110 protein-coding genes and 6 pseudogenes (2 of these 116 cut by a window edge) are annotated in these 114,757 nt (G+C 57.7%); 67 read left to right on the top strand and 49 right to left on the bottom strand.

Features of this window, described 5'->3' with window-relative positions:
- The 5 genes and pseudogenes from I8E17_RS33205 to I8E17_RS33185 all read right to left on the bottom strand — a co-directional run.
- Positions 1-317: the 5' portion of a transposase gene (locus I8E17_RS33205; RefSeq protein ID WP_229002291.1), read on the bottom strand. 157 nt of this gene lie to the left of the window's left edge; only the first 317 of its 474 coding nucleotides appear in the window; its start codon is at positions 315-317; its stop codon lies off the left edge, out of view.
- An 84-nt stretch (positions 318-401) separates the two neighbouring features.
- Positions 402-742: pseudogene (locus tag I8E17_RS33200) on the bottom strand (IS110 family transposase); the annotation flags it as partial.
- A gap of 99 nt (positions 743-841) precedes the next feature.
- Positions 842-1,228 carry a hypothetical protein gene (locus I8E17_RS33195; RefSeq protein ID WP_229002290.1) on the bottom strand — a complete coding sequence of 129 codons (387 nt, stop codon included), beginning with the start codon at positions 1,226-1,228 and terminating at the stop codon, positions 842-844.
- 133 nt (positions 1,229-1,361) lie between these two features.
- Positions 1,362-1,643 (bottom strand): hypothetical protein, encoded by a 282-nt coding sequence (locus I8E17_RS33190; RefSeq protein WP_065654515.1) that lies wholly within the window; start codon positions 1,641-1,643, stop codon positions 1,362-1,364.
- 147 nt (positions 1,644-1,790) lie between these two features.
- The gene (locus tag I8E17_RS33185; protein WP_209159751.1) at positions 1,791-2,126 is read right to left on the bottom strand and encodes a hypothetical protein; all 336 of its coding nucleotides are present in this window, start codon (positions 2,124-2,126) and stop codon (positions 1,791-1,793) included.
- 305 nt (positions 2,127-2,431) lie between these two features.
- On the opposite strand from I8E17_RS33185, the gene I8E17_RS33180 reads away from it, so the two are divergent.
- Positions 2,432-2,719 (top strand): hypothetical protein, encoded by a 288-nt coding sequence (locus I8E17_RS33180; RefSeq protein WP_209159749.1) that lies wholly within the window; start codon positions 2,432-2,434, stop codon positions 2,717-2,719.
- A gap of 13 nt (positions 2,720-2,732) precedes the next feature.
- On the top strand, positions 2,733-3,053 hold the full coding sequence (locus tag I8E17_RS33175; protein ID WP_209159747.1) for a hypothetical protein: 321 nt from the start codon (positions 2,733-2,735) through the stop codon (positions 3,051-3,053).
- A 201-nt stretch (positions 3,054-3,254) separates the two neighbouring features.
- Here the strand turns inward: I8E17_RS33175 and I8E17_RS35425 are convergent.
- From I8E17_RS35425 to I8E17_RS33155, 4 genes and pseudogenes are all read right to left on the bottom strand, one after another.
- Positions 3,255-3,764, bottom strand: a pseudogene (locus tag I8E17_RS35425) (hypothetical protein); the annotation flags it as partial.
- Positions 3,765-3,897: 133 nt separating this feature from the next.
- Complete coding sequence (locus I8E17_RS33165; protein WP_065654519.1) at positions 3,898-4,173, bottom strand: hypothetical protein; 276 nt, start codon at positions 4,171-4,173, stop codon at positions 3,898-3,900.
- A gap of 414 nt (positions 4,174-4,587) precedes the next feature.
- The gene (locus I8E17_RS33160) at positions 4,588-4,815 is read right to left on the bottom strand and encodes a hypothetical protein (RefSeq protein WP_065654520.1); all 228 of its coding nucleotides are present in this window, start codon (positions 4,813-4,815) and stop codon (positions 4,588-4,590) included.
- 134 nt (positions 4,816-4,949) lie between these two features.
- Positions 4,950-5,159, bottom strand: coding sequence for a cold-shock protein (locus tag I8E17_RS33155; protein WP_059759453.1), 210 nt, complete (start codon positions 5,157-5,159; stop codon positions 4,950-4,952).
- Positions 5,160-6,410: 1,251 nt separating this feature from the next.
- Between I8E17_RS33155 and I8E17_RS33150 the strand changes: the two are divergent.
- Positions 6,411-6,719, top strand: a pseudogene (locus tag I8E17_RS33150) (ATP-dependent DNA ligase); the annotation flags it as partial.
- A 239-nt stretch (positions 6,720-6,958) separates the two neighbouring features.
- On the opposite strand, the gene I8E17_RS33145 reads toward I8E17_RS33150, so the two are convergent.
- The 4 genes and pseudogenes from I8E17_RS33145 to I8E17_RS33130 all read right to left on the bottom strand — a co-directional run.
- Positions 6,959-7,234: a hypothetical protein gene (locus I8E17_RS33145; protein ID WP_209159745.1), complete on the bottom strand. Its 276-nt coding sequence runs from the start codon at positions 7,232-7,234 to the stop codon at positions 6,959-6,961.
- A gap of 10 nt (positions 7,235-7,244) precedes the next feature.
- Complete coding sequence (locus I8E17_RS33140) at positions 7,245-7,544, bottom strand: DUF982 domain-containing protein (protein ID WP_209159743.1); 300 nt, start codon at positions 7,542-7,544, stop codon at positions 7,245-7,247.
- 72 nt (positions 7,545-7,616) lie between these two features.
- Positions 7,617-8,093 carry an Hsp20 family protein gene (locus tag I8E17_RS33135; protein ID WP_209159741.1) on the bottom strand — a complete coding sequence of 159 codons (477 nt, stop codon included), beginning with the start codon at positions 8,091-8,093 and terminating at the stop codon, positions 7,617-7,619.
- A 142-nt stretch (positions 8,094-8,235) separates the two neighbouring features.
- Positions 8,236-8,977 (bottom strand): annotated as a pseudogene (locus tag I8E17_RS33130) (ATP-dependent DNA ligase); the annotation flags it as partial.
- A 224-nt stretch (positions 8,978-9,201) separates the two neighbouring features.
- On the opposite strand from I8E17_RS33130, the gene I8E17_RS33125 reads away from it, so the two are divergent.
- On the top strand, positions 9,202-9,663 hold the full coding sequence (locus tag I8E17_RS33125) for a hypothetical protein (protein ID WP_209159739.1): 462 nt from the start codon (positions 9,202-9,204) through the stop codon (positions 9,661-9,663).
- A gap of 275 nt (positions 9,664-9,938) precedes the next feature.
- Here the strand turns inward: I8E17_RS33125 and I8E17_RS33120 are convergent, their stop codons facing one another.
- From I8E17_RS33120 to ribA, 4 genes are all read right to left on the bottom strand, one after another.
- Entirely contained in the window at positions 9,939-11,417 is a 1,479-nt protein-coding gene (locus tag I8E17_RS33120) for an MFS transporter (protein WP_209159737.1), read from the bottom strand.
- A 23-nt stretch (positions 11,418-11,440) separates the two neighbouring features.
- Entirely contained in the window at positions 11,441-11,851 is a 411-nt protein-coding gene (locus I8E17_RS33115; protein WP_162993114.1) for a VOC family protein, read from the bottom strand.
- Positions 11,852-11,950: 99 nt separating this feature from the next.
- Positions 11,951-13,690, bottom strand: coding sequence for a WD40 repeat domain-containing protein (locus I8E17_RS33110; protein ID WP_209159735.1), 1,740 nt, complete (start codon positions 13,688-13,690; stop codon positions 11,951-11,953).
- Entirely contained in the window at positions 13,687-14,316 is a 630-nt protein-coding gene (ribA, locus tag I8E17_RS33105; protein ID WP_078053779.1) for a GTP cyclohydrolase II RibA, read from the bottom strand. The genes I8E17_RS33110 and ribA overlap by 4 nt, the downstream gene beginning before the upstream one ends.
- Positions 14,317-14,925: 609 nt before the next feature.
- On the opposite strand from ribA, the gene I8E17_RS33100 reads away from it, so the two are divergent.
- The 11 genes from I8E17_RS33100 (at position 14,926) to I8E17_RS33050 (ending at position 25,745) form a co-directional block, all read left to right on the top strand.
- Complete coding sequence (locus I8E17_RS33100; protein WP_209159733.1) at positions 14,926-15,945, top strand: SUMF1/EgtB/PvdO family nonheme iron enzyme; 1,020 nt, start codon at positions 14,926-14,928, stop codon at positions 15,943-15,945.
- A 107-nt stretch (positions 15,946-16,052) separates the two neighbouring features.
- Complete coding sequence (locus I8E17_RS33095; protein ID WP_121593434.1) at positions 16,053-16,751, top strand: LuxR family transcriptional regulator; 699 nt, start codon at positions 16,053-16,055, stop codon at positions 16,749-16,751.
- Between the two features lie 78 nt (positions 16,752-16,829).
- Entirely contained in the window at positions 16,830-17,477 is a 648-nt protein-coding gene (locus I8E17_RS33090) for an acyl-homoserine-lactone synthase (protein ID WP_121593432.1), read from the top strand.
- Entirely contained in the window at positions 17,428-17,730 is a 303-nt protein-coding gene (locus I8E17_RS33085) for a helix-turn-helix transcriptional regulator (protein WP_121593430.1), read from the top strand. Before I8E17_RS33090 ends, I8E17_RS33085 begins: the two co-directional genes overlap by 50 nt.
- 214 nt (positions 17,731-17,944) lie before the next feature.
- Positions 17,945-18,955, top strand: a complete 1,011-nt coding sequence (locus tag I8E17_RS33080; RefSeq protein WP_209159731.1) for a methyltransferase — start codon at positions 17,945-17,947, stop codon at positions 18,953-18,955.
- A gap of 20 nt (positions 18,956-18,975) precedes the next feature.
- Complete coding sequence (locus I8E17_RS33075; protein ID WP_209159729.1) at positions 18,976-20,268, top strand: glycosyltransferase; 1,293 nt, start codon at positions 18,976-18,978, stop codon at positions 20,266-20,268.
- Between the two features lie 18 nt (positions 20,269-20,286).
- Complete coding sequence (locus I8E17_RS33070; RefSeq protein ID WP_121593424.1) at positions 20,287-21,207, top strand: glycosyltransferase; 921 nt, start codon at positions 20,287-20,289, stop codon at positions 21,205-21,207.
- A 95-nt stretch (positions 21,208-21,302) separates the two neighbouring features.
- Positions 21,303-21,926, top strand: a complete 624-nt coding sequence (locus I8E17_RS33065) for a methyltransferase domain-containing protein (RefSeq protein ID WP_209159727.1) — start codon at positions 21,303-21,305, stop codon at positions 21,924-21,926.
- 306 nt (positions 21,927-22,232) lie between these two features.
- On the top strand, positions 22,233-23,399 hold the full coding sequence (locus tag I8E17_RS33060; protein WP_209159725.1) for a galactosyltransferase-related protein: 1,167 nt from the start codon (positions 22,233-22,235) through the stop codon (positions 23,397-23,399).
- 11 nt (positions 23,400-23,410) lie between these two features.
- Complete coding sequence (locus tag I8E17_RS33055; RefSeq protein WP_209159724.1) at positions 23,411-24,631, top strand: NAD-dependent epimerase/dehydratase family protein; 1,221 nt, start codon at positions 23,411-23,413, stop codon at positions 24,629-24,631.
- 67 nt (positions 24,632-24,698) lie between these two features.
- A complete protein-coding gene (locus I8E17_RS33050; RefSeq protein ID WP_209159722.1) occupies positions 24,699-25,745 on the top strand; it encodes a glycosyltransferase in 1,047 nt (348 codons plus the stop codon).
- Positions 25,746-25,802: 57 nt separating this feature from the next.
- Here I8E17_RS33050 and I8E17_RS33045 read toward each other — a convergent pair whose 3' ends face one another.
- The 6 genes from I8E17_RS33045 to I8E17_RS33020 form a co-directional block, all read right to left on the bottom strand.
- Positions 25,803-26,216, bottom strand: coding sequence for a hypothetical protein (locus I8E17_RS33045; protein WP_121593417.1), 414 nt, complete (start codon positions 26,214-26,216; stop codon positions 25,803-25,805).
- A 225-nt stretch (positions 26,217-26,441) separates the two neighbouring features.
- A complete protein-coding gene (locus I8E17_RS33040) occupies positions 26,442-27,188 on the bottom strand; it encodes a class I SAM-dependent methyltransferase (protein WP_162993111.1) in 747 nt (248 codons plus the stop codon).
- A gap of 263 nt (positions 27,189-27,451) precedes the next feature.
- Entirely contained in the window at positions 27,452-28,708 is a 1,257-nt protein-coding gene (locus I8E17_RS33035; RefSeq protein WP_209159720.1) for a hypothetical protein, read from the bottom strand.
- A gap of 650 nt (positions 28,709-29,358) precedes the next feature.
- Complete coding sequence (locus I8E17_RS33030; protein ID WP_209159719.1) at positions 29,359-30,429, bottom strand: HD domain-containing phosphohydrolase; 1,071 nt, start codon at positions 30,427-30,429, stop codon at positions 29,359-29,361.
- Positions 30,430-30,440: 11 nt separating this feature from the next.
- Positions 30,441-32,636, bottom strand: coding sequence for an ATP-binding protein (locus I8E17_RS33025; protein WP_209159717.1), 2,196 nt, complete (start codon positions 32,634-32,636; stop codon positions 30,441-30,443).
- A 1-nt stretch (position 32,637) separates the two neighbouring features.
- The gene (locus I8E17_RS33020) at positions 32,638-33,135 is read right to left on the bottom strand and encodes a molybdopterin-dependent oxidoreductase (RefSeq protein WP_209159715.1); all 498 of its coding nucleotides are present in this window, start codon (positions 33,133-33,135) and stop codon (positions 32,638-32,640) included.
- Positions 33,136-33,607: 472 nt separating this feature from the next.
- Here I8E17_RS33020 and I8E17_RS33015 point away from each other — a divergent pair, with 472 nt between their 5' ends.
- The 3 genes from I8E17_RS33015 (at position 33,608) to I8E17_RS33005 (ending at position 36,954) form a co-directional block, all read left to right on the top strand.
- Positions 33,608-34,327, top strand: coding sequence for a LuxR C-terminal-related transcriptional regulator (locus tag I8E17_RS33015; RefSeq protein WP_209159713.1), 720 nt, complete (start codon positions 33,608-33,610; stop codon positions 34,325-34,327).
- 330 nt (positions 34,328-34,657) lie between these two features.
- Positions 34,658-36,442: a PAS domain-containing methyl-accepting chemotaxis protein gene (locus tag I8E17_RS33010; protein WP_209159712.1), complete on the top strand. Its 1,785-nt coding sequence runs from the start codon at positions 34,658-34,660 to the stop codon at positions 36,440-36,442.
- A complete protein-coding gene (locus I8E17_RS33005; RefSeq protein ID WP_209159710.1) occupies positions 36,442-36,954 on the top strand; it encodes a chemotaxis protein CheW in 513 nt (170 codons plus the stop codon). The genes I8E17_RS33010 and I8E17_RS33005 overlap by 1 nt, the downstream gene beginning before the upstream one ends.
- A 475-nt stretch (positions 36,955-37,429) precedes the next feature.
- On the opposite strand, the gene I8E17_RS33000 is transcribed toward I8E17_RS33005, so the two are convergent.
- Both I8E17_RS33000 and I8E17_RS32995 read right to left on the bottom strand, forming a co-directional pair.
- Complete coding sequence (locus tag I8E17_RS33000) at positions 37,430-38,164, bottom strand: LuxR family transcriptional regulator (RefSeq protein WP_209159708.1); 735 nt, start codon at positions 38,162-38,164, stop codon at positions 37,430-37,432.
- A 502-nt stretch (positions 38,165-38,666) separates the two neighbouring features.
- Entirely contained in the window at positions 38,667-39,911 is a 1,245-nt protein-coding gene (locus I8E17_RS32995; RefSeq protein WP_219256787.1) for an MFS transporter, read from the bottom strand.
- A 78-nt stretch (positions 39,912-39,989) separates the two neighbouring features.
- On the opposite strand from I8E17_RS32995, the gene I8E17_RS32990 reads away from it, so the two are divergent.
- From I8E17_RS32990 to I8E17_RS32975, 4 genes are all read left to right on the top strand, one after another.
- A complete protein-coding gene (locus I8E17_RS32990; RefSeq protein WP_209159707.1) occupies positions 39,990-40,433 on the top strand; it encodes a helix-turn-helix domain-containing protein in 444 nt (147 codons plus the stop codon).
- A 210-nt stretch (positions 40,434-40,643) separates the two neighbouring features.
- On the top strand, positions 40,644-41,045 hold the full coding sequence (locus tag I8E17_RS32985) for a hypothetical protein (RefSeq protein WP_209159705.1): 402 nt from the start codon (positions 40,644-40,646) through the stop codon (positions 41,043-41,045).
- Positions 41,046-41,335: 290 nt separating this feature from the next.
- Positions 41,336-43,597, top strand: a complete 2,262-nt coding sequence (locus tag I8E17_RS32980; protein ID WP_209159704.1) for a hypothetical protein — start codon at positions 41,336-41,338, stop codon at positions 43,595-43,597.
- 12 nt (positions 43,598-43,609) lie between these two features.
- Positions 43,610-45,406: a hypothetical protein gene (locus tag I8E17_RS32975; RefSeq protein ID WP_209159702.1), complete on the top strand. Its 1,797-nt coding sequence runs from the start codon at positions 43,610-43,612 to the stop codon at positions 45,404-45,406.
- 2 nt (positions 45,407-45,408) lie between these two features.
- Here the strand turns inward: I8E17_RS32975 and I8E17_RS32970 are convergent, their stop codons facing one another.
- The 5 genes from I8E17_RS32970 to I8E17_RS32950 form a co-directional block, all read right to left on the bottom strand.
- Positions 45,409-45,579 carry a hypothetical protein gene (locus I8E17_RS32970; protein ID WP_209159700.1) on the bottom strand — a complete coding sequence of 57 codons (171 nt, stop codon included), beginning with the start codon at positions 45,577-45,579 and terminating at the stop codon, positions 45,409-45,411.
- A 176-nt stretch (positions 45,580-45,755) separates the two neighbouring features.
- The gene (locus I8E17_RS32965; RefSeq protein WP_209159698.1) at positions 45,756-47,330 is read right to left on the bottom strand and encodes an ATP-binding protein; all 1,575 of its coding nucleotides are present in this window, start codon (positions 47,328-47,330) and stop codon (positions 45,756-45,758) included.
- Positions 47,327-48,958: a radical SAM protein gene (locus I8E17_RS32960; protein ID WP_209159696.1), complete on the bottom strand. Its 1,632-nt coding sequence runs from the start codon at positions 48,956-48,958 to the stop codon at positions 47,327-47,329. Before I8E17_RS32960 ends, I8E17_RS32965 begins: the two co-directional genes overlap by 4 nt.
- The gene (locus I8E17_RS32955) at positions 48,951-49,970 is read right to left on the bottom strand and encodes a DGQHR domain-containing protein (RefSeq protein WP_219256786.1); all 1,020 of its coding nucleotides are present in this window, start codon (positions 49,968-49,970) and stop codon (positions 48,951-48,953) included. The genes I8E17_RS32960 and I8E17_RS32955 overlap by 8 nt, the downstream gene beginning before the upstream one ends.
- Before the next feature lie 129 nt (positions 49,971-50,099).
- Positions 50,100-52,460 (bottom strand): DGQHR domain-containing protein, encoded by a 2,361-nt coding sequence (locus I8E17_RS32950; RefSeq protein ID WP_209159693.1) that lies wholly within the window; start codon positions 52,458-52,460, stop codon positions 50,100-50,102.
- A gap of 361 nt (positions 52,461-52,821) precedes the next feature.
- On the opposite strand from I8E17_RS32950, the gene I8E17_RS32945 reads away from it, so the two are divergent.
- Positions 52,822-54,513, top strand: a complete 1,692-nt coding sequence (locus I8E17_RS32945; RefSeq protein WP_209159691.1) for a PIN-like domain-containing protein — start codon at positions 52,822-52,824, stop codon at positions 54,511-54,513.
- Positions 54,510-56,144 (top strand): ATP-binding protein, encoded by a 1,635-nt coding sequence (locus I8E17_RS32940; RefSeq protein WP_209159689.1) that lies wholly within the window; start codon positions 54,510-54,512, stop codon positions 56,142-56,144. Before I8E17_RS32945 ends, I8E17_RS32940 begins: the two co-directional genes overlap by 4 nt.
- 83 nt (positions 56,145-56,227) lie before the next feature.
- Here the strand turns inward: I8E17_RS32940 and I8E17_RS32935 are convergent, their stop codons facing one another.
- The 3 genes from I8E17_RS32935 to I8E17_RS32925 all read right to left on the bottom strand — a co-directional run bounded on the left by I8E17_RS32935 (position 56,228) and on the right by I8E17_RS32925 (position 58,282).
- Complete coding sequence (locus tag I8E17_RS32935) at positions 56,228-57,352, bottom strand: RHE_PE00001 family protein (RefSeq protein ID WP_209159687.1); 1,125 nt, start codon at positions 57,350-57,352, stop codon at positions 56,228-56,230.
- A gap of 233 nt (positions 57,353-57,585) precedes the next feature.
- Positions 57,586-58,017 (bottom strand): plasmid maintenance toxin (PemK-like), encoded by a 432-nt coding sequence (locus tag I8E17_RS32930; protein WP_209159838.1) that lies wholly within the window; start codon positions 58,015-58,017, stop codon positions 57,586-57,588.
- Positions 58,004-58,282, bottom strand: coding sequence for a type II toxin-antitoxin system Phd/YefM family antitoxin (locus I8E17_RS32925; protein ID WP_006312295.1), 279 nt, complete (start codon positions 58,280-58,282; stop codon positions 58,004-58,006). Before I8E17_RS32925 ends, I8E17_RS32930 begins: the two co-directional genes overlap by 14 nt.
- 77 nt (positions 58,283-58,359) lie before the next feature.
- Between I8E17_RS32925 and I8E17_RS32920 the strand changes: the two genes are divergently transcribed.
- Positions 58,360-59,535: a site-specific integrase gene (locus I8E17_RS32920; RefSeq protein WP_209159837.1), complete on the top strand. Its 1,176-nt coding sequence runs from the start codon at positions 58,360-58,362 to the stop codon at positions 59,533-59,535.
- A 62-nt stretch (positions 59,536-59,597) separates the two neighbouring features.
- On the opposite strand, the gene I8E17_RS32915 is transcribed toward I8E17_RS32920, so the two are convergent.
- The 3 genes and pseudogenes from I8E17_RS32915 to I8E17_RS32905 form a co-directional block, all read right to left on the bottom strand.
- Positions 59,598-60,605, bottom strand: a complete 1,008-nt coding sequence (locus tag I8E17_RS32915; RefSeq protein WP_209159836.1) for a serine hydrolase — start codon at positions 60,603-60,605, stop codon at positions 59,598-59,600.
- A gap of 68 nt (positions 60,606-60,673) precedes the next feature.
- Positions 60,674-61,812: pseudogene (locus I8E17_RS32910) on the bottom strand (amidohydrolase).
- Positions 61,813-61,889: 77 nt separating this feature from the next.
- Positions 61,890-62,711: an LON peptidase substrate-binding domain-containing protein gene (locus I8E17_RS32905; protein ID WP_209159835.1), complete on the bottom strand. Its 822-nt coding sequence runs from the start codon at positions 62,709-62,711 to the stop codon at positions 61,890-61,892.
- 1,115 nt (positions 62,712-63,826) lie between these two features.
- Between I8E17_RS32905 and repA the strand changes: the two genes are divergently transcribed.
- The 5 genes from repA (at position 63,827) to I8E17_RS32880 (ending at position 69,099) form a co-directional block, all read left to right on the top strand.
- Complete coding sequence (gene repA / locus I8E17_RS32900; protein WP_209159834.1) at positions 63,827-65,029, top strand: plasmid partitioning protein RepA; 1,203 nt, start codon at positions 63,827-63,829, stop codon at positions 65,027-65,029.
- 76 nt (positions 65,030-65,105) lie between these two features.
- A complete protein-coding gene (gene repB, locus I8E17_RS32895) occupies positions 65,106-66,104 on the top strand; it encodes a plasmid partitioning protein RepB (protein WP_247749995.1) in 999 nt (332 codons plus the stop codon).
- A gap of 152 nt (positions 66,105-66,256) precedes the next feature.
- Positions 66,257-67,510 carry a plasmid replication protein RepC gene (gene repC / locus I8E17_RS32890; RefSeq protein ID WP_209159833.1) on the top strand — a complete coding sequence of 418 codons (1,254 nt, stop codon included), beginning with the start codon at positions 66,257-66,259 and terminating at the stop codon, positions 67,508-67,510.
- Positions 67,511-67,740: 230 nt separating this feature from the next.
- A complete protein-coding gene (locus tag I8E17_RS32885) occupies positions 67,741-68,406 on the top strand; it encodes a transcriptional regulator (protein WP_209159876.1) in 666 nt (221 codons plus the stop codon).
- Between the two features lie 132 nt (positions 68,407-68,538).
- A complete protein-coding gene (locus I8E17_RS32880) occupies positions 68,539-69,099 on the top strand; it encodes a hypothetical protein (protein WP_209159832.1) in 561 nt (186 codons plus the stop codon).
- Positions 69,100-69,313: 214 nt separating this feature from the next.
- On the opposite strand, the gene I8E17_RS32875 is transcribed toward I8E17_RS32880, so the two are convergent.
- Positions 69,314-69,529, bottom strand: a complete 216-nt coding sequence (locus I8E17_RS32875; protein WP_209159831.1) for a hypothetical protein — start codon at positions 69,527-69,529, stop codon at positions 69,314-69,316.
- 172 nt (positions 69,530-69,701) lie between these two features.
- Between I8E17_RS32875 and I8E17_RS32870 the strand changes: the two are divergent.
- The 11 genes and pseudogenes from I8E17_RS32870 to I8E17_RS32820 all read left to right on the top strand — a co-directional run bounded on the left by I8E17_RS32870 (position 69,702) and on the right by I8E17_RS32820 (position 83,045).
- Positions 69,702-71,805: pseudogene (locus tag I8E17_RS32870) on the top strand (ParB/RepB/Spo0J family partition protein).
- 73 nt (positions 71,806-71,878) lie between these two features.
- Positions 71,879-72,535 carry a hypothetical protein gene (locus I8E17_RS32865; RefSeq protein WP_209159830.1) on the top strand — a complete coding sequence of 219 codons (657 nt, stop codon included), beginning with the start codon at positions 71,879-71,881 and terminating at the stop codon, positions 72,533-72,535.
- A 75-nt stretch (positions 72,536-72,610) separates the two neighbouring features.
- A complete protein-coding gene (locus tag I8E17_RS32860; protein ID WP_209159829.1) occupies positions 72,611-73,801 on the top strand; it encodes a DUF932 domain-containing protein in 1,191 nt (396 codons plus the stop codon).
- Positions 73,802-73,905: 104 nt separating this feature from the next.
- Positions 73,906-74,160 (top strand): DUF6117 family protein, encoded by a 255-nt coding sequence (locus tag I8E17_RS32855; RefSeq protein ID WP_209159828.1) that lies wholly within the window; start codon positions 73,906-73,908, stop codon positions 74,158-74,160.
- 132 nt (positions 74,161-74,292) lie between these two features.
- Positions 74,293-78,720 carry a bifunctional class I SAM-dependent methyltransferase/DEAD/DEAH box helicase gene (locus tag I8E17_RS32850; protein WP_209159827.1) on the top strand — a complete coding sequence of 1,476 codons (4,428 nt, stop codon included), beginning with the start codon at positions 74,293-74,295 and terminating at the stop codon, positions 78,718-78,720.
- Between the two features lie 12 nt (positions 78,721-78,732).
- Positions 78,733-79,770: a toprim domain-containing protein gene (locus I8E17_RS32845; RefSeq protein ID WP_209159826.1), complete on the top strand. Its 1,038-nt coding sequence runs from the start codon at positions 78,733-78,735 to the stop codon at positions 79,768-79,770.
- Between the two features lie 321 nt (positions 79,771-80,091).
- A complete protein-coding gene (locus I8E17_RS32840) occupies positions 80,092-81,033 on the top strand; it encodes a DUF2493 domain-containing protein (protein ID WP_209159825.1) in 942 nt (313 codons plus the stop codon).
- A gap of 81 nt (positions 81,034-81,114) precedes the next feature.
- Positions 81,115-81,375 carry a type II toxin-antitoxin system prevent-host-death family antitoxin gene (locus tag I8E17_RS32835; RefSeq protein WP_209159824.1) on the top strand — a complete coding sequence of 87 codons (261 nt, stop codon included), beginning with the start codon at positions 81,115-81,117 and terminating at the stop codon, positions 81,373-81,375.
- Positions 81,365-81,784, top strand: coding sequence for a hypothetical protein (locus I8E17_RS32830; RefSeq protein WP_209159823.1), 420 nt, complete (start codon positions 81,365-81,367; stop codon positions 81,782-81,784). Before I8E17_RS32835 ends, I8E17_RS32830 begins: the two co-directional genes overlap by 11 nt.
- 547 nt (positions 81,785-82,331) lie before the next feature.
- Positions 82,332-82,655 (top strand): DUF736 family protein, encoded by a 324-nt coding sequence (locus I8E17_RS32825; RefSeq protein ID WP_037115718.1) that lies wholly within the window; start codon positions 82,332-82,334, stop codon positions 82,653-82,655.
- A 57-nt stretch (positions 82,656-82,712) separates the two neighbouring features.
- Entirely contained in the window at positions 82,713-83,045 is a 333-nt protein-coding gene (locus tag I8E17_RS32820; protein WP_209159822.1) for a hypothetical protein, read from the top strand.
- A 64-nt stretch (positions 83,046-83,109) separates the two neighbouring features.
- On the opposite strand, the gene I8E17_RS32815 is transcribed toward I8E17_RS32820, so the two are convergent.
- Positions 83,110-83,388 carry an HU family DNA-binding protein gene (locus I8E17_RS32815; protein ID WP_209159821.1) on the bottom strand — a complete coding sequence of 93 codons (279 nt, stop codon included), beginning with the start codon at positions 83,386-83,388 and terminating at the stop codon, positions 83,110-83,112.
- A 400-nt stretch (positions 83,389-83,788) separates the two neighbouring features.
- Here I8E17_RS32815 and I8E17_RS32810 point away from each other — a divergent pair, with 400 nt between their 5' ends.
- Positions 83,789-83,953 carry a hypothetical protein gene (locus I8E17_RS32810; protein WP_209159820.1) on the top strand — a complete coding sequence of 55 codons (165 nt, stop codon included), beginning with the start codon at positions 83,789-83,791 and terminating at the stop codon, positions 83,951-83,953.
- A 195-nt stretch (positions 83,954-84,148) separates the two neighbouring features.
- Here I8E17_RS32810 and I8E17_RS32805 read toward each other — a convergent pair whose 3' ends face one another.
- The gene (locus tag I8E17_RS32805; RefSeq protein ID WP_209159819.1) at positions 84,149-84,424 is read right to left on the bottom strand and encodes a WGR domain-containing protein; all 276 of its coding nucleotides are present in this window, start codon (positions 84,422-84,424) and stop codon (positions 84,149-84,151) included.
- Positions 84,425-84,927: 503 nt separating this feature from the next.
- On the opposite strand from I8E17_RS32805, the gene I8E17_RS32800 reads away from it, so the two are divergent.
- On the top strand, positions 84,928-85,413 hold the full coding sequence (locus I8E17_RS32800; protein WP_209159818.1) for a hypothetical protein: 486 nt from the start codon (positions 84,928-84,930) through the stop codon (positions 85,411-85,413).
- Between the two features lie 1,232 nt (positions 85,414-86,645).
- On the opposite strand, the gene I8E17_RS32795 is transcribed toward I8E17_RS32800, so the two are convergent.
- Positions 86,646-87,158, bottom strand: coding sequence for a hypothetical protein (locus tag I8E17_RS32795; protein ID WP_209159817.1), 513 nt, complete (start codon positions 87,156-87,158; stop codon positions 86,646-86,648).
- A gap of 489 nt (positions 87,159-87,647) precedes the next feature.
- On the bottom strand, positions 87,648-87,932 hold the full coding sequence (locus I8E17_RS32790; RefSeq protein WP_229002289.1) for a hypothetical protein: 285 nt from the start codon (positions 87,930-87,932) through the stop codon (positions 87,648-87,650).
- Between the two features lie 15 nt (positions 87,933-87,947).
- Here I8E17_RS32790 and I8E17_RS32785 point away from each other — a divergent pair, with 15 nt between their 5' ends.
- The 18 genes from I8E17_RS32785 (at position 87,948) to I8E17_RS32700 (ending at position 104,801) form a co-directional block, all read left to right on the top strand.
- Entirely contained in the window at positions 87,948-88,412 is a 465-nt protein-coding gene (locus tag I8E17_RS32785; protein ID WP_229002288.1) for a hypothetical protein, read from the top strand.
- Between the two features lie 3 nt (positions 88,413-88,415).
- On the top strand, positions 88,416-88,877 hold the full coding sequence (locus I8E17_RS32780; RefSeq protein ID WP_209159816.1) for a hypothetical protein: 462 nt from the start codon (positions 88,416-88,418) through the stop codon (positions 88,875-88,877).
- A 159-nt stretch (positions 88,878-89,036) separates the two neighbouring features.
- The gene (locus I8E17_RS32775; RefSeq protein WP_229002287.1) at positions 89,037-90,116 is read left to right on the top strand and encodes a transglycosylase SLT domain-containing protein; all 1,080 of its coding nucleotides are present in this window, start codon (positions 89,037-89,039) and stop codon (positions 90,114-90,116) included.
- Positions 90,113-90,472 (top strand): TrbC/VirB2 family protein, encoded by a 360-nt coding sequence (locus I8E17_RS32770; protein ID WP_209159814.1) that lies wholly within the window; start codon positions 90,113-90,115, stop codon positions 90,470-90,472. The genes I8E17_RS32775 and I8E17_RS32770 overlap by 4 nt, the downstream gene beginning before the upstream one ends.
- Positions 90,473-90,474: 2 nt before the next feature.
- Positions 90,475-90,801 carry a VirB3 family type IV secretion system protein gene (locus I8E17_RS32765; RefSeq protein WP_209159813.1) on the top strand — a complete coding sequence of 109 codons (327 nt, stop codon included), beginning with the start codon at positions 90,475-90,477 and terminating at the stop codon, positions 90,799-90,801.
- Positions 90,802-90,804: 3 nt separating this feature from the next.
- Positions 90,805-93,324, top strand: coding sequence for a VirB4 family type IV secretion/conjugal transfer ATPase (locus I8E17_RS32760; RefSeq protein WP_209159812.1), 2,520 nt, complete (start codon positions 90,805-90,807; stop codon positions 93,322-93,324).
- Positions 93,302-94,474 carry a lytic transglycosylase domain-containing protein gene (locus tag I8E17_RS32755; RefSeq protein WP_209159811.1) on the top strand — a complete coding sequence of 391 codons (1,173 nt, stop codon included), beginning with the start codon at positions 93,302-93,304 and terminating at the stop codon, positions 94,472-94,474. Before I8E17_RS32760 ends, I8E17_RS32755 begins: the two co-directional genes overlap by 23 nt.
- A gap of 23 nt (positions 94,475-94,497) precedes the next feature.
- A complete protein-coding gene (locus I8E17_RS32750; protein ID WP_209159810.1) occupies positions 94,498-95,289 on the top strand; it encodes a conjugal transfer protein in 792 nt (263 codons plus the stop codon).
- Entirely contained in the window at positions 95,286-95,492 is a 207-nt protein-coding gene (locus I8E17_RS32745) for a hypothetical protein (RefSeq protein ID WP_209159809.1), read from the top strand. The genes I8E17_RS32750 and I8E17_RS32745 overlap by 4 nt, the downstream gene beginning before the upstream one ends.
- A 9-nt stretch (positions 95,493-95,501) precedes the next feature.
- Positions 95,502-96,587 (top strand): type IV secretion system protein, encoded by a 1,086-nt coding sequence (locus I8E17_RS32740; protein WP_209159808.1) that lies wholly within the window; start codon positions 95,502-95,504, stop codon positions 96,585-96,587.
- 59 nt (positions 96,588-96,646) lie between these two features.
- Positions 96,647-97,381: a type IV secretion system protein gene (locus I8E17_RS32735; protein ID WP_209159807.1), complete on the top strand. Its 735-nt coding sequence runs from the start codon at positions 96,647-96,649 to the stop codon at positions 97,379-97,381.
- Positions 97,378-98,211: a TrbG/VirB9 family P-type conjugative transfer protein gene (locus tag I8E17_RS32730; RefSeq protein ID WP_209159806.1), complete on the top strand. Its 834-nt coding sequence runs from the start codon at positions 97,378-97,380 to the stop codon at positions 98,209-98,211. The genes I8E17_RS32735 and I8E17_RS32730 overlap by 4 nt, the downstream gene beginning before the upstream one ends.
- Before the next feature lie 10 nt (positions 98,212-98,221).
- A complete protein-coding gene (gene virB10 / locus I8E17_RS32725; protein WP_209159805.1) occupies positions 98,222-99,553 on the top strand; it encodes a type IV secretion system protein VirB10 in 1,332 nt (443 codons plus the stop codon).
- Complete coding sequence (gene virB11, locus I8E17_RS32720) at positions 99,550-100,599, top strand: P-type DNA transfer ATPase VirB11 (RefSeq protein WP_209159804.1); 1,050 nt, start codon at positions 99,550-99,552, stop codon at positions 100,597-100,599. The genes virB10 and virB11 overlap by 4 nt, the downstream gene beginning before the upstream one ends.
- Positions 100,568-103,354 carry a type IV secretory system conjugative DNA transfer family protein gene (locus I8E17_RS32715; RefSeq protein ID WP_209159803.1) on the top strand — a complete coding sequence of 929 codons (2,787 nt, stop codon included), beginning with the start codon at positions 100,568-100,570 and terminating at the stop codon, positions 103,352-103,354. The genes virB11 and I8E17_RS32715 overlap by 32 nt, the downstream gene beginning before the upstream one ends.
- Before the next feature lie 94 nt (positions 103,355-103,448).
- Positions 103,449-103,793, top strand: a complete 345-nt coding sequence (locus I8E17_RS32710) for a hypothetical protein (protein WP_209159802.1) — start codon at positions 103,449-103,451, stop codon at positions 103,791-103,793.
- Positions 103,794-104,034: 241 nt separating this feature from the next.
- Positions 104,035-104,319, top strand: coding sequence for a DUF1778 domain-containing protein (locus tag I8E17_RS32705; RefSeq protein ID WP_209159801.1), 285 nt, complete (start codon positions 104,035-104,037; stop codon positions 104,317-104,319).
- Positions 104,319-104,801: a GNAT family N-acetyltransferase gene (locus I8E17_RS32700; RefSeq protein ID WP_209159800.1), complete on the top strand. Its 483-nt coding sequence runs from the start codon at positions 104,319-104,321 to the stop codon at positions 104,799-104,801. Before I8E17_RS32705 ends, I8E17_RS32700 begins: the two co-directional genes overlap by 1 nt.
- Positions 104,802-104,862: 61 nt before the next feature.
- Here the strand turns inward: I8E17_RS32700 and I8E17_RS32695 are convergent, their stop codons facing one another.
- Positions 104,863-106,209, bottom strand: coding sequence for a hypothetical protein (locus I8E17_RS32695; RefSeq protein ID WP_209159799.1), 1,347 nt, complete (start codon positions 106,207-106,209; stop codon positions 104,863-104,865).
- A 309-nt stretch (positions 106,210-106,518) separates the two neighbouring features.
- Here I8E17_RS32695 and I8E17_RS32690 point away from each other — a divergent pair, with 309 nt between their 5' ends.
- On the top strand, positions 106,519-106,857 hold the full coding sequence (locus I8E17_RS32690; protein WP_209159798.1) for a helix-turn-helix domain-containing protein: 339 nt from the start codon (positions 106,519-106,521) through the stop codon (positions 106,855-106,857).
- A 34-nt stretch (positions 106,858-106,891) separates the two neighbouring features.
- On the opposite strand, the gene I8E17_RS32685 is transcribed toward I8E17_RS32690, so the two are convergent.
- The 6 genes from I8E17_RS32685 to I8E17_RS32660 are packed head-to-tail and all read right to left on the bottom strand — an operon-like array spanning position 106,892 to position 110,104.
- Positions 106,892-107,425: a hypothetical protein gene (locus I8E17_RS32685; protein WP_229002329.1), complete on the bottom strand. Its 534-nt coding sequence runs from the start codon at positions 107,423-107,425 to the stop codon at positions 106,892-106,894.
- Between the two features lie 30 nt (positions 107,426-107,455).
- Positions 107,456-107,827 (bottom strand): hypothetical protein, encoded by a 372-nt coding sequence (locus I8E17_RS32680; protein ID WP_209159796.1) that lies wholly within the window; start codon positions 107,825-107,827, stop codon positions 107,456-107,458.
- An 8-nt stretch (positions 107,828-107,835) separates the two neighbouring features.
- Positions 107,836-108,150, bottom strand: coding sequence for a hypothetical protein (locus I8E17_RS32675; protein ID WP_209159795.1), 315 nt, complete (start codon positions 108,148-108,150; stop codon positions 107,836-107,838).
- On the bottom strand, positions 108,151-108,783 hold the full coding sequence (locus tag I8E17_RS32670) for a thermonuclease family protein (RefSeq protein WP_209159794.1): 633 nt from the start codon (positions 108,781-108,783) through the stop codon (positions 108,151-108,153). It abuts the gene before it with no gap.
- Entirely contained in the window at positions 108,780-109,406 is a 627-nt protein-coding gene (locus I8E17_RS32665) for a thermonuclease family protein (RefSeq protein ID WP_209159793.1), read from the bottom strand. The genes I8E17_RS32670 and I8E17_RS32665 overlap by 4 nt, the downstream gene beginning before the upstream one ends.
- A 17-nt stretch (positions 109,407-109,423) precedes the next feature.
- Positions 109,424-110,104: a thermonuclease family protein gene (locus I8E17_RS32660; RefSeq protein ID WP_209159792.1), complete on the bottom strand. Its 681-nt coding sequence runs from the start codon at positions 110,102-110,104 to the stop codon at positions 109,424-109,426.
- A 127-nt stretch (positions 110,105-110,231) separates the two neighbouring features.
- On the opposite strand from I8E17_RS32660, the gene I8E17_RS32655 reads away from it, so the two are divergent.
- The 5 genes from I8E17_RS32655 (at position 110,232) to I8E17_RS32635 (ending at position 114,307) form a co-directional block, all read left to right on the top strand.
- Positions 110,232-110,609 (top strand): hypothetical protein, encoded by a 378-nt coding sequence (locus tag I8E17_RS32655; RefSeq protein ID WP_209159791.1) that lies wholly within the window; start codon positions 110,232-110,234, stop codon positions 110,607-110,609.
- A 155-nt stretch (positions 110,610-110,764) separates the two neighbouring features.
- Positions 110,765-111,514, top strand: a complete 750-nt coding sequence (locus I8E17_RS32650) for a ParA family protein (protein WP_209159790.1) — start codon at positions 110,765-110,767, stop codon at positions 111,512-111,514.
- Between the two features lie 3 nt (positions 111,515-111,517).
- On the top strand, positions 111,518-111,922 hold the full coding sequence (locus tag I8E17_RS32645) for a hypothetical protein (protein ID WP_209159789.1): 405 nt from the start codon (positions 111,518-111,520) through the stop codon (positions 111,920-111,922).
- Between the two features lie 23 nt (positions 111,923-111,945).
- Positions 111,946-112,320 (top strand): hypothetical protein, encoded by a 375-nt coding sequence (locus tag I8E17_RS32640; RefSeq protein ID WP_229002286.1) that lies wholly within the window; start codon positions 111,946-111,948, stop codon positions 112,318-112,320.
- Positions 112,321-112,600: 280 nt separating this feature from the next.
- On the top strand, positions 112,601-114,307 hold the full coding sequence (locus tag I8E17_RS32635) for a relaxase/mobilization nuclease domain-containing protein (protein WP_229002285.1): 1,707 nt from the start codon (positions 112,601-112,603) through the stop codon (positions 114,305-114,307).
- A 103-nt stretch (positions 114,308-114,410) separates the two neighbouring features.
- Here the strand turns inward: I8E17_RS32635 and I8E17_RS32630 are convergent, their stop codons facing one another.
- Positions 114,411-114,757, bottom strand: the 3' portion of a protein-coding gene (locus I8E17_RS32630; protein WP_219256753.1) for a hypothetical protein. It continues 193 nt past the right edge of the window; only the last 347 of its 540 coding nucleotides appear in the window; its start codon lies off the right edge, out of view; its stop codon occupies positions 114,411-114,413.

The following is a 114,757-nucleotide window of genomic DNA, read 5'->3' as shown; positions in this document are numbered from 1 at the left end:
GGTATGTCTTGTGGGGCGACAATGGCAGGCGCAAACATCAATGCCTCGTCCGGCGCTGTATCGAGCGGCCTGCGGGCAAGCCGTCGCCAGGTGAACAACTGTTGCGATGTTAGCCCGTGATGCCGTGCCACCGAGCACACGGTCACGCCGGGCTCATAACTTTCCGCGATGATCCGCGCCTTCTGTTCGTCACTCCATTCGCGGCGGCGACCACTTCCAGTAAATACCTCGAACCGACGAACCGGCTCTTCATCCTTAGTTTTAAGCGTAAGCTCTGAAATCGACATATGTCCAAGCCCTCTGTTCAGGCTCAACATCGTCAATCACCAGGTGATCCGGAAGGTGGGGTCAAGATGACGCTTACGTTCAAGTCGTTCTCTTCCGCAAAAAAGATGCGCCTGTGCCTGCTGCTCCTCCGGTTTCGGCGTGACGAAGCGCATCTCGGACCGCTGTGCGGCGGTGACAACCGCTTCGGCATCCACAGCATCGTTCTTCTGGCGCTTTACGAATGGACACACATATTGTGGTGCTATCAGCCGTACATTATGGCCTAGTTTCGCCAGCTCGCGTGACCAGTAACGAGCACTCCCGCACGCCTCTATTACGACTATCAGAACGCCTTGCCCGGCTATATAAATTGGGAAAAATGCTGCCAGGACAGCTTCTGCCGAACCCTGAGCTCTCCATGAACTGGGAAAACGCTCTTCGCCAAATCGATCCCAATCCTAGTGTTGTATGTCATGCCGCCATCCTTTCACCCGTCGGATTTAATCCGGTCATCCTCTGGCAGAACGTGCCGTGGGTGGAGTGGCAACCACGCCATCTATTCAACGGGGCCACATTAATGGAGGGTTGACGCCGGTCCAGGCGAGCCAAAAAGAGCGTCCGCTATCTTGCGGAGATGCTCCCTATCACCGCTAAAGGCGTAGCCTTCCGAGTTCACCTCGATGAAAGATGCGAAAACGAACGGCGTCGCCATTGATTCCAGAAGCATGGCTAAACGTAACATCATTTCCACGTCAACTTTGACGTCAATAATTGCCCCGTCGACATCGCCAGCTTCCACCAGGTTCAAGACTTGCTCGACAGAGGAAACAGGGCCTGCAACGATGGCTCCGGCGGCTGCAAGCTGCGCATGGCACGCTGCCGTCAATGACGGACGCCGCTCTACCACTATCAGTTTTTTGCCTCTGAAGGCATGTAACACAGGAATATCCTTCTTACTCATTTTGCGCTCGCCCGCGCTATGCCGGAGATAGATTTTGTCTGGAGAAAACTAAGCAGCGTGCAAATAGCGTCGTATTACCGCTTACGCACAAACTGACTAGCGCACTCACCGGCCAACGGGTGAAGCGTTTTGATCACTGGTCGGACTCGCCGCATTGCGATTCGGTATCTTTTTGCAGCGCCTCCTCTATTTCCTCCGCGGACACCTGCAAAAACTGGCGCTTGACTAATTGGGCGGAGATAGCGGGTATCTCAAGGTGTGTAGCGACGGGTTGATACGAAGGAAAACTGAGACCTTCAATAAGCTGCTCATCGACAACCAGACGGTATGTTCCAGCTTCCAAAGGAACTACCAGTCCATCCAGTACGAACGGGTTCGCGAAAGTGATTTCTTTGTATGTCTTTCTTTCTTTCATACCCTCACTCTTTCCTGACATGTAATTCACACGGAGCCGCAACGTTTATTCTCAACTGTCATTCTCAACTAAGTGGATTTCGGACCCCGAGAAGGATTGGCAACGGGGTTCCTTACAATACCGCCTTCGTTCTTCCAGGACTGTTCATCAACCCTCAATCGATCGATCACGCGCCTTCCTGAAAAAGTTGAGGACGTATATCGTGTTGCGCGGAACACTTCTGACGGCCTCAACAACAGGCCGTGATTGATAGGATTGTTTGAGTGAGTCCGCATTTCCAAGACGGCGTTTCAATTGTGCCGCGAGAGCATCTGCAGATGTTTCTCCCGCAAGAAACAGTCTCATTACAAGAAATGCGGCCGTATTGAATTGTCGCTGGTCATTGCCCAGCAACGTGGCGTTATAGCCTGCTCTCTTCAAAACTGACTGGATCATCTCCATCTCCTCTGGGGAGATGGCTGCAAGGCTGGCGTGGGAAGACATATTGTCCTCCTCTCGTTGGGGCCAGGGTAACCGACCCTCAACCAGTAGTGCCCGTGACATCGCTACCGACACTTTACAGTGCGCCTGAATAGCTCCAGACGCAAGCGAATACGGTTTTGGAAGAACATCAAGCGAAGTTCGCCAGCCATTCGCTGGTCATCATTGAGCGGCGGCTGTATTCTGGCGCATTGGAATTCCCTTGCTAATGAAACTCAAAACGCGCAGGCTGATTTCTTCGGTAGCTTTTTTAAAGGGCGTTACCGCTTCAAGGTGAAATCCCTTGGCCCCAACGAAAGGAGGACACGATGTCTTCCGCACAAGAATACGGCCCGATTTCGTCTCACGATCTGAATATGTTGCGGTCTCTATTGTCAGATGCAGGCTTTGAAATCGATACGCGCCTGGATGACGACCGGGCATTCAACAAGGCCACTCGCAAGATAATTGATCTTTTTCAGGGTGGAATGACCGACCCTTCCAAACTCAAAGGAGAAATGCTGTTCCTGTTCGGGGTGCAGAAGCGGGACCGTGTGCCAGCTCGCAAACCACTCGCGAGGTACGCAATCCAAGGCCTTCCGGAGTTCGGCAGATAACGGGGAAACACCTGTGCGCGCATATGTTCTTGGAAGCATGATGCTTTGGTCCGCTTTCTTTCTGATCTGGTATCTGTTGACGCTTTATACCGCCAGCAACGACCTTGAAGAAATACGACCCGGTCCGGCAGGAGCAACAGTTATGTCTGCGTCCCGATGTGGTGTCGAGCTGGCGGCTCTTCTCGCGATGGGCGATAAGCTCCTGAAAGCCGGCGGACCAGAAGTGCCTGCGGATTTGCGTGCAAATATTGAACATTGCATCTCCTTGGATGCCGCAAGTCGAGATGCCCTTATGAAGACACAGCTCATAAGATTTTTCCCCGCCGAAAAATAGCCCGCGGACTCCCCCATTGATTTCATCAACCCCATCACAAATTATTGGTCATGGGTGCGGACATCTGTTCTCTGATGCGACGGTGGCCATAGCTTTTTTCGATCTGGCGCGCGGCCTGTGGCCGCGCAGCCTTGGGAATTGTGGGAGATTAATGATGATCGTTATCACGGGAGCCGCACCGAGATACGGCGCCTTGATCGCTTAACTGCCGGAAGTCCCGGTGAAGCCGGAACAGTCCGCACCTGCACCGCCATAAAGTGTGACCGGATTGATCTCAGCCAAGGGGGGCCGCTTTGTAGTCGATCGACGAGATCAGGATTGGCGATAAACGGACGTCCGAAGGCGATCAGTTTCGCCGTTCCCTCGGCTAGATGCGACGTCGCCGGATCGAGATCATAGCCATTATTGGTGATATATGCACTGCTGAAGCGGCGGCGGAGCGATCCGTAGTCGAAGGGTGCAACGTGGCGCGTGCCACACGTTGGGCCTTCGACCACATGAACGTACGCGATGCCGAGAGCATCAAGTTGATCGATGATATACTCGTATTGCGCCTGGGAATCGCTACAGGAAATGCCATTTGCTGGCGAAAGCGGCGAAATCAGGCACAGTGCGCTTGGCGCCGATTTCCTGCACCACCGTGGCCGTGACCTCGAGCATCAAATGCGCGTGGTTTTCCACCTTGCCGCCATAGGCGTCCGTTCGGACATTGGTGGCGTGAACCTCCACCATATAGTTTCTGAAAGCAGACGCTGGCGAGCGAGTTGCCGCGCGCAAAGCCCAACCTATCAAAATGCTTGTACGGAACAGCAGCGGCGCGGCTCACGCACGGCCCCGTCTTCCATTAGATTCGATCATATGTGAACGATGTCAGCAGCGTGGTTACAAAGTTACTTGCATTATCCTTGACAAGCGTTTCCGTCCATTCATTCGTCCCGCGTAGCCGCAGGTCGGAATAGATGCTGTCGACGGCGCCCTCTTCGATCCGCTTGACGTTCGCCAGAAAGGCTTCCTCTCCGCCCGCATGATACATGTCGCGGATGACCATCCGCAGGATTTCCTGGATTGCGATCTGCCATGCCGTGTTGAGTGCCTGAAGGTCGCCGGTACTGTCTGCCATGGGTATCCCTTTCGGTGTGACGAATCTTTAGCGGCGGTTTGCACCACGCTGTCGGTTGCGGATTACAACGGTTTGAAAGAAACTGCTGAAAGAGCCTGATTGGTGACCGGACGTGACCAAGCCATTTACTATAGCCGCCTTGCCTTGCAATTGGCGTAGCGCCGATTGCGCTCGGCCTTGCGGGCGGCCTCGTCGTGTTTTATCCGTCCGCGCCTAATGCGCCGCTCTTCCCTCGCACGGGGACCCTCGTCTGCTCCGCCTGCCATTCTATTCTGGCAGGGCCAGTGGCGGCCTTTATCGCGTGATAGGCGTTCCAAAAAGCGGACTTTGCTTCCAAGACCGCGATGCGGCGATCGGCAAGGTCATTGTTTCTGGTTTTTTGCAATCTTTGCCTTGGAGAGAGTGCTGGGCAGATCAGACCGTCTTGGCCCGCCGTTTCTCGAGAAGAAAGGCGGTCGCCGCCTCTCGGTCCTTCAATTCTTTCGCAAGACGCGCTTCACGAAGCCGCCGCGTCTTTTCCTCGCGGGCCAGAACGAGAGAATCGAGTTCATCGACGGCGCTGTTGCGGGCGAAGAATTGCGATTGGGTATTGGCAAAGGCAATCTCCGCCTTCTGACGGGATTTGCTGTGTGTCTGTGACATGGGTTTTTCCGGATTGAACGCCGCGAGGTGCCGCGGCAACAAAAAAGGCCAGGCAATTTGCCTGACCTGCTGGTATCATGGCTCTCGACAGTGCCAGTACATCCGTGGTCAACGGAGAGCGGATACCGGGATGATCAGGCAGCCTGCAGGTTGCAAGCCGACATCTTGCCCGACTTGTTGTCGCGCTCGAGGTCGTAGCCGATCTTCTGGCCTTCAACGAGTTCGCGCATTCCGGCGCGCTCGACGGCCGAGATATGGACGAACGCATCGGTGCCGCCATTGTCAGGCTGGATGAAGCCGAAGCCCTTGGTGGAATTGAACCATTTAACTGTGCCAGTGGTCATGATGAACCCTTTCATGGCAATAAGAGAACCACAACGCCCGCGGCGTTGCAGATGCGATAGCGATTTTTGAGAGAAAAGGCTCGTTCAGGGCACGGTGCCAGACGCGCGATAACCAAAGCTAAGCAAGCAAATATCGATGTTCAACATATAGGTCGTCAATATCCGATTGTCAACTTTTAGTTTTTGCGCTCCAGCACTCTCAGCATTTAGTTGTAATTTCGGGGTGCCGTTTCACACTCTAGACTCCGGAAACAGGGCTGGGAACGTAACCCCACGCCAGGTTCAGCCATGGAATCACGGTCGTCCGGAAGCGGAAATGGACTCCGGTCCCGACGGAAAATCAGTGTCTCCCTGGCGAATGACGCCGGACATAAACCGGAGCAAAACAGCGCGTGATTGACGTGCAAGCGCTCCTGACAGCGGTTTCATCCTCGCCGTGACATATCCGGCCTTATGAAGCATCTGGTTGAGAATACGATTGCTGCCGGGATTGAAATCGACGGCGTGAATGCTGGAAGACATGGGTCCTCCTTTCAGATTGCGGGCACGAGCATTAAGCCCAAAGCGACAGCGCCCGTTTTAATGGCTGCCGAAGGCACGATGATGAGGCCGACCCGTCTGTTTGGCAATCCTTCAATTAAGGTCATATAGGGGCGGGGTAGCTTCGACGTCCCACGCGTACAGAGATTTGCGCTCTGTAAACCCATTAACATCAGCGAACGAGGGCTAATTTTGACCGTCCATCGATACATGCGATGTTCGCTGCTGAGGAGTGGCAGAATAGAAGGAGTGTCGATGTAAGCTGGGCTGCCGCTCAAAGCTGCTGGCTCGGTGGGAATGCAGCTTTCCTGCCGCGGTCGCCCGAAACCTGCCTGTCAATTTCCCATCCCTCAACGATCGTTGAAAGCCTGATACGCGAAAAGACTGCTCTTGGGAGCGTGTAATTGCTATGCTGACGTAAAGAATAGCGTCGCTAACCTGACATCCGTACCTTATACCAGACGCGCCACTTTTATTTTGCTCTTGAACACTATCGAACCGGCGACCCCGTTATTCGCAGGACGGCGCGAGTGAGCTGAACTTCCGACGGGTGGCGCAAATGATCAGAGCGCAAGCTTCGCTGAAAACGTTCCGCGCGTGATAAGGACATAACAGGTCGTCAATGCCTGATCCGTGGCAGCCGATACCTTTCCACATTGAGCCGCACTTGTGCAGGACTAGAACGAAGGGCCTGCCGCGGAATGAGCAGCGGTCGGCGTCTTCGGAGGTAATCATTTCGTGTATGTCGGCCGGATTGGAACCGGCTACGGTGCCAAAACGGTCGATACAATCTTGCCAAGGCTCCGCAAGATCGAAGCCGCCAAATCACCGTTCGCGGGCATCGGCGCGCCGAAGAAGGTTTCCAACATCGTCTGGGTCAAACCCGAACTGGTCGCCGAGATCCAGTTTGCCGGCTGAACGGCCGACGGACTGGTACCTCAGGCGGCATTCAAGCGGCTGCGCGAAGACAAGCCTGCAGCCGAAGTCGAGGCAGAAAAGCCGGCGTCGCCGGCAATGACCGGATGGCTATGGCGGTCACGCCGTTGTCGCCGCGTGCGCGGCCGGGTGCTACCGTATCGATGCCGTGACCTGGACCCAGGTGAAGACCGATCTCGATCCGAAACGCTTCACCGCACAGTACAGGCGCTCCTCCAAAATACGAGCGCCTGGCAGGATTATTGCGATGGCCAGCGTTCCTTGGAGCAGGCCATCAAGCGGCTGGCGAAGTCGATGAAACAGGCTGCCTGAGAAGCCAGAGATCAGAAGCCGTAGCGTCGATCAAGTTCTTGGAGGGCAGCCTGAACCTCATCGATGGAAACCGAATCCGGTGTTCCGGGAATATGGCGGAACAACGGCTTCGAATCGACCGCGTAGAAATCCGAGGCCCATGCAGCCAGGATGGTCCGCTTGTCGTGTGCGGTGAGAGCAGTCGCTTTTACGACATCGATCGGCCGCTCAATCTGCATGCCCTGAAGCAGGATCGCCGGCCCCATCGCCGCGGCATTGCTCACGGCCTGCTGTAACATCTCGTGCATGTCGGCCTTCCTATCGAACGTGTGGATCTTTGTCCCGCCGAAGGTGCGATGCCGCGATGGCATCATTCTCCGGCGCCAGCAGATCATGCTTTTCAGCGAAGGCGGCGAATAGGCCGCGCGCGGTCTCCGCTTCGATCTCGCCGCGCAGTGCCGCACTACAGGCTTTCAGCGCCATCGAGTGTGCCGTGTCACGCAACGATGCTGGCCATTCAGCAAGGTGCCGGTAGGCATCCATGACGCTCCGGACCTCAGCCGGGAAGCCGAGGCCGACAAGGATGGCAACTGGTTGTCTGAACATATCGGGTTTCATTGTCTCTCTCCTTCCCAACCCGTGATGTTAACGGGCGCCGCTGCCCGCGACGCCCCTTCTCCGCAGTTTCGGTCAGGCGGCCTTTGGCGCTTCGATCTGCACCGGGGCGGTCGACTGCACGAGGGCCGGCTGGGTCTGGATTTCGATCTTCCTCGGCTTCAAGGCCTCGGGGATCTCACGAACGAGATTGATCGACAGAAGACCATTGTTCAAATCGGCACCATTCACCCTGACATGGTCGGCAAGCTCGAACCGGTGTTCGAACGGACGGCCGGCAATGCCGCGATGCAGATAACCTTCGGATGCCGTCTCCTGCTTCTTGCCAGTGACCGTCAGCAGATTGGACTGGAAGGTGATGTCGAGATCATCCTGGGCAAAACCTGCGACCGCGATCGAAATCCGGTAGCTATCATCACCGATCTTGACGATGTCATAGGGCGGCCAGTCGCTGATCGAACGGGCGCGCTGAGCGTTTTCGAGAAGATTGAACACCCGGTCGAAGCCGACGCTCGAGCGGAAGAGAGGTGCGTAGTCGTAAGATGTTGCCATAGCCATATCCTCCTTGAAGCAACATGGGTACGGAAGCGCCGAAAGGCGGCGCTCCCAGCAAGGCCAGCCCTTTTATCAGCGGTTGGCGGCAATCGATTTGGTTTTTGAGAATTTAGGATTCAAGAGCACCAGCCGAAAAAATTTAAGACCTCGCCGACGCACTGAAACCCTTTGCTCGGTTGAGGTCATAAACAGCGGCATTGTCCTGGATCTCGCGCAACCCTTTGTAAGATGCGTGTCGCCAATTACCGTCGTCGGTCCAGCCGCGGAATTCAATTTCCGCGATCAAGGTCGGCTGCGCGTAAACGTAGTTCTTGCCTTTAAGCGGCACGGCTGGTGTCCGTGTCTTCAGTGTGTCGAGCGTCTTCTTCAGGTAGGCTGCATCCTTTTCCTTGAAGCCCGTGCCGACGGCGCCGACATAGACCCAATCGTGGTCCCGGCGAGTTGCCAGCAGGAGGCTGCCAATCCCACCGTGGGCAACCGCCGACTGCTCGCAGCCGAGGATCATGAAACTCTCTCTGCACGCACGTGATCTTCAGCCAGTCGCCGGTCCGACCAGAGCGGTAGGGGCTATCTCGATGTTTGGCGATGACGCCCCCCATGCCGATCGAGTAGGCCTTGGCCAATAGCTCAGCGCCGTCTCCCTTTATCTCTTCGGACAACTGGATCGCACCGACGGCGCCCTCCAGCAAGCCTGTCAAGAGATGACGGCGAACTGACAGTTCGGTCCGGGTCAAATCGTGACCGTCCAAGTAGAGAAGGTCAAAGGCGAAGAGAACGGACTCCGTCGAAACGCGCTTGCCCCCTCTTCCGCCGAGCCAGCGCTGCAGCCCTCCAAAGTCCGGGCGGCCTTCCTCATTCAGTACCACCGCCTCGCCATCAATGAATGTCCGCTGTCCTGGATGAACGGATCGGCCGATTTTCCGTGCAATTCAGTTTGGGTAAACAGTCGATCTGCATTCATGTTTTCACCTGCCTTCTCAATTGTTCCGGATCCTCTTCATGAGCCACTTGTCCCGATCGTCGTTGCTTATTATTGACAGGGTCTTCGCGGCGTCCCGGTACCGATCTCATGGCAATCGTCGCAAGTAAGCATTGGAGCTGTTGCATGGCAATCTACAAGGGCGCATTGGCATTGCTGGGAAAGTCGGAAACCGACGCAGCGGTCGTGGATTACTTGAAGTCGCTGGGTGCGACGCTCCCGCTCACGCGACCGCCACGCGGCGAGAAGGAAACGAACGTCGAGGTCCCCGGTCAACAGATTGAACTGCTCTTTACTCTCGGAAGCGAGTTGCCGAAAGGGACGCGCTTTGCGGAAGGGGAGTTGGTTCTGCGTACATTCTTCGTTCTTCCGGAGGAAGCCGGAAGACCGATCGATGGAACGCCTTTCGATCTCGATATGACCATGACCCGGGAGCAGGCGCGAGCAAAGTTTGGAGAGCCGGAATGGAGCAGCGGTGGTAGTTTGAAAAACGATCGCTGGGTGCTTGGAGACAAGCGGATGCTGCTAAGCTTCACCTCGGACGAACAGCGCATCCGACAAGTGTCAATGTCGCAATTGTTCGAGTGAGCGGGTGGCCGCTTCATCCTCTGTCGGCCTGAAAGCGCTTAGGCCGCTCTCCACCCCAACTGGGACATTCAGCCCAAACAGCCGAGCGACCGCTTTAGCGAAATTTGCGGCCCGCATGAACGACCGCAATAGAGCTTGAGCCAGATGCCTTGCGAGCGTCTTCACCTTGACAGGATTCGAACCCTAGATCCGTCTAATCACACCCTATGCAACTGGAACTATTAGAGGATCTGTGGCAATCTAGCATACGGGTTCGCTCGATCGGTACCTTCGGGTTACACATCAGTAATCCTGTCGAGGGAGGTCTTATTCAATGATTTTATCCCATTTGGGTCAGAGGTCTTAATCGGCGAGACGATGCGCATTGCGAAGAGGGCGAGCGGCACAACAAGCGCAGCGACGGTAGAGGTAGTGAAATACAGCCACCATGCAGCATTCGATAAACTATTCAAATTCACTACGTCCGACACGCCGTTGACATTCACGACCAATCCGGCAACCGCAGCGCCCAAAGCGCTAGCGAACTGTTGAATAATGGGGATAGACGCCGAGGTTAAATCCTCTTCGCGAGGCAGTGCGCGAGATAACACCGAACTTTGCAGATGTGGCCAACAAACACCTATCCCTAAACCCAATCCGGACAAGCAAACTACTATCGCGACCGTTTCGTTTCGGTCGACGGCGACCCTGGGCACAGGAAGAAAAATTGAAAGCCCTACAAACGACAGAAAAACAACGATGGGCCCAACGAGGACGGCAATTCGGGCTTTTCGTCCGATAAGTCCCGCGGAGCAGATCGCTCCCAACATCCATCCAAAAGCGATGGTCGACACCATATAGCCAGCCCAAAGCGGTTGCTGTTTTTTTAAGAGCTGCAAGAAGTACGGTACATAAATTTCACTCGCTTGGCAGGCGCAGATTAAGATCATCATAAGGTACAAAATGAATAACGGTGAGTGCATTGAGAATGCACCCGTGGGAAGGAGTTTTGCCAAGGAATAATTCTCGCGCCACACAATCACTGCCGCGCATATAAATCCGAGAAGAAGAAAGGCCCCTGCAATGAGAATATTCAATTCTGCGGCGGTGCCAGCCAACGAAAGCAACATGATCGACACCGAAAGAAGAACAATCTGAAGCAATGGTGGCGGCGAGTCTTTCGAACCAGCAAACTCCTCAGGCAGTACTGACCATGCAATGAAAAAGAGAAAACACGCCGCAGGCAGAAGTATCCAGAAAGAGAGCCGCCATAATTCTGCGGCAGCCATGACTCCGCCGATTGCGGGTCCCAATAAAGTCGCCCCCCCCCACACCACCGACATCAAAGCCAATGCTCTCGGCCATAAACTTTCTATAAATAACGCCCGGACCATAGAATAGGATATGGCGACAAGAATGCCCGCGCCGAACCCTTGAACAAAACGCCCTAAGAGCATGCTCTCCATGTGCAGCGCAGTACCACAGAGAAGGCTGCCGATGGCGAATGATGCCGCTCCGGTTGCGTAAACCTGACGAGGCCCCAACCCCGCCGGATGGTGGGCAACAAACACCGATGCGAGTATCGAGGCCACTATGTAGAGAGTAGTGTTCCAAGCGAGAAGATCAACACCACCAATATCTTTTACGATTGAGGGCATCAACGTCGATCCAACAAAAATGTTGATCGCGTGCAAAGCTATTCCGCCACCCAAGACCACTATCTTAGAAAAATTACCGCCTAAAAACAGCGACTTCCATTCCGCAAGAACACCCATTTAGATCCCTATCGAAACAGCTGTTATTCTGGGCTATATACCTCAATTGTCCATCCATCGGGATCTTGGAAATAAAGAGCAACACGAGACGTTCCTGTCATCTCATAGATAGTTGCCTCGGGATTGTTTCCCCTTACAAGGGTGACTCCATTGTTGCTCAGATGCTCCCCCCAAAGCAGCACTCCCTGGCGGTCAGTCCGAATTCCAAAGTGGATCCTCTCATCAGGTTTTCCTTGGTAATCGACCGCTTCCTCCAAGAAAAAATCGAAACCGCGGAAAGACGCGGCGATCTTCCTGGGGCCCAGATGGTTCACATACGAGAAGCCCAAAACTTCGCTGTAAAACGCCCATGAAATGTCCAAGTTCTTCACCAGGATGTTGAGATGTTTTATCTCGCTGACTTTTATTATTTCCAGCGTTGGATTAGACGCCATGATGATCTCCTTCAAACAGCAGTTTCTCAACTGCTCTGTTGACGGTCAGAATGGGTGATAAGCGATACGTTGTATCTGTGATCGAGAACCTGTCACTGATCATTCGGCCGCCATTAACTGATTATAGGGCACATCTAGTCTCACACTCACCGAAACGGTTTCGTCGCAAATGGTCACACCATAGACTCTTCCGTCGTAGCAACTCGCCACGAAGCTGCTTGTTCGTACATCCGTCGAAATCGATGAGATGCCGCTGGTGCTTGGGCGCACGACATTGAGCCACGTATTAGTCTCGAGGTTATACACTGCGATGCGTCCGCCGTAGTCTCCCGTGGCGATGTACGTTTCATTAGCAGCGACACATTTCGAAGAGTTTCGATGAGGCGTTTTTATTTCCTCTATCTCGCTCCGTCGCCAAATCCGTAAGGTTAGGTCCCTGCTCACGCTGCAAAATACGCCTGGCGCGACGACGGCACATCCGTTTGCGATCTGGCGGTGCTTTCCGATCCAAGTCTCAATGACTGAAAACGAGCCAATGGAGGCGACGGCCGCGTTGCGGTTGGCGCTAACTGCAAAGATCACTTCGCCATCTGTCGCCAAGCCCTTGATCGCATTTTCGTGCATCTTGATCGACGTCACGACTTCAACCTTGCCGTCGATCTCACGAATGATAACCACTTCGCCGGTGTAAGTTCCGATTGCGGCATGCGGAATATCATCGCGCAGAAACGCACATCCACAGTTTAGGGGAGAGTGGTGTTGATAAACGACTTCTCCCGTCATCGCATTGTGAATACTCCCCATCTGGCCGCCGGTCACGAGAGTGCTGCCGAAGCGCGTGAAAAAGTTGCAAAGACCGTTCATATCGGCAACAAACGCGTTGTCTTTCCTTACAATGCCAGCGTCGCCGACCGTATACAACGCGTCTCCAACTGGCAAAACCGCGTTCACACTTTTGCTCGCTTCATAGTCAATATCGTGCCAGGTACCGTTTCGAATATTGTAGACTGCATAGGTCGAGCCGAACGTGGCAAAAGCGATCTTCTCTTTACCCACGAAGGAGCAAGACCGAGGCCAGATTATATTTGGCAATGCAGCCTCGGCGAGTTTGACGATCGCTTCCGCATTGACTTGCCAGATCTTCATCTTCCGATCATAACTGAGACTGACCAGTTGCCGCGACACCGGAGAGTAAACAAGTCGTTTGATGCCGGCTTCATGTGCAGTCACACTCGAAATTGCTGTCTCTCCGCGCAGGATCGATATACGGCCTTCATCATCTCCCGCAAAAATAAGTCCCTCGGGGGTTATCGCTACCGTATCGGTTTCGATTCCGTCAAAGTTGCTGACAGAGAGTTGCGAACCATCGCCGGCTCTCCACTGGCGAACGGATCCGTCGTCGCTGCTCGAAACAATCTCGGTACCTGAAGGCATCCACGCGACCGAGATCACATCAGCAGTATGTCCGAGGCAAGTTGCCAGATGATTGCCGTCAATGTCGAAAATGCGGATCGAATGATCTCGTGAGCAGGTTGCGACACGTTTTCCGTCAGGGGAAAACGCCACCATCTCGACGTCATCTGTATGACCCGAAAGGACAGCTCGCAACCGCATTGATGGGACGTCCCAAATGCGTGCTGTATAATCGCTACTAGCACTGGCGAGCAGATCGCCAACGGGAGAGAATACGCACATGTTAGCCAGATGGTCGTGATTGACCTTGGCCAGGGCTTGATGCGACCGCGCATCCCAGAGGATCACCTGATTGTCGTACCCCGCGCTGGCGACGTACATATCCTGGAAGCTGGCAACGCCGCTGATTGGCGCGATGTGTTTCATGATACTGTTCTCCTCGTTTGTGGAACAAACTCAATGTTATGGCCTGCGAAAGCGACTTTGCTTTCGAGGTATCGGCGATTGAACTCATTGAGGTGAACGCCTGTTGGCAAAGCCTTCACAACGGCGATACCGGCCTCTCGGATTTCTCTTACTTTGAGAGGGTTATTGGTGATGAGGTGGATCGCGCCAAGTCCGAGAGCCAGAAGCATCGCACCGGCGGCTTCAAAGGAGCGGGGATCGGCGGCATGCCCGAGACGCACATTCGCCTCGAAGGTATCCAATCCTTCGTCCTGGAGTTTGTAGGCATCAAGTTTGGCGTTCAAACCGATCCCGCGTCCCTCCTGGCGCAGATAGATTATATATCCACCACATTCAGTCATGCGCTCAATCGCCTCGTTCAATTGAGGGCCGCAGTCGCATCGCAAAGACTGAAAAACGTCTCCCGTGACACACTCGGAGTGCACCCGAACGAGAGGCAGACCCTCAATCAGATGCGGGTTCACGCAAAGGGCAAAATGTTCCTTGCCATCGAGGAATCCATCGAAGGTGATGAATTCCGCGATCGCTTCTTTGATTCCCAGCGGGATTGTCACGCGCTGGCGAACAGCAATCTTATGTGATGCCATTTTCTCAGAACCTCCCGGATTTTGATTCAATGACGCAAAAAATCGACCGAGGTGTACTCAGCTGGAATCTAGTAGTTTTTACTTAAGCATTTGTTTTTATACGATTTTATTTCGTAAACGCTTAACTCAAACTTGTCTTTGGCGCAATTGTTAAAGTACGATGCGCCTGACAATTCCAGCGAGCAGACAGATGGGTGACGCGCAATACATGACTGCGCTAACTCTCATCAGCACCGGTTTGGGGGCGTTTTCCCAACCCGTCTGTCGGATACGTATCGTCCTGGACGGCAAAATCGTCGGCCGCGACATTACAAGTCCGATCGGAGGACCGCATGCCTAAAAGAATGCATTTCGAGAGGCTGGAGCGACTGCGAAGGGCGCGACCGCCTACAATAGGACCCTGTATTGGTGGTAAAGAACGGCTGATGCTCGTACCTTTGGGAGCCGATGATGTTTGTCCGACGTCGGTTCTCGAACTCATCAATTGGGCAGCGTCAGTTCCGGATTGCTCTGAGCGATACCTTACAAGGAGCGGAGGACGTTTTTTCAAACTGCCTGCACTGCAGGCGAGATCGATCGCGAGACATTGGCCATCAGGGAGGAGATCAGATGGATATAAATATGCCCGGCGTCAGCCGCTACATCGGAGATGCCGCCGATATCAATGCTATGTCGGACCGGGAAGCGCTTGGTACCGCGGAAGGCTTTCGTTCATGTCGTTTTGACTCGATCAAGGGTAATATCTTCGCTTTGAAGGGCAGCGGCAACGAAGAACTCGCGGCCGTGGTGGAATCGGCGTGGGCATCACTGGCCGATCGTCTGGCTGCAGGGATTTTGCTGGGGTTGATGGGAGACCATCGTCTGGCTGCAACGGCTCCTTGCATGATTGAAGTGCCGCGGGCGCAGGTCAAGATTGGAACCTCACCCACTGAGGTAGGTGCGATTTGTGCGCGACATCCGGATCTGGGATTGAAAGAAGAGTGGTTGATCAAAGAGACCCCGTCGTTTGAGATCAATCTCGAGGCTTTCAGAATCGGCAAATATCCGGTCACCAACATCGAATATCGCCGCTTCTTGGTCGAAAACCCCAGGGAAACGCCACCTACATCCTGGCCGTTTGGTTATTTTCCCTTAGAAAGGAGCAATCATCCCGTCTATTCCGTTAGGCCGGAAGCAGCCGACCGATATTGCAGATGGCTGTCCGAAAAAACCGGTCGCCTCTTCAGGCTCCCGACCGAATTCGAATGGGAGTACGCCGCCGCCGGCTCAACTGGTCTTGAATACCCATGGGGCGACGAATTCGACCCCGAAGCTGCCAACACCCTTGAGCTCGGTCTCTTCCGATCCGTGGCCGTTGGTTCTTTTGCAAAAGGCGCGTCTCCTTTCGGTGTTTTTGATATGGCGGGGACGGTCGAAGAATATGTCAGTGATTGTTATATGCCTTATCCCGGTGGCGAGTTCGTCCGTGACGATCTCGTCTCGTTTCTGGGCGATAAGTATCGGGTCGCGAGGGGTGGATCATTTACGCGGTTTCGAGACATGGCCCGTTGTCGACGCCGACATGGCGGTCCGCTTGACCGTTCGTTTTACGTAATGGGTTTTCGGCTGGCAGAAACGATCACATCATGACGTCGTGGAGGCCAACCCAAAATTGTGAACACAACTAACATTGACCTCTTTATACAATCGTGATCCATTTATCTCGCATAGGTTGAATATCAGGCGGGAGGCCTGCTATGTTCGATAGAAATCCACCGGCTTTCGAGACGCTAGAGGATGCCAGACGTTACCTCAGGTCCTTTGTGGGCATTGCAGGCATAACCAACCTGGCGTACCTCGCAATCTCGCTTCCTTTTGCGGAGGACGCCGCTCCACTCGCCATAGCCACCTACTCGGCAGAATGGGCGAGTCATTACCTCGGCAGGGAATATTTCCGAATTGATCCTGCAATTATACAAGGCCTGACTGGCATTCTCCCATTCGATTGGAGTTCACGACCATACACAGGGGCCGCAATAAAGCGATTTTTTGGAGAGGCAAAGGAATTCGGGGTTAGCCACCAAGGCCTCTCCTTCCCCATTCGGGGCGCCTACGGCGAAAAGGCAATGTTTTCGATCAATAGCGATCTCTCTTCCCGCGACTGGGAACAATTCAAATCCCTGAGATTTGGCGAAATCGCCATGTTTGCTTACTTTTTTCACCTCGAGGTTCTGGCCTTGTGCGGTGCAATGGAGATTCAAGCGCCTCAGTTATCAAAGCGCGAAACGGATGTTTTGAAGTGGGCCTCAGAAGGCAAGTCCGCTTGGGAAAGCGCAAAGATCATGGGCTTGACCGAGAACACGGCAAACTTCTATCTCCGAAATGCGATCTCAAAACTATCCTCGTCCAACAAAACTCAGGCGGTTGCTGTTGCCGTGCGCCGGGGCATATTATGAAGTCAATACTCAACTAATCGAGTATTTATCAACACGACATGCATGAATATGTTGCGACCGTCTTGGAGGAGCGGTTTGATGATTATTTTCGATTATGCCGACCAGCTCGCGCAAACAAACAAGGAATTGCTTGACCAGCTCTATCGACTTCGAGCCCGATCGTTTCTCGACAGGAGAGGCTGGTCTGTCGTCGTCAACGCCGGGAAAGAAATTGATCGCTTTGACAAGCTAAATCCGCTTTACGTTCTGTCGGTGAGCCAGCAGGGGCAACTTCTCGCATCGCTCAGGCTCCTCCCCACAACAGGTCCTCACATGCTCTCGGACGTTTTTCCCGAGACAATGAGCAGGACACCTCTCATTCGCCATCCGTTGATCTGGGAAAGCTCCCGATTTTGTGTCGACACCAAAGCCGTCACTGACCACACTGACCACGGACTAAACTATACCACCGGCGAGCTGTTGACAGGCCTGTTTGAAATTGCGCTTGGTGCGGGTGTTCTGAACATCGTGTCGGTCTATGATTTGTTCCTTGAGCGTATTCTCCGCAGGGCGGGATGTCGGTTCGATCGCTTGGGATCGCCTTACGAGTACGACGGCTTACCTACCGTTGCCGGCGTCTTTGACGTGTCTGCCGACTCGATCCGTTCCATTCGGGAAAGATCGGGGATTCGAGGCGATGTCTTTGAAGATTCTTCAGATCCGCCCAAAATCCAGCGGAGAGCTTGAAGAGATGGAACCAGCACCCACTGATATGTCCTCAATGAGTGTTGCAAACGAGCTTGCGACCCTCACGAAAAGAGAAAAAGACGTGCTTCGGCTGATCGTACAGGGGCGGTCTGCCAAGGAAGCAGCTGTGGATCTCGCGGTCAGTAAGAGAACCATTGAGGTCCATCGATACAATGCCATGAAGAAGCTTCGCGCCAAAAATACAGCGCAGATTGCGTTTCGATATGCCTCTCAGCTTTTGGCAAGCAACTGAGGCATGTCTTGCTGTTGAGCCGACGCATGCGTCACTCCAACGAACTATGAAAGCAGCGGATCTGGCGCGAGCGTGCCCTGGCCGGTGATCCTACTTGGCACCTGGCATGCCTGCTGATCGCCAAGCGCGGCTTCCTCCGACTACTTGCAGGACTTGGTCCGAGTGTGTGCAGTGATCGGCATAACCCAAACAAACAGGAACGACGAGGAAGAAAATGAGCGATGCAATTCCAGAAATGACGGTAGGCTCCATTTTCAGGATGGGCGACCAGTTTCATGATTCAGCGCTTCTACATTTCGCCGTCGCCGAACGGCTTTTCGATGACCTTGTTGATCAGACCAGCGCTGCCGAACTTGCAGCACGCCGCGGTTGGCTGCCGGAGAAAAGCGAAATCGTCCTTAACGCGTTGACCGCTTTGGGATTGCTTCGCAAGACTGGTGAGAGGTTCCAGAATACGCTCTCGTCTGGCTCATTCCTTCGCTCCACATCCACAGAGTTCGTTGGTCCCATTATCGATCATCAACGGCTACAATGGTCCCTTTGGTCAATGATAGGGCAGTCTCTTGTCACACAGCATTCCACCGTGCATCAGCAGGAGAATCGGCTGGCCAGTGACAGCAAGGCCAACGCTGCATTCAATCAGGCGATGATACGGCTCGCAAAGGATAACATTGCCCAGTTGTTGGAGAGCGGCCTGTTTGCAGGTGCCGGACGAGTACTCGATATATGCGGTGGACATGGTGCCTATCTAGCGGAAATAGCCAAACAATACCCGAACGTTACCGGTGAGGTCTGGGATCTGGCGACGACAAGAGAAGTTGCAGAGCAACAGTTCCGCTCGGGTTCCCTGGAGTCCCGCCTCAGTTTCCGCGAAATTGACATACGTAAAACTGATTGGCGGACGGATGAGCAGTGTGATCTGTGCATGCTAAACGACTGCTTGCACTATTTCACCTACGCCGAAATCCAGGTGATCATTGAGGGCGTGGTCTCGCTACTCCGCCCGGGCGGCAAACTTATCATTCTGACGATGACGCTTGATCCCACCGGGACGGCGCCTCCCAGTGCAGCAGGCTTTTCACTTCACATGATGCTGAATACGCGTCACGGCAAACTTCATCCCACTGATTCAATTGTTGAGTTGCTGCGTGGGGCAGGCCTGCAAACGACCGCAACGACGATCGGGGCACTGGCTCGCTACACGATGATCGTCGGCGAAAAATAGCTAACCATCAGGAGGCGCCGGTGGAGAAAGTTGCGATCGTTGTGTGCGCAATCGACGGAATGGAAAGCATGGAGACCGGTGTCGGTGTCGTCGTCAACTCATTCATTGAACACTTCTCGGAGGCGGTCGAAGCAGAAGTGTCGGGCACTCAAGTTTCGGTCTCTCTGCATTGTTTTTTTCCTAAAATGCTCGAAGGGGCAACTGGGCTGCGCGAGGACCTATTGGCAATAACAAAGCAGAAATGCGCCGAGACAGGCGGAAACATCGTCTGCCTCCCCACGTTGTCGGACGCACGCGATTGGACCAGCATGTGGTTCGGCACTTCGATGAACTCCGTTCTTCAGCAATGGTCTTTCTTGAGCCGCGAAGCAGCAAAGAAGCTGGATGAGCTTTGCGAGCGATACGATCGAGTGGTCGCGGTTCTTCACGACACGCCCTTTGCGGCGACGATGAAATATTTGAAATCTCCTGAACGCCTCTCCTGTGTTTGGGTCCCACACAGCCTGGGCTCGATATTTGACATTGATACGGACAGGTACGAATTCGAAAGGCACGCCATACAAATACACACTTCGCTGCACGGTCGGGTGGGGTACGTCAGCGGGTTTTTCCAAACAGTACTTCGCGAGCAATATGGCGTGTCTCAAGTCGATATGTTGGCCTTCGAACACGTGCTCGACCTGAATTCCTCGCGCTATCAGAAAAAATTCGGTAGCCGATCAGATTTTATCGACCTACTGCCGACAGCTAGTCCCCTCATATTCTCTTGGGGGCGCTGCAAGCCACAAAAGGGATTCGATCTCATTCTCGAGGCAGCTGCAACATTCCTCACCGACCCGGACTTTGATGAGTACCACCTGGCACTACTGATGCCGGACGCGACCGCCGAGCCAGACTATCTCAATCGTGTCAAGGCGTTGGCGGAGGTGCTACCGAAAGACCGAGTCACGATCGGGTGGGAATTTGATCCGGACGCGCCCTATGCTGTCCTGTCAAGCCGTAACCTTAGGTATGTCATTCTGGCTTCGAGATTTGAGGCATTTGGAATCGTTGCGTGTGAGGCAAAAGTCTTCTGCGCCAACAAAGTGAGAATCCTCTTCAGTCCTATCGAACCGTTCATAAGAACGTTCGACGGAACGGAGAATTCCGTTGTGCTACGCAATCTGTCTGCCGGCGCAATTCTCGACGCCCTCCGGGCGGGGAGCGAAAGCGCCACAGCACGAACACACGACACAGAGGACTACTTAACCAGACAGCGGGAAATAATCGGCGCGCTTCTTCGCCCTGGCACAGTCACCACAAGATCCATTTGAACTGAATCGGAGAGCAGAATGCGCATGGATGATCGTTTTGAAGCGTCCGTTATAGTTCCGACCTATAACAGGGCGCAGTTATTGGACTGGACATTGCAGAGCCTTGAGAGGCAAGTGACTCGTCACGCATTTGAAGTCATCGTCGTCGATGACGGGTCATCCGACGACACACAGGCGATCGTGGCGCGACACACCGGTGCGCTTTGTTTACAATATCATTTTCAGGAGGATATCGGCTTTCGCCTTGCGGAGGCGCGCAATACCGGGATCATCGCTGCCAACGGAGACATCTGCATATTCACTGACGCCGGCGTCCTGCCATCCTCTCGTTTCGTTGATGAGCACGTCAATTGTCACAACGAGGACCTTCGGTCCGATGCTGCAGTCGTCGGCTACACCTATGGCTTCCGCGGACAGATGGAGGACTATGCCGATTTCGAGCATCTCGTTGATCCCGATGATGTTACCGCGACCATCCTGCGGTTGGAAACAGTGAGGTCAGGTCACGATATCCGGGACGAGAAATTCTACGCAATTTATGGAGAGGATCTTGCGGTACAGCCTGCACCTTGGGTCGCTTTTTGGGGCTGCAATATTTCCGCAAAACGTTCCGCCCTCATGAAAGTTGGAATGTTTGATCCCAACTACAGAGCCTGGGGTTTTGAAGATCTCGACTTGGGCTATCGTCTTTTTGTTGCCGGAAACCGGTTTTGCTTCCGCCGAGCGGCAACAGCGGTCCATTACCCGCAAGAAAAGGACAATGAACAGTCCGACCGATCGGATGTTGAAAATAAGAAATATTTTCATCGCAAGTTTAGGAACAGGGAATCGAGTCTGATCTCGATGACACCCTATAACCTCCGGCTCAACGGCATGATGCTTGCAGGAATGTATCCGCAGGTCTTCAATGAAACCTTTCTTGAGGCCGCAGGATGGTGAGCACCAAAGTGGCTGTTAAGCCGGGTGCCATCAATCCCTGAGTTTTGACTGCGTTACCGTTGCCTGGTTGGCACGCCCGAGGCCTGGAGGGACAGATGAATATGGAACAGACAACCGCATCGAACCGAAAGAATAACTATCGCGGTCTCGTACCGACGCTATCAGCGGATCACAAGCACCTTGGCGGAAATATCAAGTACGGCGATCCCTTTACATACTGCCCGTCTGTATTGCGGTACGTCGTATCCCGCTTTGCTGTCCGAACCGCCTTGGACGTAGGGAGCGGCACCGGCTATGCGGCAGACTTTCTCTACAGGCAGGGCGTGAGCGTTATCGCAGTGGACGGCCTTGGCGAGAACGTCAGGAACGCAGTTTACCCTACCCTCATGCACGATCTCACGAAATCCGCCGTTCATTGCAACGTTGATCTCGTTTTGTGCCAGGAGGTCGTTGAGCACATTGATGAAGAGCATCTCGACAATGTCCTCTCCAGCCTGTGCTGTGGGAAAATCATAGTCATGACTCACGCACTGCCTGGCCAGCGCGGTCACCACCATGTCAATCTACAGCCGCCGAAATATTGGATAAAGCATCTCGAAGACCGTGGTTGCGGGTTATTGGCCGAAGATACGGATCGTATCCGTCGATGTGCGGAAGTCGATGGTGCATCCTTCATGCGAGATACCGCACTCGTTTTCGCGAACTATGCCAATTACTAACTGGACGGTTAGCCAAACCGGAATGTTTCTTACGCCATCGCACTTTGGTGAAGCGCACTTGGCGTCGTGAGGGCAGACGGACTGTAACCAGGCCTTTCGCGTACAAAGAAGATCTTCGCGGCGCAGTACTCGCTCGGATGTACTGCCAGTACCACCGAATTAGCCGATGGAAGGGCCACTTTATTTGACCATCAGCACTGAAAGGAAGTGATTCAGTTAATCCCCGACGAGGTGCAAGGCGCCAAAGCACTGAGGCACCCATACCGCAATCGGTTTTTGATGACGAACGCAACGAGGATCATTGATATGTTTGCGCAAAATGTTGAGTGCGAATTTGATACTGAGCGGGCGCTGATCAGTTCCACGATCACCCACGCAGATCCCTATCCAAAGTTCATAAATCCGAAACGCTGGCTGGAAAATCGGGAAATCCACGCCAAAGCATTCTCCGCTCTGCATCACAGTTACGAGGTTCCCGAGCATATTAGGTTCCAATTTAACCGAGGTGGACCGGTCGACTATGAGATGTTGTACTCGCTGGTAAGAGGTCCGATCGTCGCCTTTCTGTCCGCTCCAGAATCTCAGCGGAGCGCTTCTATCACGGAGGTCGCCGCGGAGGTCGCCGAAAAATCGACGCAACTTTTTTGCCGACAGTCGTTCGACCGCGCTGACCAGAAACTGAGCGAATTCTCGGATACCTCGGTGTCTATCGCGATAATAATTCCCTTTCGTGCAACAGCAGCGTCAGATGGGCGCCTAGAAAATCTCCGGCTTGCCCTCCAACGACTGGCAGAAGCCAGGGAGCGATTTACCAACCTGACGGTGGCGGTCGTCGAGTCAGACACCATCAGTCGATATGAGGGCGAGGTTACGGCGAGCGGCGCCATCTATCGGTTCCAGAAAGACTCTGGACCTTTCAATAAGTCGGCCGCCATCAACCTTGGATATCGTTCACTCCCTACCAAACCGCAATTGCTTTGCGTCCTAGACAGCGACGCCTATCTCGATCGGTTTTTCATAGACATTTGCATTACCGGTTCGCTTCTACGCGGCGACTGTGCGTCCATGCCTTTCCGCGACATGTTCTTTATCGACATTTTCGGTTCTTCCCGCCTTCGTTCACAAGGCGTGAAAGGCACGGGCCCACTTACAGGTTATCTTACGAAAAACTCGCCAGGCGGCTGCATTTGGGTAACAAGCGAAATCTTCGAGCGTGTCGGCGGGTTCAACGAAGGCTTCGCAGGATGGGGCGGCGAAGATCGTGATTTCTACAACAAGGTCGCCGGCCTCGTTCCTGTCATTCGCCATCGGGGTGTCTTCCTGCACCTGTTTCACGAGCGGGCGCCGGAGATCCATGCTTGGGCCCGGAACGGTGGTCCCTGGCAAAATAATTATAGCAAGCGAGAAAATCCGGATCAGGAGCTCATACACTCAATATCTCTCCCCGAGCGGCCATCCGCAATTGACGTTTGAAGGAGATCAAAATGAAGGTTGTAGTTACAGGCGGCGATGGGTTCTGCGGCTGGCCAACGTCGCTGCATCTTGCCAACAGAGGACATGAGGTCCTCATCATCGATGATGGCTCGCGTCGGCGAATTGCCGACGATCTCGCAGCGCAGTCGCTTACGCCTATCGCTAGCCTTGAGCACCGCGTTATAACCTGGAACACGGAATTCGCGGGAAACCTACAATTCCAGTCACTGAATATCGCGGAGAACTTCGATGGGCTGAGGTCTGCACTCCGGCAATTCGAACCGGATGCGATCGTTCATCTCGCCGCACAGCGGTCAGCCCCGTATTCAATGGGGGACCAAGTAAATGGTTACTATACAATCTTCAACAACATACTCGCCATTCAGAATGTTTTGCATTTGCTCGCATCCGAGTTTTGGGGCGTACGGCTCGTTCACCTAGGGTCGATCGGCGTTTACGGTTACAGCGATCATCCGGGCGTTATCCCAGAAGGCCTCGTCGACTTTCGCTATGTCGCAGGCAACGAGCGCCCCGCTCGCGTCCGAGCGCGATTCCCGGTCAACCCCGGCTCTCTCTATCATGCGTCAAAGGCTCAGATTGGCGTCTTGCTCGATTACTATCAATCTATGTTCGGCCTCGACGTGGTTGATCTTTACCAAGGCATCGTATGGGGAACGCAAACGGCCGAAACGCAGATGCACGAAAATTTCGTCAACCGCTTCGACTATGACGAATATTACGGAACCGTCGTTAACCGCTTTATGGTGCAGGGAAGTCTCGGCCTCCCGCTTAGCGTCTACGGAAAGGGAAAACAAACCAGGGCCTTCATCCACATTTCTGACACCGTCAAATGCATCGAAACCGCGCTCACTGCCACACGCCGCAACTCACCAGGGGTACAAGTCTATCATCAAACGGCAGAGACGCTTTCCGTCAGCGCCGTTGCAGAAACTGTCGCGCGGTTTACCGGAGCCGAAATCGGCACCATACCCAACCCCCGCGGGGAAGTGGAAGATCACCGATTTGCGGTCGCATCCAACCGGTTTAGAGACCTCGGACTTCGCCCACACACGCTAGCGGACGATTTGCTTCAGGAGATGCAACAGACCGTATTCCGCTACCGCACACGCCTGAATGGTGATGTGATTTCTCCGAGCGTGATTTGGCGACATGCAGACCATCGCTCCAGTGGAAACAGTGGACCCGGCCCCTTTTCCACCGAGAACGCATAACATGCGGCGAGTATTCTCATCAAACAACTCAAGAAAACTGGCACCCCTCCAATGACAGAGGAACATTATGGACTGTAGCGTCATCATTCCACATCGTGACCGCCAATCGGCTCTGGGCGCAACGCTCGCCTCGCTTGAAAAACAAGTCACATCCCGTCGCTTTGAAGTCATTGTCATCGATGACGGCAGTATCGAACAACCGGACGCGATGTTGATGACGCAATTCTCGGAGCCTCATTTTGTCTTCGTCAGCCAAGAAAGACGGGGCATCAGCGCGGCAAGAAATACCGGTTGGAGACGGTCCTCCGGACGGATCATCATATTTCTCGATTGTGACCAGGTGACGAAGCCGGATTTCGTGGAAAACAGTTGCTTGCCATTTGATGAGTACCCGGACGACATCATTCAATTTGGAGAACGTAATTTCCTGACGGACTCTGCCGATGTCTCTGGAGACGCACCTTGGCACCAACCTTCTCGGCCCGACGAACGCTTCCGGGTGTTTGACCTACTTTCCTGCAATATGAGTTCGATAAGAATGGGTTGGCACCTATGTTACGGGCATAACGTTGCTGTGCGACGCGAAACGCTGATGCGTGTCGGTGGCTTTGATGAGGATTTCACCGGCTGGGGATTGGAAGATTGCGAATTTGCCTTTAGGCTCGTCTCCACTGGTTCCAAGCTCGTTTTCAATCCTGCCATTGCGGCATACCATCAACACCACGAGACACTGGACAAGCAGAGCCGCTTTGAACGCTGGTCGTCCAATCTGCTCGTATTTGAGAATAAGCATCCGTGCTTCGCCGTAAGGCTCCAGCACATTGTAAAAGATTATTTCGATCCTCGCAGTTCCTCGAAAGACTGGACGCGCTGCGTCTTGGCCATGGAATTCGCCGCTCGTACCCAAGCTTTCGGCATTCCAACCAGCAAAGAAAGCCACGTGCTCTTCAATCCATCCCTGTCTCAGGTTATCGAGGCGGGGGAGAGGTTTTCTGACTACAATATTGCCGTGATGATGCCACGCCGGGAATTCATGAAGGCCGTCACGATTCAGATCAATCCCAGCTTTCGAAACGTCCGTTTGCATGTCTATGATGACCGACAAGGTAATTGAATGCCGCAGAATATGAGGGGCAACTGCCTCTTATTTTGGACGCGCAGTCCGCAACATTCACTTCACCCGCGGAATGACGGGCGGGTTTAGGAGTAGCAAAGCGTATAGCACTGCCGCCCCACCGCCGATACCGAAGCTCGCGATAAAATTCGAAAGCCAAAGATCAGGTTTCGATGTTGATGCAATCCAGTAGACAATAGCAAAGACCACGGCAGGGACCGAACTAACGGCGATCCGGCGACGTACAAGGGGGTGAGAGCTCAGCGCTACGGAGGAAAAGCCTGCAGGCACACCGACCACACATACCGTCGCAAGCTCTGAAAGAACAAATGCTTTTCCGAGAAACGTACCAATGATCGCGAAGATACATATCGCGACTGCGACCGCCACCACGTATATTCCGATCGCCATCGCTACCGAAAATCTAAGCGGGAACTTCTTGGTCGAGTACCTGAACATCATCACCATCATCGGACCTCGTCATACCTGTAACACCACGATCTTACGGTTGTAGGACCTCAACAGTACTTGAGGTCAAGCAAAAATCCTGAATTCGATTGTGCTCGAAAGTGGGGCAGATCAATCCCGGAACCAATTCGCGAGAAATCGAGGGAACAAGTGAATACGAAACGTTTGTTGCCATGCTCTTTTAAGTCCTTGGGGCAAGGATCGACCCCAAAATCCCGCCGCTAAGCATCAGTCGAAGTTGCGCAATTTGAATTCTAGTTGAGCAATCTGCGCCCGCAGTTCCGCCTCGGTGCTGTTAATATATTGGATGTTTTTTACAAAATTAGCGGGATGAACAAGATCATAAAACGCGCCCGCGCGATCTTCGGCATGAAATCGGAAACTCACCGGACTTCCTTCCCTGGCAAACAACAAAATGTTTTGCCGGTACCACCACTCCACAGCATTGTTTGTCCAGATTTTCGGCCTTATGACGTCGTAGCACTCGTAGCCCGTCGTGCGAAACAGCTCCGCCCAATAGCTCTGCCACCGCTCGTTCAGATGGTTTGTTCCACCTTGGAACGGGATCGCCGCGCTAAAAAGCACGACATCCGACGCTCGACACAAAAGCTCCACGAAGGTTTCTGCAGACGACGGACGTAGGTGCTCAGCAACCTCTAGGGACAAACACAAATCGTATCGCATCGAAACGGCTATACTTGGGTTTTCAAGGTCCTCCGTCTGCAAATCAATCTCAGGCGAGAGAAGGTCTTCTTTTCCGATCCAGGCACCTTCAACCCCTTGCAGAATCTTTGAACCAAGAGAGCCAGCCTCGCGGAGCCACGCACCTCGACCACATCCGATATCGATCACCGACTCAGGTTTGAAGATCTCATACAAAACCGAAAGCACCACTTTCGCTGAGCGAGTCATTCCGTCACGGTGAGCTTCATAGAAACTATCAGGATAAGACACGTCCCTCTCCGAAGCTTTCATCACGAACTCCAGTTCTTGCCCTAAGGCGAAATTGTGCTGGTCCGGTGGCTCAAGGCCACACTCAGTCCCATCTAGTACCGCGCGCCTAAGAGGATAAATTTCGATGCAGCCAGCCATCTACTAGCAAAACAAAACAGCAAATTCCGATAAATATCAAGAATATACTCACGAATTTTATGAACAAAATCAGCTGAAAATAGTAAAATAAGTAAATATACGTAGACACGCCGTCGGGGAGTTGATCTCCCGCATGAAGAGCGCGATCAAATACCCTCGCGCGTCTCGATGTTATCTGCCTCAAGTTGTGGTGGACTTTTGCTTGACTCCGACGCGGTCACAGATTTGAAAAAATCTGTCCAATTAACGGAGACCATCGCTGCCCCAACAAGACATAAGACGCCGGCGACGAGTGGTATCTGGTGCAGGTCCACAACTGACATAGTGTAAGCGAATAGTGTCGCCGCAATCATGGATCCCAGAAACCCTGTTACTGTAATAAGAGAACTTCCGAGGCCGGGTCCACGCACAATCTCCTGAACGTAGCCTATGCTTACACTCATGATTGCCGAAGCCGCGATCACATGGGTGGATAGCCATAAATAGTAGAGAATTGGAGAGTTGATCACTGGAACCAGAAGCAGGTGGATCGCCTCGATGAGCGCTGCGATCGTTAACACTCTTCGGTTGGTCAGGCGCTTCAAAAGGACGGCCCATCCGAAAATCATCGGAATTTCCAAAAGTGCGATACCACCGCTAGCTAATCCGAGCATGCCCACGCTTTGTGCGTAGGTTTCCGTTATAAGAAGTGGAAAAATCAACCCATAAAGTTTGAGGCAGCCGTCCAGAAGACCTGCTGCCAATAGGGGCGCGATTGTGGTCCGAGATAGTAACCCTTTGATTGTTGTTCCGTCACCATACCGATCGCTACGGATTGGGTTTGCGGAGCCCGATATGAGAAAGAGCAAAATTCCATAACACGCTGCGGAGACGAGAGTGAGCGACACCAGTGTCGTGCCCTGCCATAAGAGGAAAGCCGTTAAAGCAGGCGCCATCGTCCATGCTAACGAAGACGACGCCCGGCCAGTTGCAAGGAGGAACGGACGTCGTTCTGCTGCGAGGTTCAATATCTGCTCGCGTAGAATTGCAAAGTTCTGTCCAGGTAGGGTCGCCGGAATTGGAAGGATCAGGATGAACGCGACAGCAAAGAAGTAGTCCGATCGAGAAAGGAAGATGAGGAGAAAGGCCGCCGCGCCCAATGCCGCACTCAATCTGAGGAAAGTCACACGATGTTGCGAATACCTATCAGTCAAAGATCCGATAGAGATTGCGACTAATACGGTGACGCCTGAATTGATAGCGAGCAGGAGCGAGTAAGTTTCAACGTTAAGCCCGAAAGTTTGAAGTGCTAAGAGCGTTTGATATGGGGCAATTGCTGCTGACGCGAATCCAGAAAGAAATATTCCGAGGATCGCCGATCTCGTGGGGTTTTTTTGACGCATGCTGGTGATCGCGGTTACCATCTGACCTCGAGCGAGGATCGCCGATCTCTGCTGAGAGGTGAGCAGACTTTGCGACCATTGGGAGCGGATACCAAATTAATCTACCCTTCGTCGAAGAACCTGTCCATGAGCCGTGATGCGCGTTTGATCAACGTGCTCTATCTAGCGAATAACGTCAGTGCTTTCTGAGAGAACGCTCTTCGCTTCGCGCCATCAACCTAGCCAAACCGTTTTGCTGTTGAACAGGATCGAACCCGCGACCCCGTCAACAAAGCTCTTATCAAATGAAAATTTGTCAATTACGGCATCGTCTTATCCTAGGGCCAACTGCTGTCTTCGTGTTTTTTAAGTACAATTAAAATTCTTCCCACTGGTCTGCTTTGAGAGCAGCGTTTCCATTAAAAGCGCTCGTGATTTTCGTTGCCGCACCACGGGCTGGCGCAACCGGGCGTACGCCCGTCTGAATCATGGCCGTCAGTCCAAATCAATGGGTCCTGTCCCTAGCTCGCGGCAAGTTGGACGCGCTCGATGAGCTCCTCCCTACGTGAACGCAGTTAAGGACTGTTTTTTCGACTGTGGTAAACGTCGTCATTTCTTGCAAGCGCGTATACATGGACGTAGTGGATCGGTACGAGACCCGCCTGGTCGCAACACGCCACCACGCATTAATCTTACGCGCTGACGGCCAATTCGACGGGCGTATACTTCAATTCGTCAACATATCCGTCCTTGATATTTCGGATCGAAGGCAAGGTCGCGACGAAGGCGTCGACGCAGGATGGATCGAACTGACTGCCAGCGCGGCTGCGGATGTGAGCGACAGCCTGCTCGACGCTCCAAGCCTCTTTATATGGTCTGACGGTCGTGAGCGCGTCGAAGTTATCCGCGACAGCAACGATACGGCCGGCAAGCGGAATTTCCTCGCCGACCAGTCTACGGGGATAGCCCTGACCGTCCCATCGCTCGTGGTGGGACCCTGCGATTTCAGCCGCAAGACGAAGAAGGCTCGACCGAGATTCATTGAGGATATCGGAGCCGATCAAGGTGTGCGTCTGCATCTCCGAGAACTCTTGTTCGGTGAGCTTGCCCTTCTTCAGGAGGACCGCGTCACGTATACCAACCTTCCCGATGTCATGCATCGGGGACGCCAGCCTTATGTTCGTGCAGGTTTCGGGCGGGAGGCCCAACCCCTGCGCGATGGCTTCGGAATATGCCGCGACACGCTTGGTATGAAGGCCGGTTTCCGAATCCTTGTAGCTGGCCGCGATCGAAAGGCGGTCGATGATTTCTTCCTCGCGCGCCCTGATTTCCTCGGTCGCCTTTTCGATCTCCTGGCGCAGCCACTCCGCCTTGTCGGCCAGTTTGTTACGGGCCTCGACCAAAGCGACGAGGTTGCGCATCCGCGCCTGGAATTCCAAGGGGTTCACGGGCTTTGTCAGAAAGTCGATCGAGCCGGCATCCAGGCACGTCATGCGGGTTGCGAGGTCATTGTCGGCCGTGACCATGACATAGGGCTTGTCGCGATATTTCTCGAAGAAATTGATCTCGCGAAGCAACTCGACACCGTTGTAACCCGGCATCTGGTAATCGACCACGGCGATGTCGAAGTCCAGTTTCGGCATCGCGGCGAGGACCTCGGCCGGGTCGGTATAGGCCAATGGCTCGCAACCCTTGATTTTCGACACCAGCTTAGACAGGAACATGAGGTTGGTACGGTTGTCATCAACAATAAGAATGCGCATTCACTGGCTCCTTATGCGGCCCGTTTTGTCCGCTGCGTTTCGATGTCAGCGGCCATGGCCGCCATTCCGGACTGGGATGCGCGCGTCTCCCTGAGAGACTGCGCGGTATGTGCGACACTATCGAAGCCGAGGTTGCCCGCCGCGCCTTTGAGCGTATGAAGCAACCGATCTATGTCGTTCGACCTTTCATGCAACACGGCTTCGGCGAGATCAGCGAGAATTTGAGACGCATCGTCGAAGAACGCGTCCAGCAATTCATTGTATGCGTCCTCGCCAAGCGCTTCGACGATCTCGGCTTGACGGTCGTTCAACGCCGCGACGGGGACAGAAACAGCATCCAACGCCACATTGGCCGCTACCGTAGCTTCCGGGCGAACCTCGAAAGCGGAAATAAGTCTGGCGAGCTGGTTCTTCGTTACGGGCTTCGATTGGAACCCGTTCATGCCTGCGGCTGCGCATAGACGGCGGTCGTCTTCAGAGGCGTTCGCCGTCATGGCGACTATCGGTATGTCGTTTCCCATGCCGCGGATCACCTTTGTTGCCTCTATTCCGTCCATGCGCGGCATCTGCATGTCCATCAGCACAAGGTCGAACCGAGACGCGGATATCATTTCGACCGCTTCGGCTCCGTCGTTGGCCACCTCGACACCCTGTCCGAGATGGCGGAGAAAGCCAGCCGCGACCTGCTGGTTTACGAGGTTGTCTTCGACAAGCAGAATGTTGAGCCTGGGTATCACGCCAGCAAAGTCAACCGGAGCTTCAGCCTGCGCCGTGGCACTCTTGTCAGCCCTGTCGACCGGGATTTCGAACCAAAAAGTGCTACCCTGTCCCTTAGCACTCCGCACGCCGATCCTGCCGCCGAGAGATTCGACGATTTCCTTGCAGATGATCAGTCCCAGCCCGGTTCCGCCGTAATTTCTGGAAATGCTCGCATCCACCTGGGAGAAAGGCTTGAACAGGCGGCCCTGCCCTTCCTCGTCGATCCCGATCCCGGTATCTGTCACCGCCAACCGCAACAATGTCCGGCCGTCGGCGGCCTCTTCGGAAAGCTTCACCGCGACCGACCCGTGTGACGTGAACTTGATGGCGTTGCTTAGCAGGTTAAGGATGACCTGACGTAGGCGGGTCTGGTCTGTCATGACGTAAATTCCGTCGGACTTGTCGGGAATGTCCGCGACGAGCCTATTGCTCTTTTCCGCAGCACGGTCGCGGAGCATCTCCACGGTATCCGACACCAGCGCGGCTACGTCGGTAGGACCGATCTTCACGTCAATCTGTCCGTTTTCCATCTTCGCGAAGTCGAGAATCTCGTTAAGGATTTCCAGGAGCGATTGTCCCGAGCGGCTGATAGTCTGGACTCCCGTGCGGACCCGGTCCGGCAATTCCGAAAGTTCGAGCAGTTCCGCCGTTCCGAGGATGGCGTTGAGCGGCGTGCGCACCTCGTGTCCCATGGTCGCCATGAACTGCGACTTTGCCCTGTTCCCCGCCTCCGCGGCAGCAAAGGACTCCTTTAGTTCCCGGGCCATGTCCTCGAATTCGAGACCTGCCGCACGGACAGATCGGAGCTGCCGTCTGAGTGAGACAACTAGAACCCCGACGCTGAGCGCGAGGACAAACGTCACCGCGCCCGTCTTGACCTGTAGTGACTGGAGAGCTTCACGCGCATCCGCACGTTCGGAGCTGACTTTGTTGTTGGTGTTGGTCAGGAGCTCCTCCGTGTTCTTCATCACCTGCTTCATGTCAGACAAAAATTCCGCCAAGACAATGAGATCCGGAGACTGCCCGGCTGCAATCGCGTCGAAGATGGGAGCCTTAGACATGACTGCGGGCTCGATCGCCGCGACGAGCTGATATAGTCCGGGCGTTTCACCTAGCCGCAAATCGAGATTGGCCTTTTTCAATAGGGCCATTCGCGAGTAGAGGATGTCGTACCTCGTCGAAAGCTTCTTGGCCGCCTCGCCCGAAACGTCCTGGCGGGCCAGCATTTCCGATCCAACCTCGTTCAGCCGGCGCGTCTCCCGGTCGAGCTGGTAGACAGACCAGAGAGCATTTTCACGGATGCCGTCCTGGAGCTCTTGGTATTTTCCGTAGACGCCGGAAAGAAGGTAGATAAGGCAGAGTAGCAGCAATACGGCGAACCCCTGGAGGAACGCAGTGCCTTTGCTGACACGCCGAATGACATCCCCGTTCTTTCCGGCTTTGTCCATGTCACTTCACCTCGATCGACTTGATCTGCCAGACCGACCGCGAGAAATATTTCTCGTTGTAGAGCGAGGTATCCTTGTCGAACGGATAGATCATGAACAGCGGTCCCTTGTCGCGAACCGACATAGTCTCGCCGTTCATTCGCGATGCCAGTATGCTGTCGAGTTTGATGGCATCGTCCATCGGCACTTCGGCGGCGTAATCATTGAGCGCGACGATTTTGATGCTCGTACCCTTGGCCCCGGCTGCTTCGAGAACGGCACGAAGAAGCGGGCCGGAAAACTCGACCTTTCCGGTTGTCCAAGGGGTTTCCATCGTTCCCTTGCGCCCGGGCAGCGCCTCGAGCATGGCAAGATCGAACTCGGCCGATTTCCCTGCGTTCGGATGGGATATTTCGCCCGACACGGTCAGAACGACCTGCCCTTTCGGCACGTCGAGCGCGAAAGCCTGACTGGCGAGCAGGGTTGCGGCAAGGACCGCCATGCGGATTGCGGAATGCATTGAGAATCCTCGCGTTCGCCGAAGCCTAAGGCGTCGGCCGTCAAAAGCGACATGCCGGGAGGGCTGGTGTCCGCGCGTCTCCAGTTAGAAGGAGACCTGTGACGAACCGTCGTCATGACGGCTTGGGCGAGACGCCCGACACCCTAAATTTAGGGCAGAGTTGTTGAACGAACGTGAATCAGTCAGTAAAAATGCAACGTGTTCCCCTCGGTGAGAGACCCAGATGGCCGGCATGGTTAAGCCGATATTGAGATTGACGCTTGGGGCTGTGATGGCCGCTCGGCGAATGCGTCAGTGGCGACACCGCCGCACGCTGGTGGACATTGTCGGGGAAAACCTACCCGAAAACGTCGATAGTAAGTTGAAATCGCCTGAATGATTAAACTTATAGGTATTCGCATTAACCTAGCCTTAATACCTTGCCCCCAGATTTGGTGCCAAGGACGCGCACCGATCTCGAGAAATGTTGAAAATGTTGAGCCAAGCCGAAATCGCTGAACTGCCTGACGATCTGGCTTCCCTACCGCGGCATCGCCGGATGAGCGACGACGCCGCGGTCGCGTTGGCAAAGCGCGCCGTTCCTTTCGATTTCGTTAGCGTCAGCGGTTTCGACCTCGGATCGTACAAGGTCGGAAACTTCAACAGCGTGACCTCAAGCTTTCCCCCGGCCTTTGTGGAGGCCTATGCCGGCGAAAAGCTCTTCCTTGACGATCCGATGGTCCTGGCGGGAAAAGACGGCGCTGGCGTTGTGACCGAAGACAGCTTGGCTGGGCACTACGAGATGCCCCAGCGTCTCGCGTACCTATTACGCACCTTCCGCATATCCCGCCGGATAGCGTTCTTCCTGCGCCGCGGCGGACACAATTACGGTTCCGTCGTCTTCGCCAGGGAGGGCGCGCCGTTCGGGGCCGACGAGGCAGAGTATCTCGGCATGATCGCGCCCCCTCTTCACGAGCGAGTGACCCGCCCGCTTGTAGACCGCTTCGGCCCACAGATTGTCGGACTGCTCGACGGTGAAGTCGAATGCATCCGCCTTGCGGGCCAGGGAATGACAAGCGAAGAGATCGCTGCAGCCTCCAGGTTCACCCGCGAGACCGTGGACAGCTACCTCAAATCGGCAACAAGAAAGCTACAGGCGCGCAATCGCGCACATGCGATCGCAATCGCCATCCGGCATCGTCTGATAGACTAAACAGTCCCAATCCCGAACATGATCAAGTGCTGTCTTTTTGGGCAATTTCCCAAAAAGAACGCATTCGCTTGGCTTGTCGCGATTTTCTTAATCCTCCGTTAGGAAGTCACCCCTATTTTCGGGGTTATCGAAAAAAGACGGCCTCCACATTCCCGGCTTTCGAGATTGACCGGCGTTCGAAAAGCGTCGGCCACCACACTTCATCATTAGCAGGACACCGGACGCTAGACCCGTCCCGGGTCTTCCATATCCGACATTGGCGACTGCCCGCTCATCCGGGCAGCGGCTGCGTCCCCACGCCCTCGCCATCGGCAACAAAGAGGAATGCATATGAAAATACCGTATTTCAGTCAGTCCGACAGCGATGCCGTGATGTCGGCCATGAACAAGTCGCAGGCGATCATCGAATTCGACCTCAACGGAACCATCCTCACCGCAAACACAAACTTCTGCGCTGCTCTGGGTTACGAACTCTCCGAGATCGTCGGCCGCCATCACCGGATGTTCGTCGATCCCGTCGAAGCGAGTTTGCCTGAATACCGTACTTTCTGGGACCGTCTCGCTCAGGGCCATTTTGACCGGAAACAGTACCGCCGCATCGCCAAGGGCGGGCGCGACGTCTGGATCGAAGCGTCGTACAATCCCGTCTTCCGCCGGGGCAAGCCATACAAGGTCGTCAAGTTCGCGACCGATATCACCGCGATCAAGCAGAAAGCCGCCGAAGACGCGGGAAAGCTTGAAGCCCTCTCCAAGGCGCAGGCGGTCATCGAGTTCACACCGAACGGCGAAATCATCACCGCCAACGAAAACTTCTTGAAGACCCTCGGCTACCAGCTGTCCGAGATCGTCGGCAAACACCATTCGATCTTTTGCGATCAGGAATACATCCGCACGCCCGACTACCGCGTCTTCTGGGACCGCCTGCGCTCCGGCGAGTTCGTGTCGCAGGAATTCATGCGGATCGGCCGCTCCGGCAACAAGGTCTACATCCAGGCCTCTTACAACCCGATCTTCGGTGTGGACGGCAAGGTCTTCAAGGTTGTCAAGTTCGCCACGGACGTTACAGGTCGGGTGGAAAACGTACAGGCCTTGGGAAACGGCCTGCAGATGCTCTCTTCAGGAAATCTCTGCGCCGACCTACCCACGGCTTTCATTCCGGCACTCGAACAGCTTCGGGTGGACTTCAACAACACTTCGGGAAAGCTCCGCGCCACCATGAAGGCTGTCCGGCAAAACGCACAGGCGATCGCCGCCGGCTCGTCTGAAATGAAGACGGCAGCCGACGACCTTGCGAAAAGGACCGAACAGCAGGCGGCCTCGGTCGAAGAGACGGCGGCCGCCCTCGAGGAGATCACCCAGACGGTCTCCGACTCCAGCCGGCGTGCCGATGAAGCGGGACGCCTCGTCGTTTCCGCCCGCACCAATGCCGAAGAATCTGGCCGAGTGGTGGCCCGCGCGATCGATGCGATGGGAGCGATCGAGAAATCGTCGAAAGAGATCGCCAATATCATCGGCGTCATCGACGACATCGCCTTCCAGACCAACCTGCTGGCGCTGAACGCAGGCGTCGAGGCAGCGCGCGCCGGGGAGGCTGGTAAGGGCTTCGCGGTCGTCGCCCAAGAGGTCCGAGAGCTTGCGCAACGGTCTGCCGGGGCGGCAAAGGAAATCAAGGCCCTGATCGGCCTCTCGGGCGAGGAGGTGAAAGCGGGCGTCTCGCTGGTAGACGAGACGGGCCAGTCGCTCTCCCGGATCGTATCACAGGTGAAGGACATCGACGTCAACGTCGCGGCCATCGTGGAAGGTGCGCGGGAACAAGCCGTGGGTCTGCGCGAGATCAACATATCGGTCAACACGATCGACCAAGGGACGCAGCAGAACGCGGCCATGGTGGAGGAGTCGAACGCTGCCAGTCATGGACTCTCCAGCGAGGCAGACGCGCTGTTCAACCTTGTAAGCCAATTCAAGGTCGACGAAGGCGGGGCTCTCGATGTCGCGGTGCCAACGACCTACGCCAGACCAGAAGCCGCGCCGACGCCCGTTCATGCGCTTCGTCGCAGAGTGAGCCAGCAGATCAGGGGCGGGAACGCGCTTGCCCAGGCATGGGAGGACTTCTGATGTTGGCAAGCTCATTCAGACAGGCCGCGGCGAGTGACATGGACATCATCGCCTTCAGTCTTCGGGGTCAGGAATTTTGCGTCGAGACGACGAAGGTTCGCGAAATCAGGGGGTGGGTTGCCTGCACCCCCGTACCCCACGCTCCCGAGGACGTACTCGGGGTCATCAACCTCAGGGGTGAGGTCGTTCCGATCATAGACCTCGCCGGACGCCTGGGCATGGGGATGACGCAGGGAACCGAGCGTTCGGCGATCGTGGTGGCGGAAGTCGGCAACGAGGTCTTTGGCCTCCTCGTAGATAGCGTTTCCGATATCCTCACCGTCGACAGTGCTTCGGTGCAGCCCGTTCCGGAAGTGGTCGCCACGGTGGAACTGCAGTTCGCGGCTGGAATGCTGACTTTGGAACAGGGAATGATCTGTCTTCTGAACCTTTCCAGGCTTCTGGGAGCGACGAAGGGCCAGACCAACGGGCCGGGCAAAGATGTCGTCCTCTGTCTCCCCGCGCGTCATTGACCTCGTCACGGCGCTCATGGAGGAAGGATGCGAGATGTGGAGCGTTGGCCGTGGCTACTGCATCGGCGAGCCGACCTGCGAACCACACGCGACAAACGTCAAACGCATCCTCGACTGTTTCGGTCCGAGGGACCACCTTCCCCAAGAGATATTCGCATATCTCGCCCAGTTCGGCCGGTCTGATTTAAGCGGGAGGAGCTACCTTATCTTCACGAGCCGTCCTATCACTTTCGAAACTTCAGTTTTCCGCCGGTGCGGGGGTACCCGTAATCGTCAACCGCATAAACGCAGCGTCTCCGTTAGCCGTCCGAGCGGACAGGCACTCCAGCCTCGCAAACTGGAAGGCCGCTACCAAGTCGCGTCCGCAACGGTATAGTCGGCGGCAATGCGGAACTCGCATTAAGCGAGATCAAGCCACATCTCAACAAGGGTTCGATAAGAACTTGGCCCAGGTGTTTCGACGCTCGCGACTAAATCAAGCAATTAATCGTCGTCTGATTGCCTCCGCGATCGCCTGGGTTCTATTCGAGGCTCCGAGCTTCTTGATCGCAGACTTGATGTAGCTGTTGACTGTGTCGACCTGATACCCTGTGGCCTTCGCGATCCCGTCGCTCGTCAAGCCGACGCTCGCCTGAGACAGACACGCCATCTCGCCCTTAGAGAGGCGCAGGTGTTCGGCCGCGAACTTTTCCATCAGCGGCTTCGTGACGACGGTATGGATTGTGTCGGCGACCAGCGAGAGGAAAGTCAGTTCATCGTCATTGAATGGCGTGGCCTTGGTAACGCCAACTGCTCCATAAACAACGCTTTCGCGCGCGACTGGGAACAGCGTCCTGTTGAGTACGCCGAATGTGCGTTGAAGGTACAGCAAGCGCTGTGGCGGCGAGTGCTCGGCATAGACCTCGTGTTCGACAACTACCGTTTTTGCCGCTTTGGCGGCCGCGACAAAAGGGTCCTCGGCGTATAGGCGGTCGGCGTGATAAGCTTCCACGTAACCAGGAGGAAGGTCCGTATCGATCGAAAAGCCGTTTCCAAAGCGGTAGTGGTCAACGTCAAGACCGGAGATGAAGATGTAGTCGAACGGGACGGCACGGCGTAGTCTTTCGATAATGTCGTTCTTCCCGAAATAGCGGTGATTGGGAACAGAACGCAGGTCGACATAGTCGTCGAGGGCGTTCGGAGACAGAACCGACTGTGTGCTGACGCTCATGGTGCTCGCTTCAAGTTGAGGAATTTGCCCCAGTTATCGGGCGAGAAGGTTAAGCGAACCTTACCTATCTTAACGTCAGGCGACGTCCTTCCCTGCTAGGTAAGCGAGGTCGAACGCAACCAGCGATGTCTCTGCGCCGCGCGACTTCAGCTTTTAGCGCATGGGATGCACCGCCTTCCGCGTCGCCACCAGAGCCGTGCCGCGCCGTAGCCGAGCGTAACCGCGAGAGCGAGGAGCTGGCCGAGCAGGATCTGAGGCGAGACGAGATGAGTGAGCAGCAACGGGAGGGTGTCGCATTTCACCTCCTCCGCTACCGGATCAAAGCTCATCAGGGGCGGGAGCAGCGGCACGAGATAGACGGCGAGCGAGATGAGCAACGCGTTGTGACGGCGCGCAAACAGTTTTTAGCCCCTTGAATGGATCTGAACCATCGACCCGTAGTTCGAACGACGTGAGGGCCATGGTTTGGGGCAATTGACCACCATTCCACGAGCTGTCCCCGTCAGGGCTCACGGCGCTCAACCTCTGCCCTATGCCTGTCCGGCCGGAAAACCGCGGCGGCGAAGGCAGCCATGGTCAAGGCACCGGCAATGAGGAAGGTCAGGCGCATCCCGGATGCTATAGCCGACGCCGGCGCCTGGGTGACATCCGTCGTGCCGGCACCAAGGGCGAAGAAAAGGCCCATGGCCGAAGCACCGCCAATCAGCCCGATATTACGCGACAAGCCCAAGAGCCCGGACACGGTCCCGCGGCGGTCCTTGGCCACATCCGCTAGGGCTGCCGTATTGTTGGCCGCCTGGAACAGTTGATAACCCGGTGTAAGGACGAGAATCGACAGCACATAACCGGCCACCCCGATCACGCCCGGCACGATGGCCAGCATAAGCGCTCCAACACCCAGCAGGGCCAGGCCGATTGCAAGCACGCAGTGGCTGCCCCAGGCATCCACGAGCCGGCCGGATGGCACGCCGCTGACGATCGAAATCACCGGGCCGATCGCCATCGCCGCGCCGACCTCAGAAACGGTCAATCCCAGCCCGAGGCCGAGATAGAAGGGTCCCACAACCAGCGTCGTCATCATGATGGCAGCGACCAGCATATTCATAAGGAGATTGCCGGCCAGACTCCGGTCCATCACCGACCAGAGGCTCGGCGCCTTGCTATCGGCTAAGTGCGCGTCACGCGGCAGAAACGAGACTGCCAGGATCAACGCCAAGGCTGCCAACGGCAGCTGCACCCAGAATATCGCCCGCCAGCCTGACAGCGGGATCAGCAGCCCGCCGAGAGAGGGGCCAAGGGCAGTGCCGATGGCCGAGACGGTGCCGAGCAGGCCCATGGCCCGCCCTATCTGCATCTCGCCTGTGGTCTGGCGCATCAATGCCATGGCCAGCGTCATCAGAAATGCCGCGCCGGCGCCCTGAAACGTCCTTGCCGCGATCAGCACCGACAGGGTCGGCGCGGCGGCGCAGAGCCCGGTGGCCAAAGTAAACAGCACCAGGCCCAGCACGAGCATGGCCTTAATTCCGAAGCGATCCGCAAGACGGCCGGCGGCGGCGACGCAGACCGTCAGGCTGGCGAGATAGGCCACCGTGACGGCCTGCACCTGTGGAAGCGGTGCGGCAAAGGACCTGGCGAGATCCGGCAGGGCGATGTTGGCAATGCTAGTGCCGAGCGAGGCCAGGCCAGTGGCCAACGAGAGGGCGATCGTGATGCCGGCTCGACCAGTCAGCGGTCGGGGTGAATCGATGGTGTCCAATGTCGTTTCCTCTTGTCGAATGATCAACTGAGGGGCAAGCTGCCACTTCAAGCCAACTTGAGGTCAAGTATGAAATTCCTGGATATCGGTGAGGTCGCCGCGCGCACAGGGATCAAGCCGTCGGCCCTGCGCTATTACGAGGAGGCCGGCCTGATCGCCTCGGTATCGCGTCACGGCCTGCGCCGGCAGTTTCCGCCCGAGGTGCTGCTGCAGCTCAAGATGATCGCCATGGGGAAATCTGCGGGCTTCTCGCTCGAGGAGATCGCCGGCATGTTTGGCCGCAATGGCTTGCCGGATCTGCCCCGCGACCTGCTGCGTCAAAAGGCGGAGCACATCGATCAACAGATCGCGGAGTTGACGGCGCTGGGCGAGACACTGCGCCATATGGCCGACTGCCCGGCGCCGTCGCATATGGAATGCCCCACGTTCCGAAGGCTGATCCATCGGACCATCAAGCGCGATGGTCAGACGAGCGGTCCCCCAAAGTGGTCATTGAAAGCAGAGGAAGTATAACCACGACGACCCATCCGGCTACGCCGTGAGTGTGGCAATCAGTGCCGAGAAGGTTGCTCTTCGGGTTGTTGCAGTAGGTGAAGGCGTGTGCTCTTGAAGGGACATGAACCTACGGCCACATAGGTAAATGACGCCAAAGTGTTGTATTCATATGATAATGTCCTTTATCATACACAGGCGTCTTCCCCGATAAGCCAAGAGCCGACGGTTTTGGACGTAGCCAATGAAACGCCGATCACGTTTGAGCTACTGGATGAAGTTTATGCGTTGCAGGCGTCTACGTCCGCTGAAGAGCGCAAGGATAACGATCTTCAGGTGGCTCGGATTGTTGATCTGCTAAAACAACGTGGAGTACATGATGACTATCAGCTCCGAGCCTCTGTCGTGTCGATCCGACTTCGGCAACGTGCGCTTGAACTATTCGTTCAAGCTGGCGGAGCGGCTGGATTTACACTGCCCTCATCAGAAGTTGGAAGGACTAAAGTCCATCAAGATCTCTTCCGATGCGCAGGCGAAGAGCCGCTTGTATCAATTGATGGGCAGCCGCGCTTCGATCCCGATAACTTCCGACGCCGGCTACTGAATTTCACACAAACAGCGGGCAATGCATGAAGCAGCTCTGACGAACACCTGTCAACCTTGCCTGACGCGGTCGAGCTCGATGCGCGAGCTAAACGTTGGGATTGAAGGCTACAGCCGAGATCTTGCTTGGTGCAACGCACCCGTACGCGGTCGCGGGATGCCAGAAAATTTAGTTTGCCCGGATCACGAGTTAACCGCGGCGGCACGTACAGGCTCCATTCAGCAGCGATCGCTTGCTAGCCTAAATGATGTTCCAGAGTGTTCCATTGACTGGAATGCTTTGAGCTGGTACACCCAGGTACATCATCGAGGATGTGATCGTGATCAAGTATACAGCTACCAAAACCCAGAACCCCGGACGTCCAGGCTGGAGCGTCACGTTCCGGCATCCAATGCGGCGTGATACAAAGCGAAAGACCGGCTTAAAAGTCCGCCGAGGCCTAGGGACCACCTCTGCAGAAGAGGCGGAAAAGCTGGTCAGCCAAATGAACGCGCTCCTTTCCGATCCAAGATGGTGGAGCGTTGCGCGGAAGCCGGAGGCCTCCCAGAACTTTGATCCCAGGATCGTCGACGCCTTCTATGACGATATCGAGGTTGCACACGTCGACAATCGGGCGCTGAGGGACGACATAATGCCGCTCTTGGGCGCCTCCGACGGCTACACCAAGGTTTTGTTCGTCGGCACCACGGGCGCCGGAAAAACCTCTCTTGTACGTCACCTCATCGGTTCAGACCCCGATGAAGACCGCTTTCCGTCGACATCGACCGCCAAGACGACCATTGCCGAGACCGAGGTGATTCTGAAGCCTGGGACGAAGTATGAGGCGGTCGTCACCTTCTTCACCGAGCAAGAATTACGGATTGCAATCGAAGAATGCGTCCTCAATGCCTGCACCGCCGTCCTGACGAACAGTCCTGATGAGCGGGTCGCTGACAGGTTTCTCAATCACGCTGACCAGCGGTATCGATTGGGATACACTCTTGGAAACTGGCGGAAGAGCGCTGCGGTTGATGTCCCGGTCGATGATTGGGATTTTGACGCAACTCCCTCCGCGGAGGCGCACTCATCAGCGGACGAAGATGCTGTGCCGGCCGCTGAGGCTGAGAGAAACCAGAAAGGCTTGGAGCGATATGTCGCCCGCGTCCGGGAGATGGTGAAATCGATTGCCATCCCCCATCTCGTGACGCTTGGCCTTGAGTACGAAACCGCAAGCCCCGAGGACTGGGACACAGCGCTGGATTTGCTTGAGGGCGAATTCTACGACAGCAATGAATTTCCTGATCTGGTCCAGGATGTCATCGACGACATCCAGGCGCGCCTTGATCTCGTGCCGGGTGGTAAATTCGAGCGAACACACTCCGGCTGGCCGCAATCATGGAGCTTCACCTCTGAAGATCGTGGCGAATTCATTCGGCAAGTCAGATGGTTTTCGAGCAATTTCGCTCCATCTTATGGGCGGTTGCTGACACCTTTGGTTGACGGCGTCCGTGTCGCGGGCCCCCTTTTTCCGAAGTTCACGTCAGAACAGCCCCGCCTGATTCTACTAGACGGCCAAGGGCTTGGCCACACGCCGGACAGCACCGCAAGCATCGCGACGTCGATCACCAAGCGCTTTGCCGAGGTTGATGTTATCCTTTTGGTCGACAACGCTGAACAGCCAATGCAAGCCTCGCCTCTCGCTGTCCTGTCGTCAGTCGGAACTGCCGGCTATCACAGCAAGCTCGCGGTAGCCTTTACCCACTTCGACCAGGTCAAAGGCGACAACCTCCCCACCTTCGTCGCGAAGCGAGATCACGTCCTGGCGTCTGTCAGAAACGGCCTGACCTCGTTGCGTGAGGTCGTCGGCGGCGGCGTAGCGAATTCTCTAGGGAAATCCATCGAAGCGAACAGCTACATGCTCGGAGCACTTCACGAAAAGAGCGCCCGACTTCCTGGCGGCGTGCAGAAGGAACTCGACCGCTTCTTTCAACAGTGCAGGAACGCCATAGCATCAGTCGTCAAGGCAGATGTCGCGCCTCGCTACAATCTTGTCGGCCTCGACTTTGCTATTCAGGCCGCAACGACCCGCTTCGCCGACAGATGGGCGTCGAAACTCGGCGTTGGCGGAGGGGGCGGCACGCAGAAGGAACATTGGACTCGCGTAAAGGCGTTGAACCGACGCGTTGTTGTCGGCATTGACCATTATAGCAATCTGCAGCCCGTCGCTGACCTTATCCGGGAACTGCAGACGCAAGTCTCACGATTCCTGGACAGCCCTTCATCCTGGGTGCGGGCGCCCGCGTCTGAGGACGAAGCTCAGGAAGCCCTTGCGGACGTTCGAAATCGCGTGTTTCGGACCCTGCATGATTTCTCCAGACAGAGGATCGTGGAGGAGCAAATCATCGCCTGGCAGCGAGCATTCGACCTCGCGGGTCGCGGGTCATCGCAGCAGCGGTCAGAGCAGATAAATCTTCTTCTTCAACATGCAGCGCCGGTCCCCGGTCCGGACATGTCACCAATCAAACTTGAATTTATAAAGACCATCAGAACTCTCGTGGCAGATGCCGTTCGAGACGCACATGGTGAACTCGAAACTATTTGATGCGAGCGATTTATGTCTGACAACCGATATTCCCTTTTTGATGCCATGCGGGCACTCTTTCCAACTGGCTACCTTGACTATCAAGGCTATCAGGCTCGGCTAGAGGGCAAGCAGCGAAGCCTGCACAAGAGCTTCTTGCGCCCTCCCTGCCAAGCGGTCGACCTTTTCGCAATCGCCGCCTTCCTGCTTCATCGAAGCGGCGGCTATCACCACATCTCTCCAATGGTCGATGGCGCAAGCACTTCAGCCAGCCTCGTTATTGACGAAACGAGCCGCTCGCAGTGGATCAGGGCGGGACGGAGATGGCGCGGCGAAGGCGAAGATACTCTTCCTGCACCGCCGAAAGCCCTCACGGACGCATGGCGAGAGCTTATCCGGTTCGGCAAGAATCCGCTCTTTCTTAACAGCTCGGGGAAAGGAAGGCCCCGTCCCTGGTGGCGGCCAGCCATGGCTCTTCTTGCCATTGCCGACGAGGCAGCTCGTGATTTGGGCTTTGAACAAGGTTCAGAAAAATCTGCCCAGGCTGCGATGGCAGAAGTCGCAATGCGAGATTCTATTCAGCGCGACAAAAAGGTCTACACCGTTTCCAATGCCAGTAACGATCAGGTCTGCGTGCTTCCCAAAAGCCGAACACCTAAAGTCGGCTGCACGTTGCGGTCACTAACCCACAACCTCTCACTGCTTCCATCGCGAGGTCTGGCTCGAGCATTCTGGAGCCCCCACCCTCAAATCCGCAGTGCGGAACCTGCCGCTGCAGCGGCGTCGCCGTTCAATTTGATTGTGATCCCGCTCCCGTATCAGGTCCAAGCAACGGCGTTCAAAGGCACCCCTGCAAAGGAGGCCTCATGGGGATGGTTCCATGTCGCCCCGCACTGGTGTCCTTCCAGCGGAGAAGTTGATAAGATAGAGGAGGGCTTTGATCAGTTTTGGCGGTTCGTTGAGGAAGTCCTTGATTCCGGCGCCCGCGACGTCGGCACAGTTCATGGCCTTGTCTTTCCTGAAGCGGCGCTCAGCTACGAGGTTTTCACTCGGCTATGCGAGAAACTCGAAAATCGTCAGGGGTTTGAGTTGCTTGTTTCAGGTGTTTTCGACAGCCAGAATCAGGCAGGCGATATCCGGCCTGGAAATTTCGCAGCAATGGCAAGGCGCGATCCTGGCCGGGATGGAAAAATGACCTTCAACATCTCCACCAGAGAAAAGCATCACCGGTGGAGAATCGAGAAGAGTCAGATCGAAGCTTACGCGCTCGGATCATCCCTCGACAGTAGTCGGGGATGGTGGGAACAGATCGATATCCTGAATAGAAGCCTAGACGTGTTCGTTCTCCGAGGCGTTGCTACGGTGACGACGTTGATTTGCGAGGACTTAGCACGAAGTGATCCCTGCCAGGAGTTGGTTCGCGGGATCGGGCCGAACCTCGTCATTGCCCTTCTTATGGACGGACCCCAGCTCAAGGACCGATGGCCTGCGCGATATGCTACTGTCCTCGCAGAAGACCCTGGATCGTCTGTTTTAACAGTGACATCGGCGGGCTTGCTTCGACGGTCAAATGACACGCGGCAGTTTCCGGCGTCAGACAAAATCGGCCTGTGGCGTGATGACACCGGGAGGACGAGTGAGCTGTCACTCGCTCCGTCGGCGCAGGCTCTTTGTCTCACCCTGCAGCCGACTGCAATTCAGGAGAGAACTCTGGACGGACGTGCGGACAATACGGGGTCCCAGTCATGGAGACTGACCGGGATGGCTCCAGTCATAATTCGCGATCCGAACAAGAGGATTTTGGATGGACAGTGGCCAGACGGGGTGTAGCCTCAAGCAGCAGCGGGCTCTTCGTCGTCCTCCTCAAGAGCCGGAGCTTCCTCGTCATCCTGTTTGGGAGCCATTTCGAGGGCTACGCGAAAGGCTTCAGGCGTCAAGACGGTCTTGAGCTTATCAAGGGCATCCTTGTTGGATTCCAGGAAGGTTTCGCCATACTTTAACATCTATTCGCCTCGATGTGCCTACTAGGGTTGTACCATGTAGCGTGAACTTCGTCACGAGAATTACAAAACGCCTTCTCCGACCTAGTTAACGAGCATACAACGCTATGGTTCACACCAATATGGTGGATCCTGCACGCTGGATGCAAGAGAGCCAGCTATCGATCGAATGCAGCTCCTTAATTCTGGAGACGCGCCAAAATCTTATCAATCAGGATTTTGGCCGCACCCGAATTCGGGGAGCACTCGTAAACCAGGTCACAGAAGCGAGTGAACACCCGCCGTTCAGTCTCATCCAGCTCTGGGACGGCTGCGTGGGAAGCGCTCGATCCTTTTGCAGCTTCAAACTTCTGGCGCAACCCCTCCAAGCATTGAGTGATCGCCTCAGTTTCCGACGCCTCAAAGAATGAGTTGGTGATGGCTTTAGTAGCCCGCACGAAGTTTTCCTCCGTTCGCGCGACCAGCTTCTCACGCTCAACGTCGCCAATCGCTCCCTGATCGAAAACTTGTATGGCGTGCTCGATCTGCTCCTGCTGCAACTCCGCTTCCCGGAGCCATTTCCGCTTGATCGAGTTCGTTCTGCATAGCTTCGAGATTTCTCGTGCAATCGGGCTCAGCTGATTGATGAGGTTTGCGTAGTGAGCATTTTGCTCAAAGTGATCGCGGCGGCCGTTCGGGACAATCTTCCGGTCGATTACATGGATTTCTCCGACGGACCACGAGTTGAACCGAGCCTCTGGGAAGAGATCTTCGAGCAGGTTGTTCTCACCCACCTGCACATTTCCCGCTCGGAGACGCAATCCTTTGATGCCAGAGCCGTTGGTCAGGGCACCCTCATATTCATGATGCAGCACCCACACCACCGCTGCCGGCTCACCATCCATTCCCGAAATCTCGTTTATCGAGATGCGGTCAAAGGTAATGGGCTTACCGTTTTCCTGAACCATGGAATTGCGGTGCGGGCGGTAAATGGGGTCGCTTTTTCCGTCAACGTAGATTTTCAGCTCACCGAGACGGACCACCGGTTCCAGAACTGAGCGGATTTCTTCCGCAAAGCTGAAATCGGGTGAGAAAGGAACTGGGGCGACCTGACCAAGGTACTCATCAACTGCCGCCGGGTTCATCAGCTTGTCGCTGCGTATTCTGATCACACCTCGAAGCTCAACTTCGAAAAAGTGTTCCGGGTAGTCTCCTGCAGGCTTCTTTCGATATGTTGCTACCGTGCGGACAAGATCTTCAATCGAACCATCTGTCTGCCTCAGAAGGGATTTCAGCTTACGGCAATCCCAGGTCAGCTCCGAAACAAGCTCGTCACCGACTGCGCGAGAGCGGAACACAAGTTCCTGCGCGTACCCGAGACCTGCCAGTCGACCAACGCCGCGAAAGCCGCGAGAACTCGACCCGCGCTTGTTGCTGGCGCCCAGGGCAGCCATCCGGCGGGCGAAATCTTTGGCAGGAACACCTGTCCCATTGTCGCGGATGCGAATGGAGCGGGTTGAAGGATCGATATCGATCGTCACCTTACCGTCTTCCGATGCCGTAAGCAGACCAAGCTCACGGGCGTCGTCGATAGCATCCGCGGCATTTTGAACATACTCGCGGTAGACAGTCATCGGATCGATGTACATGGCGCTGGAAACCAGTTCGAGAACGTCTCGGCCGATTACGACCTCGCCAACTAGTTCGGTTGCGCCCTGCTCTTTCGCTGCAAGCAATGCCGCGCGATTTGCGCGAATGGCTGCTTCTCCACTCATGCTACATTCCTTTGATCAGCCGCTTCTACAATCAGTGGCGCCACGGAGTCTTCATCATATTCCAGGCCTGCGTCCTCGACGCGTTCGTCCTCGGCTAGTCCAAGGTCGGATATCGATTCAAGCCGGACGAGTTCCTTTTGCTTCGCCCATATGGACGTCAGCTCTTCTTTTGACGCCGGGATGTAGAAACGCAAGATGCGCCGGACCTTGTCGTGGTTCGCCCTGTCGCTCAGCGTCACAAATTCTCGCGGGTCCCTGGATGACAGGAGGTCCATCAGCTCCGCCCTTTCATAGGAATCGAGGTCGGCGAACTCGGCCTGGAACGCGTAGAGCTTCTGATCTGGGTCAAAGCGCTCATACCAGGTGCGATTGAAGATGAGGTCGTGCGGCATCATCAGGATTCGAGAGTAATCATCGAACGTGTCGCCAAACGCCCTTTTGAAGAAATCAGGAGCGCCACTGACTATGCCGTGGGTCGCTTGCAGGACAATCTGCATCGACCGCAACTGGTAGCGGGACCACTTCTCACCGATATGGCCGCGGTCAGGCCTGTTCGTCGGCTGATAGCGCATCGGGAACGACCAGATGCGGACCCCCAGCTCTTCGTTCAGGGTCACGTTCAGACGCATACGCTCGAATAGGTCCTCAGGACCGTCGTGGAAATTATAGAGCATGTAGTTTGAAAGCTCCGTCAACCCGTGCTCGGCGGCGTATCGGACCGCCTGCTCATACGGCTTCCGCACCCCAAGATGGTCGAACGCGATCCGCAGCGGTCGCAGGCTGATCGTCGCGAGTTCCCGAAGGTACATCGGGTCCTTACAAAGGATTCGAGCGTCTACGCCCTGGTTGAAATCGACCCTGCGCTGAACGGCGACCTTCGCCCCTGGCCTCAAAAGCTTGGCATTCGGGGTGAAGCCAAGGTCACGAATCTCGGCAATGATTTCTTTAAACCGCGCTGATGCGACTACGTTGTTGTCCATCAGGATGAGGTCTTTTTTCGGACCGTAGTGCTCGTCGATAGCCCGGACGAGGTCAGTGAGGGACTCCGTATCCCTCTGCATGCCCTCTAACTTCGGAACTCCGCAGAAATGGCACTTACGGATGCATCCGCGCGACGTGTAGGCGAAATATGCATCGCGAACGGGATAACGATAATCGATCTGCGAAAGAATGTCATAGTCTGGAACAAGGTCCTCGATCGGCCGCCCGCTGGTGTCGCTTGCGTATAGCTCTTCTGAAAATTCATCGAGCTGCAAGGAAACGGCGGGAGCCTCTGATAGGAGCCCTTTTATGAATCGAATTCCGTGCCATCGACGCTCCTCGATAAACCGTTCATGCATGAGGGAGGCAGCAATGCCCCCTACGAACACTTTATCGGCTTGCCCGTTCGCGACTTCCAAGGCGAAGTCAATCGACTGTGAAATCTTTGGGTACTCGAACGAAAACAGGGTAGTGACGTAAATGCGGTCCCATGCCTCATTGAGGACGGAACGATCTTCACCCTTGATGAACCGAACGCGATCACGCTTTCCGCGCGGGCCGTGATACTGCGCTATTTTCATGAGGCCCAATGGCGGGTACTTGTTCTTGTACCCCGGTTCGATGAGCAGAATGTTCTTATTAGCCATTGGCAACCTTCAGGCGCGAGCGACGACGCGCTTCGCGAATAATAGTTAAAGCTTCTTTGACCCCGCCCTGTCCGCCAAGACCGCGGAGCGGACCAGAACTCGACCAGTCGAAATCAATGGCAAAATCACCGAGTAATGCAGCGAAGTAGGTTGCAGATAAGACCAAGGCCTCACCCCTAGGCGCCTCGCACACCATGTCAGCGGCTACTTCCATCAGCGCGTAAACGCCAATGCCTTTGGTGACCAGGAAATTGCGCGGCTTGGAAAAGCTCTGAGGAAGTAGCTCGGCGAAAGCCATCCAGAAGTTCCGAGCAGCCGCAGCAGCATCCTCGGCGGATAGCCCCCGGTCGGTTTTTACCCTCTTATAGAACTGCTTCGCAGCTTTCTGCATAGTTCGCAGAGAAGCACGGCGCTCCAGGCCGGATGTCGCCTCGCCGCCGATATCAAGGCGCTGGCGCCAGGGCGAACCCGCTTCGCCATTCAGAAACAGCGCGATGAATAGCTCAGGCCTCTCCGCGCTCAGATTTTCGGACAGCTGGGCGTCGTGATAATCGAGAAGGCTCTTCGAAAGACCCTTTGCCTTGCCATTGATGACATCGAAAATTGCGGTCTCTTCGCGCTCGGTCAGGCCGATAAAGCACATAAACGGAAGTTCTATATCCAGATTGGCAAGATAGCCGAGCCGATGCTGACAATCGACCTGCGAGAGGACTTTCGTGCCCTTCCTGATCTCAAGCATGAAGATGCCGCCGTTCGCCTGCCTTATAGACCAGGAGCCGTCAGTGGCAGGCCTCACATTGAAGGTAAGCGGTATCGTCGCGCTTCCAGACCGCTGGATGTAGCGCCGAAAGTCCATGCTGTGCTGGGGACTGAAGCGTCGTTGGTAGCCGCGACCCGTCGATTCGTCGAGGACATCGGCGAAGCTCAAGGCGTGAAGCACCCGCGCCGGTGCAAATCCCAGCAGGACTTCCCGATCGGCCGAATTTCCTTTGACGCAGCTGAGCTGCTCCATCGCCTGCATTCCGATCCTTTCTGCAGTCGTTCACTGCAGATTCGACGCCCGTAGAATGCAGATAGCAAACTTCCACTGATTCCGCGATCACAAAGTGTGACGCGCAGCTACAAAGTTGTGTAGCGCTGCTTAAGCTGCGACAGACGTAACGTCGTCGTCTTCGGCCAAGTACCGTGCCTTAATGTCGACAGGCTCGCGCTGCTCGATGTGACGTTTCACCAGCTCATGAACTCTCGTCACGAAAGCCACCTGGTCTTTGGAAAGTGGCCCCTTTTCAGCGTGATGAGTGACTGTCCTAGCCTTATTCAGCTTCGCAATCCAACGGACCAAGGTTTCCTTTTTTCCCTTTCCGTAGAAATTGTAATAATCCTTGAAGTCGTCCCAGTTGTTGCCGTACAGCACGATGTCAGAGTAATTCACGAGAAATAAATACTGCCAGCGATCATAGTCCGTATTACCGTTTTCATTGTATTGCTGATCGCAGTAGTTCCTGACTGTCTTCGGAACACCTTGAAGCCACCAAACATCTTTGCTTTCGCCATATTTTTGCTTGAGCGTCCCGATCACATCCTTGAAGAGAATACGATTAATCTCATCAATCATCTCCTTGGCACGCTTCGTGCCCTCAGCATCCTGGCTGTCGAGATAGTCACGGACCTCTTGAGGCGCGAATTCAGGGTTCTTCTCGGAAATGATCGCCATCAGCTGCAGACAGTTCTGATCGACGCTTGCAAGCGAGCTTCCTCGGTTCCGGAAGCGAGCGATATCCGCGGGGTCCGCCCGCAGGAAGTAGTCAACGATGGGAGCGACCAGAGGGCGAACAGCATCAACGATCTGATCCGGCTCCATCAAGACGCAGCGTCTTCCGTCCTTTTCAACGAACACGATCAGCTTTTTCAGAAGCGAAAGCAATGCTCGTAGACCAAGGTTTGTGCAAAGATATCCGCCCTTTGCATCGCCCAACTTCCAATGCTCCGATAACGGTCCGGCAAAAAGATCGAAATAAAGCGACAGTGTTTCGGTGGCTTTTTCCAGCGTCAGGTTCGGAATCTGCCCAGCTTCACCGAGTGGGCCCGGGAGAATGATGACAGGCCCCGATTTCGAAGAGCGTCCAACCTTGCCAATCAGGTCATTGCCATAGATGCCATCAGCCAAGGATGTCAGCGTCAGACAGCGGAAGTTGTTTTTGTCTTGAGCAACCGTAAGTATTCGGCCCTTGACCGGCGACTTTTTGCTGCTGTCCAACCGCAGAGCGGTTCGGGCACAGATTGCTTCCAGGCGCCGGCCCGGGTCCTCGTGCTCAACGTCCAGATTTGACACGATCTCGTTTACCAGATTCCGCGAAACCTTTACCTGCTGCGTGTTGATGTCGACGAACATCTGAATCTCATCTCGGATCGGGATGTTTTCGTAGGCCAGCACAGAGATGACAGATTGATCCTTCGAGGGATCACGGTTGGCATAGGCATAGCCATACAAGCGGTGTTGCCCATCGATGACCCAAGCCGTGCCGTACTGCCCAGGCAGTGTCAGGATTCCGGTCGAAGTCTCGCCGAAATTCTCTTGGGCTTGAAAATTGAGGTTGCTCTGCTTGACGTTGATTACGATGTTGGTCGGGAACGTACCGCCATCATCGATGTACGCGCCAATAGACTTGAGCCGAGCTGGTTTGACCATTCGCTGATAGGTCTCGAGGTCACCATTCGAAGCCTTGCCCATATGGCTGATGTACGAGATACGGAGGAGGTCGTGAGGAGAGATCAGGAAATTGTAGAAGGTAGTCTTACCGACCCTGCCCCGCGTGGCTGGTACCCGCGTTCGAAGGCCTTCGACCTTCTCGCCCTCCAGGTATCTCGCGAGAAACTGGAAGCGTGCTGCGACTTTCAGGATGTCTGTGAGCCTGCGAAAATACGCGAGGTCATCATCGGTGATCACGGCAATTCCCGCCTCATTGGCCCGCGCGAGGTCGGCTGATCTCGTTTCGATGTTGCGGGTCGCTATAGCGAACTTGACCTTGAGCTTTGGTTCTTTTCCGTAATGCGAGTGAACCGCTTTGATGACGTCTTCTCGAATAGCGCCAATCTTGTCGATCAACGCCTTCACAGATTTCGCGCCACTTTCCTTTGCGTGGGTGCATTCGACGACAAAGACTGTGTCCTGATCTTTCGCGAACACATCGAGCTGGCGGGGTGGAGCCTTATCGTTCAACTGGATTTTAAAGTTGCGGTCGGCGTTGAGCTCGGAAAAGCCCATGCGATACATTAGGGCCCAAATGTCGTCTTCTAGCTGTCGGTCGGAAGGCTTTTCTCGTGTCATGCGAACGGAGCGCTTGTTGGATTTTGAGACCATCCACCCGTCCGCTTCTTCAGCCTGGATCTTCAAAGACAGGCTTCCGCTCGAAGCGGCCGAAACAGTCTTCTCGTCTACGTTCTTCGCGCGAGCATTGTAGATGGACTTCAGTTCATCGCCCGACAGAAGGCCTTGGAGCATTTCATTATCCACATTGAACCGCTTGTTCGTGATTCAGGATACTGACTCGCAATTAAACAACCGTCTATGCGAAGCCACTGTTTCTCGCTAGTTTTCGGTCGGCTTAACGCATTTTGCACAAGAAAAAGCCGTTTCTGGTCGCGCACCATTAGATCTTCGCGACTCCGCCGCACTACACCAATCACGTTACCGACTGTAGGCAGCGAAAAGAAACTTGCCGTTAGCAAATGCCCCCTAAAGTTGCCGAGGCACTCGCCAAGCTTGACAAGACGTATCATACTGCTTGGAGACCCATATTTATCCGAATAACTGAAAACATCTGGCCACAATGCCCGCTACAATGCCCTCGCAGCCCGACACCATGAAGCTGCATCCACCTACGGTGTCTCATAAAGCTCATTTCGAGAAAGTAGCTGCGGCACTCAAGGCTGAGACGACCGTGGTGTTCTGCGACACCTCTGTGCTGTTTTGGCTGTTCGGACTTAGCGCGGAAGCGCGAACTGAGTTCCTGAAGTGGGTCAGCGACAAATTGCAGATGCGCTTCCGGATTCCCGTTTGGGCAGCGCATGAACTCCACAAGCATATGGTCGAGAGCCCGGCGCGGCTGCTTCCCCTTCAAAGCGAGATCAAATCTGTCCAAGCGAAGATCAAGGAGCTGAAACGCCTTGTCAGTCTCGCCGCCGATAATCGTCGCCGACCAGGTTTTCTCGATCGGAGAGAATACATCGCGGCTCTTGACCGGTCAGCCGAGGAGTTCATCAAGCAGTGTAAGGCCGCGGGTCAAACCACGACGTGGCAGGACTTGGCAGCGGAGATCGTCCCGTTCATCAACGAGCACGTACTGTCTTCGAACATCTTTCCGCTGCACGGTGCCGAGGCCGAGTACGGAACGCGAGTTTCAGGACGAGTTCCGCCAGGCTTCAAAGACAAGAATAAGCCCGAGAACAGGTTCGGCGACCTAATTTTCTGGCAAGAAATCGTCAAACACTGTTCTGATCAGCGGGCGTTCACGTCCGCTGTCTTGTTGACGGATGATAACAAGCCAGATTGGGTGTTCAGGCCAGAGACCGTCCTCGATGACGGAGGAAACCCGCATCGAAACATCAGGAGCGATGGCTACGAGACATTTCTCGCGCCGCCGCTTCTGACGCACGAGATCGGCACGACCAGTCACATCTCGGAATTTTTCATTGTGAACACAACGATGCTTGCCGTAGCATTGGAGCGGTTTGCAAACTACCAGATTCCAGCTCTGTTTGCTGCTGTTCAGCCGGTCGTCCCCGCGTCTGGGTCACCAGCGGCCGGCACGTCATTGGATGAAGCCGAACGGCTAGCGGCAGCGCAAGAGGGTGTGGCTCCGGCGGCTGAAGTAGTCGAAGGATTGGCATCGACTAGCGCTATCGAGCAAGAAAGAGCACTCGATGACCTCCAGCAAGGCATAAACACCTACTCATCGGATGAGCTGCAGAGCCTGGGACGCGGCGTTTCGCAGGCAACCCGCACCGAGCTGCAGAATGCCTCGAACATGATTTATAGACTGGACTTATTGGCTGAAAGCCTACCAAGTGAAGAGCGAAATGCACTTTATCTCGGTCTGTTGAAAGACCTGTATTTCGATTCCAACAATAGGCCGCGCCCTCTCCCCCTTGACGGCGACGTCGAGGCGATATTCCACGTTCTTGGCAAGTTTGATGTGTCGGAGGCGCTTGAAAAGTTCGGGAGTGAAATCACGGGCTATGAGGATCGGTATCTTCGTTTGCCATCAAAAAATGCTGACAAAGTCCGGGTTTCTTTCATGCTCGGACCAGAACGACGCAATCGTCCTCGCGAACTCGAGCAGATCGTGGCAGACGGTCGACAAATTGTTGAAGAAATTCCTATCGATTCAGCTGACTCGCTGACAAAGATTTTCCCGACCGGCAACGCCACGGTAGATGAATTACTAGCGGCGATTGCGAAACGTTACAGCGTTCCCCTTGATTGGCTACTCTTGGACCAGCCCGGTCAGACCCTAGTCAATTGGGACGATACAAAAGGCTTTGTTGAACTATGACCTCCGAGACTTCCACTCCACCCGCCGCTTCTTCAGAACCATCGCGGCGTGCACATATTGGTCCGTATGTCTTGGAATCTCTGACTACAGGGATGTACGGCGAGCCGCGCCATACCATCCGCGAGTACGTCCAGAATGCTTTCGATGCGATCGAAACTGCCCGGGACAGCGGAACGCTTCAGAAATCGGAGGGCAGGGTCGTCATAACAATCGACAGAACCAAGAACTCAATCTTTATTCGCGACAATGGAAGCGGGATAAGAAGCGAAAACGCTTGGAGCACATTGTCTGCGATAGGTGCGTCCGCGAAGGAACGGTCTGAACGAGCTGGCTTTCGTGGCATTGGTCGCCTTGCCGGGCTAGCGTATTGCAACACGTTGAAATTCATCACGAAACATCGATCGGACGTACGGGAGACGACCGTCACTTTTGATTGTGTTCGCTTGCGTAAGGAAATGGACCCAGCTGAGAGCACCCAAACAGATATCCAGACACTTCTGACGGATACGGTAAAGGACACGTATCGGACGACGTCCGAGACTGAAAGGACGAGCCACTACACCGAAGTAGTATTGGAAGGAATCGACCTAGCGCCTGACGAAATGAAAGACGTTGACAAGCTTTCATCCTACCTTTCGCAAACTGCACCAGTGAAGTTTTACCCGAAGCTCTGGTCACATGAGCAAAAGATCGAAAACTTCGCTGCTGAGTTTGGAAAGCCGATCAAGACGATCGAACTGTTCATACGCCAGAAAGACTTTGCAGATCCGTTGAAGACAGGAGATGACGATGAGATATCCGACAACGAGTTCCAAATTTTCAAGCCATACCGTAACCACCATACTCCTAAAGGCAAAAAAGAAGCTGTTGAGGTTTCGGGGGTGACATTGCTCGCTGATACCAGCGGAGAGAACAAGTGGTGGGGGTGGATAGGCGATATGCCGACTGTCGCAACATTGAACGACACCGACGCCGCTGGTCTGCGCGTGCGTTCGAAGAACATTCAGATTGACGGGACAGATATCATGGAGCGGCTCTTCGCTGAGTCGAGGGTGAGCTACGCTCGTTTCAACAAATGGTTCATCGGCGAATTCCATATCCTGAGTGATGACGTCGTACCCAACGCTCGCCGGGACAGCTTCGAAGAAAACGATGCATGGAGAGGTATTCAGGACGAATTTGTTCCGATCCTGCAAGATTTGACGAAGCGGACTTACAAAGCATCGAAGGTCAGAAACGAACGATACAAGCGCTTTAAGCGCTCGGCTGACGCGATTACTGAGGCTGTTGAAAAGAGATTAACGCTTCCTGTTGGCGTAGACGGTGGAAATGACCCTGCTCTTCTTCTCCACATTGATGAAATCTACTTAGAAATATCTGCTGAGATCTCGAAAGACATAACCAATGACGAGGACACTCGAACATTAAAGTTGATGCTCGCTGCCGTGAATGAAAATCGACGGAGGCTACAACGCCAACTGGCAGCGAAGGTTGATGCGGATGTTCTCAGTGAACGGACGGGGACCGAGGAGCGTATTCTGCGCGTTGTCTGGAGCGTGATGCAGGAGATGGTCGATCCAGTTCTCTACAAAGAGGCGCGGCGCGAAATCGAGAGGAGGCTGGCGATTTGAGTAGACCTGTAGCCTTGCCGAAGAGGTGCTGAGGCGAAAATTCGTTCGGATGTGCGCCGTTAAAGGAGCAGTCGGCCAGACCACTATGCCACGCCCCACGCCCGAAACCTCCCCCTCCCCGTCATCTCGCGCAGGCCAAGCTCCATAACAATCCGGCGCGCCGCCTGCGGCGTCACATCGAGCGTCTTCGCCACCATTTTTGCCGACACCAACGGTTTGGCCATCACCAACTCAACCAGCTCCGGCAGTTTTGAAGATGTCCGGCGCCCCTCCAGCTTTCGCTCGAACAGTGTCCGGGCCAACGCCAGCCGGTCCTGCTCTTTTAACCCGATCTCGGCGGCCGCGATCAGGCCGTGAGAAATGGCCATCAGCCGGGTTTCCCGATCGCGATGCCGGCGCCGATCGACGGGAATGGTTTTCATGCCCAGATTGATGGCGGCCAGATGGGCGCCCGACGTGATGCCGGCCTGGCGGAGGATGGAGGCGGCCAACAGTCGGCCGAGCCATGGCGCGTGCTGCAGGACGGCAAGCTCATTCCACGCATCGAGGGCGATGATGGCTTGCAGCACCGCCGGCAAGTGTTCGGCCTGGCGCAAGACAGCACGCCATTCGTCCAGCCGCGCATCTTCGTCCCAGTCGAGATCGTAGATCATCGGATCTTTGTCTTGGCCGCCTCCGCGGCCGGGCCGGGTTGCGTTCTCGATCGCGGCCCCCGATCGGGCAAGTACCGCATCGATGGCGGCATAGTCGACGCCGGGTAGACTCTCCGCGTCATAACCATCCTCCCCCTCCGGATCAATGGCGCCCGCAGGCCGAATGACGCGGCCCGGATGCACCGCCTCAGCACCGGCCGGATTGATGTCCGACGTCTGTCGCAAAGTTCGGATACCCCCGGCCGACAACACCCAATCTGGTGCGTGCGATACAATGCGCCGGCGGGTGCGCAGCACGTCGCGGGCGATTGTCAGCTCGTGGGTAGGCGTGCGAATGTCCCGGGTGGCGTCATGGAGGACGAGGTCTTCCAGGTGGACGAGGTCGCCGTCGATCCACAAGGACGCGCAGGCGTCGGTGAAGTGAGACCGCTCGATCCATCCCTGCCCGACCGGCGAGCGGGCGATGCGCTCATCCAGACGCGTCAACGCGACACCGGCGTCGAAAGCCGGCTTCATCAACTCACTCATGCTGATTTTCGCGAGATCGTAAGCCATTGATTTTATGGTAAACGATTTGCTACAGGAACTCTATCAGAAAGTTTGGGTTCCTCACATGGCATGATTGTCGGTTGGCGTTATAACCATCGATAATGTTCAAGTATCGATAGTGATGGATTTTGCGTCCTAGATTGGATAAGGTGGGGTCAAACGTCACCCGCAGCGACCTGAACGGGATGGAAATGACTGGCGACAGAGAGGCGGGAGGACTTTCCTCCGCCACACCGCAACTATTCGCTTCGGGCCGTCGCGCGATGACGTTGCGCACGCGCCTGCTCAACAAACCGGCGCTTGACCTCATCAAACAGGGCCGGTGGCAAGGGCCTGTAGTAGCCCGTTTCGCTATCGACCGGCCTGACGTCGGGTCCCGGCCAGACAAACCGATTGCTTTCCGTCACAACGATCCAGGAGCGTTCGTCGTCAAGACCCAGACGCCGCTTGGTGGCAGCCGGGATTTCGACGGCGTCTTGCGGGTCGGATGGCGGCGAACGCGTGACAGGCAAAACTCTCACGGCCGGCGTTCCGTCTTCCAGTGTAGCGACGATCGCCAGGACAAGCACCGGACGGTCCTTGTCTGCCTCCTCCCGTCCTTCAAGATGCTGCCAATGCCAGAGATACGAATATCGGAAGAGCCAGCCGACCTTTGGTTCAGTCGGCAGCATGCTTTTCCGTCAACAGTTCGGCATTGAGATGATCAAGGCCCGGCTCCATCCGCGAAGCTTCAATGGCTGCGAGTTCATCGTCACCAAGGGCTGCCGAGAGTTCAACCCGGCGATCCCGTTTCGCCAGCCGGAGATAATCCTCATAAGCTATCAATACCGTGCGCGGGCGGCCGTTCTTGGTGATGATCACCGGCTCACGGACAGCGGCATCCTGATAGGCCCCGAAATTTTTCGACACCGCCGCAGCGGTTACTGTGGATGTCATAACAAAACTCCCTTGTTCCGTAATATACGGGATTCACGGAATATATGCAAACAACTCGTTCTACGGATTATGCAAAGATGAAGCTAACGTCACCGACCCTGGCTGCAACTGACGAGTCAGTGCTGAAGCGCGCCGAGGAACTGGATGCTCTGGACGCCATCCTTCCGTTTGACCGTCGCGACCAGCTTGCTGAACTTCTGACCGACGAGGACGTCGCCACGCTGAAACATCTCGCCAGCGAGGGCATGGGCGACAACACCATGCGGGCACTGGCGTCGGATATCGCCTACCTTGAAGCGTGGTGTTCTGTGGCTACCGGCACCCCCCTGCCCTGGCCGGCGCCTGAAAGCCTGCTCCTGAAATTCGTTGCCCACCATCTGTGGAATCCGATCGAACGCGAAACCAATCCCGATCATGGCATGCCCGAAGACGTCTCGATCACACTGCGTGCCAAGGGCCTCCTGAGAAGTAGCGGCCCGCATGCGCCCGCGACCGTTCGCCGCCGGTTGACCAGCTGGTCGATCCTCACACGCTGGCGTGGCCTGACTGGATCGTTTTCGGCGCCATCGCTGAAGAGTGCCCTCCGCCTTGCGGTCCGTGCCAGCAATCGTCCTCGGCAGAGGAAAAGCAGGAAGGCCGTCACCGGCGACATTCTCGCAAAGTTGCTGGCAGTATGCGCCGGTGACAGGCTGGTCGACCTGCGTGACCGGGCGCTTCTGCTGATGGCTTTCGCATCCGGTGGTCGTCGGCGTTCCGAAGTGGCGGGACTGCACGTCGAGGATCTGGTAGACGAGGAACCCGTTCGTGCCAATCCTGCCGATGAGTCCTCCCCTCTCCTCCCCTGCCTGACGATCCATCTCGGCCGTACCAAGACCACATCGGCCGATGACGACGAGCATGTCGTGCTGATCGGTCGACCGGTAACGGCGCTCAAGCATTGGCTGGGTGAGGCAAAGATCGAGGCAGGACCGGTTTTCCGTCGTATCGACCAGTGGGGCAATCTCGATCGGCGGGCGATGACACCCCAATCGGTCAATCTGATCCTGAAAACCCGCATCAAACAAGCCGGACTCGACCCCGCACAGTTTTCTGCCCATGGGCTTCGTTCCGGCTACCTCACCGAAGCTGCCAACCGCGGCATTCCACTGCCTGAAGCCATGCAGCAATCCATGCACAAATCAGTCGTTCAAGCTTCCGGCTATTATAACAACAGTGAGCGAAAGATGGGACGGGCGGCGCGTCTGGTTCTGTAGTCAACAACAAAGCTCCATCTCCTAAACCGGTCCTTTGCTCTGGCCCCTTGCATCAAAGTTCGTTACGGCGCGGCGGTTGTGAGCTGCTGCAACAGCTTGACGAAGCGGCTAGTCCTGACGGCCTTCGCGTTCTGGGCCAGGTCTACCGTTTGCACGACGACCAGCTGCTTTGACGGCACAATGGCAATCGCTTGGCCGCCGTAACCGGAGGCGAGCGCCGCGCCGGGACCGAATACATTGGGATTCAACGTCCACCACAGATAGCCGTATCCCATGCTCCCGCGATCGGTCATGGAGTATGTAGTGGTGGATGCTTTGACCCATGCCGCTGGAATGACCTGCCGGCCGCTCCAGCGCCCTCCGTCGAGATAGAGCTGGCCAAACCGGGCTGCGTCTCTGGCACTGAGGCGAAACGGATAGGCGGGATGTTTAGACTGGCGTTCGGTCACATATCCACCGTCCCGCGCCTTGAAATCTTCCATGCCAATGGGTTCAGCGATGCGGTCCGCGAAGCTTTGAAAAATATCCTCGCCGGTCTGCTGGCGATAAATCGTTCCCAGTGCGTTGAAATCCCAGTTGTTGTAGAACCAGAAGGTACCGGGCGCATCGCTTCCCCGCTCCGGGCGCTTCTGGCGAATGTCGGCGGTTTCGTAAGCTGCGGCATGATAGATGCCCGATCGCGCCATGAGCAGATCGCGGACAGTGGCCTGCTTTTCTGCCCCGGTCAGGACTGGAGGTTTGTCGTCAATGCCGAGATCGGCAAGAGTGCTGCCGAGATCGATGCGACCTTCTGAAACCGCAATACCGTAAAGTGCGCCGAGCAGGCTTTTGCGCACGGAAGCGACACTCACTTTGCGTGACACTTCACCCCAACTAGCAATCACCTCGCCCTTCTGCACGACCATAACCGCCGTCGGCTTCAAGCTGGCGGCATAGTCCTCCGCCGCCTTCAGCTGTTCGACGGACCAGCCTGCAGGCGCAGGGTCAACGCTTTTCCAGGGCTGCGCATTCGCCTCACCACCAAAGGCGATCGTGACAACGGAAATGAAAGCAAAAACAATCGGACGCATGAAATGACCTTGGGACTGTGAAATGTTCTACCCAGCATGACAGTTTAGTTCTCACACCACCTCGAATGTCATGAGTTCTGCAACGGCAATGCCGTCTCGACCAACCGCATCCAGTAGGCCATGCCATAAGGAATCGCTGCGTCGTTGAAATCATAGTTGGGGTCATGCAGCCCGGCCGTGCTTCCGTTACCTAGAAGCGCGATGTTGCCGGGCCGCTGTTCAAGCATGAAAGCGAAGTCTTCTGAGCCCATAAGCTGCGAGTGGTCGGGATCCACGCCCATCAACGCACTCGCGACCTCAACAGCCAGCGCGGTTTCCGACGGAGAATTGACGACTACCGGATACAGGTTTCTGAAGGTGACCGTCGCCGTCGCTCCGTAGGACGACGCGATACCCTCCGAGATGTCGACAATGCGACGAGCCATGGTGTCTCGCACCTCCGGCTCAAACCAGCGTGCCAAGCCACGCAGCTCACTCGATTCAACGAAGGTACTACCCGGTTTTCCGCCTTGAAACGATCCGAAGGAGATCACTCCGCTCTTCAGCGGATGGACGTTCCGAGCGATGATGGTCTGCAGGGCGATAAGGATGTTAGCGGCGGGAAGCAGCGCATCAACGCCAGCCTGAGGGCTGGCGGCATGCGCACTTTTCCCATCGACTGTTATCTTGAAACTCGCCACGGCCGCACCGAACGGGCCTGTGCGGGTGGCGAAACGGCCAACGTCCAGACCCGGTTCGTTATGAAGGGCAAACACCCGCTCAATGCCCCAGCGCGTCATCAGGCCGTCATCGCACATTGCTTTAGCACCGCCCTGCCCCTCCTCCGCCGGCTGGAAAATCACAACGGCTGTGCCATCAAAGTTGCGTGTTCCGCCAAAGCTTTTGCAGCACCCAACAGCATCGCCGTGTGCCCATCGTGTCCGCAAGCATGCATCCGGCCCTCGGTGGTGGAGGCGTAAGGCAATCCGGTCGTCTCCTGAATGGGCAGTGCATCCATATCGGCACGCAGACCGATCACCTTACCGGAAGCGTCATTCCGGCCCCGAATAACGCCAACAACGCCGCTCCGGCCAATACCTTCGGCAACCTCATCGCAGCCAAAAACCCGCAGCTTGTCGGCTACGAAGGAGGCGGTACGAGGAAGCTCGTAGCCCAGCTCCGGGTTGGCGTGGAGATCACGACGCCAGGCGATGATTTCATCGTGCATAAACGCGGTCCAATGTTTGTGTCACTGGACCGCATGCTACTGCTGCGGAGCGCATAAATCTCCTACTTCGGGAAGATTTATGCGACAGCTTTGGGACGGCCAGAGCCCATCATCTCAATCAGTCTCTTGAGTCGCTCCACCACGTCACTGGTCTCCAAGAGTTGCTGCTTCTGCTCGATACCGGCCGAGAGTAACGTGGCAACTGTGTCGGCCAATTGGCTTGCGTCACCGACCGAAGGCAGGCTGAAACGGGCCTTGGATCCTGGTGGAAGTGCGGAAAAGTCCACCTCGGCATAGGACTGGTACGCATCGAGAACCGCGCTCGACAGATCAGCTGCCTCCTTCGATTGCGCGCCCTGCTCCCCGACGGCTTTGACTTTCGCCTCCAGGAACTCGCCATCGATGATGCCCACGATGCCTGCTCGCTGAAGTCCGCAGACGGTAACCTTGAGAGCTCCGTCCACCTGTGTCTGACGATCAACCACGTTTGCCATAACGCCAACCGAATGGAGGGCATCAGCGGTGCTTGGACGATCGTATGTGCCACTCCTCTGGGCGACCACGAGAACGCGACGGTCGCCGGCGAGAGCCTGTTCCACGGCCTGCCGGGTTTTGTCGCGCGCCACGAAAATCCGCGAAACCATGTGCGGAAAGAGGACCATATCTCGCATGGGGACGACGGGAATTTTCGCGTCGGCCGAGATACGCGTGTTAGCCTGCGCCGAGGTCGCAGGTATTTCAGTTGACTGGATCCTCGCGGCCAATACGTTCCAGTCTCTAAAGCCAAGAATTCGGGCAACAAGCTCCTGGCTTTCGCTGGTGGACAGTGCGAGGGATTTGGCGCTGAGCGCTTCACGTAGCGTTTTCGCCATAGCTTTGGCATCGCGGAAATCACGCATGAGATGATCCTTTGCAAAAACGAACGGAGAGCGTCAGGAGCTTGCGTTGCTGACCCGTTCGTCCGGGCAAAGGGAGCCATAAGTGGCTCGATACATTCACCGTACCCCAAAGGGGCGTAAGCAGCAGGCTGTATCTACCGATCGTTAATTCTGCGCAGAAGGTTTGTTCTCTGTCAACGCCAGCTTGGGCGAAACCGCCGCTGTTCTCTCGCGGGAATTCTGGACGACTCACCGGTCGGGACTTGGCTCATCGGCAATTCACTCGGCGAGGTGTCGTAGGAGGACGTCGGAGCTTGTAGATCAAAAAGGAGTGGGTCCGAGGCGGCGCGCGGAACTTCATCCTAAGATCGGTGAAGGAAGATATGCGCGCAGCATCGTGACAATGAGCCCGTGAGGTTCGCGAACACACAAGCATTGCGGCGGCCGTGAGCATAGAGAATGCCGAATTGCGCCATCGCGAAAGCCATGACGAAATGCGCTAGAGCCGATAGCACCAGCTTTGAGGCTATCGTCTCCCTCTGCAGCGCCGTCTCCAACACAAATCCGAACACCCGAGAAACAGCGACTCTGGCATTTGGGTGATGGATCTGACGTCGACAGCGCATCATTCTATCCTTGCTTAAGGGCTGCGAGGCGCTCCTTCGTCGCTTTAGCTCCCGTTTCGAAACCTTAAGCTGTCCAGCACATTTTCGTAATTCTAACATCATGCATTCAAATCTCCTATGACAGAAGACACTATTGCAGCTGAGCGTACGGCCGATTGATCGACACGGTCTGGTGCCGAATTCCTTTGAGATGGTTTCTGAAATCACAAGCCGAAATCGAGATCTGAAAGCCGGCACCGAAGATGAGACCCGCGATCAGCACGCGCCCTGAACGCAGGTTGGAGGGACGAAGTGTGACGCTCGGGTCGCTCATTTGACAGCCGTGCAGAATGCGCCTTCCCCTTGTAGAAACAAACAGTTACAGGCTGAGAGAACTCACTTCGAGGAGGCCGCACCGCGCGTTAAGGTTCTGTTAACCAAAAAGAGTTTGCCGAACAGGTAGAATCGCACGTATTAATAACGCTTATTGGAAAGCATCAGAGCTAAAAGCGTTATTCTGGATTTGGCTGAATGAACATGGCAATCAACATCGAGGCGTCTGATTTTGATCAGGAGATTCTCCAGCAAGGAGAACTGATCTCTGACAATCTGAACATGCTTCGATTGGAGCAATATCCACCGGATGCTGAAAAAGGTCTACGCTCCTTTTCGCTGGCCGAAGTTGCGGACTATCTTGGCGTCACGCAAAATCACATCAAGAAGCTACACCTCGAAGGAAAGGGTCCGGTTCCCGCAACGACCTCATCGGGACGCAGGACTTACACCGCAGAGCAAATGCTCGAACTTCGTCATTTCCTTGACAAGAACGGCCGCAGCGACTTTAAGCGTTACGTTCCCCATAGAAGGCCAGGGGAGCCATTGCAGATTGTCTCGGTCGTCAATTTCAAGGGCGGCTCTGGCAAGACGACGACCACGGCTCATCTCGCGCAGTATCTCGCACTCACGGGTCATCGTGTTCTTGCTATCGACCTCGACCCTCAGGCGTCGCTGACCGCGCTTCACGGTATCCAGCCCGAGCTCGACAAAAATCCGTCATTGTTCGAGACGCTGCGCTATGACGATCAGCGCAAGTCGATTACCGAGATTATCCAGCCGACAAATTTTCCTGGTCTGGACATTGTCCCGGCCAATCTCGAGCTTCAAGAATACGAGTACCAAACGCCGCTCGCAGCTTCGAACAGGTCCTCTCCGGAGGGACGGCTGTTCTTCACGCGTATCTCCAACGCCCTAAAGGAAGTCGAAGATCGCTACGATGTGGTAGTCATCGACTGCCCGCCGCAGCTCGGCTACCTCACGCTGACTGCACTGACCGCGTCGACGTCAGTTCTAATCACTGTGCACCCGCAGATGCTGGACATCATGTCGATGAGCCAGTTCCTACTTATGCTCGGCGGCATTCTGGAATCGATCAAGGGTGCCGGTGCCCGGGTAAAATTGAACTGGTTCCGCTACCTCGTGACGCGCTATGAACCGACCGACGGCCCCCAGGCTCAAATGGTCGGGTTCATGCAAGCGATGTTTTCGAAGCGAATGCTGCAGAACCATATGCTGAAATCCACCGCAATCAGCGATGCCGGGATCACGAAGCAGACCCTTTATGAGGTAGAGAAGAACCAATTCACCCGGACAACATACGATCGGGCGCTTGACTGCCTGAACGCCGTCAATGGTGAAATCACCGGGCTCATCCATAAAGCTTGGGGTCGCAAATGAATGCAGTTTTTGACAGCCGTGCAAATTCACGAAATCTTTCGCTAAATCACGGACTTGAAACAGCACGCGGAGGGAAATGATGGCCAGAAACCATTCTTTGGCAAAATTCGTACAGCCGTCCGCGGAAGAACATCAAAAAACTGCGGACACTCGCGCAGAGTATACCCGCCGGGGTGCTTCGCGCTCGATGATGCAGTCCCTCGACGAACTGGCCGAGACGTCAATCCGCATGCTCGAAGGCGAGACGGTGGTCTCACTCGATCCTGAGCTGCTCGAAGGCTCATTTGTTGCCGACCGCATCGGCGACGACCAAGAAGACTATGTTCAGCTTCGCGAAGCAATCCGACAGTCGGGTCAGTCGACACCGATCCTCGTTCGCCCCCACCCCGATGCCGAAGGACGGTACATGATCGTCTTCGGGCATCGCCGTGCACGAGCCGCGCGAGACCTTCAGATTCAAGTGCGGGCAGTAATCAAGCCTCTCGAGGACCTCGCCCACGTAATCGCTCAGGGCCAAGAAAACACCGCGCGATCCGACCTGACCTTCATAGAGAAGGCGCTCTTTGCCAAGAAGCTTCTTGCTAACGGCATGAGCAAGGATGTCGTGAAGATCGCCCTGACAATCGACGACACGCTTCTTTCGAGAATGCTCGCGGTTGCCGACGCCGTTCCCGAGGCTGTCCTTGACGCTGTCGGCGCCGCAAAAGGCGTAGGACGCGATCGCTGGGAGGAATTGAAAAAGCTCGTTCTGATACCAGCCAATGCTCAGAAAGCGTGCGAATTCGTGGGTGCGAGTGATTTTCGCCAAACGGCAGAAGGGGAGCGTTTCAATGTTCTTCTGGCCGAACTAAAAGCCGCAAAGACGCTGAAGAAAAAACAGACCGCATCTCCGTCAGTTCGACAGTTTGACGTCGCCGCCAAATCCGTTGCCGTGACGACCAAATCGTCCGGGAAAACATTTACGCTCGCGCTGACATCGAAAGATGCGTCCAAATTCGGAGCATTTCTGTCCGAACAGTTGGAGTCGCTTTACCAGGCATTCCAGCGAGAAACACAGACTAAACCAGGAGATTAACCGCAAAAGAAAAAGGCCCCCGTAACGTTGCCGTCGTGGAAGCCTTCCTCTGTATGTCGCAATCAGAGAATCGCATTTTCACGAATCCTCGTCAAGAGTGTTGGCACCGAATTTGGTGAGCGGATTTCTTTTGCCTTTTGAAAGGTGAAGAAATGGAACGTGGACATGGGACGACGCCCTTTGGGCGGCGGTCGATGACGTTCGCCTTATTGGCAAGGCAGCGACAAATCGACGAGGCACCACCGGAAACCAGGCGCAACAAGTGGAAACTCTTCAGGGCTGTCTGCGAAGCCCGAAAGGAATTGAACGTGTCGGACCGCTCTCTATCGGTTCTCGACGCTCTCCTGTCGTTCTACCCATCGGATGATCTTGCCCTCGAGGACGGTTTGATCGTCTTTCCGTCGAACGCACAGCTTTCAATACGCGCAAGGGGAATGACACCAGCGACGTTGCGACGGCATCTGGCCGCTCTTGTCAACGCTGGCCTCATCCTTCGCAAAGATAGTGCCAACGGCAAGCGCTTTGCCCGGCGGAGCAGGGCAGGGGAGATCAATGAAGCTTTCGGCTTCAATTTGGCCCCGCTGTTGTCCCGCGCAAAAGAGATTGAAGACATCGCGGCCAAGATAACCGCCGACCGGGAGCTTTTCCACGCGACACGGGAACGGATCAGCCTCTGCCGCCGCGACATAACCAAACTAATCCAGCTGGCAATAGACGGATGTGTAGAAGGCGAATGGAGCCAACTTCACGACCGATTCCGCGCCTTCCTCGCGTCTTTGCCCCGTCAGCCGTCACTCGATGAACTCCAGTTCCTACTCAGCCGCTTGATAGACCTCCGCACGACTATCGTCAAGCTTTTGGAAGAACACGATAAAATGGAAAATATGTGCGCCAGAGAGTCTCAAAATGAGCGCCACATACAGGATTCACAAACACAATCCTGTTATGAATCTGAAGCAGAGCAAGAAGCACCAACTGCCGAAACTTTCAGCGAGCCGGCCACCACGCAATCCGCTAAAGAAAAGCACCGGGCCATCAAACAGACTCTGGTAGAACCGATCCAATCTTTAAAACCCGCTGTCGCCCTGGACACTGTGCTACGCGCCTGCGGTGAAATTCACCCATATGGGCCTGATGGATCGATCAGATCGTGGCGAGATCTGCTCGCAGCGACAGCCGTCCTGCGATCAATGCTTCAAATAAGCCCATCGGCCTTCCATCAAGCATGCCTTGTCATGGGGCCAGAAAATGCTGGCGCTGCCATAGCTTGTATCTTCGAAAAGGGAGGGCAGATTAATTCTGCAGGTGCATACCTGCGCGATCTCACCAGACGAGCGACGCAGCGCCAATTCACGATCAAACCAATGGTCTCGGCCCTGCTAAGGTCCAAGGCAGGCCAATCGTGAAATGAAGCAACCGCTGCCGCCAGGGACTAGGAGCAATCGGCATCAGCAGCTATGCGGAGCGGTTGCGAACAACTGGTTCGTCATGCGTCAAGCACGGATAATGGGACGGACAGGCTTAAATTCGTATGGCTGATATCGCAATGGCATGTGGACCAGCAGCGCGATATTCGGTATCCGCAGGACTTGTTGCGATGCTGAAACAGCGCCGAAGACACCCAAGGCCTCTCAAAGTGAAAAAAGTTCAACGCAGCTTTACCGTCGAGTACAGATCGGGTCGGCGAAAACTCAACCCCAAACCGAATTCGATCTGGGGAGACATGGATCTCAAGTCCGTTGCACAGGATCTGCAGGACGAGGCAATGCCATTCCTTCCGGAGACTTCCGAGGTCAGCAGAACCGGAACGTCTTTCGCAAGAAAACAACAGGCCGCGGCGTTGTTGACACCGCCAATTGAGCAAGAGACAAATGCATGGGCTTTACAGGAGACCACAATGGCCGACGAAAACGATACGATGACTGATGCTGACACGCCGGCCGCAGCGGCGCTGGATGTGGTGAAGAAGGAACGCAAACCTCGCGCCAAGAAGGCCGCCAGCGAAACGGTCTCAGCGGCAGTTTCGGCGCAACCGGCAGCGGCATCGAATGCCGCAGCGGTCAAGCCGAAGAGAGGACGCAAGGCAGCAAAGTCCGACGAGGCTGCGACTAGCGCCAAACGTGCGCCTGTCAAACGCGCTACGAAGGCCGTGCAGGCGGCTACCACTCCGTCGGTGGCAGCAGTTGACGAGTTTGCGGATCTTCTGCAGCTGGAAGAGGAAAACCAAAGATTGCGCAAGCTGCTGGCCGAGAAGCTGCGTGCGGAAAACGCTGATCTGCGAAAGCGGCTCAACCTCGCTTGATCGGCAGCAGCCTATCGAGCGCCGGCCGCATTCACGAGGCTATATCGAAACGAACATGTTGGCGGCAGTTAAACCTCCCGCCAGCGCTTTCGCCGACTGCCTCCGTGCGGGGTAGAATACGAGGTCGAATAAATGGCGTCTCCGTGGAAACTTCTTGCTCGGCTGGTGTCACCGCGACGTCAGCAGCGCCAGGAACATGGCTCGACCGATGATGTGAAGCCGGACATGTTGGCCATCGCCAACCCTACTGAAACGGCTGGCGATATCGGATTGAACACCGCAGCGCCTCCGGTCGACGAAAAGCCGGTCGCCGACGAACAATCGGAGGCGGTGTCAGCGGACCCGGATCATTCCGACGAAACCGCAAGCAGTATCCATGGCACGGCCGATAGCGAGGACGCTAGGCGCGCGGAGGCGGCTGATCCGGCCTTGTCCGATGAGCCCGGTACGGTCGCACGCGAAGCACCAAAACCCTCCCAGACTGGCGAAGGTGTTACGCGAAAGCGCAGGAAACTGACCAAGTCAGGGGAGCCGGTTGAAGCTGTTTTGCCGCCCTCTACAGCCGCTCCCTCCGATTCTGACGACACGATCAGCCTTGACGAAGAAATCAAGCTGCTCCGGAACCAACTCGCGCGCAAGCTTCAGCTGCAAAATGCACAACTCAAGAGGATGCTGGAGCGGTTCGAGCGCTGAACGTATCATTCAATAAATGGGCGACTCTTCGTTTGCTCGCGAGAGTGTCACACTGCCCCCTTTCCAATAGCGTTCGGCTGCTGACATTCACCGTGACCCGAGGGTGTTCGTGACTCCCCCGGCGTCGATGCGCTTCGACCTGCAGCTAAGCCAGAGTTCCTCGTATGGGTTTCCGGAGCCGTGGGATGTGCTTAGCTCACCAGCCTGATTGCCGTCACAGCTCAGACAATGCTCTGTGCTCGGCCGCAGCTGCCTTCAGCTTTTCGATTGTTCGGTTTCCCTCGCGAAACAGGTTGAGCATCACAGCTGCCGCAAGCTCGACATCCGGATTGTCCTTTGCAAAACCGCGTTGCGCCCTCCATTCCTCCAGCACAACGTCCAAAATTTCCAGCTCGTCCGGCCCAAAGGTCGTTTCCAGAAACTGATGCATACTCGAATGACCTCTTCACAAGTGACAGCCGCAATGTGGGGAGGGAACGGCGCGGATCAAGGGCGAATTCGCATGGGGAGCGGTTGCAGAGAGGAAGAGGAGGGAAGGGGAGCTGTGACGGATTGAGAGGGTTGGAGAGAGGCTCCGGCCGGTCCGTCACGGAGAAACGGACATGGCACAAGCCATCCAGAAAATCACCCTCAGTGCAGCCCGGGATATTCCCTTCAACAAGCTGGTGCTCAGCCAGCAGAACGTCCGCAAGATCAAGGCGGGCGTCTCGATCGAGGACCTGGCGGAAGATATCGCCCATCGCGGTCTGCTGACCAGCCTCAATGTCCGCCCAGAACTCGACGGCGATGGCAACGAGACCGGCATCTATCGCATCCCCGCCGGCGGGCGCCGTTATCGTGCCCTCGAACGCCTGGTAGCGCAGAAGCGGCTGGCCAAAACCGCCGGTGTTCCCTGCATCGTCAGCAAGGGCGAGACGCTGGAGGTCGAGGATTCGCTCGCCGAGAACGTTCAGCGCGTCAGCCTTCATCCGCTCGATCAGTTCCGCGCATTCCAAACTCTCCGGGAGCAGGGGCTTGGCGAGGAGGAGATCGCGGCGCGCTTCTTCGTCTCGGTTGCCACCGTCAAGCAGCGCCTGCGGCTGGCCTCCGTCTCGCCGCGGCTTCTCGATCTTTATGCCGAAGACGAGATGACGCTCGAGCAGATCATGGCCTTCTCGATCACCAACGACCATGTTCGCCAGGAGCAGGTCTGGGATACGGTGTCGCGTTCGCATAGCCGTGAACCTTATTATGTTCGCCGGCTGCTGACAGAGACCGCCATCCGCGCTAGCGACCGCCGCGCCGTCTATGTCGGTATCGAGGCCTATGAAGCGGCCGGTGGCGTGACCATGCGCGATCTGTTCGACCAGGATCAGGGCGGCTGGCTGCAGGATCCGGCACTGCTCGAGCAACTCGTGATGGAGAAGCTGAAGGCTGACGCCGAGGCGGTCCGCGTGAGCGAAGGCTGGAAGTGGGTCGAAGCCGCTTTTGATTTCCCCTACGGTCACACGTCCGGTCTGCGCCGCTTTTATGGCGAGCAGGCCGAAATGACAGAAGACGAACTGGCCCGCTATGATGCCACCCGCGCCGAATACGACAAGCTCGACGCAGAATATGCGGAGGCAGACGAGTACTCGGAAGCGACCGAACAGAAACTGGAGGAGCTTGGAAGCGAACTCGATCAGCTCATTGACAGGCCATATGTGTTCGATCCGGAGCAGGTCGCCCGCGGGGGTGTTTTTGTGTCGCTCGGCGCCGGTGGCGAGCTCAAGATTGAGCGGGGCTTCGTGCGACCTGAGGATGAACCGAAGGATGAGGCCGATCCGTCAGCTGATGCCAACGGTGGTGCCGATTATGGCAGTAGTCTTCCGGCAACCGGGGACGCCGACGGCGAGAGCACCCAACCGGACGACGAGGACGAAACGATCAAGCCGCTTCCCGATCGCCTGATCCTCGATCTGACGGCGACGCGCACAATTGCTTTGCGCAATGCGCTCGCGAACGATCCTGTGATCGCCTTCCTCGCGGTCCTGCATGCTTTCGTCCTGAAGACCTTCTACCTCTACGGCTCGGATTCATGCTTGGAGGTGACGCTGCAAAGCGCCCGCTTCAGCCAGACGCCGGGGCTCGGCGACACGGTCTGGGCGAAGGAGATCGATCAGCGGCACGAAGGCTGGGGACAGGATCTGCCTAAGGATCCGAACGATCTCTGGGATTTCCTGATCACGCTCGACGAGGTCAGCCGGCAGGCGTTGTTTGCGCATTGCGCCTCGCTTTCGGTCAACGCGGTGATCGAACCCTGGAACAAGCGCACCCGCGCGATTGCGCATGCCGATCAGCTGGCCCGCTCGATCGGTTTCGACATGGTCGAAGCCGGCTGGACACCGACTGCCGACAACTATCTCGGCCGTGTCACCAAGGCGCACATTCTGCAGGCGGTCCGGGAGGCCAAGGGCGATCAGGCGGCAGAGCTGATCGGCCACCTCAAGAAGACCGACATGGCCCGCGAGGCCGAACGGTTAATGGCCGGTAGTGGTTGGCGTCCGGAGCCTCTCCGTCTCGTTACAGATGTCGCTTCCGTCGGCGACGCGACGTGCGAAAACGCAGAGATTCTGAGCGGTGATGCAGCCGGGAGCGGCAATTCCGATCTCCCAGCGTTCCTGACTGATAACGGGGGCTGCGACTGACGAAGTCAACGAAGAACGGCATCTCGACGCCGCCGAATAACTGTCTTCCCAGTTCAACCAACGGCCCGGCTCCGAAAGGAGACCGGGCCGCTTCCATATTCAGGAGCATTTCAATGCCCGACTTTACGATCGAATCCACCTATCACCTGCCGGTTTTTCGGCATGGAACTTATGCGGCTGACACGCTCGAGGCCGCCTGCCGGGCCGCCGTCGACGACGACAATTGGGATCTCGCCGAGAAAGACTACGATTCCTCCGGCGAGGTTCATATCACCGGCGTCTGGGAAGGCGCCGATAGCGCCTACAACGGGCCGTCAGTCCCGGTGCCCTCGCAATTCGATGAAGCTGTCCAGCGGCGTGCACGTCATTTCGAGATCCTGCTCGGCCTGTTGAAGATCTTCTTCGACGACGCGCGAGCAGCACGGCCTCCGTCGCCCGACTGGCTTGCCCGCTCGGCCTGGGAGATAGCGCGTGGTGAGGCCATCCTTGGCAACGCTCCGGATCCCGATGAGCCTGTGGGTCCGCCAAAGGCGACCCATGTTCTCGGCCGGCTGCAGGAAGAGCAGGTTCGTAATGCGATCGCCGCCGTACTGGAGGTCGATGACAATTTCCGAGCGCTTTCGCCGGCGGCCGTAACCGACGACGAGATCCGCACCGCCTGCCTCACGATCGCGACGACGATGGATGTCTCGGACTTCGTCGGCAATGCCGAATTCCAGGCAGCGCTTGCGGCGATCCGGGCAGCGCATCAGCGCCTCCATCCTGCCTGATCGACCATCAGCCATTTCACTTCCCCAACCCAGCCCGGTCACAGCGCCGGGCGCTTGTTTTTTCAGGAGACTCCCATGAACACTTTAACACACGATGCCCGGTCCGCTTCCTCGGGCTTCAGGGTCGACATCTCCCGCGGCGAACGCATCGGCCGCGTCTCTTCGGAATGGTTTTCGCGCCCCGATGACGAACGCTTCCTGTCGCTGACTGATTTGTACGATACCGTCCGGTCCCGAGCCGAGCGGGCCTATGCCCGAACGATCGAAAGCGCTGCGATCCGCGTCGAGGCCACACGCGACAATGCCGAGCGGCTTGAGGTTCTCGTTCCAGGTCAGCGTCAGGCGATCGCGCCGACCCATTGGAGTTACGGCCAGCTTTGCAGCCTGGTCGGCGCCCCCGCCACCTATATGCGGCAACTGCCGGCGCCGCTCGCCGCGATCAATCTGCAGCATGGTCTGCTCAATCACCGTGCCGAGCTCATCAAGACGCTCGAGATGGACGACGGTCGCCTGGAACTGCGGGCCGTCACCGGACCGGAATATGGCCGCATCTGGGATCACGAACTGGTCTCGGCGGTCATGAAGATCGCCGGAAATGGCACTGGCGACACCATGTGGAAAGTACCTGGTGTGCTGGATTGGGCGACGATGACCCACAATCCGTTCGTCGACATCACCAAGGACACGACCACCCTCTATGCCAGCGACCGGGACGTCTTCCTGTTCCTGGTCGACGATACCCATCCGATCGAAGCCGGGCGATTGCCGAACGGCGAGCCTGATCTCTACTTCCGCGGGTTTTACGCCTGGAACTCCGAGGTCGGATCGAAGACGCTCGGCATCGCCTCCTTTTATTTGCGGGCGGTCTGCGCCAACAGAAATTTGTGGGGCACGGAGAATTTCGAGGAGATCACCATCCGGCACTCGAAGTTCGCCGCCCAGCGCTTTGCGCATGAGGCGGCACCCGCGCTGACCAGCTTCGCCAATTCCTCGCCGGCGCCATTCATCGCCGGCATCAAGGCGGCGCGCGAGCGGATCGTCGCGCGCAAGGACGACGACCGCGAAACCTTCCTGCGTCGGCGAGGCCTCTCGAAAGGCGAGACCGTCAAGGTCATCGAGATGGTTCTGTCGGAGGAGGGGAGGCCGCCGGAATCGATCTTCGATTTCGTGCAGGGCATCACCGCGCTGGCGCGCACGAAAACCAACCAGGACACGCGCCTCGAACTCGAACGCAAAGCGAAGAAGCTGCTGGAGAGCGCCTCCTGACATGTTCATGCGCGCTTGGCTCGGGCCCCCCGCATCCGCGAATCGCATCGTTGTCATCCGAGAGCCGGTCAGACGCCGGGTCTCTTTCTGTCTGGAGCACCCCAATGGCTATCCCCGATCATGCCCGCACAAACTTCGACACGCTGCTGCGCGCCGCGTCCGATGGCAATCTTGCTCTCATGGAATGCCTCGATGCCGCCACACGCGAGCCGCGTTACGTGCTCTGCGCCGTCGGCCGCAGTGACGGCGAATACGTCTTCACGCCGTTCGGCCATCTTGCCGACTGCAATCCATACGACGCCTACCTGCCGCCCGATCCCGACGATCCCACCAGTTTCATTGTTAGCCCGGCAACCTGAGCACTGATGATCGCCGACAATTTCGGCCGGCGATTCCCGATTCTTCCCTGGCTGCCCAGATTTTCGCTCCTCCGACCCTTCGGCAGGGCGCTGGGCTCGGCCGTTCTTTCCTCACTCCTGGAGCATCCTTCGATGAATATCATCTCACATTCTCAAACCGTTTCCGCCTCTCCGCGCCTTGAGACCAAAACCGGCGCTGAGGCACTTCTCAAAGCCGCCGAACAAATCGCCTCTCGTCTGGAGCATGGTAAAGCCGTCACTTCGGGCGACCTGCGACAGCTCATGATGGAGGCTCTTGGCGGGAGCGACGCCGAGGGCCTCTGGCTCTGGAAGGACGCCTACGAAGCAGCAGAGGCCGCTCAGGTCCTGTTCCTGCGCAAATTCCGCTCAATTGTCTCCCGGGGCCAATCGCCTCGATCGACGCTCGCGATGTTGACGAGGCTGGCAACCCTTGTGCCGACCCACAGCCGACGGTCCGAGGAGAGCCAGGCTCTGCAGCAATTCTCGACACCGATCCCGCTTGCCTATGTCGCTTCCCGTGCTGCTGGCATCACGGCCGCTGACACGGTTCTCGAACCGTCGGCTGGAACCGGTCTGCTGGCGATCTTTGCGGAGCTCGCGGGCGCGCGCCTGGCGCTTAACGACTATGCGGCTGTCCGGCGCTCGCTGTTGGCGCAGCTTTTTCCTCGCGTTCCGGTATCGCAACACGACGCCGCGCGTATCGACGATTACCTCGAGCGTTCCGTCCGACCAACGGTCGTACTGATGAACCCGCCATTCTCCGCCGGTGTTCATGTCGAAGGTCGTGTCGCCGACGCCGCCTGGCGGCATCTGACCTCCTCCTTCGCTCGCCTTGCCCCCGGCGGTCGGTTGGTCGCGATCACGGGGTCCAGTCTTTCTCCCGATAATTCCGTATGGCGCGATGCTTTCGTTCGCCTTCAGGGGCAGGGGACGCTGCTGTTCACTGCGGCGATCGACGGCAGCATCTACGCCCGGCATGGCACGACGATGGAAACGCGCCTGATCGTCATCGACAAGATCCCGGCCGACGATCCGTCGAAGCTCGCAACGTCGAGAGGCACCGCGTCCGATCTGGAAACGCTACTGACCTGGATCCATGACCTCCCAACGCGTGCGCCCCTGACGACGCTGAACTTCAATGGAGCACCCCGCAGCCGTATCCTGCGCGCGGACACAACGCGTCGAGCAGCAAGCGCCACGTTGCATCGCCACGAGGTCGGAGGGCGGGCTCAGCCTGCAGCAACGGTGCGTCCCATACCTGCCGATGATGAAATCATCGAACTGTCATACGAGCTGCGGGACGCTCAGCCCAAGGATGAGACCAATGGCGCTGAGGGCATCTACGAGGCCTATCGGCTGCAATCGATCCACATCCCCAATGCAAAACCGCATCCCGACAGGCTGGTCGAATCCGTTGCCATGGCATCCGTCGCGCCGCCGAAGCCGAGTTATCGCCCGCACCTGCCGAAGCGCATCGTCACCAGCGGGGATCTATCCGACGCTCAGCTGGAGAGCGTTGTCTATGCGGGGGAAGCTCATTCCGGCTATCTCACCGGACACTGGAGCGTCGATGCATCCTTTGACAATCTTAAGGCGGTCGCATCGGATGCAGAACATGCTGTCCGGTTCCGTCGCGGCTGGTTCCTCGGCGACGGAACAGGCGCCGGCAAGGGCCGCCAGGCGGCCGGCATCATTTTGGACAACTGGCTGAAGGGCCGCCGGCGGCATGTCTGGATCTCAAAATCCGACAAGCTGATCGAGGACGCCCAGCGCGACTGGAGCGCGTTGGGCCAAGAAAAGCTGCTGGTGACACCGCTGTCGCGTTTTCGGCAGGCCAAGCCGATCAGGCTGGAGGAGGGCATCCTCTTCACGACCTTTGCGACGCTGCGCAGCGACGAGCGTGAGGGTAAGCGATCGCGCGTGCAGCAGATCGTCGACTGGCTCGGTCAAGAGGCGGGAAGCGGCGAAGCCGCGACTGGGAATGCAATAAGCTTCGATGGCATTATCATCTTCGATGAAGGCCACGCCATGGCCAATGCCGCCGGCGGCAAGACCGAGCGTGGCGATAAGGTGGCATCGCAACAGGGCAGGGCAGGGCTCCGCCTGCAGCGTGCCCTGCCGGATGCCCGTGTCGTCTATGTCTCGGCAACCGGCGCATCGGAAGTGGAGTCGCTTGCCTATGCCGAGCGCCTCGGTCTTTGGGGTAGCAGCGACTTTCCCTTCCCGACCCGTTCCGAGTTCATCGCGGCGATCGAGGATGGCGGTGTGGCGGCGATGGAAGTGCTCGCCCGCGACCTCAAGGCCATGGGGCTTTATGCCTCGCGTTCGCTCTCCTTCGAAGGCGTCGAATACGAGGTCCTCGAACACGAGCTGACCGAGGAACAGGTCCGCATCTACGACGCCTATGCCGAGGCGTTCCAGGTGATCCACAATCATCTCGATGCTGCGATGGAGGCGTCCGGAATAACCGGCAAAACTGGAACGTTGAACAAAAACGCCAAGGCGGCTGCTCGCTCGGCATTCGAAAGCTCGAAGCAGCGTTTCTTCAATCACCTTCTGACCTCGATGAAGACGCCGGCCCTGCTCAAGGCAACCGCTGCAGATCTGGACGATGGTCATGCTGCCATCATCCAGCTCGTCTCGACGGGAGCGGCTTTGACAGAGCGCCGGTTGGCGCAGGTCCCGACCGAGGAATGGGGCGATCTGCAGGTCGACGTAACGCCGCGGGAATATGTCATCGATTACCTCATGCACTCCTTCCCGGTGCAGCTCTTCGAGGAATTCTCCGACGCCGAGGGCAGTCTGAGTTCCCGCCCGGTCCACGACGCGGATGGTAACCCTGTCATCTGCCGGGAGGCCGAACGTCGGCGTGACGAGCTCGTTGAAACCTTAGGCAGCCTGCCGGCGATCCCGACGGCCCTTGACCAGATCGTCCAGCACTTCGGAACCGAGAAGGTAGCCGAGATCACCGGCCGCTCCCGCCGCATCGTCTCCCGCGAGGACAGCAGCTCTATTGCCCGCTATGCCGTGCAGAACCGGCCGGGCAGCGCCAATCTCGATGAGGCCCGCGCCTTCATGGATGACGAGAAGGGCATTCTTGTCTTCAGCGATGCCGGCGGAACCGGCAGATCCTATCACGCGGATCTTGCCGCCAAAAATCAGCGCCTGCGTCTTCACAACCTTCTGGAAGCGGGCTGGCGTGCCGACGTGGCGATCCAGGGGCTTGGGCGCAGCCATCGTACCAACCAGAAACAGCCGCCCCGGTTTCGGATGATCGCCACCAACGTCAAGGCGGAGCGGCGCTTCCTCTCGACCATCGCACGCCGTCTCGACACGCTCGGCGCCATCACCCGCGGTCAGCGCGAGACCGGCGGGCAGGGGATGTTCCGGTCCGAAGACAATCTCGAATCCCAATATGCCCGCGACGCCTTGCGGCAATTCTACGGGTTGTTGCATGCCGGCCGGATCGACGGCTGCTCGCTCGACATGTTTGAAACCATCACCGGCCTGTCGCTGACATCGGACGAGGGCGGATTGAAGGACGAGCTGCCGCCGATCCAGACCTTCCTCAATCGCATGCTGGCGCTGACGATCGCCATGCAAAATGTGCTGTTGGAGGCCTTCGAGCAGCTGTTGGCCGCTCGTATCGAAGGCGCGATTGCCGCCGGCATTTATGATAAAGGACTTGAGACAATTACCGCCGATAGCATGACGGTCACCGACCGCCGGCTAATCTACACCCATCCCGTCACCGGCGCGCAATCGCACCTCTTGACCATCGAACGACGGGATCGCAATGCATCGATGCGGCTCGAGGAGGTTCAGAGCCTTGTGCAGCAGGATCCTCGTGCCAAGCTGATGATCAATGGCAAGTCGGGCCGGCCGGCGGTGATGGTCCCGACCCGCTCGATCATGCTGGACGACGGCTCTATTCAGCCGCGCGTGTCGCTGATCCGGCCGATGGACGAGCTCCGCTTCGAAGTCCGGCAGCTCGAAGAGACGAGCTGGGAAGAAGCCGACGAAAGGGTCTTCTCAGATGCCTGGGATGCCGAGGTGGCTGCGGTGCCCGAATTCTCGACCTCGACGATGCATATCGTCAGTGGGCTGTTGCTGCCGATCTGGAAACTCCTGCCCCAGGATTTCTGCCGCGTGCGGCGTCTGCAGACAGATGACGGCGAACGGATCGTCGGCCGTGTTATCGCTCCGGATCGGCTGGCCGGGCTTTGCCGCAACTTCGGGATCGATCAAACCATGGTGATCTCGCCGGATCAGGCCTGGGCATCGCTGGTCGACGGATCCTCGATCGTCGGGCTCGCCGGCGATATGACGCTGCGGCGGGTGCGGGTGATGAACGACTACCGCGTCGAGCTCACCGGCTTCACCGACGGCATGCGCGACTGGTTGCGGTCGATCGGCCTGTTCTCCGAGATGATCAATTGGAAGCTGCGCTTCTTCGTGCCTGTCACAGACGAGGGTGCGGTGATCCTGTCGAAATTGATGCAGCGTCATCGCCTCATCGACATCGCGCGCCGGTCGTGACGGAGGTTTGTCATGGTCTCCGCCGCCGACCTGGCAGGCCATCTCGCGCAGCATGCCGAGGCGGTCTGCCGCCACTATCTCTCCGCCGGTCGCCGCGCAGGCAACTACTGGCTCGTCGGCGATGTCGCCAACAACAAGGGCCGGTCCCTCTATGTGCATCTGGTCGGCCAGCGCGTCGGCCGATGGACGGATGCGGCGACGGGCCAGTTTGGTGATCTGCTTGATCTGATCCGCGAGACCTGCGGCCTCGTCGATTTCCGCGACGTTGCCGAAGAGGCGCGCCAGTTCCTCAGCCTGCCTCGACCGCAGCCTGTATCGTCTTGCAGAAGGGATACCCGAAATTCTGCGACGGTCGAGCAGCCGGCGTCTGAGCGAGCCAGGCGTCTGTTTCGGATGACACAGCCGCTGGCTGACACATTGGCCGACTCCTATCTGCGCGAGCGCGGCATCCTGCGAGCATCCGCGCATACGGCGCTGCGGTTCCATCCGTCCTGCTACTATCGCGATCTCGTCACCGGCCACACGACAAGCTATCCGGCTCTGATCGCTGCCGTGACCGACACAGCTGGAGCGATAACCGGTGTGCATCGCAGCTGGCTCGATCCCGACGGCGCTGGCAAGGCCAAGGTAGACGATCCCCGTCGCGCGCTTGGCGGTCTTCTCGGCAATGCCGTCCGCTTTCGATTTCCGACCAACGATCTTGTGCCGGTCATGGCGGCAGGGGAGGGCCTCGAAACCATGCTGTCGCTATCGCATGTGATGCCCAGCATGCCGATGGTCGCCGCTTTGACGGCCAATCATCTCGCGGCCTTCAACTTTCCACCTGGATGCCGGCGCCTCTACATCGCCGCCGATGCGGATGCCGCCGGCCGGCACGGGATCGCGGGATTGAGCCGCAGGGCACAGGAAAGCGGGATCCTGCCGCTGGTTCTGTCGCCGGAGCTCGGCGACTTCAATGAGGATCTGCGCTGGCTGGGTTCCGACCGACTGACGGCGAGCCTTCGGGCTCAGTTGGTCCCTGAAGACGCGATGGCATGTCTGCCCGCATGAGGGCGGCGGGGCGGGGCAGGGGCGGAGCCGGCGAGGGCGGGAGGACGGTCCGCGGTGCCGGCTCCCCGAGTGGGCGCGCCCGCGGGTCTGCCGAGAGGCGACCCTTACCACGCGGGCCTCCGGCCTTCAGCGGGTCGGTCAGGTTTCTTCCCCTGCCAGACCGCGGCGCGGTCCGTCATTCCTCGCGGACCAAGAAACCCTCCCTCCGCCGCCCGGCGCTTCGCTGGGCCGCTTCGCTTCGCTTGCGGTTCCGGCCTCGACCCACGTGACCGGGTCCGCCGTCAGGCCGCGAGAGGCGCGGCCCACCAAACGGAGACCACCATGGACCTGATCCTTCACCCCGACGACACCTTCGAGCCCCACCACGCATCCTCCCCGACCGACCGCTTCATCTACGAGATGCAGATCTTCGGCTATCGTCCCTTCCAGGACGAGCCCGATCCGCGGCCATTGCCGGAGGAACCACAGGTCCAGTCGTCGATCACCGCCATTTTCGATGCCTTCGCCGAGATGCTCGGTGACACCCGCCTCGAGCCAGATCTCGAAGACCTGTTCTGGTCGATCCCCAATCTCTTCCATCGCGCCGGAGAGCGCATCCAGCGCGAACTCGATCGCAACGAGGAGGCACAGCGCACCGGCCAGCGCGAGCAGGACGGCTCGGAGGTGAAGAGCGTCGAACTCGAACGCCTCATCGCCGAAGGCATCACGCTTTTGGAGCGTAGAAATAGCTTCGAGTTCATGCGCGACTACGCGGCCGATCTGTTCGAGGCGCAGACCGGTTCGTCTTGGCGACCGCGCACCGGCTCCAAGGTCAACCACGCCAACATGACGGCGGCGATGATCGATAGCCGGGACTTTCTCTCCGCTCGACGCCACGCCGAGACCGAGGTGCTGATCCCGGCCGGCACCAAAATCGCATTTGCCGGGGGCATGGACTATAACGATCATGAGCGGATCTGGGCCAGGCTCGATCAGGCGCATGCCAAGCATCCCGACATGGTGCTGTTGCACGGCGGTTCGCCGAAGGGCGCCGAACGGATCGCCGCCTGCTGGGCTGAAGCCCGCAAGGTGACGCAGATCACCTTCAAGCCAAACTGGACCAGGCACGCCAAGGCCGCGCCGTTCCGGCGCAACGACGACATGCTCTCGGCCATGCCCGCGGGATTGATCGTCTTTCCCGGGAATGGGATCACCGGCAATCTTGCCGACAAGGCGCGTCGGCTCGGCATCCCGGTCTGGCAGGCTTCTGGAGACGGCGCATGAGCGCCGTTTCCGAAGATCGAAAAATATGGAAAACATGGGAAAATTGGATTATATGGAGAAAGGTACTGGAGATCGACAGCGATGAAGCAGTTCACGACAGGCGACTTGAATAAACAAATTGGCGATATCACCGATGCCGCGAGCCGCGAGCCGGTCATGCTCACCCGGCACAAGAAGCCGCGTTTCGTGCTGATGAGCTACGAACACTATGAGCGCATGCGCACCGGCGGTGATCCCCGCCGTGCCTATCATATCTCGGAGATGCCCGCCGAGCATGCGGAACTATTCAACGAGGCGCTCGATCGGCTGGCGCGCGGCGAAGGCTACGACGATGAGCCATGAATTCCGGCCCGGCGAGGTCATCTCCTATCCCTACCTTTGGGCCTGGCAGCAGCAGCGCGGCGAAACCGAGGGCCGCAAGCAGCGGCCTGTCTGCGTCGTCATCGCCATCCGAAGTGCCGCCGATGGCAACACGCATCTGGCCCTTCTCGCTATTACCACTCAACCGCCGCAGACGGGCCGGATCGCTCTGGAGATCCCCGAAATCGAGCGCAAGCGTGCGGGCTTGAGCGATCTTAAGCAGTGCTGGATCATGGCCGACGAATACAATTACGATATCGTCGAACGCTCCTGGTACATCGAGCCCGATCAGGACATCCTCGGCCGCTTCAGCAAACCGTTCATGGTGAAGATCGCCAGACTGTTTGCCGAGGCGCGTGGCCGAACCGGGCGGGTCAACAGACTCGATTGAGGCGACAAATCGAAGCGGTCATCGTTCGGGACATCTCCGGCGATCGGATCGTCGGCGCAATGCCGACTTGTTTCGGCAGGTTTCCCTTTCCTGATCATTACCGGCGCGAGAGCGACGCTCCGCAATCAAACCGCAGTTGTGATCTCACTTCACCCGAGCTGCAGTCGCACCAGAGCGCATGGCATATCAGGTGCCACACCGACCGAAGCCTTCTATGATAATGACGATGGGACTGGAACGGTGCTGATCGCTCGCGCCGTGTCCACCTGGTTGAAGGCCTGCATTCGTTGTCCCGGACACCCACCGACGCAAGCGACGAGCGCGGCACTCATCGGGTCCGCAAAGGTAGCCAAGGCGAGGTCTCCTGCCGACGTCGCAATCCAGGACCATTCCCGTTCTTTATGTCGCCTTTCTAAGGGACCGGCCGCCATCAGCGTCAACCCCGCAAGGGGGTTCCCCTTCGCTTAAGCTCCGGTGACGCCTGCGGCGCGGCCCCTTCTTCGGGCGCCATCGGGAATGGTCCCGATGCAACAAAGGAGACAATCTCATGGCTACCACGATCGCAACCCTTACCGAAAAGACCGACGGCACTCTCGAAGGCGTCTTCGCCACCATCCGGGTCAATGCCCCGATCGCCCTCATCCCGAACGCCAGCAAGGCGAGCGAAGAAGCCCCCGACTACCGCATCATCCATCGCAAGACCGGCTTTGAGATCGGCGCAGGCTGGAACCGCATCTCCCGCCAGACCGGCGAGGAATACATCTCCACGAAGCTCGAAGCGCCCGAGATCGGCGTGATCTTCGGTAACGTCGCCCCGGCGCCCGGTGGCGAACCCGGCAAGAAGGTCATCCTCTGGAACAGCCCGGCCTGAACCGGATCGCCGGCCCCGCAATCGGGGCCGGCATCCCCAATTCCAAAGGAGGCCGCCATGAGCCGCTACACGATTACCGTCACCAGGACCGCATCCCGCCATTCCGATCCGGATGCCATCATCGGCTACGACCGTCCGCTTCAGACGTTCTTCCTCCAAGCGTTTCCGGACGCCGAGGGCGAGGAACTTGAACTCTGGCTGGGTACGGATTACCGGGAGTTCGAAACACTGTCGCAACTGCGCAGCGCAGCAATCGCACGCAGTTTCGACTTCATCCCGTTGGCATCCGGCATTCTTCACAAGCTGCTGGATGACCATGCCCGCGAAGCCCTTCACGCAGTCAGCGACACGATCATCCAGGATGTTCTTGAGCGGACATCCGCCCGCTGACGCACACCGAAAACGAAAATAGCCCGGCACGGCGCCGGGCTATTTTTTTGCTTGGCCAGCAAGATTACTTGTTCAGCGCATCCTTCAGTGCCTTCGCCGGCGTAAAGGCCAGCTTCTTGGCCGCGGCAACCTTGATCGTTGCACCGGTACCCGGGTTGCGCGCCTCACGCTCCGGCGTGTGCTTGACCTTGAATTTTCCGAAGCCGGGTAGGCTAGTTTCGTTGCCGGCAACGGCAGCATCCGTGATCGAAGCGATCACCGCCTCGACGATTGACTTGGCCAGCACCTTGGTAAGGCTGTGTTCTGCCGCGATCTTGTCGGCAATTTCGTTGGTTGTGGTCATTTTCTTCTCCGCATTGTGTCAGATGCAGAATCCCTGCCATTGCCGACCGGACCTGTCATCGACACGCGGTGGCAAATCGTTCGCAAAACCCCGGATCTCCACAGATATTCACGTAGGCGGGCGACAGATGACCCGAAGACGGGCATCGAGCCCATCTCCGCGTTTGGGTGCGGTACGGAGAGGTAATGTCTGCTCAGTCCGTCCGAGGATGTCACGGGCGCATGACGGCCTCAAGGACGAGCGGTGCCCCCAATTTTGCCTGCGCTCCGGTTCCCTGCACTCCGACAAAATCGGCACCCCCACTCGCCGCCGCCGGCGGTCGCGTTCCGCGATCCCTGATCCCGCCACGCCCCCATGACCGCATGCATCGTCTTTCACAAACGTCAAGGAGACGACGACGATGCTTCTGGAACAACACATTGAAGAGCTGCGGGCCGAATTGCGAAATGCCGTATACCCCGGCGAACGCCGCGAGATCGAGGTCGAGCTGGAACTCGCCTGTGCCGAGCTGGCGGTGATCATGGCCGAACAGGAGGGTGTCATCGACGTCGAGCCGCCCTTCTGAGGCGGCTTTTGCCATGTCGCCGGGCCCGACGCGCCGGGTCGACCGACGCTTCACGCCCGAAGCTTCACTTGGCCATCAAGAGCTGTAAGATCATGCGGCGTTCCTTTGGAAAGGCGGCTGCCCGTGGACACCACTCCTGTTTCGATCCCATGCCATCGACACGAGGATGGCGTCGGCTTCCACGGTGCTCCTTGGCTAATGATCAGCCGGACTATCCTGGCGGATCTGCGGTTTCGGCCTATATCCGCGCGACCGTTTCTTTCGCAGAAGCTGAAGGAACAGCCTGACCGCCTCTTCCTCCCGCGCGAAATGATGCTCCCGCCTTTGGCCGGTGGCGCCGATACGACCCCATCGGCGGACGAGACAGGCCTCGCCGAACAGGTTGGGCTCGATCGACATGGCATAATACCGGGCCATATTTTTCTTGGCGTCGATGCGTTCGACATAAAGCTGGTAGCGTTGCGCAATCATGAAACGGAGAATCGGGTAAGACCGACTCGGCGTCCAACGACATATTTGAATCGGTCGGTCCCGATTGATTCATACTGATGATGGGTTGTCGCCGGATGATCCGGGCAAGCCGCCTGCGGCGGACGGTGCTATTCGCCGTCGCTCACGGAGCCCGCAAGCGGTCTCCGCCCATTCGGGTCACGCCCCTCTCGCGGCTTCCGCACCGGGCGCGAAGTTTCCGCGACCACGGCCGAGGATCGAGCGCATGGCCGGCTGAACGCCGGATACGGACACGGCGCCCGCCGGCGCCGTGGTCTATCTCTCTCTGACGTCGCATTGTGCACCCGCCACTCCGGCATCAAGGACTGCGCGGCCCCTCCGATTTTCAGCCGCCGTCCCTTCGGGCCATCGCCAGAAAATCGGTTCCTCCGCTTGCCGCCGCTGGCGGTCGCGTTCCGCGATCCCTGACCCCTCGCGGCTACGGTGCGGCCTCCTTTCGTCAGCGACAGAAAGGAGACACTGATATGTCCGATGACTGGTACTACGTCCATCAACTCGCAGTGCTTGCGGGTTTCAGGCTTATCGTCCTTGCCAATCGCATCGGCTGCGCGGACCAATTCTTATTGGAACTGCATGACAGGCTCGCCGAGGAGCTGGCATGTGCAACGGCGCGCGTTCGATCCATCATGGCGCTGGAGCGCCAGCTCGCCAATGACACGGACGAAGAAGGCCTCGCCACCGTCCAGCGTCATGGCGAAGAGGAATGCCTTGCGCGTTTCCGGATCGCGCTGCTCGATGATCTCGAAATCGACTTCGACACTCACGAGTACCGTGTGAACGGCGGCGAATGGCATAATGCGCTCTCCGCTGATTGCGACGGCATCGAGGTCAGCTATCCGCGCCTTGTAGCCCTCGCGGATGACGAGTTGGGCACGCTCGCCCCGATCGCGCGCTCCATTCGTAATGAGGCGGGCATCGCCATCAGCATCGCACGCGTCGTCTATGATTGACGCGAGACGAGAGGCGGCTCTTGCCGTCTCTCGTCTATTCTGCGAGCTTGACCGCTTACCGGCATCGAGCCAGCCCGGCGGTCTTGAGGGGAGAGACTTGCCGCCTCTCCCCTCAAACCCCCCTCTCCTTACGGTGCGGGTCGAGACCCGCCCGGCCTTTCGGGCCGCTAAATGGACGCTGCCGCGACTTCCCCAAACAACACGGAGAGGAGGATCACCTTACGCTGCGCCCTCATGCTTCAGGCATTCGCTTCAGGTGATTCTCCTCTCCTGCAGTGCGCTCGCCGTCTCATCGCTCGTGCGCCATCGACGTCCGTTCTCTTCGGTCACGGCCATCCCGGCGTCTCGCGACAACGGCTCGCTTCAGCATCTCTCACCAAACCGGTCTGTCCACCGCGCTATTCCTCCGGCGCGGATCACAGGCCTGAGCCTGTGATCGCTGTTGCTTTGTCTGATGACCCGCAACAGCTTGGGCGCTTCGGGCACGGCGGTCAGACCGGTTTGGTGAGAGATGGCAGGATAGGCTATTGGTATACCAATAGCCGTTTCGCCCGAAGGGCGATTGTCGCCAAGGCGATCGAGCACTGCCAAAAAACTGACTTTCCCACTCGGTCAGAACACGAAACAGGACATGGGATGGACAGGTGCCGGGCCGGTAGGAGGAGGGGCGTGGCTGGTTTGTGGCAGGGAGCGCCAGCGTCTCCGGCCGCAGCGGGAAGGGGCCTGCATTCTGGTGAATGAGAGATTCCGCAGATCAGGGTATAAGCCAATCGGCGAATAGGTGAATGGGCGGATGCGCCTATGCGCCTATGAGCAAATCAGTGCTTTCGTGTTTGCGCCAATGGGGCGTTTCGGCGAATGAGTGGTTTGGTGAATAGGCGAATGAGCGCCCAGGCGCATCTGCCAATCGGTGCTTGCGTTCATGCGCGAATAAGCATTTCCGTGTATGCGCGGATAGGTGAATAAGTGGATATGCGGGTGGTCGATCGAGAGGTTCGGCGCCTCGGCGTATGAGCGCATGGACGAATAGGCAGATCAGTGGACCTGCAATTGCGCGATTGGGTAAACGGGCGCGTCGGCAGAGCCGCATTTGACGACGCGACGATTGCTGACCGCGGTGCGGTTCGAGCAGTGCTTGCTGTCGGCAAGGGAAGCCGATGGCCGAACGGATGGTGAAGCCCTGCGGTTGCAGGATTGCAAGTCTGTTGGGGCGAGGGCAGAACCCGTCTGCTCTAGCGGCGCTTTCTGCGAAACGGGGTAATCAACCGGTCCGCGTTCTTCAACAGATCATCCGCCGGCTTTGTCGTCAGAATGACGGCGGCGAGAATGACTACCGACTGAACCGTCAGGATCACGACAAGGACTGCGATAATGACAACGAGAAAAAAGGGCATGGCATTCCAGAAGAGGGCGACAAGGAGCCAATAGAACGCAACCCATCCGATCGTTACGAGAACTTCCACATATCGCCTCATCAGGAATGGATCGGTTTTTCGGTTCCATGGAAGGGAGTAACGCGGCCCTTCGATTGCCTCCCGCTCTTTTCTTGCCGCGGCCTCGGCCCCGCGTTGTCTTTCCCGCTCGAGATAGGCTTCATATTCAGCCCTAGGACCGAGTAGGGCGCGCTGGTGCGCATATCGACGTATCCGCTTTCCAATGACCAGGGCGTCGGCAAGCGGCATGACGGTACGGCCAATCGTGCATAGCGCACCATTTCCGGTATCGCCAAGGCTGACGACGACCACGAGGACTCCCCAAATCACCGTGATGACCGAGAACAGGTTACGCCATACGATGATCGTGCTGGCATCGTAGATTTCCTCCCGGATAGCAAGCCCATGTCAGCACCACGTTCGCAACGATCAGAAGAGGCCACCCGAAGAGCAAGCCTGTGTATTTGTAGGTCAGTCTCTCCGGTGTTAGCCGGATCCGATTTCTCATATGTTCGTCGCTAATTTACGGGTCATTTTCGATCTGCCGTGCCCAAACGTTGGTTGTGGATCGCAGGTTGCCGCGGTTTTGGATGCAATGCGGCGGTCGGCTACCCTATTTCGGTGGCCGTCTTCGCGATTGCGTCGATTGCATCTGGCTGACAAAATTACACTAGAGTATAATAAATAGTCGACAAAGGTCGAAATTGTCGATCAAGATTTCTCATAGGTCTTCGGTCTCTGCTGACAGCGAAGCGAAATCAATCAGAAACCCCGGGTGCTCATCTGACAAGCTGTCGATCCCTACTGACGAAGGAAGGGTACAAGGTTCCGGTCTGCGTCGATTGCCCGGACTGCGGTGCGCAGACCCGCTCCGCCGGCATCGTTGTCGGGCCGTCGAGCTTGGTTGGGGCGGCCGGGGTTCTGGCTGATAGCGATGAACTGAACAAGCCATGGGCGCAGTTCGGTGCGTCTGCGTTTGTCGAGTCGTTCGGTGGTCGCACCGAGAATATCAAGCGCTTCGTCGTCGATCGTTTTCACAACGCGTTCGCCGTGCGGAGCGACCAGCTGGTGTCGATTTGTGAGCATTGCGAGGAGAGCCTTGTGCCGCACCTGATACGCTCGGCTGTCATGAATGGCTTCGTGCGTCTCGGACGGCGGCGGCTATTGGTCAACGAGCGCCTGCTGCTGTTTTCTGCGGCCGCGACGCTGACGGAATTTCATGGCGGCACCTTGATCGAAGACAGCGACCTGCCGCATCCGGATTACGTGATGATGCTCGTCTGCGACACGGAAAGCCGTGGCGGCGAAACGGGAACCCTCGAATTGTGGCACAGCATTGCGCGCAACGACTATGCGATCGTCGTCAAGGGACATGAGGGGCGCGAGATGTTTCGTGACAGTCTTAACGCCGATCTGGGGGAGGTTGTTGCGACCATTGCCGGCCTCGGGCTGGTGCTGACCGGGCTGCACATGGCGCAGGCCTCGTCACCCTATTGCAGGCTGGCCAGCGATCTCTTTCTCGTAGCCCTCGAACAGGCCGGATATCAGCAGGAAACCAGGAGGTGAACCGTGCGCATTTCGACAGCATTGTTGGGACCGTTGGCAATCGCAATCCCCCTGTCCGCATGTGGACAGCTAAAGCAGGCGCCGCGCCCCCTACCGCCCGCGCCGTTCGCCTATCTCAGCCTCACCGCCTGCAGGAACTATCCGGGCGATATCGTCGAGTGCCAGCTGGAACATGGCACCGAGTTCGGACGCAATCGTCTCGGCCCCGTGCAGCAGGTCTCACGTGATCTGGCGACAGGTTCTGGTGGCTATCGCTATCAGGTTTATACGTGCTGGCCGGCGCCCAGGGCTCAGCGGGAATTGCCGAATTTCACATGCCGAATCTATGGCAGCCGGTCCGGGGCCGAAGCCGGTTCGGTGCTGGTGAAAGGTGGTACAGCTGTACGGCTGGCGCGCATTCTCGGCGACCGTGAGCAGATCGAGTATCGATGGAAGCCTGACCCATGGTCGCGTCTACACGATTGAATCTCTTGCAAAATTTCTGGTGGGCGTTACCGGTGCTTTCGAAAATTATACTCCAGTGATATTTTGTGGTTGATTTTCAAGCCGCAATGCAGTTCAAAATCTTATACCGAAGTATAATTTTGGACTGGTTCGGATATGGATCACAGCCCGACATCTTCTGTGAAGAAACCACGACTCCGGCGACCGCGAAGCGTCGCCTGGCCTGCCGTGACATCCGCGCTTCTGGTCACCGGGTTCGCGACCAACGCCGCCGACAGCAGCCTCCCCGCAGGGACAGAAATTGTCGATCCGACCGACTTGTCTTCAGGTTCCGCCGATCGATGGCCGGAAAAGACGGCGTTGCTGCCGACAATCAACCTGGCCAGTTTCAACGAACGCTTCGGGGCAACCCCGGACGTGGGGATGATCACGGCAAAGCTGTCCCTGATCGATCCGGCAGGGGCGGAATTTGCCGACGACAATTCAAGCCTCCCGGGAGAAGCGGCCGGTAGGGCGAGAGCTCGGCGGGAACGCGCCGTGCTCTCGCCCATCAGCGCCTTCTCCTTCGATCCAGGCTCAGCCCGTCCGCTCATCGATCCGGCAACCGTACCGTCTGCCGATGTCGGACGGTCGTCAGGTGTACCGCGGCCCGACCTTCTTTCAGGCGTGCCAGAAGACTATGCGAAGCTCGCCGTGGCGATCGCGGCCGAGGAGGAGGTGGATCCGAACTGGGTTCTGTCGATCATGCGGGCGGAGAACGCCAGCTTCGATCCCGGGTTGGTCAGCCCTGCCGGAGCCGTCGGCCTGATGCAGGTGATGCCGAAGATCGGGGAAGCCTTCGGTGTAAAGGATCTGGCGGACCCCGAGCAGAATATCTGCGCCGGTGTCCGGTTCCTTCGTATCCTCATCGACAAATATCGCAACCCGGTGCTCATCGCGTCGGCCTACAACGCCGGCGAGCCCCGGGTCGATATCCATCGGTCCCTGCCGCTGATCCGGGAAACTGCGGACTATGTGACGCGTGTCGTAGGCTATTACACCGGCGCGGTGCCAATCTCCCCGACCCCAGGGGACGGACCGTCATCCCGGCCCGAGCCCGACCGTCCACGCCGCACAGGCCCTGCCGACCGGGCGAAATCCCCGATGCTTGTCTTCTCAGTACCGGACCCGCTCTCGCCGGACGCTCGCCTTCACCAAACGGAGAAGGCGGCCCAATTCGGCGGCGCAGTCAAAATCGTCAAGGAAGAGGTGGTTCAATGAACACGATCGCAGTGGCAGTCCTTTACGGCAGCATCGTCTGCCGTTCCCTGATCAAGCGCAGATGGATTGCCCACGTCTGGATGTTGCTGCTTGCGACCATGGTCGTGTTCGTCAGTCAATACGAACCGGCCGCCGCGCAGAGCCTGAAGGCCCTGGAACAGGGTGCCGACAGGCTGGTGCAGTTCTTTACCGGCTCGTTTGGCCGCTCGATTGGGGCGATCGCCTTTATCGGCATGTTCATGGCCGCAGCCTTTGGATTCTGGTCCTGGGGCGCTCTCCTTCGCGTTGCGGGATGCCTTGCCGGCATGTTTGCCGCCGCCGAGCTTGTCGACTTCGTTGCCGGCGGGGGGACGTGATCATGGCGACGCCCGGTAACAATGCCGAGAGAGGAGATGAGTATATCGATTCCTTCCCGGTCATTCTGGCCCTGACGCGCCCGCCGACGGTGATGGGAATCCCCTACACCTACTTCCTGGCGGAATGCTTCGTCTCGCTGATGGTGTTCATGGTGCTGGGATCGATCCTGTGGTTTCCCGTCTCCTTCGTCGTCCTGCACGGCATTCTCTATGTGCTGACGGTCAAGCTCGACCTCTGGTTTTTCGACATCGTCGGGCGCCTCAGCCTGTGCGGCGTCAATCCCCTCGGCCGCAGGTTGGGTGGGGGCATTCGGACCTACGGAGCTTGACCAATGGGTACCACGGCACGATCGCTGAAGGGAAGCTTGTCGAAGGGCTGGCAGATCTTTGCCGATCGCGGCATCTCGACCCATGTTCCTTTCTATGTCCCGATTGAAAACGGCATTATCCGGCTGAAGAACGATTGCCTGGTTTCGACTATCAAGTTGACGGGCTTCTCGTTCGAAACGGCTGATATCGAAACCATCAACATGCTACAGCGGCAGCGCAATGCCGCCTTCCGCGCCATTTCGTCGATCGGTAATTTCGCGCTCTACACCCATGTTATCAGGCGCAAGGTGACACCATCCTTGCCAGGCACATTTACCGATCCCTTCATCCAGCGCCTTGATGACGTCTATCAGGCGAGCATTTCCAGGAACGAGATGTTCGTCAACGACACCTATGTCTCGCTCGTCGTGCGCCCGTTGTTCAAAAAGGGTTCAGCGCTTTCCCGCATCATGGGCATCGGCGGCAATGTCGTACGCAAGGAGCAGTTCCGTTCGATGCGCGACAGGCTGGTCGAAGCCACCAAGGCGCTCGAAAAGTCGCTAGCCGCCTATGGCCCGAAGGTGCTGCGCGATGTGCAGCGTGTCCAGGTGGACCTTGGCAACGGAAAGACGATTTTTCGCGAATTTTCCGAAACCATGGTGCTCGACGAAACCACCCGGAAAATCTGGTTCTCAGAGCAATGCGAGTTCTTCTACACGCTGCTGAACGGCGGCCGGGTCCGGCCGATCCGGCTCGGCAACATTCCGATCGACGAGATGCTGCCGGCGCGGCGCACGTCGATCGGCAACCGCACCATCCATCTTGAGGGTGATACCGCCGGGGATGACCGCTATGCCGCAATGGTGTCGCTGAAGGAGTATCCACCCGAAACCGGCGCCGGCATGCTCGACTACATCTTGAAGCTGCCTTTCGAGATGGTCCTGACCCAGTCGATGTCCTTCATCGACGACATGGCAGCCCGCAGCCGGATCGAACGGCTCGACCGGCAGATGTCAAAGGCCGACGAGGGCGGCTCCAGCGTCCAGGCCAATCTCGATATTGCCCGCGACGAGCTGGCGAGGAAGCGCGTCGCTTTCGCTGAGCACCACCTGACCGTGATGCCGATTGCCAGGACGACGGCGCAACTCGACGATGGCGTCGCGCTTATTGGAAATGAATTGGGCGCGCTCGGAGCCTCCTATGTCCGTGAGGATTTGAACGCCGAGCCGGCCTATTGGTCGCAGCTTCCCGGCAATCAGGTCTATATCGCCCGGCGCGCCGTGATTTCGACCCTCAACTGCGCGGGCCTCAGCAGTTTCCATGCCTATCCCTATGGCAAGCCGGACGGCAATCACTGGGGACCGGCGATCACCATCTTCGAGACGACGTCGGGCACGCCGTTCTTCTTCAATTTCCACCAGGGCGACGTCGGACACACGACGGTGTTCGGGCCGACCGGCTCCGGCAAGACCGTGATCATGGCCTTCCTGATTTTGCAGGCCTACCGCGTCAGTCCGCAGCTGAAGACGATCGTCTTCGACAAGGATCGCGGCCTCGACATCATGGTGCGCGCCGCCGGCGGAACCTACATGACGCTCGAACCCGGCGAGCCATCGGGCTGGAATCCTTTGCTTCTCGACGACACCGAGGATAACCGGGTTTTCCTCTACGGCCTTTTGAGCTTCATGCTGAAGCCCTCAAGGGAAGGCGAGAGCCTGACGCCGCAGGAAGAGGCGATCATCCGCAACGCGATCAAGTCGGTCCTGAAGACGAAGGACCGGTCGTATCGCCGCCTGTCGTCGCTGCGCGCGCTTCTCGCCGGAAGCGAAAGGACCGAAGGAAGCCTGATTGCCCGGCTCGACAAATGGGTCGATCACGGCCCCTATGCCTGGCTGTTCGACAATGCCGAGGACAATCTCGATATCTCCCGGCCGATGATCGCCTTCGACATGACTTCGATCCTCGACGATCCGCCCGTGCGCACCGCAGCACTCCTTTACATGTTCCACCGGCTGGATGCGATCTATGACGGCAAGGCGCCGATCATCAACCTGATGGACGAGGCCTGGAAGCTGCTCGACGACGAGGAGTTCAAGCGCACGATGAAGGATTATTTCAAGACCATCAGAAAGAGAAATGGTCTGGTGATCTTCGGCACGCAGTCGGCCGATGACGTGGTGCAATCGAGCGTCAGCCGGACGATCATCGAGCAGACGTCCACCAACATCTTCTTTGCCAATCCGAAGGCCGACGAAAACTCTTACATGGATCATTTCGGCCTCTCCAGGGCCGAGTTCGATTGGGTGAAAAATGGCGACCCGAGTTCGCGCTTCATGCTGATCAAGCAGGCGAAGAGCAGCGTGATCGCGCGCGTCAACATGTCCCACATGCCCGAGTTCATCAAGGTCCTGTCCGGCCGGGAGGAGACCGTCCGCGAAGTCGAGATGCTGCTCGACGAATATGGCGACGATCCGAAGAACTGGCTGTCGAAATTCTGCGACTGGGAAGGGGGAGCGTCCGATGAAGACCGCAAGGCTTCCTGATCTGGCGACCGTCAGCGCGCTTGCGCTCGCCACCCTGTTCGCGCCCGCGCCTGTCTTCGCGCAGGTGCCGGTGATCGACAATGCCCGCCGGGACATCCAGCGCGCGACCGAGCACTGGTACAAAACCTATCAGGCGGACACGCAAGCGGTGAAGGGCGCGTCGGGCGGAACGACGGACAGCGTGGCGCCCGGGCAGGGTTCGGGTATGCCACTCGACTGCTCGACTGACGGCATGGCCAGCGATACCGTTCCCGCCGGGCCATCGAAGCGGACCCATAGCCAGCAGGAAGTCGCCCGCATGGTCGCGGACGAGGCGATCCGCCAGGGTGTCGATCCGAATTTCGCGCTGGCGATCGCCGAGCAGGAATCGCGCTTTCGCCAATCCGCACGCTCTCCGGTCGGCGCCACCGGCGTCATGCAGCTGATGCCGGGAACCGCCGCTGGTCTCGGCGTCAATCCCTACGACACGCGCGACAACATCCGCGGGGGCGTCAAATACATCAAGCAGCTGCAGGGGATGTTCGGCAATCGTTATGACCTGATTGCCGCCGGCTACAATGCCGGACCCCATCGCCAATCCCTGCAGAACGGCCGGATTCCCAACATTCCCGAGACCCAGGACTACGTCAAAAAGGTCTCCGCCTATTACAGCCGTAACAAGGCGCAGAACGGCGACCGCACACCGGCAGGCGGTGCTGCCGAGCCCGAAGCCGTGAGCGACAACCAGGGATGCGGCGAACAGCTGAAGAAGGCCGTCGATCGCAACACAGAGGCTCAAGTTCAGCGTGGCAAGGTGTGGAACGAGTTCGTCCGCAAATCGACCGAGGCGAACCGGCAATATCTCCAGCGGCTTCAGGCCGGGCTGCGCTCGTCGTCGGCGAACCTGCGCGGATCGGGCGGCGGCAATGCCAGGGAGCATGATGGGTCGCTGGTGATGGCTGAGGTGCAGTGCCCGTCGACGATCATCGACACCGGCAGCACCCGCTGCTTCGCCGTGCCGTCGACCGCCACCACGGATCAGATCCAGCGCTGGCTCGAGGATCTCCAGGAACTGGCGCGCGCCAATGGCACTGTCGCGACCTTCTCGGCGATGGACGATCCAACGCTCGGGCTGGTCACGGTCGTCGATGCCAGGCCGACGGCGAATTGAACAGGTAAAGAGAGGACAGGCAGATGAGAAAATTCGTTGTCGCAACAGCCATCAGCTTGGCTGCCATATCGCAGGCCGCTGCTCAGGTGCCGGTCAAGGATTCGGCCAATATCTCGATAAGCCAGGAGATCGAACGGCTTTCGAAGCAGATCCAGGAAGATACATCGGTCGTCAAGGACAACACGACCAAGACGCTGCAGGCGATCACCGGCGACCGGACGCAGGACGCCAGCCAGTTCGCAAAACTTGCGACCGGCAATGGATTCAGTATGGGGCAGGCCCCTGATTTCAACAGCATCCTGTCGGGAAACCAGGCGCTGTTCGGCGGGATCGGCGGCGAGTTCCAGAACACGGCGGCCAGGCTGATCAACGGGCTGAACCTGGTTAAGATGGTCGTCGATACGGTCAAGGGCGGTGAGATGTCCGGCGCAAACCAGGCCTATTCGCAAGGCATCAACGCGCTGACGACCATGACGGCGCTGACCGAGGCGATGAACAGCGCCACTAAGGACCGGCAGGATTCCTTCACGGCGGCAACGCAGCAGATCGGCACGGCGCACGACCTGAAGGGGGCGCTGGAGCAGAACACCCAGATGGTGCTTCAGGGCAACCAGACCGCCAATGAGGCCGTCGGCTCGCTCAACAACCAGGTCATGCTTTTGAATCAGCAATACAAGGCAGCACTCGCAACCTCGTCCCAGAATCTCAAAACCTTCGCGACGCTGCCCGACAGCGTCATGCGCGGCGGCGGGGCCGGCGGGCAGGGCGTCTCGGTTCGCGACCAGTTGCAGGCGTTCGAGGAGCAGAACCAGTGAGGGTTTTGCTCATGTTGATGCTCAGCGGTGCAGCGCTTTCCGGCTGCGGCGGCAAGGTCGAGCAACTGGCGAAATGCTCGGCTGACGAAAACCCCGTGCCCGCACTTGGCTACAACAGAGAACAGGCTCCGACGCCGCCGGAACAGGCGCTGGTGGCCGCGACCGATGATTGCGGCCCGATGCGGCCGGTCAATCCATTTTAAGGGGGCGAGATGGATCCAGTCAGCTACGCGGTCAATTTCTATGGCGATGCACTCAGCTATTTCGACAAGATCAACGAAGCGTCCATGGAAAGAGCCTGGGGGCTGTTTGCCGAAAACGGCAATCTGATCTCGACTATCCTGGCGCTGTTTCTCATCCTCTATTTTCTCTGGGGTGCACTGGGCCTCTCGAGCATCTCCTTGCAGGATATGGCTATCACCGCCTCGAAGCTTGCGCTCGCCTATGCGCTGGTCATGTCCTGGGCCACCTTCTACGACAATATCGGCCAGTTCGTGCTGTCGTCGCCGCAGGACCTTGGTGCGGCCATCTCCTCGGAGATGGGCGGGGGATCCGCCGGCTCCGATCTCGCCAGCCAGGTCGCCAGTATGGCGCGCAAGGTCTACGACTTTGCCATGCAGCTCTTCAATTCCTACGAATCCGGATGGCTGCCGAATGTCACCGGCGCCGTGGTGGTCTTTATCGTGCTCGTCTTCGGCCTCCTGCCGATGCTGCTCATTCTGACCGGTGTGACGCTGTTCGCGAAGATGATTACCGCCGTCATGCTGGCGATCGGGCCGATCGCCATTCTTTCCTATTTCTTCGGCATCTCCCGCTTCGTCTTCGACGCCTGGGTGAGGGGTATCGCCTACGGCATGTTCATGCTGCTCTTCACCTACATCATGGCCGGGCTGTCGTTCGGGTTCCTGATCGGCATGATGGATACGATCAATGGCGACATGGCGACGAGGGAAAACGCGCTCGCCATCGTGCTTGCCATGGTGCTCTACCTGGCGCTCATCTCCTATTTCATTTTCCAGGTTCCGGACTTCGCCCGCACCTTCGCCTACGGCACGATGACCTCGGCTGTTCCGGGCGGTGGTGGTGTCCCCGGGATCTATGGCGCCGCCCGTTCAGGGCTCGCATCCAGCAATTCCAGGGCCGGGCAAACCGCCGCCGCCGCACTTGGCCTGCTCGCCGGACCGAAAGGCGCGGTGGCGGCGAGTGGTCTTGCCGCGCGCGGCGCAATGGCTGGCACAATTGCCGGTACGGGCGCGCTCGGCCGAATGCTCACGAACCGCCGCCGCAACGGCGAGTGACCGGAACAATGGCGCAGATGACTTCAGGTTTTTGACGACCGAGATTTCGAGGACAGCACTTGGCATTGTTCAAAAGGCAATTGAAAGCCGCCCCGACCGATCATGTTTCTGGCCCACAGGAGATCTACGATCAGCATTTGTCCTGGGGCGAAAAGAACCGCTCGCTTCGGACCCTGGTCGGCCTGATCCTGCTGGTTTTCGCCGTGGCAGGCTGGGCCGTCGCCGGCGTGCTGTCGTTTTCGGTGGCACAGCTCTTTCCGCTTGTCCGAACCGAGGTCGTGCCGCTGATCGTCGACAGGAACACCGGCTACATGGAGACGGTGACCACGCTCGAAAAGGACCGCACAGGCGTCTCGGAGAACCAGGCCGTTCGCGCAGCCTTCGCCGGCAATTACGTGATCCGGCGCGAAACCTACGATCCCCGCTATCTGTCGGATAATTTCGACATGATCGCCCTTTGGTCCGAACCGGGCTCTCAAGCGTTCAAGGATTATGAGGCGTGGATGAACCCCTCCAATCCGCAGGGGCCGGTCAAGATGCTTGGCGCCACCGGCGAGATCCGCCCGGAAATCCTGTCGGTCAATCCGCTCAATCCCTCGACGATGGCTGTCCGCTTCGAGACGCGGGAACGGCAGCGCGGCGGCGAGGTCGTCAATCGCTGGTCGGCGACCGTGCGCTACCGGCAGATCAATCTGCCCGCCAGCAACAGGGTTCGTCTCTACAACCCACTCGGCTTCGTCGTCACCGAATATGCGAAGGTCCCCGAAACCATGCCGTCGGGGATTACTCCATGATGCGGCGGACGGCGGCGATATCCCTTTTGATGCTGCTCGCGCCGACGGTAGCCCACGCCGAACTGGTCGCCCGGCCGGGACGGCTTGACCCGAGAATCCGGTCGCTTCCCTATTCGGCGGAACAGGTGTTTCTGGTGACGGGCACCTACGGCCTGGTGACGACGATCCTCTTCGGAGCGGACGAGGAGATTACCCAGGTCGTGGCTGGCGACACCGTTTCCTGGCAGATCCTGACCTCGGCCGACCGGCGTTCTCTGACCTTGAAGCCGATGGAAAAGGACGCGGCGACCAATCTTTCGGTCGTGACGACGAAGCGAACCTATTCCTTCGATCTGCGCATCAACGACAGCAAGGCGATGCACAACCAGACTTTCAAGCTGCGGTTCATCTATCCCGAGGACGCCGGCCTCAAGGGAACGGCCGAACTCTGGAGGCAGGCGCAGGAGGCCGAGCGCAATCCGAACATCAAAAACATCCGTCGCGACAAGGTGAACTACGATTACGGCTTCAAGGGAAGCGACGGCGCCAAGCCGCTCTGGGTTTTCGATGACGGGTTGAAGACCTTCATGAAGTTCACCGGCGACGTTCCGGCAATCTTCATCGTCGATGGCAATCGGCGGGAGAGCCTCGTCAATTACCGTCGCGAAGCCGATTACATCGTCATCGACAAGGTCTCACGGCAGTGGACGCTGCGCTATGGGACAGAGCTCGAGACCTGCCTCTTTAATCTCCGGACCACGCCCGCCGATATCCCGGCGCCGATCGAAGGTGCGGTAGCGCCGAAACGGATCGGCGGCGGAGCCACGCATCAACAATCGACGTCACGATAGGAGACGCGCCATGTCCGATCCCAACTACCATTCGATCGACACCGATACCGCCATCGGCGGAGAGGTCAGGCGATCGGGAATAGGGCTGATGCGCCCGATCGCGGTTGTCGCCGGGATCGCCGGTGTTGGTGTCGTCCTCTACTTTCTACTTGCCGGCGGCGAGCAGGAACCGGCAATCGACACGACGCCACGTGAGGAGTTCCGGCCGGTGCAGACGCCGCGCAGCGAGGGCTTCCGGACGCCTTCGCCGCCACCGCTGCCCACGGTGGAGGTGCCTGTGGCTCCGCCGCCTCCACCCCCGCCGCCAGCCCCGCTCGTGCCGGCCGCCGTCCCGGTCGCACCGCCGGTGGAAGTGGATTGCTCCAGGGGCAACAATGCCGATCACCCCCGCTGCATCGAACTTGCGAGGGAGGCGAAACTGCTGGAGCGTGTACGGTCTTCGGCCATGGTTTTCGACCAGTCGGACCAGGCGAACGGTGCGGCGCGGGCATCCGCCGATGCCACAGGCGCGGGAGCCTTCGGTGGCGATGCTTCGTCGTCCGCTCAGGCATCGGCCGGTTCGGAAGGGGCAACTGTCGACAACGATCGCGCCTTTCTGAAGACAATCGGCGGGCAGGGGGTCGAGGTGTCGGTCGCGACAGAAAACCGCCGCGCGGACGCCTGGATTCCACAGGGCACGATGATCCGCGGGACGCTGGAGACGGCCATCAATTCCGACCTCGCCGGCATGGTCAAGGGAATTGTCCGCGCGGACGTCTATTCCTTTGACGGCCGCCGCATCCTCATCCCCGCCGGTTCCTCGCTGATCGGCGACTACAAGTCCGGCGTCGAACGCGGGCAGGAGCGGGTCCTGATCGTCTGGACCCGAATGATCCGCGGCGACGGCGTCTCGGTGCAGCTCGGCTCCTATGGCACCGACCGGCTTGGGCGTTCGGGCATGACCGGCATCGTCGACCGGAAATATTGGGAACGGTTCGGGCCGCCGGCACTGATGACGCTGATCGGCGGCGCGACGCAATACATCGCCCAGCTCGGCCAGAGGCAAGACCGCTACATCACCATCGTCAACGACAATGGCAGCGTCACCCGCATCCCGCAAGACAATGGCGAAACATCGCAGGATCGTGCCCGCGAGATTGCTGCCGAGACCATTGCCGCGGGGATTCAGCAACTGGGTAATGAAGCCTTTCAGGACAGCCGCAATATCCGGCCGACAATCCATATTCCGCAAGGGTCCGATATCAACGTCTTCGTGACGCGCGACCTCGACTTCGCCGGGCTTTATCCCGATCCGGTGCGCGAGGAATTCGAGCGGCTGCGCAAGGTAAGATACGGCAAATGAACGCACGTCCCGCGATTTCCGCCGAACAGCATTTTCTGGCCGAGGCGCTGGAGCCAATCCGCGTATTCCTCGACGATCCTGCCGTGGTCGAGATCTCTTGCCAGCGCAGCAACGAGATCTGGCTGGAAAAGATCGGCCAGCTTCGGATGGTGCGGCAGGAGATCGTTGGACTGGACCAGGAGGCGATCCGCCACATGGCGTCACGCGCCGCGTCCTTCACCAAGCAGACGATCAACGCCGAAAATCCGCTTCTGTCGGCGACGCTTGACGGCGGCGAGCGCGTCCAGTTCGTCTTGAACCCGACGTCGGCAACCGGGCACGCCTTCTCGATCCGCAAGCAGTTCATCCGCCACTTCGACCTCAACGACTATGAGAAGGCAGGCGCCTTCCGTTTCACCAAGGTGACGGGCGACGACTATATTGATGACGTCGACGTTGAGCTCTCGCGTCTGCTGCGGACCGGACAGGTGAGGCCATTCCTGGAGCTGGCCGCCGTCAATCACCGCAGCATGCTGATCTCGGGAGGTACCTCGACCGGCAAGACGACATTCCTCAATACGATGCTGACCGCCATCCCGAAGCATGAGCGCTTCATCCTGATGCAGGATACTGCCGAGCTGGAGCCGTTACAGGAAAATGTCGTTTCGCTGCTCGTCTCGAAAGGCGGCCAGGGGGAGGCGAGGGTGACGATGGCCGATCTCCTGGCCACCGCACTACGTCTTCGCCCCGACCGCATTTTCATGGGTGAGTTGCGCGGCGACGAGGCCTTCGACTTCCTCAACGCCATCAACACCGGCCATCCGGGCTCGATGTCGACCATCCACGCGAACTCGCCCCATCACGCCTTCAACAGGCTGTCGACGCTGGTGCTCAACAGCAATGTCCGCATGGAGCGCGACGACATCATCCGCTACATCCGCTCGATCGTCCCGATTGTGGTCCAGTTGAAGAAAAGTGATGCCGCCGGCGGCCGCGGCGTCAGCGAGATCTATTTTGCCGACGAGGTTGATGAACATGGCCAGCGCGTACACGGACGAAGAGACTGATCGCCCGAAATGGTCGGGCCTTCAGAAATTGTCTTTCCTGACATTGCCTGTCGCCCTCCTGGGCGCCGGCGCCGTGTGGCTCGTCTTTTTTACGCTGATCTACGATGCCTATCTCACGTCGTTCGGATCGGCGTCATATTTCGACTATGTGGGACAGGTGCGCTTCACCGAGGCCGCCCGCTACACCTGGTCGATCATTCACACCCGCAATACGGTTGGATTGTCACTTCTGGCATTTGCTCTTGCCTCGCCGTTCCTGTTTTTCCTGCTGTGCCTGTGGATGCTGAAGGCGGGCAGGGCGCTCTCGCGCAAGATCCTCTACCTCCTGCATGTGCGGTCGATGTTCAGCCTGATCGCGATGACGGCGCTCATCTTTACCGCCGCCTGGGCCGGCGCCGTTGTTTATGGTCTTGCCTTTTATCTTGTTGCAACCAGGGCCGGCGCGCATGCCGATATCGCCAGCTACTATGGCAATCATCTCGCCGCCATGTACCAGGTGCCATTCGGCGCGACCGACGCCACCGGCGCATATCAGCGGCCTTCGCGACAGACAGTTCTTGCAGCGCTCGCCGGTCTTGCCACCGCCGGCGCCTTGGTCGGGTTTCCGATTGGTGCTGCGATCCAGAAGCGCCAGCGGATGATCATGGGCAAGGCGCGGTTGGCGACCTTAAAGGATGCGGCCGATTTTCGCCTGCGCGACAAGCACGGCATCGTGCTCGGGCTGAAACAGGGGCTTTTGCTGCGCAATGACGGCGACCAGCATGTGATGCTCATCGGCTCGCCGGGGCAGGGCAAATCGCGCGGCTTCGTCATTCCATCCATGATGAGCTTCGAGGGCTCGCAGGTCGTGCTCGACATGAGCGGCGAACTGTTCGAGGAGACCTCCGGCTATCTGAAGAGCAAGGGTTACGAGACCTATCTGCTGGCCCCCGGCTCGAAATTCACGGACGGCTACAATCCGCTCGATCTGATCAGCGACGACCCGCATCAGCGAATTACTGACCTCCAGAAATTGACACAGATGCTGCTGCCGGAGCGCCTGCGGTCCGACTCCTCCGATTTCTGGGAAGAGAGCGCGAGAATTCTGTTCACCGCCATGCTTGGTTTCGTCCTCGAATGCCCGGACACGCGCAAGTCGCTGAGCGAACTCTACCGCATCCTCAATTCCATGTCGGACGAGCGGAAGGCAATCGTGCAACTGCTGGAAAACTACGAGACGGTCCTGTCCGACCAGACCCGCATGCAGCTCACCAAGTTTGCCGGCCGTCATGAGAAGCTGGGTGAGGGGATCGCGGCGGAGATCGTCGCCAAGCTCAACTTTCTGCAAAATCCCCTGGTCGAAGCGCTCACCTCGATCACCACCATCCCGATCGACAGCATTCGCCGGCGCAAGATCGTTATCTATATCCAGGCGGACTGGAATGCCATGCAGATCTATGAGCGGTTGATCTCGATGTTCATCCAGCAGATGGCCGACAAGCTCGTCCAGATGGGGTGGCTGCGCAATGGCGAACACGAGGTCATGATGATGCTCGACGAGTTCGGTAATGGCGGCCGTATCGATACGGTGCTGACGCTCGCGCCGCTGATCCGCAAGAACGGGGTCCGCTTCGTCTTCATCCTCCAGGACGGCGCCCAACTGGAGCGGTTGTACCAGCGATCGGGCCAGAAGATCCTCATGGGCGCCTCGACAATCAAGGTATTCATGAATTTCCAGAACCAGGACGATGCGACGGCGGTGTCGTTGGCGGCCGGAAAAACGACGGAATGGGTCGAGCAATCGTCCTATTCCCATCGCCATGGCCGCAGGCAGCGGTCGATTTCGAAGGTGCCGGTTTCGGTCGACCTCTTGCCGGTCAATACGCTGATGATGATGAAACCGGAAGAGGCGATCCTGCAGGTCACCGGCATGCCGCTGATGCGCATCATGAAACTGGACTCCGGCGGCGAACGCATGTTCGCGAAGGTACGGAAGTTCAAGATGGTGGGAAAGCCCTGTCTGAAGCCGGTCGAGTGGACGGTTGCCGACAGCGACAACTTCAATCCGGTGGCGCCGCCGGCGACGAAGGCCGCGAATCCAACCGATCGGCAGGGGGCCCCGGCGCCCGGATCTGACATCGATCTTGCGGCCATCGAACGGGCGAGGCGGCCACAGGAACTTCGTTTCATCGTCAAGGAGGGCGTTCGCCATGTCTATATTTCCTCCCTCGATGAACTGCGCCGCCGGCTGGATCTCGATGAGAAACGGGCTGCGGGTGTTACCGAAGAAGAGCTTCACAGCGAAGAGCCGCAGGCGGGACGCAAGCCTGCCTGCAACGCAGCCGGCTGGAAAGAGACGCGTGGCAAGGCGAGAGGTCCTCGCGCCAGGGCGGCCAATGACATGGATCTCGATATCGACGAGGAGAAGCTCAATCGAAATTCCTATTCGGGGTCGCCTGCACGACGGCGCAATCAGCAAGGCAATCGATCCGCTCCGGCCGAGAGTCCTCTCAACCGGGAGACCGGTTCGCCCGTTCTGCGGCGCCAGGAGGTGAAAGAGGCATTCGGAGATGATCTCCAGGCCTTGAACGAGGCGGTCTTCCGGCAGGCCGAAGAAAAGCCGATCGAGCCGACGGAATTGAACCCGGATGTCGAGCTGCTGATCGACACTCTCTCCAACCGTCTGACGGAGGACAGTTCGCGGGCCTGGCTGCGCGAATTCGCTGACCTAGCCCGCGATCCTCTGCGCGAAGGCGCGGATCAATCGGAAAACTAGCTGAGGGACGTGGAGCGGAGCGACCCGGCCATCGCCGATTTAACGCGCAGGACGAAACCGGGTCGTTGCGCCCGCCGATAAGGAGAATGATATCATGGCCAGGATTGAACACCTTGCAGATCGCCATCTTTCGGACGCGCGCAGTCTCGAACGGATCGTCGCCGCAGCCAGGGCCGATCCGGGCCTCTGGCTGATGGTGAAGGAGCGGGAAATGGAGATGCGCGCGATAAGGGCCGAACTCGAGCGCCTCGATGCTGACGCCGACGAGATTGATCGTCTGTTTCCGGACAGGCTGAAGCCGCGGTTGTCGGAACTTGCCGACCAACTCGTGTCGCGCATGTTCGGAAGCTGCCCGCCGGAGGTGTTGGTTCCCGTTGAGGAAGCCCTGCTTGATGCTGCGAAACGTGAGCTGGATGCGTCCAGACGGCGCGATGACTGATAATTGCTTGCGTGCTCGGTGGTATACCGATCACGCCACTCAAATCGGGAATGTTCCACGCGGACAGCAGCGCGATCTGCATACGGGCCATCTTGTCGAAGCTGGAGCACGACCAGAGGCGTCCGCGCGACAGCTGTTCCGTCCGAGGATCCGGCCGTTTTGTTCGCCCCCTATGCTGCTCATTTTTAGATACACATTGTGTATCTGGTTGTGTTATCGTGGCTTGGAAAGGAATCTACACATGGCCACAAAATCGTTGACGGACTCACATGCCAAGCCGGTCCACCTGCGTATCCGCGAGGACGTGCGCAAGGTGATCGATCGCGCCGCCAGCATTCGCGGCAAGAGCCGCACGGATTTCATGATCGATGCGGCTTACCGCGCTGCGGAAGACGCCTTGCTCGACCAAACTCTTGTGCGGGTTGATGAGGACAGCTATCGCCACTTCCTCTCCGTCCTCGATCAGCCGCCGAATGGGGAAGGTTTCGAGCGGTTGATGAACGCGCCCAAGCCTTGGCAGTCCTGATGCTTTCCGCTCCGGCGCTTCTTGAGGAGGCGCATGACCTTGACCTGTTCCAGAGCGGAAACGATACGCTCGATGAATGGCTGCGCCGCCGCGCGCGACCCAATCAGGTCAGCGGTGCGTCCCGGACCTATGTCGTCGCCGAGGGGCAGCGCGTCGTCGGCTATTATTGCCTTGCGTCTGGCGCGCTCGATCTGGCCGATGCGCCGGGATCGGTTCGGCGAAACATGCCAGATCCAATTCCCATGGCGGTTCTTGGTCGGCTTGCCATCGATCGCGGTTGGCAGGGCAGGGGATTGGGCGCGGCGCTTTTGCAGGATGCCGTCCTTCGCACATCGCAGGCGGCGTCCATCATGGGCATTCGCGGCCTTCTTGTGCATGCGATTTCCGAAGACGCCAAAGCCTTTTACGAGCACTATGGTTTCCTATGCTCTCCCAATCAACCCATGACGCTGGTGCTCTCGCTTAAGATCAGGACCGGATAGGGGCGGGCAGCCCGATTAATTTGGCGATTGGTTGAAGAATTTCCAGTCGCATTTGTATTGGCTATGCATGACGTATCTGATCGATCACCCAGTCCTGCAGGCGTTTGGCGGTGCTTGAAGCGTTCGCCTCCGCGAGATCCTCGGGAAAGATGCCGAAAATCGGCCCGAGATGCTTCATTCGCTGCACGGTCTTGTCTTTGGCTTCTCGATATTTCTCGATTTCCATGCCGAAAGCCTCGATGATGAGCGTTACGGGCTTACGCTCCTTGTAGGTTGCTTCGATCACGAAGTCCGGCCGGCATGGTCCGAGCAGCGTTTCCGACGCAAAAAGCGGCTTGGTAATCTTGATGCGAAGTTCTGGGGCGGCATCGAACAGAGACTGCTGCAGCCAGAACAACAGATGCGAAACCTCCCGCTCGAAACCGGATTCCACCGGAAACAGCGTGTCGCCATTGTAGACCGGCTGCGCATAGGCCTGGATTGCCCGCACCGGTCCTTCGTCGTCGTCCTGAAAGTCGACATTCAGCAACGTCAGGAAGGGGCCGCGACGTGCTGGATCTCCTCGAAGCGGCTGCCGCACTTTGCCAACTACGTCGATGGGGCGCGATGACGACGCCGGCATGATCGCCTGTGGCGAAACGCTTGTCGAAAGCAGCAGCATGAAACCCGTGCGGCGAAGCGTTGCCGGCCAATCCGGGCGCGACGTCTCGAGCAACCGCTGCCATCGGCTGTCGGGCTCCCGGTAATCCGCCGCCCAGGTCGACAGCAAGGCGTTGAGCGTCCAGGTCCGCAGCACCCTGAGCTCTTTCGCGGCGGCACGGAGTTTCGAGAGCTGATCTCGCAGCGCAAGATTGGCATCTTCCTGCAGCGGCCGGATCACGTTCATGTCGGCATCATCGAGCAGGCGCCACAGGATACCGCCAAGTCTGGAGGGCCGGTCGTTCCGCTCTAAGGAGCGTGCGGGGTCGCGGTCCACGACATCCGCAAGGCGGTCGGGAATGGCCGGCAGCGCGTCGATGTAACTGCGGTCGGATTTTCGCACCGGCCGGATGTGATAGCTTTGATCGACGAGCGCCGGCGTGGCATCCCTGTCGACATGGAAGGGGCAGATGTGTGCATGGTTCGGCCGCTCCTCGTGCCGAAGCGGGTCCGCGTCCTTCGGTGTCAGCCGCCGCAGGGTGAATGTGCGCTCCTGCTGGATCGGAGCGAGCAATGGCTGGAACCGGCCGGTGAGGCAATCGCATTCGATCCAGCCATTCATCACCCTAGCCTGCCTGATCGCCGCAAGGGCGATCGCCTTTTCCTCGTTGGACGCCGCATCGCCATACCAGGCACGCAGCGCGGCCGCCTCGGTTGCGGTGAGCTCGGCCAGCCCGTTACCTGGACTGTTGCGGACGACTATACGCATGCGATCCGCGAGTGGTCAGCTTGCGGGTCGTTGTGTGGACCGCAAGCATTCACCAGTCCTCTTGCACCACCTGATCGTAGCGGTATAGGTGTAAGCAGCGTAACGAAGTTGTGAACTGCCCAAAACGAAAGATAGACAACAATCGGTTTACGCTTGGTCGTGTCGGTTTCCAGTCGGTATCGGGTATTGGATGAACAAGGAAATATCGAAGGTCTTGCGAACACGTCGCGGCGACAAGCACTGCCGTGTGTCCGAGCGCGTGTCTGCCTGTCATAGCTCGCTGGCGTCTTCGGCGAGGGATGGCGATCGATGCCCCGTTTGAAACGCAATATTCCGGTCGAGCCGGTCGACATTTCGTCATTGAACTCGCTGTCGTTCCAGGAAAGGCTCGCCATTGGCTTGGAGCGATTGAAGGCCGAGCGCAAGTTGACGAACAAGGAATTGGCCGAGCAGCTTGGGGTGACTGAAGCATATATGTCACAGGTGACCCGCGCCATGCGTGACGTCAAGCTGTCTACCCTCGACAAGATGCAGCGCGAATGGAACGTCGTTATCGAGGATTTGCTCAAGATCACCGAAGACGATCTCCATCGGGTCGCGGTCTGGAAAGCGCGCCGCAGACAAAAGAAAGCCGCGACGACGCCCTGATCCTTACGAGCGCCATGGCTGCGGCGGGCGAGCGCTAGTGGTTCAGATTGAACCAGAATCGTTCCTTCGCACCGTTGTCATTCGGAACATCGAAAAACCAGGGATCGGCGCGTCGCGGCCTCGGAGTGGCGACCTGCTGGATGCAGTCCTCGCCGTCCCGACCGAAACGCCGGTTGATCGTCAACCCGGCCGACCGGGCATCGCCATCGCGCTGGCCCGACGCCCGGCAGACGTCGACCCGCCTAATGCACTGGTCGGGTTCACCACGCCAGCCGCGGTCGTCTTGCGAGCTGTAGCCGACGGTCGTTCCCGCAGGGCAGTCCTCGTAAATCTCGCGCCCGGGCCTTCCCGCCTTGGCTTCATGGCAAATGGGCCACGAGAACCCGGGCTTCGACATGGCCGCGATGAGCCTTGTCATTGGCGGAACGCAATAGGGGACGCCATGCCAGGACGGATTCTTTGATGCCGCGCACAGCAGGACCTGGCATCCCCAGGAGGCATCCTCGGCTTTTGCTGCCGCCGGCAGCCCGGCGCCCACAGCGATCAAACCTGCGGCACAGATCACGATCGATTTCACTGTTTGCCTCCTTTGCATCTCCTATTGAACTTGCGTCCAGGTGCCGTCGATCTTTGCAAAAGATAGGACACCGGGTTGTTTCGTCCCTGCGAACGAGCCGCTCGTCGTGCTGATAATGCCGGTACAGGTGACGCCGGGTACGGCCTGGCGCGGTTTGCATTCCGAAATCCGGATCGAGCGGCCCGATCTTGCGATCGCGGCACTCGCCTCCTCGTCGCTTGGAACCTCTACTTGTGATCTTTGCTGGGCCTCTTTTTTCAGACGGGCGATCTCTTGTTCGAACTCCTCAGTCTGACCGCTTCGTACCAGCTCACTGATGGCGTATCCGCCGCCCGTTCCGACGAAGAGAGCGATTGCTGCAGGGATCAGCGCTCCATTGTGAGGCTTGCTCATCGGCGACCTCAATATCCCTCGATTCCGAGGCGCTTCAGGATGGCGATCGGATCGGTTTCGCAAACCTTCTTCCATTCACGATGCTGGGCGCAGGCATAGGCATATTGGCTGAGGTCTGCCGAGGAGAGGTCCGCAAGCCTGGTGCCGACTGCCTTCCATTGCTGCACCTCGGCGGAATCGCAACCGGCGCCGCCCGCGCCGCAAAAATCGGGATCGCGCCGTTCGATCTGCGTTTGGGTGGCGCCGTCTTGCGCACTGGCCGCAAGAGGGACAAAGCCGAAAAGCAGCGTCGCAATTCCCAAGGATTTGAAAAAGCGTTTCATTCAACCTCCGTGCGCGTCCGTGAGGGACAGCGAATTGTTTGGGACGACAGGCAGGGGCAGGGGCAGGGGAAGGGGAAGGCCACCTTGGGACTCTGGTGAACGTCTGTCGGGATTCTCTTCACGCACCGTGGATGTGTAGAGCCAAGGAGGATCCAAGTCGGATGACGACCAGACGCCGAAACCAAGCCCTCGGGCCTTTCTCTCGATATCGAAATAAGCGGAGACATGAGGTTCATTGCGATAATTGAAGGCGTAGCCGATGCCTTCGGCAATCGCCGTCGCTGCCAGGTTGGATTCGCCAACAAAACAATGGGCGATCAGGGTCCTGTTGTTGTCGCGAGCGATCGGTGCGCAATTGACGTCCTGGCCCAGTGTTCGAAGGATCATCCAGGCGCGCGAGACCTGTCCTGCCGGCCACGTCACACCTTCGCTCGTCGCCGCCTGGTCCGGGCGAGGGGCTTCGTATCCAGCGAGCCGCACGACCAGACGGCTGTTGATGAATTCGAATGTGGTGCCATCGATGACCTGCACCTTGCCGTAAATCTGGCGTGGCACGTCGTTTGGGCGGCCTTGCGCCAGCGATGCCGTCGAGGTCGCGGCGAGCAATGCCATCGAGAGAGTGACAAGTTTCATCGCGATGTCTCCGCCTGCTGCATGAGGACGGTGACGGGATGTGGCAAGTCCGAATAGGCCCACAGGCCTGCGCGTACTGCCCGCGCACTGTCCTCGGCAACCCGATAGCCGGGAACGATCAATTGGCCGGCGCCATCGACCGCGGCAAATCCCCATCCTTGAGCGATCATGTAGGTTGCCAGATCGTAGCGATGCTGGCCCGCTGTCGTCTGGCATGCGACCACCGTATTGTTCTGGTCGATCTCCTGTATGCGCGCGCAGACCGGTCTCGTGTCCCGGACCAACGCCTGCGTCATGATCACGTTGAGCTCTCCGCAGTCCCGGACAGCCTCGCCGGAAAGCCTGATGCTGGTGCCGCGCAGGCACGCTTGCAGTCCATAAAGCCGATAGCGCCGGCCGCCGGAGACCCAGCTATCGCCGGTCTCGAATTGAGCCTGGGCCGGGAACGGCACGAATTCCGATGACGCAGTGCCCTTGTCGCCGGCTACTGCACGTTCGGCTGCCGACGCCTGGACAGGAACGATCCGGGGAGAGACGCCACGTGGAAACTGGGCACCGGCAAGCATCGGCACCAAGGTGATGCTTGCATACAGGCCGGAAACTGCGATCGTGGAAATCAGCATGAGCCCTCCGATCCGCATCAGTGTAATGTTGGATTGGCGCGATAGCGCTCACCATATGGATGTGCGAACCAGGCGTTTGCCCAGATTCCGCTTCTTGTATTCCTTGCCGTTTCTTCGGCCCGCGCATATTCCGGAAAGATTGGGCGACCGGCGCTGTCACGGGAGGCGAACGCCATTCCCTCGCGGATGAGCGCTTCTGAAAGCGATCGCACCCCTCCATCCTCCATGAAAAAACACTCCGCAAAGCGCACGGTCGGTCTGCCAGGCTTTCGCCCCAGTTCATGGCAGGGGAAGGCGCTGCCGGCGCTTGCCTTTGCCTTGCCGATGGTTGCCGTCATCCCCGCAAGCGAAATCATGGCGCATGTCGCCGGCACGCCGCGATACTTTATTGGATCGGTCGAAAGGCAACCCTGAACCCCGGCAAGCTTGATAATCGTTCCGTCGGCGGCGAAAAAGGCGCTGCCGCTCAACGCCGCTTCTGGACTGACGCTCTTCAGATCGAGCCGCGTCGCAATCGACGACGTATCGAGCGGCGCTTGCGGCACTGCAATGAGGTCTCGCCCCTGCGCATAGGCGTCCTGATAATAGCTGATGAAGCTCGCGGCGGTGTCCGCCCGCGCGGTCATCGGCTGAACGATCAAAAAACCGACAAGAGTGCAAAAGAGGGGGCGACCGGGTCGCCATGCGCCGTTCTTCATGCTCGCATCCGTCACTAGTTGACTTGTTCGAGAATGCACAAAATTATACTGAAGTGCAAGTCTGGAAATCTCGCAAGGATTGAGGTAAGGTCTTCTCGATGCTCAATTTGCATGTGGAGACAAGCAGATGGTGGTGTATCGAAAGGCGCTGAGGGTCATCACCTTTCCGTTTCGGGTGGTGTGGTTTCTGATCCTGGTCGCGAATTTCTTGCTGGTGACGGCTGTCTGCTTGTTCCTTGCGGCCTTTGCCGGCTACGCAATCGCGCTGGCGGTTTCGTATGTGCTTTTGCCGACCGAATGGACGCAGGCGCTGTGGCAGTGGGCGGCCGATCTCTATGACCGGTATTTCTGGTTCAAGGCTGCGACGATTACCTTCTTTCTTGTGCTTGTCCTGCCAATCCTGCGGTTTTGGCCGGGGAGGGATCCGATCGCCGAGGCGGCTCACGAGCGCGAAATGATGCTGAATGACGAGTTGATCGCGGCGAGGCGGCGCGGACTGCTCTAAGGGAAATATCGGGTCTGAAAGCAGGCGCTGGTCCAAGGGCTGCCAGTAGCGGCGCCCCAGGTCCTGCGCGCGCGGCGGACCGTTATCTAGTGAGATCCTCGCGATCTACTCGTTCGTCCCGGCGCTGGCTTTGACCAAATAGATTGAGGAATTCCATGACAGTCAAACCCCTCTCGCTTGCTATTTCGACCTTCAAGGGCGGTGCCGGGAAATCGACTTTGAACGTCAATCTTGCCGCGGAGTTTGCTCAACAGGGGCACCGGACCTTGCTGGTCGATTGTGACGAGCAGGAGTCGTCGACGCGCTGGTACAATGTTTCCATGAAACGCGGTCTGCTGCCGACCGACGGGACCCTGCTGCATCTGCGCGTTGCGCCGGGAGACCGGTTTCGGGAACGGCTCGAAAACGCACCGGAAGCGGATATACGCATCTACGATGTCGGCGGCTACGTGCATCAGCGCGCTGTCGAGGTCTACCACGAATGCGACGCCATCCTCATCCCGGTCATTCCCGAGCCTACCGCCGCGACGTCGGCCATCAAGGTGGCGACGATCTTGACGGAGATATCCAGGAAACGCGATCGGGGGCCGATCCCTTATGCGGCCATCTGGAACTACGTGGACATGATCGCCCTCAAGCACAACCGGTCCTTGCCGGAGGTTCACGCCATCCTGACGAGTGGGAGGATTCCCGTGGTCGAGACCGTCATCCGCAAAAGCAACCATTTCAGCGATGTCGGAGCCGGTTACGGCTCGCTCTATTCCAAGCTTGCCGGGATCGAGAACAATTCTTCTCTGACGCCGTCGGCGAGGCGGCGGGCTTCGGAAAGCGTGCTCGATGCAATCGACCTCGTGAAACGGATCAACAACGAGTTCATCGGCCTGCTGCAGGCGGAGGCGGCGTAAACGATGTCGAGGGAACGAACGTCGGCCGGAAACATTCTCGCACTTGCCCGATCGCGGGAAGAACAGGCAAAAGACATGGAAGAGGCCGCCACCTCGTATATGCCGACGAACATCGACCTCGAAACGCTGATGCCCGATGACGCTGTTCGAGAACAGAAGGAAACCGTACCTCCCGAGCCACAGCCGCCGGAAGCACGCGACCCTGGCAAACATCAGCGTGGTGAGCGATCGGCGTCCAAGAGCCAGGTTACGGCAGCAGGTGCGACCGCGAAGCGAAAGCGCGTATCGCTTTATCTCGATGATGACGTGTTGACGAAGATTTTCCGGGTCTCGCTGGAGCGCCACGAGCAATTGTCGTCGGCGACGCTGAGACTCATCCTTGAGGCTTTGAAGGCGAGGGGGCTCTAGATCGGATGAGAGAGCCGCCCATCATGTTCCGTCTGCCCGATCACGTGCTGAGCAATGTCGACGCTCTTGCCGGGCGGCTCGATGTCTCCGTCAACATCGTCGCCAAGCTGATCGTCACCAGGGAGATCATGCATGTTTCGGCGATGCTCGATGAACATGACCGGCAGCTGGCAAACATGCACCAGTTCCTGCGGGAAATTGCCTTTCGCAACGAGGCGTTTCTCACGGACCAGGGGGCACGAGCCGGGGGCGCCAGGGCGATTGAACAAAAGCTGGATGAGGTCATGGGCGCACTCGATGCGATCCGTGACGCCGCCTTCGTCCGGCCATCCTCTTATATCGTTGACCTGATCAGGAAACATGATGAACGAGCTGTCCAGAAGTCACTCGAGGTCTAGATCGGAAGCTCGCCGGTTGCCGAGCTATTTCGACCTGATCGAAGATGAGTTGCGTCGCCGGGGTGGCGGCGGAAGCGGAGGTGGAAAGCGGCCGTCGTTGCCGAAAGGGAAGAGAGCCGTTTCAAAGCAGCCAGGTGCTGCTTCGGCGCTCAGCCGCGCGACTGGCAACAACGCCGTCGTCGTCAAGGTCCTGTCATATGGTGCGGGCGCCGGTTCTGCGCGAAATGTGCTTTCCTACCAGAGCAGGGAGGAAAAGGCACACGATCAGGACGGCCGTGAAGTGTCCGACCTGAACGAAGCCGTGCGTTCCTGGGAAAGGGAGTTCTGCAGCCGTAAGGGCAGCAATGACGTTCTTCGTCTGACCTACGAGCTTGAAAACGCCAGCGGCGAAGACATAACCCGCGCCCTCGGTTCTCTCGCGGAAGATGGTTTCCATCAGGCTGGTGACACCGACCGGACCTACGCGTTCAGCGTGAGCGATGGCGTCAAGGGACAGACCCGTCTCCATTTCGCGCTCGTGATCGCGCACGAAAAGAAAGACAGGTCGGATCGAAGCAGCCACAACCGCCTTCCCGGGGAGACCGAGGCCGTGCATGTAATCGATGCGAGACTGTACGAGGCTCTGCGGAGGGAGGGGATCACGCCGATCTCGCGCTACCCGGCCGAATTTTCGTCCGGCCCCAAAGGTCTGGCCGCAACCCTGCACGCCATGCAGCGGAGGGGCGCAGAGGTGACGCTCTCGACCAAAACACACATTGAGGAGCGTCCCGGCAAGAGTGGACGCTACACGCAGGGCGCGGCGCGGCGCGAGGTCAGGACTACCGATCACAGGCAACTGACGGAGGAAGGAAAGATCGTTGGGGCACTCATACAGACCCGCCAGCCGCGGGACTTCATGCACCTGTTGCTGTCAGGACCAGCAAAGGTCAACCGCGATCAGTTCATCCTTGCCGGCCGTGATTTTCTGAAAGAGCAATTCGCCGGGCATCGCTATGCCTATGCCGTCCACAATCGCAACGATCTTGAGAAGCATCCGCACCTGCACGTGATCGTCGCACTGCGCAACGGCAGTGGCAAGACGCTCAATCCGAACATCCGCGACTTCACGGAATGGCGCGTCTGCTTCGCCGAGAAGGCGCGCGAGCGTGGCATCCCGATCAACCGCCAGAAACGGATCGAGCGTGCCGGCCCACCGCCCGTCAAGCGTTGGGAATGGGAAATGTTCCAGCGGATGGGAGCCACAGCCCCGAGCAACGTGGTCGATAAGGTTTTGGCCAAGGTTCGCGACACGCCGACGGCGCCTCGACTTGAGGACGCCAGAAGACGGCTCGAACAAAGCCGGCGCTCGGTCGGGCTGGTTATCAAGATGCTGGACGGAATAGCGAAAGACCGGTCTGCCCCCAGCACGGCACGCGAATTGAGCCAGGATCTATCGGTTGGACTGCAACGCGAATACCGGCGGCTGGAAGTGGCCGTTCATGCCGGCCGCGACCCCGCGCAGGAGAAAGGCGAAGAGTACATGCTGCGATCGACACCTATTAGCGCTGCTCAGGCGAAGACAGCGAAAGAAACGTTGGCGAACACCGCGTTGAGCCTTGCGGCAAAAATAGCCAATCCGTCCGATCGGCTGATCTTCGAGCAGGCGACGAAGATCATCGGAAAGGTCGTCGGGCTACAACTCGATTCGCGGGTTGAGAGAAACCGCGATCGTGCCGAGTCCGGGAAGGACAAGCGTGGCTCGGACAGCCTGGAAACAAAGTCGGCGGCAGGTCGCGACCACATCGCGGAGCAGGGCGTCATCAACAAGAGCTCGAACAACCGCTTGGTCGACCAATCGCGTATTGCCCGGTCCAATGCCGAGCATGACACGCGGCAGGCAGATCGCTCGGTTCGCGAACGGGAGAAGGCGCAACAGCGCGATCGTGAGACACCAAAGTCGATAAAGCTTCGCCCGCCCCAGGAAAAGGATCGGGACCGCAGTCGTTGACCTCTTTTTTGTCCACGATCCGGGCTGGCAGGCTCGGCCTCAGTATTCTTTCGATCTCGGTGTCAAACTATCTGGCGCCACGATTTTCGGGAGGGAGGGAAGTTCAGAATTCATCTGGAATTATTTGGTCGCGGTGACCGCCTTCCATGGGGGGGGGCCACTGGATGTAGGTGATGCCCGCCTCGACTGCTGCAAGCCGTCCTTCAGCGGTGCTGCAGACCAACATGGCTTCCTTCTTTTCAACGCCATACCACTCGATCGCTCGAAATACCGTATGCGCATCTGCCATTTCCGACCGATCATCCCGAGCCTGGCGGAAGGTGCCCCATGTCATCCAGAAGTCCGGCGCGACCTCCCGAACCTTCAATAGATCGTCGAGGATACAAGTCAGCGCGAGAAATTCTGGCGCGCCCTGGGTGCCGACCGTCATGCCTCTGGCGTCGGAAATGA

The sequence above is a fragment of the Rhizobium sp. AB2/73 genome, from assembly GCF_020871915.1.
GTDB classification, from domain to species: Bacteria; Pseudomonadota; Alphaproteobacteria; order Rhizobiales; family Rhizobiaceae; genus Rhizobium; species Rhizobium dioscoreae.
The sequence above is the reverse complement of the archived record's forward strand: the minus strand, read 5'-3'. Positions and strand labels throughout refer to the sequence as shown.

Bases quoted from the DNA above. Each gene is read 5' to 3' on its own strand.
- I8E17_RS32920 (WP_209159837.1), top strand. From the start codon at position 58,360: ATGAAGCTAACGTCACCGACCCTGGCTGCAACTGACGAGTCAGTGCTG.
- I8E17_RS32905 (WP_209159835.1), bottom strand. From the start codon at position 62,711: ATGCGTGATTTCCGCGATGCCAAAGCTATGGCGAAAACGCTACGTGAA.
- I8E17_RS33025 (WP_209159717.1), bottom strand. From the start codon at position 32,636: ATGGACAAAGCCGGAAAGAACGGGGATGTCATTCGGCGTGTCAGCAAA.
- I8E17_RS32805 (WP_209159819.1), bottom strand. From the start codon at position 84,424: ATGATTGCGCAACGCTACCAGCTTTATGTCGAACGCATCGACGCCAAG.
- I8E17_RS32820 (WP_209159822.1), top strand. From the start codon at position 82,713: ATGAGCCGCTACACGATTACCGTCACCAGGACCGCATCCCGCCATTCC.
- I8E17_RS33000 (WP_209159708.1), bottom strand. From the start codon at position 38,164: ATGAGCGTCAGCACACAGTCGGTTCTGTCTCCGAACGCCCTCGACGAC.
- I8E17_RS32860 (WP_209159829.1), top strand. From the start codon at position 72,611: ATGAACACTTTAACACACGATGCCCGGTCCGCTTCCTCGGGCTTCAGG.
- I8E17_RS33085 (WP_121593430.1), top strand. From the start codon at position 17,428: ATGTCTTTGAAGATTCTTCAGATCCGCCCAAAATCCAGCGGAGAGCTT.
- I8E17_RS32925 (WP_006312295.1), bottom strand. From the start codon at position 58,282: ATGACATCCACAGTAACCGCTGCGGCGGTGTCGAAAAATTTCGGGGCC.
- I8E17_RS32855 (WP_209159828.1), top strand. From the start codon at position 73,906: ATGGCTATCCCCGATCATGCCCGCACAAACTTCGACACGCTGCTGCGC.
- I8E17_RS32665 (WP_209159793.1), bottom strand. From the start codon at position 109,406: ATGCTGATTTCCACGATCGCAGTTTCCGGCCTGTATGCAAGCATCACC.
- repB (WP_247749995.1), top strand. From the start codon at position 65,106: ATGATGGCCAGAAACCATTCTTTGGCAAAATTCGTACAGCCGTCCGCG.
- I8E17_RS32740 (WP_209159808.1), top strand. From the start codon at position 95,502: ATGGATCCAGTCAGCTACGCGGTCAATTTCTATGGCGATGCACTCAGC.
- I8E17_RS33095 (WP_121593434.1), top strand. From the start codon at position 16,053: ATGTTCGATAGAAATCCACCGGCTTTCGAGACGCTAGAGGATGCCAGA.
- I8E17_RS33080 (WP_209159731.1), top strand. From the start codon at position 17,945: ATGAGCGATGCAATTCCAGAAATGACGGTAGGCTCCATTTTCAGGATG.
- I8E17_RS33185 (WP_209159751.1), bottom strand. From the start codon at position 2,126: ATGTCTTCCCACGCCAGCCTTGCAGCCATCTCCCCAGAGGAGATGGAG.
- I8E17_RS32680 (WP_209159796.1), bottom strand. From the start codon at position 107,827: ATGAGCAAGCCTCACAATGGAGCGCTGATCCCTGCAGCAATCGCTCTC.
- I8E17_RS33060 (WP_209159725.1), top strand. From the start codon at position 22,233: ATGTTTGCGCAAAATGTTGAGTGCGAATTTGATACTGAGCGGGCGCTG.
- I8E17_RS33190 (WP_065654515.1), bottom strand. From the start codon at position 1,643: ATGAAAGAAAGAAAGACATACAAAGAAATCACTTTCGCGAACCCGTTC.
- I8E17_RS32655 (WP_209159791.1), top strand. From the start codon at position 110,232: ATGGTGGTGTATCGAAAGGCGCTGAGGGTCATCACCTTTCCGTTTCGG.
- I8E17_RS33035 (WP_209159720.1), bottom strand. From the start codon at position 28,708: ATGGTAACCGCGATCACCAGCATGCGTCAAAAAAACCCCACGAGATCG.
- I8E17_RS33135 (WP_209159741.1), bottom strand. From the start codon at position 8,093: ATGGCAACATCTTACGACTACGCACCTCTCTTCCGCTCGAGCGTCGGC.
- I8E17_RS33055 (WP_209159724.1), top strand. From the start codon at position 23,411: ATGAAGGTTGTAGTTACAGGCGGCGATGGGTTCTGCGGCTGGCCAACG.
- I8E17_RS33005 (WP_209159710.1), top strand. From the start codon at position 36,442: ATGTTGGCAAGCTCATTCAGACAGGCCGCGGCGAGTGACATGGACATC.
- I8E17_RS32840 (WP_209159825.1), top strand. From the start codon at position 80,092: ATGGACCTGATCCTTCACCCCGACGACACCTTCGAGCCCCACCACGCA.
- I8E17_RS32865 (WP_209159830.1), top strand. From the start codon at position 71,879: ATGCCCGACTTTACGATCGAATCCACCTATCACCTGCCGGTTTTTCGG.
- virB11 (WP_209159804.1), top strand. From the start codon at position 99,550: ATGAACGCACGTCCCGCGATTTCCGCCGAACAGCATTTTCTGGCCGAG.
- I8E17_RS33180 (WP_209159749.1), top strand. From the start codon at position 2,432: ATGTCTTCCGCACAAGAATACGGCCCGATTTCGTCTCACGATCTGAAT.
- I8E17_RS33040 (WP_162993111.1), bottom strand. From the start codon at position 27,188: ATGAAAGCTTCGGAGAGGGACGTGTCTTATCCTGATAGTTTCTATGAA.
- I8E17_RS32940 (WP_209159689.1), top strand. From the start codon at position 54,510: ATGACCTCCGAGACTTCCACTCCACCCGCCGCTTCTTCAGAACCATCG.
- I8E17_RS33070 (WP_121593424.1), top strand. From the start codon at position 20,287: ATGCGCATGGATGATCGTTTTGAAGCGTCCGTTATAGTTCCGACCTAT.
- I8E17_RS32815 (WP_209159821.1), bottom strand. From the start codon at position 83,388: ATGACCACAACCAACGAAATTGCCGACAAGATCGCGGCAGAACACAGC.
- I8E17_RS32830 (WP_209159823.1), top strand. From the start codon at position 81,365: ATGAGCCATGAATTCCGGCCCGGCGAGGTCATCTCCTATCCCTACCTT.
- I8E17_RS32730 (WP_209159806.1), top strand. From the start codon at position 97,378: ATGATGCGGCGGACGGCGGCGATATCCCTTTTGATGCTGCTCGCGCCG.
- I8E17_RS32810 (WP_209159820.1), top strand. From the start codon at position 83,789: ATGCTTCTGGAACAACACATTGAAGAGCTGCGGGCCGAATTGCGAAAT.
- I8E17_RS33065 (WP_209159727.1), top strand. From the start codon at position 21,303: ATGAATATGGAACAGACAACCGCATCGAACCGAAAGAATAACTATCGC.
- I8E17_RS32715 (WP_209159803.1), top strand. From the start codon at position 100,568: ATGGCCAGCGCGTACACGGACGAAGAGACTGATCGCCCGAAATGGTCG.
- I8E17_RS33120 (WP_209159737.1), bottom strand. From the start codon at position 11,417: ATGGGTGTTCTTGCGGAATGGAAGTCGCTGTTTTTAGGCGGTAATTTT.
- I8E17_RS33160 (WP_065654520.1), bottom strand. From the start codon at position 4,815: ATGTCACAGACACACAGCAAATCCCGTCAGAAGGCGGAGATTGCCTTT.
- I8E17_RS32640 (WP_229002286.1), top strand. From the start codon at position 111,946: ATGTTCCGTCTGCCCGATCACGTGCTGAGCAATGTCGACGCTCTTGCC.
- I8E17_RS32850 (WP_209159827.1), top strand. From the start codon at position 74,293: ATGAATATCATCTCACATTCTCAAACCGTTTCCGCCTCTCCGCGCCTT.
- I8E17_RS32975 (WP_209159702.1), top strand. From the start codon at position 43,610: ATGTCTGACAACCGATATTCCCTTTTTGATGCCATGCGGGCACTCTTT.
- I8E17_RS32660 (WP_209159792.1), bottom strand. From the start codon at position 110,104: ATGAAGAACGGCGCATGGCGACCCGGTCGCCCCCTCTTTTGCACTCTT.
- I8E17_RS32960 (WP_209159696.1), bottom strand. From the start codon at position 48,958: ATGGCTAATAAGAACATTCTGCTCATCGAACCGGGGTACAAGAACAAG.
- I8E17_RS32765 (WP_209159813.1), top strand. From the start codon at position 90,475: ATGGCGACGCCCGGTAACAATGCCGAGAGAGGAGATGAGTATATCGAT.
- I8E17_RS32695 (WP_209159799.1), bottom strand. From the start codon at position 106,209: ATGCGTATAGTCGTCCGCAACAGTCCAGGTAACGGGCTGGCCGAGCTC.
- I8E17_RS32710 (WP_209159802.1), top strand. From the start codon at position 103,449: ATGGCCAGGATTGAACACCTTGCAGATCGCCATCTTTCGGACGCGCGC.
- I8E17_RS32825 (WP_037115718.1), top strand. From the start codon at position 82,332: ATGGCTACCACGATCGCAACCCTTACCGAAAAGACCGACGGCACTCTC.
- repA (WP_209159834.1), top strand. From the start codon at position 63,827: ATGAACATGGCAATCAACATCGAGGCGTCTGATTTTGATCAGGAGATT.
- I8E17_RS32645 (WP_209159789.1), top strand. From the start codon at position 111,518: ATGTCGAGGGAACGAACGTCGGCCGGAAACATTCTCGCACTTGCCCGA.
- I8E17_RS33115 (WP_162993114.1), bottom strand. From the start codon at position 11,851: ATGGCGTCTAATCCAACGCTGGAAATAATAAAAGTCAGCGAGATAAAA.
- repC (WP_209159833.1), top strand. From the start codon at position 66,257: ATGGAACGTGGACATGGGACGACGCCCTTTGGGCGGCGGTCGATGACG.
- I8E17_RS32705 (WP_209159801.1), top strand. From the start codon at position 104,035: ATGGCCACAAAATCGTTGACGGACTCACATGCCAAGCCGGTCCACCTG.
- virB10 (WP_209159805.1), top strand. From the start codon at position 98,222: ATGTCCGATCCCAACTACCATTCGATCGACACCGATACCGCCATCGGC.
- I8E17_RS32880 (WP_209159832.1), top strand. From the start codon at position 68,539: ATGGCGTCTCCGTGGAAACTTCTTGCTCGGCTGGTGTCACCGCGACGT.
- I8E17_RS32755 (WP_209159811.1), top strand. From the start codon at position 93,302: ATGAAGACCGCAAGGCTTCCTGATCTGGCGACCGTCAGCGCGCTTGCG.
- I8E17_RS32835 (WP_209159824.1), top strand. From the start codon at position 81,115: ATGAAGCAGTTCACGACAGGCGACTTGAATAAACAAATTGGCGATATC.
- I8E17_RS33045 (WP_121593417.1), bottom strand. From the start codon at position 26,216: ATGATGGTGATGATGTTCAGGTACTCGACCAAGAAGTTCCCGCTTAGA.
- I8E17_RS32945 (WP_209159691.1), top strand. From the start codon at position 52,822: ATGAAGCTGCATCCACCTACGGTGTCTCATAAAGCTCATTTCGAGAAA.
- I8E17_RS32700 (WP_209159800.1), top strand. From the start codon at position 104,319: ATGCTTTCCGCTCCGGCGCTTCTTGAGGAGGCGCATGACCTTGACCTG.
- I8E17_RS33090 (WP_121593432.1), top strand. From the start codon at position 16,830: ATGATTATTTTCGATTATGCCGACCAGCTCGCGCAAACAAACAAGGAA.
- ribA (WP_078053779.1), bottom strand. From the start codon at position 14,316: ATGGCATCACATAAGATTGCTGTTCGCCAGCGCGTGACAATCCCGCTG.
- I8E17_RS33165 (WP_065654519.1), bottom strand. From the start codon at position 4,173: ATGGCAGACAGTACCGGCGACCTTCAGGCACTCAACACGGCATGGCAG.
- I8E17_RS32650 (WP_209159790.1), top strand. From the start codon at position 110,765: ATGACAGTCAAACCCCTCTCGCTTGCTATTTCGACCTTCAAGGGCGGT.
- I8E17_RS32965 (WP_209159698.1), bottom strand. From the start codon at position 47,330: ATGAGTGGAGAAGCAGCCATTCGCGCAAATCGCGCGGCATTGCTTGCA.
- I8E17_RS32990 (WP_209159707.1), top strand. From the start codon at position 39,990: ATGAAATTCCTGGATATCGGTGAGGTCGCCGCGCGCACAGGGATCAAG.
- I8E17_RS33010 (WP_209159712.1), top strand. From the start codon at position 34,658: ATGAAAATACCGTATTTCAGTCAGTCCGACAGCGATGCCGTGATGTCG.
- I8E17_RS32760 (WP_209159812.1), top strand. From the start codon at position 90,805: ATGGGTACCACGGCACGATCGCTGAAGGGAAGCTTGTCGAAGGGCTGG.
- I8E17_RS33050 (WP_209159722.1), top strand. From the start codon at position 24,699: ATGGACTGTAGCGTCATCATTCCACATCGTGACCGCCAATCGGCTCTG.
- I8E17_RS33125 (WP_209159739.1), top strand. From the start codon at position 9,202: ATGGCAATCTACAAGGGCGCATTGGCATTGCTGGGAAAGTCGGAAACC.
- I8E17_RS33155 (WP_059759453.1), bottom strand. From the start codon at position 5,159: ATGACCACTGGCACAGTTAAATGGTTCAATTCCACCAAGGGCTTCGGC.
- I8E17_RS33110 (WP_209159735.1), bottom strand. From the start codon at position 13,690: ATGAAACACATCGCGCCAATCAGCGGCGTTGCCAGCTTCCAGGATATG.
- I8E17_RS32750 (WP_209159810.1), top strand. From the start codon at position 94,498: ATGAGAAAATTCGTTGTCGCAACAGCCATCAGCTTGGCTGCCATATCG.
- I8E17_RS32845 (WP_209159826.1), top strand. From the start codon at position 78,733: ATGGTCTCCGCCGCCGACCTGGCAGGCCATCTCGCGCAGCATGCCGAG.
- I8E17_RS32790 (WP_229002289.1), bottom strand. From the start codon at position 87,932: ATGCTCACAAATCGACACCAGCTGGTCGCTCCGCACGGCGAACGCGTT.
- I8E17_RS32670 (WP_209159794.1), bottom strand. From the start codon at position 108,783: ATGAAACTTGTCACTCTCTCGATGGCATTGCTCGCCGCGACCTCGACG.
- I8E17_RS33100 (WP_209159733.1), top strand. From the start codon at position 14,926: ATGGATATAAATATGCCCGGCGTCAGCCGCTACATCGGAGATGCCGCC.
- I8E17_RS32675 (WP_209159795.1), bottom strand. From the start codon at position 108,150: ATGAAACGCTTTTTCAAATCCTTGGGAATTGCGACGCTGCTTTTCGGC.
- I8E17_RS33145 (WP_209159745.1), bottom strand. From the start codon at position 7,234: ATGCACGAGATGTTACAGCAGGCCGTGAGCAATGCCGCGGCGATGGGG.
- I8E17_RS32950 (WP_209159693.1), bottom strand. From the start codon at position 52,460: ATGCTCCAAGGCCTTCTGTCGGGCGATGAACTGAAGTCCATCTACAAT.
- I8E17_RS32800 (WP_209159818.1), top strand. From the start codon at position 84,928: ATGTCCGATGACTGGTACTACGTCCATCAACTCGCAGTGCTTGCGGGT.
- I8E17_RS33020 (WP_209159715.1), bottom strand. From the start codon at position 33,135: ATGCATTCCGCAATCCGCATGGCGGTCCTTGCCGCAACCCTGCTCGCC.
- I8E17_RS32935 (WP_209159687.1), bottom strand. From the start codon at position 57,352: ATGGCTTACGATCTCGCGAAAATCAGCATGAGTGAGTTGATGAAGCCG.
- I8E17_RS33030 (WP_209159719.1), bottom strand. From the start codon at position 30,429: ATGCGCATTCTTATTGTTGATGACAACCGTACCAACCTCATGTTCCTG.
- I8E17_RS32875 (WP_209159831.1), bottom strand. From the start codon at position 69,529: ATGCATCAGTTTCTGGAAACGACCTTTGGGCCGGACGAGCTGGAAATT.
- I8E17_RS32915 (WP_209159836.1), bottom strand. From the start codon at position 60,605: ATGCGTCCGATTGTTTTTGCTTTCATTTCCGTTGTCACGATCGCCTTT.
- I8E17_RS32930 (WP_209159838.1), bottom strand. From the start codon at position 58,017: ATGCTGCCGACTGAACCAAAGGTCGGCTGGCTCTTCCGATATTCGTAT.
- I8E17_RS32770 (WP_209159814.1), top strand. From the start codon at position 90,113: ATGAACACGATCGCAGTGGCAGTCCTTTACGGCAGCATCGTCTGCCGT.
- I8E17_RS33015 (WP_209159713.1), top strand. From the start codon at position 33,608: ATGTTGAGCCAAGCCGAAATCGCTGAACTGCCTGACGATCTGGCTTCC.
- I8E17_RS33140 (WP_209159743.1), bottom strand. From the start codon at position 7,544: ATGAAACCCGATATGTTCAGACAACCAGTTGCCATCCTTGTCGGCCTC.
- I8E17_RS32955 (WP_219256786.1), bottom strand. From the start codon at position 49,970: ATGGAGCAGCTCAGCTGCGTCAAAGGAAATTCGGCCGATCGGGAAGTC.
- I8E17_RS32970 (WP_209159700.1), bottom strand. From the start codon at position 45,579: ATGTTAAAGTATGGCGAAACCTTCCTGGAATCCAACAAGGATGCCCTT.
- I8E17_RS33195 (WP_229002290.1), bottom strand. From the start codon at position 1,228: ATGAGTAAGAAGGATATTCCTGTGTTACATGCCTTCAGAGGCAAAAAA.
- I8E17_RS32690 (WP_209159798.1), top strand. From the start codon at position 106,519: ATGCCCCGTTTGAAACGCAATATTCCGGTCGAGCCGGTCGACATTTCG.